The 115,040-nt window shown below is 64.1% G+C and carries 97 protein-coding genes, 2 tRNA genes, 4 pseudogenes and 1 riboswitch (1 of these 104 cut by a window edge); of the genes and pseudogenes, 58 read left to right on the top strand and 45 right to left on the bottom strand.

Translation table 11 applies throughout. The features are described 5' to 3' along the window. Positions 1–174, top strand: partial view of an AraC family transcriptional regulator gene (locus GJV18_RS04265; RefSeq protein ID WP_160343471.1) — the 3' end only. It extends 660 nt beyond the left edge of the window; the window shows 174 of its 834 coding nt (coding positions 661–834); the start codon falls outside the window, past its left edge; it ends in the stop codon at positions 172–174. Between the two features lie 33 nt (positions 175–207). Beyond that, positions 208–1,611 (top strand): NAD(P)/FAD-dependent oxidoreductase, encoded by a 1,404-nt coding sequence (locus GJV18_RS04260; protein ID WP_160343470.1) that lies wholly within the window; start codon positions 208–210, stop codon positions 1,609–1,611. Positions 1,612–1,698: 87 nt separating this feature from the next. Here GJV18_RS04260 and GJV18_RS04255 read toward each other — a convergent pair whose 3' ends face one another. The 4 genes from GJV18_RS04255 to betI all read right to left on the bottom strand — a co-directional run bounded on the left by GJV18_RS04255 (position 1,699) and on the right by betI (position 6,795). After that, positions 1,699–2,913, bottom strand: a complete 1,215-nt coding sequence (locus GJV18_RS04255) for a BCCT family transporter (RefSeq protein WP_160343469.1) — start codon at positions 2,911–2,913, stop codon at positions 1,699–1,701. Between the two features lie 105 nt (positions 2,914–3,018). Next, the gene (betA, locus tag GJV18_RS04250; protein ID WP_160343468.1) at positions 3,019–4,704 is read right to left on the bottom strand and encodes a choline dehydrogenase; all 1,686 of its coding nucleotides are present in this window, start codon (positions 4,702–4,704) and stop codon (positions 3,019–3,021) included. Between the two features lie 16 nt (positions 4,705–4,720). Then, positions 4,721–6,184: a betaine-aldehyde dehydrogenase gene (betB, locus tag GJV18_RS04245; RefSeq protein WP_160343467.1), complete on the bottom strand. Its 1,464-nt coding sequence runs from the start codon at positions 6,182–6,184 to the stop codon at positions 4,721–4,723. Further along, complete coding sequence (gene betI / locus GJV18_RS04240; protein WP_160343466.1) at positions 6,181–6,795, bottom strand: transcriptional regulator BetI; 615 nt, start codon at positions 6,793–6,795, stop codon at positions 6,181–6,183. Before betI ends, betB begins: the two co-directional genes overlap by 4 nt. 381 nt (positions 6,796–7,176) lie before the next feature. Here betI and GJV18_RS04235 point away from each other — a divergent pair, with 381 nt between their 5' ends. Then, the gene (locus GJV18_RS04235) at positions 7,177–9,777 is read left to right on the top strand and encodes a CHASE domain-containing protein (protein WP_160343465.1); all 2,601 of its coding nucleotides are present in this window, start codon (positions 7,177–7,179) and stop codon (positions 9,775–9,777) included. A 67-nt stretch (positions 9,778–9,844) separates the two neighbouring features. Here GJV18_RS04235 and typA read toward each other — a convergent pair whose 3' ends face one another. After that, positions 9,845–11,665, bottom strand: a complete 1,821-nt coding sequence (typA, locus tag GJV18_RS04230; RefSeq protein ID WP_160343464.1) for a translational GTPase TypA — start codon at positions 11,663–11,665, stop codon at positions 9,845–9,847. A 147-nt stretch (positions 11,666–11,812) separates the two neighbouring features. After that, a complete protein-coding gene (gene thiI / locus GJV18_RS04225; protein ID WP_160343463.1) occupies positions 11,813–13,270 on the bottom strand; it encodes a tRNA uracil 4-sulfurtransferase ThiI in 1,458 nt (485 codons plus the stop codon). A gap of 330 nt (positions 13,271–13,600) precedes the next feature. On the opposite strand from thiI, the gene glnA reads away from it, so the two are divergent. Continuing rightward, positions 13,601–15,007 carry a glutamate--ammonia ligase gene (gene glnA, locus GJV18_RS04220; protein WP_160343462.1) on the top strand — a complete coding sequence of 469 codons (1,407 nt, stop codon included), beginning with the start codon at positions 13,601–13,603 and terminating at the stop codon, positions 15,005–15,007. Between the two features lie 182 nt (positions 15,008–15,189). On the opposite strand, the gene GJV18_RS04215 is transcribed toward glnA, so the two are convergent. Continuing rightward, positions 15,190–18,279: a transglycosylase domain-containing protein gene (locus GJV18_RS04215; RefSeq protein WP_407692347.1), complete on the bottom strand. Its 3,090-nt coding sequence runs from the start codon at positions 18,277–18,279 to the stop codon at positions 15,190–15,192. A 247-nt stretch (positions 18,280–18,526) separates the two neighbouring features. Between GJV18_RS04215 and GJV18_RS04210 the strand changes: the two genes are divergently transcribed. The 5 genes from GJV18_RS04210 to ntrC all read left to right on the top strand — a co-directional run bounded on the left by GJV18_RS04210 (position 18,527) and on the right by ntrC (position 23,180). Further along, positions 18,527–19,231, top strand: coding sequence for a class I SAM-dependent methyltransferase (locus GJV18_RS04210; protein WP_160343461.1), 705 nt, complete (start codon positions 18,527–18,529; stop codon positions 19,229–19,231). An 85-nt stretch (positions 19,232–19,316) separates the two neighbouring features. Next, complete coding sequence (locus tag GJV18_RS04205; RefSeq protein ID WP_160343460.1) at positions 19,317–19,859, top strand: DUF4124 domain-containing protein; 543 nt, start codon at positions 19,317–19,319, stop codon at positions 19,857–19,859. A gap of 2 nt (positions 19,860–19,861) precedes the next feature. Next, entirely contained in the window at positions 19,862–20,479 is a 618-nt protein-coding gene (locus GJV18_RS04200; RefSeq protein WP_160343459.1) for a DUF4124 domain-containing protein, read from the top strand. 185 nt (positions 20,480–20,664) lie between these two features. Continuing rightward, the gene (gene glnL, locus GJV18_RS04195; protein ID WP_160343458.1) at positions 20,665–21,753 is read left to right on the top strand and encodes a nitrogen regulation protein NR(II); all 1,089 of its coding nucleotides are present in this window, start codon (positions 20,665–20,667) and stop codon (positions 21,751–21,753) included. Continuing rightward, on the top strand, positions 21,750–23,180 hold the full coding sequence (gene ntrC / locus GJV18_RS04190; RefSeq protein ID WP_160343457.1) for a nitrogen regulation protein NR(I): 1,431 nt from the start codon (positions 21,750–21,752) through the stop codon (positions 23,178–23,180). The genes glnL and ntrC overlap by 4 nt, the downstream gene beginning before the upstream one ends. A 299-nt stretch (positions 23,181–23,479) precedes the next feature. Here the strand turns inward: ntrC and GJV18_RS04185 are convergent, their stop codons facing one another. Beyond that, complete coding sequence (locus GJV18_RS04185; RefSeq protein ID WP_160343456.1) at positions 23,480–23,914, bottom strand: hypothetical protein; 435 nt, start codon at positions 23,912–23,914, stop codon at positions 23,480–23,482. On the opposite strand from GJV18_RS04185, the gene trmL reads away from it, so the two are divergent. Beyond that, on the top strand, positions 23,913–24,374 hold the full coding sequence (gene trmL, locus GJV18_RS04180) for a tRNA (uridine(34)/cytosine(34)/5-carboxymethylaminomethyluridine(34)-2'-O)-methyltransferase TrmL (protein WP_160343455.1): 462 nt from the start codon (positions 23,913–23,915) through the stop codon (positions 24,372–24,374). The two genes, GJV18_RS04185 and trmL, sit on opposite strands and share 2 nt — an antisense overlap. 53 nt (positions 24,375–24,427) lie before the next feature. Here trmL and secB read toward each other — a convergent pair whose 3' ends face one another. From secB to GJV18_RS04165, 3 genes are read right to left on the bottom strand one after another with little or no spacing between them, the layout of a single operon-like run. After that, positions 24,428–24,916 carry a protein-export chaperone SecB gene (secB, locus tag GJV18_RS04175; protein WP_160343454.1) on the bottom strand — a complete coding sequence of 163 codons (489 nt, stop codon included), beginning with the start codon at positions 24,914–24,916 and terminating at the stop codon, positions 24,428–24,430. Between the two features lie 31 nt (positions 24,917–24,947). Next, entirely contained in the window at positions 24,948–25,202 is a 255-nt protein-coding gene (gene grxC / locus GJV18_RS04170; protein WP_160343453.1) for a glutaredoxin 3, read from the bottom strand. Position 25,203: 1 nt separating this feature from the next. After that, positions 25,204–25,617: a rhodanese-like domain-containing protein gene (locus GJV18_RS04165; protein ID WP_160343452.1), complete on the bottom strand. Its 414-nt coding sequence runs from the start codon at positions 25,615–25,617 to the stop codon at positions 25,204–25,206. Positions 25,618–25,758: 141 nt separating this feature from the next. Here GJV18_RS04165 and gpmI point away from each other — a divergent pair, with 141 nt between their 5' ends. The 3 genes from gpmI (at position 25,759) to GJV18_RS04150 (ending at position 30,085) form a co-directional block, all read left to right on the top strand. Next, entirely contained in the window at positions 25,759–27,291 is a 1,533-nt protein-coding gene (gene gpmI / locus GJV18_RS04160; protein ID WP_160343451.1) for a 2,3-bisphosphoglycerate-independent phosphoglycerate mutase, read from the top strand. Between the two features lie 195 nt (positions 27,292–27,486). Beyond that, complete coding sequence (locus GJV18_RS04155; RefSeq protein ID WP_160343450.1) at positions 27,487–28,728, top strand: murein hydrolase activator EnvC family protein; 1,242 nt, start codon at positions 27,487–27,489, stop codon at positions 28,726–28,728. A 70-nt stretch (positions 28,729–28,798) separates the two neighbouring features. Further along, positions 28,799–30,085, top strand: a complete 1,287-nt coding sequence (locus GJV18_RS04150) for a S41 family peptidase (RefSeq protein WP_160343449.1) — start codon at positions 28,799–28,801, stop codon at positions 30,083–30,085. 373 nt (positions 30,086–30,458) lie between these two features. On the opposite strand, the gene GJV18_RS04145 is transcribed toward GJV18_RS04150, so the two are convergent. The 7 genes from GJV18_RS04145 to hisB form a co-directional block, all read right to left on the bottom strand. After that, positions 30,459–31,214, bottom strand: a complete 756-nt coding sequence (locus tag GJV18_RS04145; RefSeq protein ID WP_160343448.1) for a substrate-binding periplasmic protein — start codon at positions 31,212–31,214, stop codon at positions 30,459–30,461. Positions 31,215–31,351: 137 nt separating this feature from the next. Then, positions 31,352–32,107: a substrate-binding periplasmic protein gene (locus GJV18_RS04140; RefSeq protein WP_160343447.1), complete on the bottom strand. Its 756-nt coding sequence runs from the start codon at positions 32,105–32,107 to the stop codon at positions 31,352–31,354. 189 nt (positions 32,108–32,296) lie between these two features. Next, positions 32,297–33,055 (bottom strand): imidazole glycerol phosphate synthase subunit HisF, encoded by a 759-nt coding sequence (hisF, locus tag GJV18_RS04135; protein WP_160343446.1) that lies wholly within the window; start codon positions 33,053–33,055, stop codon positions 32,297–32,299. 73 nt (positions 33,056–33,128) lie between these two features. Next, positions 33,129–33,866, bottom strand: coding sequence for a 1-(5-phosphoribosyl)-5-[(5-phosphoribosylamino)methylideneamino]imidazole-4-carboxamide isomerase (gene hisA / locus GJV18_RS04130; RefSeq protein WP_160343445.1), 738 nt, complete (start codon positions 33,864–33,866; stop codon positions 33,129–33,131). 36 nt (positions 33,867–33,902) lie between these two features. Further along, entirely contained in the window at positions 33,903–34,163 is a 261-nt protein-coding gene (locus GJV18_RS04125; protein ID WP_160343444.1) for a DUF2164 domain-containing protein, read from the bottom strand. Then, the gene (hisH, locus tag GJV18_RS04120) at positions 34,164–34,802 is read right to left on the bottom strand and encodes an imidazole glycerol phosphate synthase subunit HisH (protein ID WP_160343443.1); all 639 of its coding nucleotides are present in this window, start codon (positions 34,800–34,802) and stop codon (positions 34,164–34,166) included. Next, positions 34,803–35,396: an imidazoleglycerol-phosphate dehydratase HisB gene (hisB, locus tag GJV18_RS04115; RefSeq protein WP_160343442.1), complete on the bottom strand. Its 594-nt coding sequence runs from the start codon at positions 35,394–35,396 to the stop codon at positions 34,803–34,805. A 130-nt stretch (positions 35,397–35,526) separates the two neighbouring features. Between hisB and GJV18_RS04110 the strand changes: the two genes are divergently transcribed. The 5 genes from GJV18_RS04110 (at position 35,527) to GJV18_RS04090 (ending at position 42,344) form a co-directional block, all read left to right on the top strand. Beyond that, positions 35,527–36,825 carry a nitrate regulatory protein gene (locus GJV18_RS04110; RefSeq protein WP_160343441.1) on the top strand — a complete coding sequence of 433 codons (1,299 nt, stop codon included), beginning with the start codon at positions 35,527–35,529 and terminating at the stop codon, positions 36,823–36,825. 323 nt (positions 36,826–37,148) lie between these two features. Continuing rightward, positions 37,149–38,480, top strand: a complete 1,332-nt coding sequence (locus GJV18_RS04105; RefSeq protein WP_160343440.1) for a CmpA/NrtA family ABC transporter substrate-binding protein — start codon at positions 37,149–37,151, stop codon at positions 38,478–38,480. Positions 38,481–38,514: 34 nt separating this feature from the next. Next, positions 38,515–39,387: a nitrate ABC transporter permease gene (gene ntrB / locus GJV18_RS04100; protein WP_160343439.1), complete on the top strand. Its 873-nt coding sequence runs from the start codon at positions 38,515–38,517 to the stop codon at positions 39,385–39,387. Between the two features lie 10 nt (positions 39,388–39,397). Continuing rightward, positions 39,398–40,180 (top strand): ABC transporter ATP-binding protein, encoded by a 783-nt coding sequence (locus tag GJV18_RS04095; protein ID WP_160343438.1) that lies wholly within the window; start codon positions 39,398–39,400, stop codon positions 40,178–40,180. Between the two features lie 82 nt (positions 40,181–40,262). Continuing rightward, positions 40,263–42,344 carry a site-specific recombinase gene (locus GJV18_RS04090; protein WP_160343437.1) on the top strand — a complete coding sequence of 694 codons (2,082 nt, stop codon included), beginning with the start codon at positions 40,263–40,265 and terminating at the stop codon, positions 42,342–42,344. Here the strand turns inward: GJV18_RS04090 and GJV18_RS04085 are convergent. Beyond that, positions 42,341–43,564, bottom strand: coding sequence for a sterol desaturase family protein (locus GJV18_RS04085; protein WP_160343436.1), 1,224 nt, complete (start codon positions 43,562–43,564; stop codon positions 42,341–42,343). The two genes, GJV18_RS04090 and GJV18_RS04085, sit on opposite strands and share 4 nt — an antisense overlap. A gap of 94 nt (positions 43,565–43,658) precedes the next feature. Here GJV18_RS04085 and GJV18_RS04080 point away from each other — a divergent pair, with 94 nt between their 5' ends. From GJV18_RS04080 to rfbD, 15 genes are all read left to right on the top strand, one after another. Next, positions 43,659–44,759, top strand: coding sequence for an NAD(P)/FAD-dependent oxidoreductase (locus GJV18_RS04080; RefSeq protein ID WP_160343435.1), 1,101 nt, complete (start codon positions 43,659–43,661; stop codon positions 44,757–44,759). Positions 44,760–44,844: 85 nt separating this feature from the next. Further along, entirely contained in the window at positions 44,845–47,076 is a 2,232-nt protein-coding gene (locus tag GJV18_RS04075; protein ID WP_160343434.1) for an AsmA family protein, read from the top strand. Next, on the top strand, positions 47,073–48,137 hold the full coding sequence (gene mutY / locus GJV18_RS04070) for an A/G-specific adenine glycosylase (protein ID WP_160343433.1): 1,065 nt from the start codon (positions 47,073–47,075) through the stop codon (positions 48,135–48,137). Before GJV18_RS04075 ends, mutY begins: the two co-directional genes overlap by 4 nt. Continuing rightward, complete coding sequence (locus tag GJV18_RS04065; protein WP_160343432.1) at positions 48,134–48,406, top strand: oxidative damage protection protein; 273 nt, start codon at positions 48,134–48,136, stop codon at positions 48,404–48,406. Before mutY ends, GJV18_RS04065 begins: the two co-directional genes overlap by 4 nt. 169 nt (positions 48,407–48,575) lie before the next feature. Further along, positions 48,576–48,651, top strand: a tRNA-Phe gene (locus GJV18_RS04060). A 296-nt stretch (positions 48,652–48,947) separates the two neighbouring features. After that, positions 48,948–49,721, top strand: coding sequence for an ABC transporter ATP-binding protein (locus GJV18_RS04055; protein ID WP_160343431.1), 774 nt, complete (start codon positions 48,948–48,950; stop codon positions 49,719–49,721). A gap of 17 nt (positions 49,722–49,738) precedes the next feature. Continuing rightward, entirely contained in the window at positions 49,739–50,491 is a 753-nt protein-coding gene (locus tag GJV18_RS04050) for an ABC transporter substrate-binding protein (RefSeq protein WP_160343430.1), read from the top strand. A 50-nt stretch (positions 50,492–50,541) separates the two neighbouring features. Further along, positions 50,542–51,237, top strand: coding sequence for an ABC transporter permease (locus GJV18_RS04045; protein ID WP_160343429.1), 696 nt, complete (start codon positions 50,542–50,544; stop codon positions 51,235–51,237). Continuing rightward, positions 51,234–51,923, top strand: coding sequence for an ABC transporter permease (locus tag GJV18_RS04040; RefSeq protein ID WP_160343428.1), 690 nt, complete (start codon positions 51,234–51,236; stop codon positions 51,921–51,923). Before GJV18_RS04045 ends, GJV18_RS04040 begins: the two co-directional genes overlap by 4 nt. A gap of 113 nt (positions 51,924–52,036) precedes the next feature. Continuing rightward, positions 52,037–53,242 carry a methyltransferase gene (locus GJV18_RS04035; protein WP_160343427.1) on the top strand — a complete coding sequence of 402 codons (1,206 nt, stop codon included), beginning with the start codon at positions 52,037–52,039 and terminating at the stop codon, positions 53,240–53,242. A 289-nt stretch (positions 53,243–53,531) separates the two neighbouring features. Beyond that, positions 53,532–53,607: transfer RNA gene (locus GJV18_RS04030), tRNA-Thr, on the top strand. A gap of 146 nt (positions 53,608–53,753) precedes the next feature. Beyond that, positions 53,754–54,806, top strand: coding sequence for a dTDP-glucose 4,6-dehydratase (gene rfbB, locus GJV18_RS04025; RefSeq protein WP_160343426.1), 1,053 nt, complete (start codon positions 53,754–53,756; stop codon positions 54,804–54,806). A 12-nt stretch (positions 54,807–54,818) separates the two neighbouring features. Beyond that, complete coding sequence (gene rfbA / locus GJV18_RS04020) at positions 54,819–55,685, top strand: glucose-1-phosphate thymidylyltransferase RfbA (RefSeq protein WP_160343425.1); 867 nt, start codon at positions 54,819–54,821, stop codon at positions 55,683–55,685. A 2-nt stretch (positions 55,686–55,687) separates the two neighbouring features. Further along, entirely contained in the window at positions 55,688–56,233 is a 546-nt protein-coding gene (rfbC, locus tag GJV18_RS04015; RefSeq protein WP_160343424.1) for a dTDP-4-dehydrorhamnose 3,5-epimerase, read from the top strand. After that, positions 56,230–57,102: a dTDP-4-dehydrorhamnose reductase gene (gene rfbD, locus GJV18_RS04010; RefSeq protein ID WP_160343423.1), complete on the top strand. Its 873-nt coding sequence runs from the start codon at positions 56,230–56,232 to the stop codon at positions 57,100–57,102. The genes rfbC and rfbD overlap by 4 nt, the downstream gene beginning before the upstream one ends. 22 nt (positions 57,103–57,124) lie before the next feature. Here rfbD and GJV18_RS18815 read toward each other — a convergent pair whose 3' ends face one another. Together GJV18_RS18815 and GJV18_RS18810 are read right to left on the bottom strand one after the other, a co-directional pair. Next, positions 57,125–57,853, bottom strand: coding sequence for a methyl-accepting chemotaxis protein (locus tag GJV18_RS18815; RefSeq protein ID WP_407692346.1), 729 nt, complete (start codon positions 57,851–57,853; stop codon positions 57,125–57,127). Positions 57,854–57,988: 135 nt separating this feature from the next. Then, positions 57,989–58,750, bottom strand: a pseudogene (locus GJV18_RS18810) (MCP four helix bundle domain-containing protein); the annotation flags it as partial. Positions 58,751–58,915: 165 nt separating this feature from the next. Here GJV18_RS18810 and GJV18_RS04000 point away from each other — a divergent pair. The 5 genes from GJV18_RS04000 to dctM all read left to right on the top strand — a co-directional run bounded on the left by GJV18_RS04000 (position 58,916) and on the right by dctM (position 65,450). Continuing rightward, positions 58,916–60,730: a sensor histidine kinase gene (locus GJV18_RS04000; RefSeq protein WP_160343421.1), complete on the top strand. Its 1,815-nt coding sequence runs from the start codon at positions 58,916–58,918 to the stop codon at positions 60,728–60,730. Further along, positions 60,727–62,118 (top strand): sigma-54-dependent transcriptional regulator, encoded by a 1,392-nt coding sequence (locus tag GJV18_RS03995; RefSeq protein ID WP_160343420.1) that lies wholly within the window; start codon positions 60,727–60,729, stop codon positions 62,116–62,118. The genes GJV18_RS04000 and GJV18_RS03995 overlap by 4 nt, the downstream gene beginning before the upstream one ends. A 282-nt stretch (positions 62,119–62,400) precedes the next feature. Next, positions 62,401–63,393: a C4-dicarboxylate TRAP substrate-binding protein DctP gene (dctP, locus tag GJV18_RS03990; protein ID WP_160343419.1), complete on the top strand. Its 993-nt coding sequence runs from the start codon at positions 62,401–62,403 to the stop codon at positions 63,391–63,393. 153 nt (positions 63,394–63,546) lie between these two features. Beyond that, positions 63,547–64,170, top strand: a complete 624-nt coding sequence (locus GJV18_RS03985) for a TRAP transporter small permease (RefSeq protein WP_160343418.1) — start codon at positions 63,547–63,549, stop codon at positions 64,168–64,170. Continuing rightward, positions 64,167–65,450 carry a C4-dicarboxylate TRAP transporter large permease protein DctM gene (gene dctM, locus GJV18_RS03980; protein WP_160343417.1) on the top strand — a complete coding sequence of 428 codons (1,284 nt, stop codon included), beginning with the start codon at positions 64,167–64,169 and terminating at the stop codon, positions 65,448–65,450. The genes GJV18_RS03985 and dctM overlap by 4 nt, the downstream gene beginning before the upstream one ends. 99 nt (positions 65,451–65,549) lie before the next feature. On the opposite strand, the gene GJV18_RS03975 is transcribed toward dctM, so the two are convergent. The 3 genes and pseudogenes from GJV18_RS03975 to GJV18_RS18805 all read right to left on the bottom strand — a co-directional run. Continuing rightward, the gene (locus tag GJV18_RS03975; RefSeq protein WP_233280068.1) at positions 65,550–66,389 is read right to left on the bottom strand and encodes an alpha/beta fold hydrolase; all 840 of its coding nucleotides are present in this window, start codon (positions 66,387–66,389) and stop codon (positions 65,550–65,552) included. Between the two features lie 217 nt (positions 66,390–66,606). Beyond that, on the bottom strand, positions 66,607–68,184 hold the full coding sequence (locus GJV18_RS18565) for an autotransporter family protein (RefSeq protein ID WP_325065239.1): 1,578 nt from the start codon (positions 68,182–68,184) through the stop codon (positions 66,607–66,609). Positions 68,185–68,745: 561 nt separating this feature from the next. Beyond that, a pseudogene (locus tag GJV18_RS18805) lies at positions 68,746–68,859 on the bottom strand (ESPR domain-containing protein); the annotation flags it as partial. A gap of 119 nt (positions 68,860–68,978) precedes the next feature. Here GJV18_RS18805 and GJV18_RS03965 point away from each other — a divergent pair. The 3 genes from GJV18_RS03965 (at position 68,979) to GJV18_RS03955 (ending at position 72,364) form a co-directional block, all read left to right on the top strand. Then, positions 68,979–69,635: a Fe2+-dependent dioxygenase gene (locus GJV18_RS03965; RefSeq protein ID WP_160343415.1), complete on the top strand. Its 657-nt coding sequence runs from the start codon at positions 68,979–68,981 to the stop codon at positions 69,633–69,635. 79 nt (positions 69,636–69,714) lie between these two features. Then, positions 69,715–71,094, top strand: coding sequence for an ATP-dependent RNA helicase DbpA (gene dbpA, locus GJV18_RS03960; protein WP_160343414.1), 1,380 nt, complete (start codon positions 69,715–69,717; stop codon positions 71,092–71,094). 34 nt (positions 71,095–71,128) lie between these two features. Beyond that, positions 71,129–72,364 (top strand): diguanylate cyclase domain-containing protein, encoded by a 1,236-nt coding sequence (locus GJV18_RS03955; RefSeq protein WP_160343413.1) that lies wholly within the window; start codon positions 71,129–71,131, stop codon positions 72,362–72,364. On the opposite strand, the gene GJV18_RS03950 is transcribed toward GJV18_RS03955, so the two are convergent. Beyond that, a complete protein-coding gene (locus GJV18_RS03950; protein WP_160343412.1) occupies positions 72,365–73,102 on the bottom strand; it encodes a substrate-binding periplasmic protein in 738 nt (245 codons plus the stop codon). A 135-nt stretch (positions 73,103–73,237) separates the two neighbouring features. Here GJV18_RS03950 and GJV18_RS18800 point away from each other — a divergent pair. From GJV18_RS18800 to GJV18_RS03940, 3 genes and pseudogenes are all read left to right on the top strand, one after another. Then, positions 73,238–74,293, top strand: a pseudogene (locus tag GJV18_RS18800) (cache domain-containing protein); the annotation flags it as partial. Between the two features lie 66 nt (positions 74,294–74,359). Then, positions 74,360–75,205, top strand: coding sequence for a methyl-accepting chemotaxis protein (locus GJV18_RS18795; RefSeq protein ID WP_407692345.1), 846 nt, complete (start codon positions 74,360–74,362; stop codon positions 75,203–75,205). Positions 75,206–75,348: 143 nt separating this feature from the next. After that, a complete protein-coding gene (locus tag GJV18_RS03940) occupies positions 75,349–76,533 on the top strand; it encodes a BaiN/RdsA family NAD(P)/FAD-dependent oxidoreductase (RefSeq protein ID WP_160343410.1) in 1,185 nt (394 codons plus the stop codon). A gap of 95 nt (positions 76,534–76,628) precedes the next feature. Here the strand turns inward: GJV18_RS03940 and GJV18_RS03935 are convergent, their stop codons facing one another. Next, positions 76,629–77,387, bottom strand: coding sequence for a substrate-binding periplasmic protein (locus GJV18_RS03935; RefSeq protein WP_325065238.1), 759 nt, complete (start codon positions 77,385–77,387; stop codon positions 76,629–76,631). A gap of 128 nt (positions 77,388–77,515) precedes the next feature. After that, complete coding sequence (gene ald / locus GJV18_RS03930) at positions 77,516–78,637, bottom strand: alanine dehydrogenase (RefSeq protein ID WP_160343409.1); 1,122 nt, start codon at positions 78,635–78,637, stop codon at positions 77,516–77,518. Positions 78,638–78,848: 211 nt separating this feature from the next. On the opposite strand from ald, the gene yccS reads away from it, so the two are divergent. The 3 genes from yccS (at position 78,849) to GJV18_RS03915 (ending at position 81,797) form a co-directional block, all read left to right on the top strand. After that, complete coding sequence (yccS, locus tag GJV18_RS03925) at positions 78,849–81,026, top strand: YccS family putative transporter (RefSeq protein WP_160343408.1); 2,178 nt, start codon at positions 78,849–78,851, stop codon at positions 81,024–81,026. Beyond that, a complete protein-coding gene (locus GJV18_RS03920) occupies positions 81,019–81,501 on the top strand; it encodes a GreA/GreB family elongation factor (RefSeq protein WP_160343407.1) in 483 nt (160 codons plus the stop codon). Before yccS ends, GJV18_RS03920 begins: the two co-directional genes overlap by 8 nt. A gap of 62 nt (positions 81,502–81,563) precedes the next feature. Beyond that, positions 81,564–81,797 carry a DUF2789 domain-containing protein gene (locus tag GJV18_RS03915; RefSeq protein WP_160343406.1) on the top strand — a complete coding sequence of 78 codons (234 nt, stop codon included), beginning with the start codon at positions 81,564–81,566 and terminating at the stop codon, positions 81,795–81,797. Positions 81,798–81,821: 24 nt separating this feature from the next. On the opposite strand, the gene GJV18_RS03910 is transcribed toward GJV18_RS03915, so the two are convergent. Genes GJV18_RS03910 through GJV18_RS03900 form a run of 3 tightly spaced genes read right to left on the bottom strand, consistent with a single transcriptional unit; the run spans position 81,822 to position 83,944 of the window. Continuing rightward, the gene (locus tag GJV18_RS03910) at positions 81,822–82,319 is read right to left on the bottom strand and encodes a YgjP-like metallopeptidase domain-containing protein (protein WP_160343405.1); all 498 of its coding nucleotides are present in this window, start codon (positions 82,317–82,319) and stop codon (positions 81,822–81,824) included. A gap of 37 nt (positions 82,320–82,356) precedes the next feature. Then, on the bottom strand, positions 82,357–83,457 hold the full coding sequence (locus tag GJV18_RS03905; protein ID WP_160343404.1) for a PQQ-dependent sugar dehydrogenase: 1,101 nt from the start codon (positions 83,455–83,457) through the stop codon (positions 82,357–82,359). 37 nt (positions 83,458–83,494) lie between these two features. Then, positions 83,495–83,944, bottom strand: coding sequence for a hypothetical protein (locus tag GJV18_RS03900; RefSeq protein WP_160343403.1), 450 nt, complete (start codon positions 83,942–83,944; stop codon positions 83,495–83,497). Between the two features lie 157 nt (positions 83,945–84,101). On the opposite strand from GJV18_RS03900, the gene GJV18_RS03895 reads away from it, so the two are divergent. Then, the gene (locus tag GJV18_RS03895) at positions 84,102–85,085 is read left to right on the top strand and encodes an alpha/beta hydrolase (RefSeq protein ID WP_160343402.1); all 984 of its coding nucleotides are present in this window, start codon (positions 84,102–84,104) and stop codon (positions 85,083–85,085) included. Here the strand turns inward: GJV18_RS03895 and GJV18_RS03890 are convergent. The 6 genes from GJV18_RS03890 to tkt form a co-directional block, all read right to left on the bottom strand. Beyond that, the gene (locus GJV18_RS03890) at positions 85,036–85,482 is read right to left on the bottom strand and encodes a hypothetical protein (RefSeq protein ID WP_178113411.1); all 447 of its coding nucleotides are present in this window, start codon (positions 85,480–85,482) and stop codon (positions 85,036–85,038) included. The genes GJV18_RS03895 and GJV18_RS03890 overlap by 50 nt on opposite strands. 63 nt (positions 85,483–85,545) lie before the next feature. After that, entirely contained in the window at positions 85,546–86,610 is a 1,065-nt protein-coding gene (gene fba, locus GJV18_RS03885) for a class II fructose-bisphosphate aldolase (protein ID WP_160343401.1), read from the bottom strand. A 101-nt stretch (positions 86,611–86,711) separates the two neighbouring features. Continuing rightward, positions 86,712–87,035 (bottom strand): MliC family protein, encoded by a 324-nt coding sequence (locus tag GJV18_RS03880; protein ID WP_160343400.1) that lies wholly within the window; start codon positions 87,033–87,035, stop codon positions 86,712–86,714. A 57-nt stretch (positions 87,036–87,092) separates the two neighbouring features. After that, on the bottom strand, positions 87,093–88,253 hold the full coding sequence (locus GJV18_RS03875; RefSeq protein ID WP_160343399.1) for a phosphoglycerate kinase: 1,161 nt from the start codon (positions 88,251–88,253) through the stop codon (positions 87,093–87,095). Positions 88,254–88,256: 3 nt separating this feature from the next. Continuing rightward, a complete protein-coding gene (gene epd, locus GJV18_RS03870; protein WP_160343398.1) occupies positions 88,257–89,312 on the bottom strand; it encodes an erythrose-4-phosphate dehydrogenase in 1,056 nt (351 codons plus the stop codon). Positions 89,313–89,415: 103 nt separating this feature from the next. After that, a complete protein-coding gene (tkt, locus tag GJV18_RS03865) occupies positions 89,416–91,416 on the bottom strand; it encodes a transketolase (protein ID WP_160343397.1) in 2,001 nt (666 codons plus the stop codon). Positions 91,417–91,612: 196 nt separating this feature from the next. On the opposite strand from tkt, the gene GJV18_RS03860 reads away from it, so the two are divergent. Together GJV18_RS03860 and metK are read left to right on the top strand one after the other, a co-directional pair. Continuing rightward, positions 91,613–92,644 carry an ArsR/SmtB family transcription factor gene (locus GJV18_RS03860; protein ID WP_160343396.1) on the top strand — a complete coding sequence of 344 codons (1,032 nt, stop codon included), beginning with the start codon at positions 91,613–91,615 and terminating at the stop codon, positions 92,642–92,644. Continuing rightward, positions 92,641–93,831 (top strand): methionine adenosyltransferase, encoded by a 1,191-nt coding sequence (gene metK / locus GJV18_RS03855; protein ID WP_160343395.1) that lies wholly within the window; start codon positions 92,641–92,643, stop codon positions 93,829–93,831. Before GJV18_RS03860 ends, metK begins: the two co-directional genes overlap by 4 nt. Before the next feature lie 296 nt (positions 93,832–94,127). Here metK and GJV18_RS03850 read toward each other — a convergent pair whose 3' ends face one another. The 4 genes and pseudogenes from GJV18_RS03850 to GJV18_RS03840 all read right to left on the bottom strand — a co-directional run bounded on the left by GJV18_RS03850 (position 94,128) and on the right by GJV18_RS03840 (position 96,824). Beyond that, positions 94,128–94,586: a c-type cytochrome gene (locus GJV18_RS03850; protein ID WP_407692330.1), complete on the bottom strand. Its 459-nt coding sequence runs from the start codon at positions 94,584–94,586 to the stop codon at positions 94,128–94,130. Between the two features lie 103 nt (positions 94,587–94,689). Continuing rightward, positions 94,690–95,754, bottom strand: coding sequence for a methyl-accepting chemotaxis protein (locus GJV18_RS03845; protein WP_407692344.1), 1,065 nt, complete (start codon positions 95,752–95,754; stop codon positions 94,690–94,692). 108 nt (positions 95,755–95,862) lie between these two features. Then, positions 95,863–96,144 (bottom strand): annotated as a pseudogene (locus GJV18_RS18790) (type IV pili methyl-accepting chemotaxis transducer N-terminal domain-containing protein); the annotation flags it as partial. Positions 96,145–96,437: 293 nt separating this feature from the next. After that, positions 96,438–96,824: an MAPEG family protein gene (locus GJV18_RS03840; protein ID WP_160343392.1), complete on the bottom strand. Its 387-nt coding sequence runs from the start codon at positions 96,822–96,824 to the stop codon at positions 96,438–96,440. A 187-nt stretch (positions 96,825–97,011) separates the two neighbouring features. Continuing rightward, positions 97,012–97,124: riboswitch (S-adenosyl-L-homocysteine riboswitch) on the top strand. A gap of 23 nt (positions 97,125–97,147) precedes the next feature. On the opposite strand from GJV18_RS03840, the gene ahcY reads away from it, so the two are divergent. The 5 genes from ahcY (at position 97,148) to GJV18_RS03815 (ending at position 103,903) form a co-directional block, all read left to right on the top strand. After that, positions 97,148–98,557: an adenosylhomocysteinase gene (ahcY, locus tag GJV18_RS03835; RefSeq protein WP_160343391.1), complete on the top strand. Its 1,410-nt coding sequence runs from the start codon at positions 97,148–97,150 to the stop codon at positions 98,555–98,557. Between the two features lie 99 nt (positions 98,558–98,656). Then, a complete protein-coding gene (gene metF, locus GJV18_RS03830; protein ID WP_160343390.1) occupies positions 98,657–99,502 on the top strand; it encodes a methylenetetrahydrofolate reductase [NAD(P)H] in 846 nt (281 codons plus the stop codon). 180 nt (positions 99,503–99,682) lie between these two features. Next, entirely contained in the window at positions 99,683–101,056 is a 1,374-nt protein-coding gene (ppnN, locus tag GJV18_RS03825) for a nucleotide 5'-monophosphate nucleosidase PpnN (RefSeq protein WP_160343389.1), read from the top strand. A gap of 90 nt (positions 101,057–101,146) precedes the next feature. Next, on the top strand, positions 101,147–101,923 hold the full coding sequence (locus tag GJV18_RS03820; RefSeq protein ID WP_160343388.1) for a substrate-binding periplasmic protein: 777 nt from the start codon (positions 101,147–101,149) through the stop codon (positions 101,921–101,923). Positions 101,924–102,079: 156 nt separating this feature from the next. Continuing rightward, positions 102,080–103,903, top strand: coding sequence for a DEAD/DEAH box helicase (locus GJV18_RS03815; protein WP_160343387.1), 1,824 nt, complete (start codon positions 102,080–102,082; stop codon positions 103,901–103,903). Between the two features lie 157 nt (positions 103,904–104,060). Here the strand turns inward: GJV18_RS03815 and GJV18_RS03810 are convergent, their stop codons facing one another. Together GJV18_RS03810 and GJV18_RS03805 are read right to left on the bottom strand one after the other, a co-directional pair. Continuing rightward, complete coding sequence (locus GJV18_RS03810) at positions 104,061–104,639, bottom strand: YceI family protein (protein ID WP_160343386.1); 579 nt, start codon at positions 104,637–104,639, stop codon at positions 104,061–104,063. A 56-nt stretch (positions 104,640–104,695) separates the two neighbouring features. Further along, complete coding sequence (locus GJV18_RS03805) at positions 104,696–105,241, bottom strand: cytochrome b (RefSeq protein ID WP_160343385.1); 546 nt, start codon at positions 105,239–105,241, stop codon at positions 104,696–104,698. Positions 105,242–105,473: 232 nt separating this feature from the next. Between GJV18_RS03805 and GJV18_RS03800 the strand changes: the two genes are divergently transcribed. The 3 genes from GJV18_RS03800 to GJV18_RS03790 all read left to right on the top strand — a co-directional run bounded on the left by GJV18_RS03800 (position 105,474) and on the right by GJV18_RS03790 (position 109,656). Beyond that, positions 105,474–106,880 (top strand): adenosylmethionine--8-amino-7-oxononanoate transaminase, encoded by a 1,407-nt coding sequence (locus tag GJV18_RS03800; RefSeq protein ID WP_160343384.1) that lies wholly within the window; start codon positions 105,474–105,476, stop codon positions 106,878–106,880. Between the two features lie 62 nt (positions 106,881–106,942). Continuing rightward, positions 106,943–107,662 (top strand): 16S rRNA (uracil(1498)-N(3))-methyltransferase, encoded by a 720-nt coding sequence (locus tag GJV18_RS03795; protein WP_160343383.1) that lies wholly within the window; start codon positions 106,943–106,945, stop codon positions 107,660–107,662. Between the two features lie 488 nt (positions 107,663–108,150). After that, positions 108,151–109,656: an alanine/glycine:cation symporter family protein gene (locus GJV18_RS03790; RefSeq protein ID WP_160343382.1), complete on the top strand. Its 1,506-nt coding sequence runs from the start codon at positions 108,151–108,153 to the stop codon at positions 109,654–109,656. A gap of 108 nt (positions 109,657–109,764) precedes the next feature. On the opposite strand, the gene GJV18_RS03785 is transcribed toward GJV18_RS03790, so the two are convergent. The 3 genes from GJV18_RS03785 to GJV18_RS18560 form a co-directional block, all read right to left on the bottom strand. Further along, positions 109,765–110,235, bottom strand: a complete 471-nt coding sequence (locus GJV18_RS03785) for a chemotaxis protein CheW (protein WP_160343381.1) — start codon at positions 110,233–110,235, stop codon at positions 109,765–109,767. A 12-nt stretch (positions 110,236–110,247) separates the two neighbouring features. Further along, the gene (locus GJV18_RS03780; RefSeq protein WP_160343380.1) at positions 110,248–111,267 is read right to left on the bottom strand and encodes a chemotaxis protein CheB; all 1,020 of its coding nucleotides are present in this window, start codon (positions 111,265–111,267) and stop codon (positions 110,248–110,250) included. Further along, positions 111,264–115,040, bottom strand: a 3,777-nt coding sequence (locus tag GJV18_RS18560; protein ID WP_160345965.1) for an Hpt domain-containing protein, incomplete at its 5' end; no start/stop codon positions are given. The genes GJV18_RS03780 and GJV18_RS18560, both read right to left, overlap by 4 nt.

The raw sequence follows: 115,040 nt of genomic DNA, 5'->3' as shown, positions 1-115,040 counted from the left end.
ACGCCCGGCAGCGACCCGCAACGTATCGACGCCCTGGCCTTCGCCGCCGGCTTCAACTCACTGTCGAGCTTCTACAGCTGCTTTCGCCGGCACTGCGGGCAAACTCCGCGCGCCTACCTGTGCCAGCTTTCCCTGCGGGCACGCACGCACGACAGCCCGGAGCCCCACGACTAGGCTGTCTCCATCCCACTTGCTCGGAGCCCCTGCATGAACCCCTGGCGCAACATCAGTCTGTGGATGGATCAGCTCGACGAACCCCTGACGCCCCGCCCGGCCCTGGAGCAGGACCTGGAGGTCGACGTGGCGATCATCGGCGCCGGCTACACCGGGCTGTGGACCGCCTACTACCTCAAGCGCCAGGCCCCGCAGCTGCGCATCGCCGTTCTGGAAGCGCAGATCGCGGGCTTTGGCGCCTCCGGGCGCAACGGCGGCTGGTTGATGGGCAACCTGCTCGGCGAAGACCGCCTGCTCGCCGGTCTGGACAACAGCGCCCGGCGCGAAGCCTTCGACCTGCTGCATGGCATTCCCGACGAGGTGGCCCAGGTGCTGGAGCGCGAAGGCATCCATTGCGACTACCGCAAGGGCGGGGTGTTCTACTGCGCCGCGCGTTACCCCGAACAGCTGGACAGCCTCAAGGCCCAGCTCGCCGCCCTGCGTGCCCTGGGCCTGGATGAGACCGACTACCGCTGGCTCACCCCCTTCGACCTCGGCAAACGCATCAGCATGACCAACGCCTTCGGCGCCATTCACAGCCCGCACTGCGCCACCATCCAGCCGGCCAAGCTGGTACGTGGCCTGGCCCGCTGCGTCAGCGCCCTGGGCGTCGAACTCTATGAGCAAAGCCCGGTGCTGGACTGGCAGCCCGGCCAGCTGCGCACCGACAAGGCCAGCGTGCGCGCCCAGTGGATAGTCCCGGCCGTGGAAGGCTATGCCGCCAGCCTGCCGCCGCTGCATCGTCACCAGCTGCCGGTGCAGAGCCTGCTGCTGGCCACCGAACCGCTGTCCAAGGAAGTCTGGGCCGAGATCGGCCTGGAGCGCGGCGAGGCCTTTAGCGAGCTGAGTCGCCAGGTCACCTACGGCCAGCGCACCGCCGATAATCGCCTGGTGTTCGGCGCCAGAGGCGGCTACCGCTTTGGCGGCCGTTTGCGCAACGATTTCGAACACACAGAGCACGAGCGCGAACTGCGCCGCTATCTGTTTGGCGAGCTGTTCCCGCAGCTCAAGGACGTGCGCATCACTCACACCTGGGGCGGCAACCTGGGCATGGCCCGGCGCTTCCGCCCGCATATGCTGCTGGACCAGGCCAGCGGCATCGCCCTGGCCGGCGGCTATGGCGGCGAAGGCGTAGGCGCCAGCAACCTGGGGGGACGCACCCTGGCCGCCCTGATCCTCGGCCAGGACAACCAGCTGACCCGCCAGCCCTGGGTGCAGCACGGCGCCATCAGGCAGCTACCGCACTGGGAGCCCGAGCCCCTGCGCTGGCTCGGCTACAACGCCATCATCCACAGCTTCGCCCATGAAGACCGGGTACTGGCCAACCCCCATAGCGCGCCCTGGCGCAGAAAGATGGCCATGCGCGTGGCGGATGTGCTGGAAGGCCTGATGCGCTAGCGAAGCCGATCCACGCCATCAAGAAAAAGCCCCGCCAGATCACTCGGGCGAGGCTTTTTCATGGGCGTCGAGCGCCAGGACCACTGCTTAGCTGGCCCACTCGATCTTGCTGAAGTCCATGGTGTTCTCCCGAGGCGAGGCGGTGATACCGGCCACCGCTTCACGCTTCTTCAGCAGGATATAGCCGAAGCAGCCGAAGAACAGGCCGATGACCAGAGCGCCGACCCACTGGATCTGCAGGAATTCCAGCTTGAACAGCAAGGTCAGCAGGCACATCAGCAACAGATTGCCGAGCAGGTAGAGCGGCTTGCCCAATCGCTGGGTGGTCATGCCCAGGTTGTCGGTGTACAGGCGGATCAGCGAGTCCAGGGAGTTGATCACCATCAGCACGCCCACACTCACCATGGCCAGGTTGATAAAGCCGCTGATGGCCAGTTCCTCGACATGGTAGTAGTACAGCACGCTGAACCAGACGCCGATGGCCAGGGACGGGAACACCATCATCGCCGCCATCAGCTGCCAGGTGCGCAGGCCGCCGGCAAAGCGGGCAGTGAACTGGCCGATCATGATGCTCCAGGAGAACCACCAGAACAGGTAGAACTCGTGGTAGTCGTTGAGCGGCAGCACGAACTGGTGCAGGTTGCCGAAGTAGGCGCCGATCAGGCTGGCGGTGGCGATAAAGTCGCCGACATCGCCCTGGTCGGTGAGAAACGCCGCACTCCACATAAAGCCGATCAGGGCGATAAACAGCCAGGTGGTGCCCAGGCTCAGCAGGCGCACATAGCGCAGGCTGGTGCTGGAGTAGACCGCCATGGCAATCGCCGCCAGGACGATCAGGTAGAAGGTCGGCACCAGGCTCTCGCCATCACCGATCTGCGGCAGGTACCAGGGCAGGTTGCTCAGCAGCAGGAACGCGGTAAAGGCACAGGTGCCGATGATCACCAGGTTGTTGACCAATTTGACCAGGGGAATCTCGAAGAAGCCCACCCGCGGTTCGATCACGCAGAAGTAGAAACAGGTGAGGAAGTAGAAGCCCCAGATCAAAAAGGCCCAGAAGCCAAATTCGATCGCCAGGGGGTTGGCGAAGGCATATTCGAGATTTTCCGGGTCGGCGTAGCTGGCGAACTCGGTGAGGGGGAACATGATCAGGCCGACATCCAGGCCCGAGGTGAAGAGAATCGCGATAAAGGTGAAGGTACGTACCGGGGTCACGCCGATACAGCGCAGGTTGCCCCATTTGAGGAGGATGACTGCCATGGCAGCGAAGGTGAAGATCAGGCCTAGGGATAACCAGAGGGTCATGGCTGCCTCCGGTCGTAATGAGTGGGTTCTTTGTTTAATCGCATGGGGTGCTCCTCCTGTTGTTGGGGTGTGCTAACGGGGGCGCACAGCGCCCCGAATCTGGGTTCAGGACGCCGGGCGCATGGCCGCCTGCAGGCGCTGACGGCTCTGCCACTGGGCATCGCCACGCACCGGCAGGTCGCTGGCCGGCAACGCTTCACGGCCGCGAATCAGGTCGGCGGCGTGCTCGGCGAGCATGATGGTCGGGGCATTGAGGTTGCCGTTGGGGATGCTCGGGAAGATCGACGAGTCCACCACGCGCAAGCCCTCAAGGCCATGCACGCGGGTCTGCGAGTCGACCACCGCCAGCTCATCCTCGCCCATGCGGCAGCTGCCGCAAGGGTGGTAGGCGCTCTCCACCGCCTGGCGCACGAAACGATCGATTTCCTCGTCACTCTGCACCCCGCGACCCGGCTGGATTTCCTCGCCGCGATAGGGGTCCATGGCCGGCTGCGCGATGATCTCCCGGGTCAGGCGCACGCAGGCACGAAAGCCCTCGCGGTCGTCCTCATGCTGCAAGTAGTTGAAGCGAATCTGCGGGGCCTCAGCCGGATCGGCGCTGCGCACGCGAACGAAACCGCGGCTCTTGGGCTTGTTGTGGCCGATATGCAGCTGGAAGCCATGGCCGTCGAAGGCCTCCTTGCCGTCGTAACGCATGGCCGCCGGCAGGAAGTGGTACTGCAGATCCGGCCAGGGCACCCCGGCCTTAGAGCGGATAAAGCCGCAGGACTCGAAGTGGTTGGTGGCGCCAAGGCCGTCCTTTTTCAGGATCCAGCGGGTGCCGATCAGCAACTTGTTCCACCAATCGAGCTTGCCGTTGAGGGTGATCGGCTGCTGGCAACGGTACTGGAAGTAGAACTCCAGGTGATCCTGCAGGTTCTCGCCGACGCCCGGCAACGCATGCTGCACCTCGATGCCGGCGGCCTGCAGCACCTCGGGGCGGCCGATGCCGGACAGCTGCAGCAGGTGCGGCGAACCGATGGGGCCGGCACTGAGGATCACCTCGGCGCGGCAGCGCACCTCTTGCGTCTGCCCCTTGCGACTGTAGCGCACGCCCACGGCGCGCTGGCCGTCGAGCAGGATGCGCTCGACCAGAGCATGGGTCACCACGGTCAGGTTGTCGCGCTGCATGGCCGGGCGCAGGTAGGCATTGGCGGTGGACCAGCGCCGACCGTTCTTGACGGTCATGTGCATGGCGCCAAAGCCTTCCTGCTGCATGCCGTTGTAATCGGCAGTGGCCGGATAGCCGGCCTGCACCCCGGCGTCGATAAAGGCGCGGTACAGCGGGTTCTGCATATTGTTGCCGTTGTTCACCGCCAGGGGGCCAGTGTCGCCCCGGTAGGCATCGCCACCGAAGGCCCAGGTCTCGGCCTTGCGAAAGTACGGCAGGCAGTGGGCATAACCCCAATCTTCGGCACCCAGGGCCTGCCACTCGTCGAAGTCACCGGCATGGCCGCGCACGTAGACCATGCCGTTGATCGAGGATGAGCCGCCCAGCACCTTGCCGCGCGGGCAGTGCATCTGGCGGTTGTCCAGGTAGGGTTCGGGATCGCTGGTGAACTGCCACGCATATTTGCGCGTGTTCATGGGGATGGAGAGCGCGGTGGGCATCTGGATAAAGATGCTCTTGTCGCTGCCACCGGTCTCCAGCAGCAGCACCTGGTGCTGGCCGTCTTCGCTGAGGCGGTTGGCCAGCACGCAGCCGGCCGAGCCGGCGCCGATGATGATGTAGTCGAATTGAGAATAAGTCATGCGCGACTCCTGGCCCTTAGAAAGGGCTCTGCAGGTCCTCCATGCCGACATAAACGGCCTTGAGCTGGGTGTAGTGATTGAGGGTGGCCAGGCCGTTCTCGCGGCCGATACCGGAGAGCTTGTAACCGCCCACCGGCATCTCGGCGGGCGAGGCGCCATAGGCGTTGATCCAGCAGATGCCCGCCTGCAGTTGCGCCACCACTCGGTGGGCGCGGCGAATATCGCGGGTAAAGACCCCAGCCGCCAGGCCGGTGTCGGTGTCATTGGCGCGGCGGATCACATCGGCCTCGTCGTGAAAGCGCAGCAGGCTCATGACCGGGCCGAAGATTTCCTCGCGGCAGATGCGCATGTCGTCATGGCAATCGCCAAAGACAGTGGGCTCGACGAAATAGCCGCCCGGCGCGCAGGCCGGCTGCGCCGCCCGGCCACCACACAGCAGGGTGGCGCCTTCGGCCAGGCCCTGCTCGATATAGCCGAGCACCTTGTCCTGATGGGCACGGGAAATCAGCGCACCGAAATTGGTCGCCGGGTCCATCGGGTCACCCATGCGGATGTTCTCCCGCACCCGACTCAGCAGGCGCGCACAGAAATCGTCGTAGAGGCTGTCGTGAACGAACACCCGGGTGCCGTTGGTGCAGATCTCGCCCTGGGTGTAGAAGTTGCCGAGCAGCGCGGCGGACACTGCGTTATCCAGGTCGGCATCGTCGAAGATGATCAGCGGCGACTTGCCGCCCAGTTCCATGGTCACTTCCTTGAGTGAGCCGGCGGCCGCGGCCATGACCTTCTGCCCGGTGCTGACCTGGCCGGTAAAGGACACCTTGGCGATCTGCGGCTGCTCGGCCAGCCAGGCGCCCACCCGGCCATCGCCCTGCACCACGTTGAACACCCCCGGCGGCATGCCGGCCTCGATAAAGATTTCCGCCAGCTTGAGGGCGCCCAGCGGGGTTTCCTCCGAGGGCTTAAAGATCATGCTGTTGCCACAGGCCAGAGCGGGCGCAGCCTTCCAGCAGGCGATCTGCAGCGGGTAGTTCCATGCACCGATGCCGGCGCAGATGCCCAGAGGCTCGCGGCGGGTGTAGTAGAAATCGCCGCCTAGGTCCTGGTGATTGCCCTCCAGACTGGGTGCCAGGCCGGCGAAGAATTCGATGGAATCGGCGCCGGTCTGCACATCCACCACGGCGGCTTCCTGCCAGGGCTTGCCGGTGTCGGCCACTTCGATCGCCGCCAGCTCATCGTTGCGCTCGCGCAGCAGGGCCACGGCGCGCTGCAGGATACGGCTGCGCTGCAGGCCGGAGAGTGCCGACCAGGCGGCAAAACCTGCGGCGGCGCTGCGCAGGGCCGCTTCACGGATGGACTGATCGGCCACCTCGACCTGATAGATCACCGCGCCGGTAGCCGGGTTGATCACCTCGAAGGTTTCACCGCTGGCGTTGGCCAGGGGCTGGCCGTGGATATGGTTAAGGTAACGGGGCAAGCTCATGGGCGCTCCTCGCTGAAGTTGTGGGTTTCAGCCGCCAGGCACTGCAGGACAAAGGCTTTGCACAGGCGCTCGGCGCGGCTGAAGCTGGCCTGGGGGTCGGCATCCAGGGCGCTGCGCAGCCAGAAGCCGTCGATCAGTGCCGCGGCCTGGGCCGCCGCATCGCTGGCGACAGCAGCAGGCAGACGCTGGGCAAAGGCAAAGCGCAGGTTGCTGTACAGGCGGCGGTTGTTGATGCGCTGCAGCCGCGCCAGGCCCGGCTCGTGCATCGAGCGGGCCCAGAAGCTCAGCCAGGTGCGCGCCGCCAGCTCGGAGCGCTGGAACTCGGTGAAGTTGGCTTCGACGATGGCCAGCAGACGCTGCTCAGGGCTGATCGCCCCCTGCTGCAGTCGCTGCAACAGCTCCAGACGCAACTGCTCCAGCAGATAGCGCAGCGCGGCTTCAATCAGCGCCTGCTTACCGCCGAAGTAGTGGCTGATGATCCCCGAGGACAGCTGCGCCTTGCGGCTGATGGTGAGGATGGTGGTGTCCTGCAGGCCCAGCTCGGCGATCGATTCCAGGGTGGCCTGGATCAACTGCTGGCGGCGGGTTTGCTTGATTCCAATCTTGGGCATTTTTTATTGATTGATCGTTCAATTAAAATAAACCTTAACGATAAAAACTGTTCAAGACAACCTTGCGCAACCTGGGCACCAGCCTTTCACACGCTCGACATCGGCTAAAACCCTTACAAATACTGGATCAACCCGGATTAAGCCCAGAGCAGCAGAAACTGAAAAACTGATACCCCAGAGGCATTTTGCTTTCAACTCAAAGCAATAACCCTCATCACCCCACCAGCAGGAACGGCAGCAAACACGCGCCGCATGCGCCCAGCCCATCAGCGAGCCGCAGGCAGGCCCGCGCCCCATGGCTGCCGAAACCGATACCTGCTTTACTCTGATAGGTCGCGTCTTCTTTTCGACGGCTGTGCGACCGCCAGGATCCTGCCCTGAATGATGCGACCTCCCATCCCGTGGTTTCTGCACTGCCTGCTGCTGGTTGCGGTCTATGCCCTGGCCGGGCGCCTGGCGCTGCTGGCCATCCCGCCCGGCTTTGCCAGCGCCATCTTCCCGCCCATCGGCATTGCCCTGGCCGCCACCCTGCTCTGGGGCTACCGGCTGCTGCCCGGGGTGTGGCTCGGCTCGACCCTGCTCAACCTCAGCATCGCACCGGCACTGGATGCCAACGCCGTGCAACTGGCACTGGTGATCGCCAGTGGCAGTACCCTGGCCTGCGCCCTGGGTGCCTGGCTGATCCAGCGCCTGGTCGGCTACCCCGACCCGCTGACCGACGAGCGCAGCATCTTTCTCACCCTGCTGCTGGGCGGCCCCCTGGCCTGCCTGGTCAGTGCCGCGCTGGGCAGCGGCAGCCTGGTGTTGTTCGGGGTGATTCCCCTCAGCCACTGGCCAATCAGCGCCTGGACCTGGTGGGTCGGCGACAGCATCGGCGTGCTGATCGCCCTGCCCTTGACCCTGATCCTGTTCGCTCAGCCGCGGGTGCTGTGGCGCAGCCGGGCCAGCACGGTCGGTCTACCACTGCTGGCCGGCTGCGCCCTGGTGGTGCTGATCTTCCTGCGCGCCAGCCAGGTGGAGCAGAACGAGCTGCGCTACCGCGTGCATGAGCAGGCCAAGCTGATGCTGGCCAGCCTGCAACTGAGCTTTCGCCAGCAGTCCCTGACCCTGCAGTCGATCGAGCGGCTATTCGCGGCCTCTCAGCAGGTCGAGCGCGACGAGTTCAAACGTTTCGTCACGCCCTTGCGTAAACAACTGCCAGGCCTGCATGCCCTGAGCTGGAACCCCTGGATCAGTGCAGCCGAAAGGCCCCGTTTCGAGCAGCAGCAACGCGAACTGGGGCTCACCGACTTCCATATACGCCAGCGAAACGCTGACGGCAGCCTGCAGCCGGCCGGTAGTCATATGGCACATACCCCCATTCTCTATATCGAACCGGCGAGCGATGCACCTCGTACCCTGGGCGTGGATGTGTACGTGGACCCTCTGCGCCAGGCAGCCCTGAACCAGGCCCGTGATAGCGGCGAACAGCGCATGCTCGCCCCCATCAGCCTGATTCAGGACGACCAGCCGCGTCCCGGCGTGCTGCTCTACCAGCCGGTCTACCGGGGCAAGCTACCGGCCACTGTGACTGAGCGGCGCCAACAGCTGTACGGTTTCGTCGTTGCCGTGCTGCGGGCCGACGAGCTGATTGAGCACGCCCTGGCCGCCTACCCCCGGGATGACTACCAGCTGCAGGTGCTCGATATCCAGGACACGCCGGCCTTGCTGTATGGGCCTGCCAAACTGGAACTGCCGCCTTATGCCGAGCCGCTGCTCTGGCGTGAACAACTGGAGGTCGCCGGACGCCTGTTGCAGGTCAGCATCGCCCCCAGCACGGCCCTGCTCAATCATCAGCGCAGCCTGCAGTCCTGGGCCGTGCTGGCCGGCGGCCTGCTGCTGTGCAGCCTGCTCGGCGGTTTTCTGCTCTCAGTCAGTGGCCGCGCCGAGCAGATCCGCCAGCAGGTGCGTCAGCGCACGCTGGAGCTGAGCACCATCCTCGACCATGCCGCCGAGTCGATCCTGATCTTCGACGTCCAGGGCCGGGTCGAACGGGCCAACCCTGCCACCGCAGCACTGTTCGGCCTGCAACCGGACCAACTGCACGGCCTGAACCTCAGTGCATTCCTGCCCAGCCTGCAGAACCCACACTGGGCATTCCATACTGCGGAGCAGGGCCGCCCTCTGGAGTTGCTCGGCCGGCATGCCGATGGTCGCCAGCTGGAACTGGAAATCAGCCTGAGCCGCTATCAACGGGGTGAGCAGCTGAGCTACATCGGTGTGCTGCGAGATATCAGCCCGCGCAAACAGGTCGAGCGCCTGAAAAGCGAGTTCGTCTCCACTGTCAGCCATGAACTGCGCACGCCCCTGACCTCGATCAAGGGTTCCCTCGGCCTGCTGCTCGGCGGCGTCGCCGGCCCACTGCCGGAGCAGGCCAGCCAACTGGTGCAGATCGCCCAGAGCAACAGCGAGCGCCTGATCAGCCTCGTCAACGACATTCTCGATATCGAAAAGCTCGAATCCGGCCGCGCCGGTCTGCATCTGGAGCCCCTCGACCTGCGCCAACAACTGCAACAGGCGCTGGCCCACAACCAAGGCTATGCCGACAGCTTCGCCGTGCACCTGACCCTGGACACCCAGGCCTTGCCCGAGCACTACCGAGTACAAGCCGACGCCCTGCGCCTGCAGCAGGTTCTGAGCAACCTGATCAGCAATGCCGTGAAGTTCTCCAGCGCCGGCCAGCAGGTGACCCTGTGTGCCGAGGTCGACGGCCAGCAGGCCCTGATCAGTGTCAGCGACCAGGGCACGGGTATCGATCCGGCGTTCCAGGCGCGCATCTTCCAGCGCTTCGCCCAGGCCGACGGCTCGGACAGTCGGCGCCAGAACGGCACCGGCCTGGGCCTGAGTATCTGCAAGGCCCTGGTGGAGCGCATGCAGGGCAGCATCGGCTTTACCAGCTCAAGCGCCGGCACCCGCTTTTATTTCAGCCTGCCACTGGCCTGACAGCCGCCCAAGAAAAAGCCCCCGCAGGCTCGCGCCGGCGGGGGCTTTTCAGTCAGCTAGAACTGAATCAGTTCTTGGCTTTCTTGGCAGCGCGGGTACGCTCGCCTTCGTCGAGGATCTTCTTGCGCAGACGGATCGACTTGGGCGTGACTTCGCACAGTTCGTCGTCCTGGATAAATTCCAGGGCCTGCTCCAGGGTGAAGCGAACCGGCGGCACCAGGGCGATGGTTTCGTCCTTGCCCGAAGCACGCATGTTGTCGAGCTTCTTGCCCTTGGTGGGGTTCACGCCCAGGTCGTTGTCACGGCTGTTCAGACCGATGATCTGACCGTTGTAGATTTCCTGGCCGTGCTCGACAAACAGCTTGCCGCGCGCCTGCAGGGTTTCCAGGGAGTAGGTCAGGGCCTTGCCGGTATCGATGGACACCAGTACGCCATTCTGACGACCGGACATGGCGCCGGACTTCATGGTGTCGTAACGGTCGAAGATCGAGGTGAGGATGCCCGCACCGTTGGTCAGGGTCAGGAACTGGTTACGGAAGCCGATCAGACCACGGGCCGGGATGTTGTATTCCAGGCGTACACGGCCCTTGCCATCCGGCACCATGTTGCTCAGGTCGCCCTTGCGCAGGCCCATTTCTTCCATGACCTTACCCTGGGACTCTTCCGGGATGTCGATGGTGACGTTCTCGTAGGGTTCCTGCTTGACGCCATTGACCTCGCGGATGATCACTTCCGGACGACCGACGCCCATTTCGAAGCCTTCGCGACGCATGGTTTCGATCAGGACCGAGAGGTGCAGCTCACCACGGCCGGAAACCTTGAACTTGTCGGCGCTGTCGCCTTCTTCCACACGCAGGGCCACGTTGTACAGCAGCTCCTTGTCCAGACGCTCTTTGATGTTGCGGCTGGTGACGAACTTGCCTTCCTTGCCGCAGAACGGCGAGTCGTTGACCTGGAAGGTCATGGACACGGTCGGCTCGTCAACGGTCAGCGGCTTCATGGCCTCGACGTTGTTGATGTCGCACAGGGTGTCGGAAATGAACAGCTGATCCATGCCGCTGATGCAGACGATATCGCCGGCGGTGGCTTCTTCCACGTCCACGCGGTGCAGACCGTGGTGGCCCATCAGCTTGAGGATACGACCGTTGCGCTTCTTGCCTTCGGCGTCGATGGCGACCACCGGGGTGTTCGGCTTGACGCGACCACGGGCGATGCGGCCGACACCGATAATGCCGAGGAAGCTGTTGTAGTCCAGGGCGGAGATCTGCATCTGGAAAGGGCCGTCGACGTCAACGGTCGGGGCCGGTACGTGGTCGACAATGGCCTGGTACAGCGGGGTCATGTCTTCGGCCATGGCGGTGTGGTCGAGACCGGCGATGCCGTTCAGGGCCGAGGCGTAGACCACCTGGAAGTCCAGCTGCTCTTCGGTGGCACCGAGGTTGTCGAACAGGTCGAAGATCTGGTCCAGCACCCAGTCCGGACGCGCGCCCGGACGGTCGACCTTGTTGATCACCACGATCGGACGCAGGCCGGCTTCGAAGGCCTTCTTGGTCACGAAGCGGGTTTGCGGCATCGGGCCATCCTGGGCGTCGACCAGCAGTAGCACGGAGTCGACCATCGACATCACGCGCTCCACTTCACCGCCGAAGTCGGCGTGGCCGGGGGTGTCGACGATGTTGATGCGGTACTCGCCCCAACGGATGGCGGTGTTCTTGGCCAGGATGGTAATGCCGCGCTCTTTTTCCTGGTCGTTGCTGTCCATCACGCGCTCGTCGTTGAGCTCGTTGCGCTCAAGGGTGCCGGACTGGCGCAGGAGTTTGTCTACCAGGGTGGTCTTACCATGGTCGACGTGGGCAATGATGGCGATGTTGCGGAGATTTTCGATCACGTGTGTATCTCGATCAGAGGATTCGGTGTGCCGCTTAGTCTAGGCGGCGAGTGTTAACCAATTGCGATTTCTGCCAGGCGGCGTACGCGCGCCACCTGCGGGTCGGGAGGGCGATGGCGGATACTGCCGCCATTCAACCCCGGGGTCTTATGCCGGACGATAAACGCGCACATTGGCATGCCCCTCACTCAGCAGGTGGTGGGCATGCAGGCGGCTCATCACCCCTTTGTCGCAATACAGCAGGTACTGGCGAGCTTCATCCAGTTCCTTGAATTTGTTGTTCAGGGCATAAAAAGGCAGCGCCTGCACCTCGACGCCCGGGACTTCGAGGGGGTCATCCTCGGCGGCATCGGGGTGACGGATATCGATGATCACCTGGCTGGCCAGGGCTTCACTGACTTCCTCGACCTGCACATCCTTGCCCAGTTCCTCGATCACCCGGTCGATGGGCAACAGGGTGGCGCGCTCCAGGGCACGCTCCAGCACGGCCATATCGAACTGGCTTTCTTCATGTTCGACACGCGGCAGCTTGGCCTTGGTGGTGGGGTTGACCGAGATCACCCCACAGTATTCCGGCATGTTCTTGGCAAACTCGGCGGTGCCGATACGCACGGCGGTGTCGATGATGTCCTGCTTGTGCGCAGCCAGCAGCGGGCGCAGCACCAGCATGTCGGTGGCCGAGTCGATCACCGACAGATTGGTCAGGGTCTGGCTGGAGACCTGGCTGATCGCCTCGCCGGTGACCAGCGCCTCGATCTGCAGGCGCTCGGCCATCTGGGTGGCGGCGCGCAGCATCATGCGCTTGAGGACCACGCCCATATGGCTGTTGTCGACCTGGGTCAGGATCTCGCCCACCACCTCTTCGAACGGCACGCTGATAAACAGCACACGGTGCGAGCTGCCGAACTTCTGCCAGAGGTAGTGGGCCACTTCCATCACACCCAGCTCATGGGCACGACCGCCGAGGTTGAAGAAACAGAAGTGGGTCATCAGGCCGCGGCGCATCATCTGATAGGCCGCCACCGTGGAGTCGAAGCCGCCGCTCATCAGCACCAGGCTCTGCTCCACCGTACCCAGCGGGTAGCCCCCCAGGCCCTCGTGCTGGGCGTGGACAATCAGCAGGCGGTCGTAGCGCACCTCGAAGCGCACCTCCACCTCGGGGCGCTTGAGGTCGATGCCGGCGGCCCCGCATTCGCGGCGCAAACGGCTGCCGATATAGACCTCCATGTCCACCGAGGTGAAGTCATGCCCCTTGCCGGCACGCTTGCAGCGCACGGCGAAGATCTTGCCCGGCAGCTGCACCGCGAAATGTTCACGGCATTTCTCGAAGGTGTCGTCGAAATCCACATAGGGGTATTCGTGCACTTCCAGAAAGTGGGCAATGCCCGGCGTGCTGCGCAGACGCTCGAACATCTCGGCCTGCACCCTTGGCTCACTCACCTGGCTCAGCAGATCTAGATTGTCCCATTCGCCCTGCACCTCCAGTTCGGGGTCCAGATCACGCAGCACCGTACGGATGTTCTTGGCCAACTGGCGGATAAACTGCTTGCGCACCGGCCGGCTCTTGATGGTGATTTCTGCGAAGGGTTTGACAATGAGTTTCATGGAAAAAGCGTGCGCCAAGGCCAGCCTGAAAAAGGGGGGCGCGGATTATAGCGGAAATTGTGCAAGCTTTAACCAAAAATCCTTATCGGGCACGCATGCGCCCCATATTGGTGCTCTACTGAAATGCAAAGCCCCATAAAGGTGCAAATATTATCCGCACACAGGCGCGCAGCCCCCGCCAGCCCTGAGTTTCAGGGCGCACTCCCATTTTCGTGCACTGGCATGCAATTTGCTCCCTTGTGAGGCAGGTTGCCCTGGCGGACTATCTCGCCGGGCTGCACCGTACTATCGAGGGCTCACGAATCGAGCCTTATCCACCTGGAGGACAACATGTCTAAGGCTGTTCAACTGATCAAAGAACACGACGTGAAGTGGGTTGACCTGCGCTTCACCGACACCAAGGGCAAGCAGCACCACGTGACCATGCCGGCCCGTGATGCGCTGGATGAAGATTTCTTCGAGCACGGCAAGATGTTCGACGGCTCCTCCATCCATGGCTGGAAAGGTATCGAAGCCTCCGACATGATCCTGATGCCGGTTGACGACACCGCCGTGCTGGATCCGTTCACCGAAGAGCCGACCCTGATCCTGGTCTGCGACATCATCGAGCCGAGCACCATGCAGGGCTATGATCGCGACCCGCGCTCGATCGCCAAGCGCGCCGAGGAATTCCTCAAGTCCACCGGCATCGGCGACACCGTATTCGTCGGCCCGGAGCCCGAGTTCTTCATCTTCGACGAAGTGAAGTTCAAGTCCGACATCTCCGGCTCCATGTTCAAGATCTACTCCGAACAGGGTTCCTGGATGACCGACGGCGACGTCGAAGGCGGCAACAAGGGCCACCGCCCAGCCGTCAAGGGCGGTTACTTCCCGGTTCCGCCGTGCGACCACGACCACGAAATCCGTACTGCCATGTGTAATGCCATGGAAGAAATGGGCCTGGTCGTCGAAGTGCACCACCACGAAGTGGCCACTGCCGGCCAGAACGAAATCGGTGTGAAGTTCAACACCCTGGTGGCCAAGGCTGACGAAGTTCAGACCCTGAAGTACTGCGTACACAACGTGGCCGACGCCTACGGCAAGACCGCAACCTTTATGCCGAAGCCGCTGTATGGCGACAACGGCTCGGGTATGCACGTGCACATGTCCATCTCCAAGGACGGCAAGAACACCTTCGCGGGTGAAGGCTATGCCGGTCTGTCCGAGACTGCCCTGTACTTCATCGGCGGCATCATCAAGCACGGTAAGGCCCTGAACGGCTTCACCAACCCGTCGACCAACTCCTACAAGCGTCTGGTCCCGGGCTTCGAAGCTCCGGTGATGCTGGCCTACTCGGCCCGTAACCGCTCCGCCTCGATCCGCATCCCGTACGTGGCCAGCCCGAAAGCCCGCCGCATCGAAGCGCGCTTCCCGGACCCGGCTGCCAACCCCTACCTGGCCTTCGCTGCCCTGCTGATGGCCGGCCTGGACGGTATCCAGAACAAGATCCACCCCGGCGATGCCGCCGACAAGAACCTGTACGATCTGCCGCCGGAAGAAGGCAAGCTGATCCCGCAGGTCTGCGGCAGCCTGAAGGAAGCCCTGGAAGAGCTGGACAAGGGCCGCGCCTTCCTGACCAAGGGCGGCGTATTCTCCGACGACTTTATCGATGCCTACATCGAGCTGAAGTCCGAAGAGGAAATCAAGGTTCGCACCTTCGTACACCCGCTGGAATACGACCTGTACTACAGCGTCTAAACCCGCACGCAAGACAAGAGGCCACCTTCGGGTGGCCTTTTTGCGTTTGGGCTTTGTACGTTTTGCTGCCTGCAGGAACGGGCCAGGAGGGTGCTGTACGGGGGTGTAGGGTGCGCCATGCGCACCGGCAGCTCACAACCTGCATTGGTGCGCGCAGCGCACCCTACACCGGCGACCTGGGCCTAGCGCCAGCTGGCCTCAAACGGCGTCAGGGGCTGCAGGCACCGGGTACTGGCGCCCGGCTGCAGATAGGGCGCCAGAATCGGTGCCATGCCCTTGAGCACCTGCACCGGCAGGGCCGAGGTAAAGCGGAAGCTCTCCGCCTCACGCCCCGGCACAAAGGCGGTCAGGGTGCCGTAATGGCGCGCCCCCAGGTAGAAGACGAAGGTGGCGGTGCGGTTCATCGCCCGCGAGCTGAGCACCCGCCCACCCGGCCCCACGGTTTCGATACGGTTGTCGCCGGTGCCGGTCTTGCCGCCCACCTGCAGCACCTGGCCATCGGCCAGGGTGAAGCTGCCCTGCAGACGCCGCGCCGTACCGCGCTCCACCACATCGGCGAGGGCACTGCGCAGCGCCGCTGCCACCTCCGACTTCATCACCCGCTCACCGCGCAGCTGGGCACGCTCGACCAGGGTTTCGTAGGGCGTAGCGGCGGCAAAGTGCAGCTGATCGATACGCAGTGTCGGCTGGCGGATACCGTCGTTCTGGATAATGCCCATCAGTTCGGCCAGCGCCGCCGGGCGATCCCCGGAGCTGCCGATGGCAGTGGCCAGTGACGGCACCAGGTGGGCAAAGGGATAGCCCAGGTTCTGCCAGCGCCGGTGGATATCGAGGAAGGCCTCCACCTCCAGCATGATGCGGATGCGGCTGTCGCGGGCACTCTTGTGCCGGCTGCGGAACAGCCAGCCATAGACCTCCTGACGCTCCTTATGGCTGGCCGCCACGGCATCGCTGAAGCTGGCCTGCGGCTGTTCGATCAGGTAGCCGAGCAGCCACAGCTCCAGGGGGTGAACCCGGGCGATATAGCCCTGATCCGGCAGGCTGTAGGCACCCGGCCCATGGTTCTTGTACAGATCGGCAACGGCCCGATCGCTGAGCCTGGCCTGGGGCAAGTGCGTGCGCAGAAAGGCGGCAAAGCTGTCCAGATCGGCCTGGGGCATCAGGTAGCGGTGCACCGCGGCCAGGCGCACCGGGGTATGGCGCAGGCCATTGAGGAAGGTCTCCAGGCGCAGCTGCTCGGGCTGCCCCTGGTACTTGCGCCAGAAACGCAGGAGAAAGGTGCGCCCCTCGCGGTCGGCGAAATCACGCAGATAGGCCTGGCGCCGCGGGTCACGGTCGTCCTTGAGCAGCTCGGCGCTGCTCTGGTAGGTGCTGTAGCGCACCAGGTCGCGCATCAGGCGCACGAAGGGCAGGTTCAGCGACTCGCGCAGGGACTCGCGCAAGGTGGCGATACGGTCGTTATCCTCGCGGCGGAAGTTGGCGAAGGTATGCAGGCCGCCGCCGGTAAAGAAGCGCTCGCCGGGGCTGGCGGAATAGCGCCGCTCCAGCGCGGCATCGAGCAGGCTGGCAAGATCCGCCTCCGGATTGGCCTGCAGGTAATCCACGGCCCAGCGGCTGAGGTTGTCCTGCCCGGCCACCTCAAGCTGGCGCAGCTCGCCAGGGCTCAGGCCCGCCAGGCGTTCATGCAGTTCGGCGATCACTTCCAGATAGGTGGCCAGCACCCGCAGCTTGGCGGTGGAGCCCAGTTCCAGCTTGCTGCCCTCGTTGATATCGAAGGGCTGGTCGGTGCTGTCGGTCTGCACCCGTACGCGGCTGCCGCTGGGGGTGCGCTCGAACAGGGTAAAGCTGTAGCGCACATCGGCCGTCTTTTGCGGCGACAGCAGGCGCTCGCCATACAGGCCGATCTGTCCGGCGAACTCCGGGTCGGCCAGGCGCTGCAGGTACTGGCTGACCGCCTGCTGCAGCTCGTCATGCAGGGTGCTGCTGGCGCTGAGGTCGAGGCGATCCAGATCGTACAGCGGCATATTCAGTGTCGTGGACAGCCGCGAGCGCACCACGCTGATGCCCTTGTTGCTGTCAACCGCCTGCAGAGTGGGCTCCAGCTGCCAGTCGCGGTAGCTCAGGGATTGGGCCAGGGCAGCATCGCGCAGGGCGGTATCGATCAGCCCACCACCAGCCAGCAGGCGAATATGGCTGTCGGTCAGCTCGGCCAGATCCTGGCGGCCCTGGGCCAGGTAATAGGAAGGGCGGCGCTGGGCGATCATCAATGCCAGCACCTGGCGCAGGGCCAGGCCGCGCTCAGCCAGGGGCGTATCGGGAAAACCCTCGGAGTCGAGCAACTGGTTGACCCGCGCAAAGTCGGCGCCGAACCAGATGCGCAGGCCATCCGCCAGGCCGTGCACCTCTCCGTGGCCGGGCGCGGCGGACAGCGGCACACTGTTGAGGTAATCCCGCACGATGCGCTCGCGGGCCGCGCGGGTGTCCGTCCCGCCTTGGTAGGCGCGCACACTGGCAGACACCATCTGGCGCAGTTTCTCGGCGGCGGACAGCGTCAGGCCATCCGGGGAATGCCGATACTTTTCCAGCTGGGTGGCCAGGGTACTGCCACCGGCCGACTGATCCTGCATATCGAGCATTTTGCCGACTTGGGAGGCCGCCGCCATGATAAAGCGCGGCCAGTCCACCGCCGGATTGGCCTCGGGGTAGGCCGGGTCGAGCAGATGGCGGTTCTCGATAAACAGCAGGCTGCTCACCACCAGCGGTGGAATATCGGCAAATTCGGGGTAACGCTGCTGCGGGTAACGGAACTCATAAAAGGGCGTACCGCGGCAATCGCTGATGCTGAGCCCGGCCTGGCTTTTCTCGACAAAGGGCGGGAAGAAGCCGCGCTGGGTGTACCCCAGCAAAGCCTGGGAGAAGCGCGCCTGCTGCTGCACGGCAAAACCCCGCGCCTGCAGGCGTTCGAGCATCATGGGCAGGTAGGTGTAGCCCTGACGCTTGTCGAAGGGCCCTTCCTTGGGGAACACGATTGCGTCGCTAGGGCCCAGCTGCATCTGATAGGTCAGGGTGCTGGCATAGCGGCTGAATTCCTGGGCCTGCAGGCGCGAGGTGCGCATTTCCTCGCGCAGCAGCCAGGCACCAACGGCCAGCAACAGCAGCAGCAAAAGCCAGGTCAGGCGCCACCAGCCGCGCCGTTTACGCACCGCAGCGGGTGCCTGCCCGCGCAAGGGCACGGGCGTGAGATGGTCGGGGGATTGCCATGATGCGCCTATATTCAATTGGCCTGAATGCACTCATCCATAGGTTTGACAGGTTGTGAACATTTTCGTCGCGGTTTGCGCAGCCTGGGCACGCGTCCCGGCCCGGCTGCGCCTAAGCTCCAGTCTAGACTGCTGCAACCACACAGCCGCGCAGGATTGCCTGCACCCGGCAGAAAAATGTTAGGGTCGCGACAGCCCTGACACCGCCCAAGGGGCGCAACCGGGGACTTTCTCTCGTGCAGAACCAGGCAGGGTAGCCATGCAACGTGACCACCGGGAACAGCTCAAGCTGAGCTGGCAAGCCAATGCCGCTGCCTGGACGGCTGCGGTGCGCGAACAGCGTATCGAAAGCCGCCGCCTGGTGACCGACGCCGCGATTATCCGCGCCATTCTGACCCTCAAGCCCGAGCGGGTGCTGGATCTGGGCTGCGGTGAGGGCTGGCTGTGCCGCGGCCTGGCCGAGCATGGCATCCAGGCGGTGGGGGTCGATGCCTCGGCGCCACTGATTGCCGCGGCCCGCCAGACCGGTCATCCGCGCACCCAGTACCGGGTGTGCGGCTATGCCGAGTTGGCGCAGCAGGCCGAGCAGCTTGGCCGCTTCGATGTGCTGGTGTGCAATTTCGCCCTGTTCGAACAGGACCTGCAGGACACCCTGCGGACCCTGCAACAACTGGTCAAGGCCGATGGTCACCTGCTGATCCAGACCCTGCACCCCTGGCGCGCCTGCCATGACGCCAGCTACCGCGATGGCTGGCGGGTGGAAACCTTCAGCACCCTGGCCGAGGGTTTTGCCGAACCCATGCCCTGGTTCTTTCGCACCCTGGAGTCCTGGCTCGCCCTGCTCCAGGAAACCGGCTGGCGCCTGCAATGGCTGCAGGAACCGCTGCACCCGGAAAGCGAACAGCCGGTCTCCCTGCTGCTGTTGCTCACCCCGGCGCCGCCCCTGGCAGAGCAACAGAATTGAACCAGTTGGTAGATACTGCGCCATGACCTTGCCAGACTCGCTCGCCAGTGCAAGGCTTAGTCCATCGCCATCGGAGACACCGGCCATGCGCCTTCTAGTTGCTTGCCTGCTGCTTAGCCTGGCCCTGCCGGCCGCGGCGCAGATCTACAAATACACCGACGCCCACGGCAACACCGTGTTCACCGACCAGCCACCGGAAGGCCAGGCCGCGGAGAACGTCGAGCTGGCACCGACCAACAGCGTCGACATGCAGGTGCCTGCGCTCCCCGCTGCCAGCCCAGACCCTGTTGAGAGCAAACTCCCTTACAGCACCCTGGCGCTGACCGATATCCCGGATGACGAGGCTTTGCGTGCCAATAATGGTACCTTCAGTGTCGGTGTACAGATCGAGCCCCGGCTGCGTCCCGGCCATCGTCTGCGGCTACTGCTCGACGGACAGCCCTACGGCAAACCGAGTAATGGACCCCGACTGCAATTGACCGAGATTGACCGGGGCGAACACAGCCTGGCGGTAGAAGTGCTGAGTGGCGAGCAACAGTTGCAGCAGAGCCCTGCCGTAACCTTTACCCTGCAGCGCGTGCATACCAGCAGCCCGGCGCTACGCCCGCCGCCCAAGGTGGGCCCCTAGACATGCGTACGTTTCTGCTGAGCTTTCTTCTCGCAGCGCTGCCTGCAGCCGCCCAAGTCTACACCTACATAGACGCCGAAGGTAACCGCGTTTTCACCGACCAGCCGCGCTCCAATCAGGCGCAGCGCGTGGAGTTGGCGCCCAGCAACTCCATGCCGAGCAGCGCGCCGCAGTACACACCGGCACCGCCAGCAGCAGCCCCCGAACCCAGCCAGCGCTATCAGGTGCTGCGCATTCTGGTGCCGCAGCCAGATGCCACGGTGCGCGACAACAGCGGCAATCTGATCGTCACCGTCAGCAGCGAGCCGGGCCTGCTGCCCGGGCACAGCTACCGCCTGCTGCTCGATGGCGTCGAGGCGGGGCAAAGCGGGCGCAGCCCGGTCTTCCCCCTGGAAAATATCGACCGCGGCACCCACCAGCTGGCGGTGGAAATCATCGACGCCCAGGGCCGCATCATCGAACGCACCCCCAGCCAGCCCTTCCACCTGCACCGCATGTCCCTGGCGCAGAAGCGCATGGTCAACCCCTGCAAGCTGGAAGACTATGGCGTGCGCCCGGAGTGTCCGCTCAAGGACAAGCCTGCAGAGAAGAAAGACATTCCGTTCGTTCCCTTCCTCTGAACAGCGCGCACCATTATGGTGCGATCAGCGCCCGCAATTTCTATACTGTCCCTGTTTTGGGTCGCACCATGCGTCCAGCGCTGCACCTTAGTGCCTGCAAAACCGGGGCAGACCAATAAACACGCTTCTTTTCGGGGCTTTGGTTTGCTTCTTGCATTTTCCGCAGCATTGCCGGAAGCCTACCTATGCTTATAAACGACGCGCTGCACCGTTTGCTGCTGGACAACCTGACCACCGCCACCCTGCTGCTCAATGGCGAACTGCGCCTGGAGTACATGAACCCGGCGGCGGAGATGCTCCTGGCCGTCAGTGGCCAGCGCAGCCATGGGCAATTTATCAGCGAGCTGTTTACCGAGTCCGCCGAGGCCCTCAGCGCCCTGCGCCAGGCAGTGGAGCAGGCCCACCCCTTCAACAAGCGCGAGGCCATTCTGACCTCCGTCTCCGGCCAGACCCTGACCGTGGACTACGCCGTCACCCCGCTGTTCAATCGCGGCGAGACCCTCCTGCTGCTGGAGGTGCACCCGCGCGACCGCCTGCTGCGCATCACCAAGGAAGAGGCGCAGCTGTCCAAGCAGGAAACCACCAAGCTGCTGGTACGCGGCCTGGCCCACGAGATCAAGAACCCCCTTGGCGGCATCCGCGGCGCCGCCCAGTTGCTGGCCCGGGAGCTGCCGGAGGAAAGCCTCAAGGATTACACCAATGTGATCATCGAGGAGGCCGACCGCCTGCGCAATCTGGTCGATCGCATGCTCGGCTCGAACAAGCTGCCCTCGCTGTCGCCAACCAATGTGCATGAAGTGCTGGAGCGGGTCGGCAGCCTGGTGGAAGCCGAAAGTCAGGGTGGCATCACCTTGGTGCGCGACTATGACCCGAGTATCCCCGACCTGCTGATCGACCGCGAGCAGATGATCCAGGCCGTGCTCAATATCGTGCGCAACGCCATGCAGGCCATTAGCGCGCAGAAGCATGACCTGGGCCTGGGCCGCATCACCCTGCGCACCCGCACCCTGCGCCAGTTCACCATTGGTCATATCCGCCACCGCCTGGTGGTGAAGATCGAGATCATCGACAACGGCCCGGGCATCCCCCCCGAGCTGCAGGAAACCATCTTCTACCCCATGGTCAGCGGGCGTGCCGACGGCACCGGCCTGGGCCTGGCCATCACCCAGAACATCATCAGTCAGCACCAGGGCCTGATCGAGTGTGAGAGCCATCCTGGCCACACCCTGTTCTCGATCTTCCTGCCGCTGGAACAAGGAGTAACTTCGCCATGAGTCGCAGTGAAACCGTCTGGATCGTCGACGACGACCGCTCCATCCGCTGGGTTCTGGAAAAGGCCCTGCAGCAGGAGGGCATGACCACCCAGAGCTTCGACAGCGCCGACGGCGTACTCGGCCGCCTGACCCGCCAGCAGCCGGACGTGATCATCTCCGATATCCGCATGCCCGGCGCCAGTGGCCTGGATCTGCTGGCGCGCATCCGTGAGCTGCATCCGCGCCTGCCGGTAATCATCATGACCGCCCACTCGGATCTGGACAGCGCGGTGGCCAGCTACCAGGGCGGCGCCTTCGAGTACCTGCCCAAACCCTTCGATGTCGACGAGGCGGTGTCCCTGGTCAAGCGCGCCAACCTGCACGCTCAGGAGCAGCAGAGCCTGGCCGCGCCAGTGGAGCAGCCGCGCACCCCGGAGATCATCGGTGAAGCCCCGGCCATGCAGGAGGTATTCCGCGCCATCGGCCGCCTGTCCCACTCCAATATCACCGTGCTGATCAACGGCGAATCCGGTACCGGCAAGGAGCTGGTCGCCCATGCCCTGCACCGCCATAGCCCACGAGCCGCCGCGCCCTTTATCGCGCTGAATATGGCGGCTATTCCGAAGGACCTCATGGAATCCGAGCTGTTCGGCCACGAGAAAGGCGCCTTTACCGGCGCGGCCAACCAGCGTCGCGGTCGCTTCGAGCAGGCCGATGGCGGCACCCTGTTTCTCGACGAAATCGGCGATATGCCGGCCGACACCCAGACCCGCCTGCTGCGGGTGCTGGCCGATGGCGAGTTCTATCGGGTCGGTGGCCATACCCCGGTGAAAGTCGATGTACGCATCATCGCCGCCACCCACCAGAATCTGGAAACCCTGGTGCAGGATGGCAAGTTCCGCGAAGACCTGTTCCACCGCCTCAACGTGATCCGCATCCATATCCCGCGCCTGGCCGACCGCCGCGAGGATATCCCCACCCTGGCCCGCCACTTCCTCGCCCGCGCGGCCCTGGAGCTGGCGGTGGAACCCAAGCTGCTGAAGAGTGAAACCGAGGACTACCTGCGCAACCTGCCCTGGCCCGGCAACGTGCGCCAACTGGAAAACACCTGCCGCTGGATCACCGTGATGGCCTCGGGACGCGAGGTGCATATCGATGACCTGCCACCGGAACTGCTCAGCCAGCCCCAGGACAATGCGCCGGTGAGCAACTGGGAACAGGGCCTGCGCCAGTGGGCCGACCAGGCCCTGGGCCGTGGCCAGTCCAACCTGCTGGACAGCGCCGTACCGGCCTTCGAGCGGATCATGATCGAAACCGCCCTCAAGCACACCGCCGGCCGCCGCCGCGATGCCGCCGTGCTGCTGGGTTGGGGCCGCAACACCCTGACCCGCAAGATCAAGGAACTGGGCATGAACGTGGGGGGTGATGACGAGGACGGTGACGACTGACACTCATCAGCACCTGATACAACGGGCCTGCGGGCCCGTTTTTCATGGCGCACTCACCGCCATGGTGCAGCCTGCACTATCCAGGGTCATCCGCAGCCTGCCGCGCCGCTACCAGAGCGGCCAAGCCTCAGTATTTTCGGGGCCAACAACCATCGTAATAAAACTGGCATACAGCCTGCATAGACTCAGCTAACTCCAGTTTTGGGGACCTTGGTACAGGCAGGCCGGGGAATCCCCTCTTTTATTACCGCCCCCAGGGGCGTTAGCCAGGAAAGGTTAAAAATGGCTCCCGGCCATTTTTATTCCTGGGCCAATTCGACCCGCAGACGCCAGCGCCCCTCCAGGGGCGCCAGGTACCATTGCCCCGTCAGCGGGCGAGCCGCCACCACCTGCAGCTGCAGCAAGCGATCCACCTTGCTTAGCCGCCAGTTGACCGGGCGCCCATCCAGCTGCAACTGGCCCTGCTGCGCGCGCCCCAGGCTGGGCAGGCTCAGACTGAAGCGCCCCTGCTGCTGCGCCACCCTGATCCCCTGCGGTTCCTCGTTAAACCAGAGCAACAGCCCCCGCTCGGTCACCTCCACCTGCTCCAGGCGCAGCAGCGCGGGCTGCAGGCTGCGGCCGATCATCAAGCCGAGCAGAAAACCCAGGATGGCCAGCGAAACGATTACCCGCAACCACGGGCGAGGCCGCGGGTCTGTACAATGCCGCTCGTCTTCAAGCTCGGAGCCGTGCATGTTCCATGTAATCCTTTTTCAACCTGAGATTCCGCCCAATACCGGCAACATTATCAGGCTCTGCGCCAACAGCGGCTGCCAGCTGCACCTGATCGAACCCCTGGGTTTCGAGCTGGACGACAAGCGCCTGCGCCGCGCCGGGCTGGACTATCACGAATACGCCACGCTCAAGCGCCACGCCGACCTCGCCAGCTGCCTGGCCAGCCTTGGCCAGCCACGGGTCTTCGCCTTTACCACCAAGGGCTCGCAGGCCTTTCATGAGGTGGCCTACCAGCCTGGCGACGCCTTTCTGTTCGGCCCGGAAAGCCGCGGCCTGCCGGAGGAGGTGCGCAACGCCCTGCCGCCCGAACAGCGCCTGCGCCTGCCGATGCGCGAAGGCTGCCGCAGCCTGAACCTGTCCAATACCGTGGCGGTGGCCGTCTACGAGGCCTGGCGCCAGCACAACTTCACCATGGACTGAACGGCTACAAAAAAGCGCCCCGCAGGGCGCTTTCTTCTTTCAGCCGAGCCCAATCAGTGGGCGGTGGCTTCAGTCTGCGCCGCCTGCTGCATGCGCTGCAGCTCCTGGGCGTAGAGGGCATCGAAGTTCACCGGCGCCAGCATCAGCGCCGGGAAGGAGCCACGGATCACCAGGCTGTCCAGGGTCTCGCGGGCATAGGGGAAGAGAATATTGGGGCAGAAGGCGCCCAGGGTGTGGCTCATGGAGGCGGCGTCCAGACCCTTGATCAGGAAGATGCCGGCCTGTTGCACTTCGGCGATAAAGGCGGTTTCTTCGCCGTTCTTCACGGTCACCGACAGGGTCAGTACCACTTCGTGGAAGTCGCCTTCCAGGGCTTTCTGCCGGGTATTGAGGTCCATGGCCACGCTCGGGGTCCATTCCTGACGGAAGATTTCCGGGCTCTTCGGCGCTTCGAAGGACAGGTCGCGCACATAGATGCGCTGCAGGGAAAACTGCGGGGCCTGCTCGTTCTGTGCGGCGCCGTTGCTAGCTTGTTCGGTCATGGCTGAGCCTTATTGTCTTGAGTTTTGGGGATTAAGCCTGAAGCAAGGCGTCGAGCTTGCCGGCGCGCTCCAGGGCATAGAGATCGTCGCAACCGCCCACATGGGTGGCATCGATCCAGATCTGCGGTACTGACGTGCGCCCGGCCTTGCGCGCCATTTCGCTGCGCAGGTCGGGCTGACCATCGACGCGGATTTCCTCGAAGGCCACACCCTTGCTCGCCAGCAGCTGCTTGGCGCGTATGCAGTAGGGGCACCAGTCGCTGGAATAGATCAGTACCTGGGCCATATCACTTCACCAGCGGCAGGTTGTCGCCACGCCAGCTGGCGATCCCGCCGGACAGTTTGGCGGCGGTGAAACCGGCCTTCTTCAGGTCGCGGCAGATGCTGCCGGCATGCTGGCCCATGGCGTCGACCACGATCAGGGTCTTGCTCTTGTGCTTGTCCAGCTCGGCCATACGCGCGGTGAGCTTCTCGAAGGGAATATGCAGTGAATCGACGATATGCCCGGCAGAGAAGTCCTTCTGCGCCCGCACATCCAGCACCACGCCCTGCTCGCTGTTGACCAGGGCGGTCAGCTCACGGCTGCTCAGGGTCTGCCCGCCCTTGCGTGCTTCGGTGAAGATCAGCAAGGCCAGAATCGTGACGAACAAACCGCTCAATACATAGTGGGTAGAGACAAATTCAATCAGGTTGGCAAGCATTACAGAGTTCCAGGGCGGTAAAATCCCGGCAGTATACACAGCCCCATAGGTCGGCCAAAGCCCACCCGGCGGTGACGTATCCGCCACTTGGCCGTAAAATGCCCGACCTTTTTAGCACCGACCGCAGAGCGAGCCAGCTTTATGAGCGCCACGCCCAAACCCCTGGTACTGATCATCCTCGATGGCTTCGGCCACAGCGACAGCCCCGAATCCAACGCCATCATGGCCGCCCACACGCCGGTCTACGACCAGCTGCGAGCCAGCCGCCCCCATGGCCTGATTTCCGGCAGCGGCATGGATGTGGGCCTGCCGGACGGGCAGATGGGCAACTCCGAAGTAGGCCATATGAACCTCGGTGCCGGCCGCGTGGTGTACCAGGACTTTACCCGGGTGACCAAAGCCATCCGCGATGGCGAGTTTTTCCACAATGCCGCCATCACCCAGGCCGTGGACAAGGCGGTGGGCGCCGGCAAGGCCGTGCATATCCTCGGCCTGCTCTCCGAGGGTGGCGTGCACAGCCATCAGGATCATCTGGTGGCCATGGCCGAGCTGGCGGCCCAGCGCGGCGCCGAACAGATCTACCTGCATGCCTTTCTAGATGGCCGCGACACCCCGCCGAAAAGTGCGCAGCCGTCCATCGAGCTGCTCGACGCCACCTTCGCCAAGCTCGGCAAGGGCCGTATCGCCAGCCTCTGCGGGCGCTACTTCGCCATGGACCGCGACAACCGCTGGGACCGCGTCGAGCAGGCCTATCAGCTGATCGTCGAAGGCCAGGGCCAGTTCAGTGCCGCCAGCGCCGTGGAAGGCCTGCAGGCCGCCTATGCGCGCGAGGAAAGCGACGAGTTCGTCAAGACCACGGTGATCGGCGCACCGGTCAAGGTGGAAGACGGCGATGCGGTGGTCTTTATGAACTTCCGCGCCGACCGCGCCCGCGAGCTGACCCGCACCTTTGTCGAGGCCGACTTCAAGGAATTCGTCCGCCCGCGTGCGCCCCAGGTCGAGTTCGTCATGCTCACCCAGTACGCCGCCAGCATCCCGGCCCCCAGCGCCTTCAAGCCCGAGGCCCTGACCAATGTGCTGGGCGAATACCTGGCGAAAAACGGCAAGACCCAGCTACGCATCGCCGAAACCGAGAAATACGCCCACGTCACCTTCTTCTTCTCCGGCGGCCGTGAAGAGCCCTTCCCCGGCGAAGAACGCATCCTGATCCCGTCGCCGAATGTCGCCACCTACGACCTGCAGCCGGAGATGAGCGCGCCCCAGGTCACCGACCGCATCGTCGAGGCCATCGAGCAGCAGCGCTACGACGTGATCATCGTCAACTATGCCAATGGCGACATGGTCGGCCATACCGGCGTGTTCAGCGCCGCGGTCAAGGCTGTGGAATGCCTGGACAGCTGCGTCGGGCGCATCGTCACCGCGCTGGAGAAGGTCGGCGGCGAAGCCCTGATCACCGCTGACCACGGCAACGTCGAGCAGATGGAAGACGAAAGCACCGGCCAGGCCCACACCGCCCACACCTGTGAGCCGGTGCCCTTTATCTATGTCGGCCAACGCCCGGCGCGCATCCGCGCAGACGGCGTACTGGCCGACGTGGCGCCGACCCTGCTGACCCTGATGGGCCTGCCGGTGCCGGCGGAGATGACCGGCCGCAGCATTGTCGAGCTGCAATAAAGGCCTCAGGCTGTAAGCTGCAAGGAAAAGCCTGAGCCTCTGCTCTTGCTTGCAGCTTGCAGCTTGCAGCTGCATTTTTATGGCCTGCCGTCCATGGCGGCCACCCTTCGGGCCGTCGCTGCACAACGTTAAAAATGGCTCCTGGCCATTTTTTAGGCATACTAGGCGCGTCTTTATCCCAGGTGTCGCTCGTCCATGTTCCGCGCCCTCGCCTTCATTTTCCTGTCCCTGACCCTCACTGCCGCCCTGGCCGATGAGAAGACCGAGGCCCAGCGCCAGCTGGAAGCCGCCCGCGCCGACGTCGCCGAGCTGAAGAAAATGCTGGAAAAGCTGCAGCAGGAGAAATCCGGCCTGCAGAAAGACCTGCAAAAGACCGAAACCGAGATGGGCCAGCTGGAACGCCAGGTCAAAGATCTGCAAAACGAGCTGAACAGCAGCGAAGAGGAAATTCGCCGCCTCGATGACGAGAAAAAAAAACTGGAAGGCGCGCGCCTTGAGCAACAGCGCCTGATCGGCATCCAGGCCCGTGCCGCCTATCAGAGCGGGCGCCAGGAATACCTCAAGCTGCTGCTCAACCAGCAGAACCCGGAGAAGTTCTCGCGCACCCTGACCTATTACGACTACCTCAGTGAAGCGCGCCTGGAGCAGCTGCAGGCCTTTAACGAAACCCTGCGCCAGCTGGCCAACGTCGAGCAGGAAATCGCCCATCACCAGAACCAGTTGCAACAGCAAAAGAGCGAGCTCACCAGCCGCCGCGAGCAACTGGCTGCCGTGCGCCAGGAACGCCGGCAGGCCCTGGCCAAACTCAACAGCCAGTTCAGCGCCCAGGACCAGAAACTCAAGGCCCGCCAGCAGGATCAGGCCAACTTTGCCCGCACCATCCAGGCCATCGAGGAAACCCTGGCCCGCCAGGCTCGGGAAGCCGAACAGGCGCGTCAACGCGAACTGCTGGCCCTGCAGCGGCAACAGCAACAGCCCGGCAGCAGTGCTAGCAGCGGCCAGCTGGTGAGTTCGGCGGGCGCCTTTGGCGGGCCTTTCGCCCAGGCCCGGGGCAAGCTGCCCTGGCCGGTGGACGGCCGCCTGAGCGCCCGTTACGGCACGCCCCGCGGTGGTGATGCCCGCACCAAGTGGGACGGCGTACTGATCAGCGCCCCGGCCGGCAGCCAGGTGCGCGCCGTGCATGGCGGCCGGGTGGTCTTCGCCGACTGGTTGCGCGGCGCCGGACTTCTGGTCATTCTCGACCATGGCGGGGGTTATCTGAGCCTCTACGGTCACAACCAGAGCCTGCTGCGCGAAGCCGGTGAAGTGGTCAAGGCCGGCGACCCGATTGCCACCGTCGGCAACACCGGTGGCCAGGACAGCCCGGCGCTGTATTTCGCCATCCGCCAGCAAGGGCAACCCAGCGACCCCGCACGTTGGTGCCGCACGCAGGGATAAGCGTTGCGTTAACAGGCTTTTCGGCCCGGCAGGGCAACTGCCAGCCACCCAGGACAGGAGCTCGATCAAGATGCTACACCGCCCTCGCCTTACCACACTGGCTCTGTGCCTCGGCCTGCTGAGCAGCCCTGCCCTGGTGCAGGCCACTCCCGAGCATGCCGAACACGCACCGTTGCCGCTTGATGATCTGCGCACCTTTGCCGAGGTGATGGACCGAATCAAGGCCGCCTATGTCGAGCCGGTGAGCGACAAGACCCTGCTGGAGAACGCCATCAAGGGCATGCTCAGCAACCTTGATCCGCACTCGGCCTATCTGGAGCCGGAAGCCTTCCGCGACCTGCAGGAAAGCACCAGCGGCGAGTTCGGTGGCCTGGGCATCGAAGTGGGCACGGAAGACGGCTTTCTCAAGGTGGTCTCGCCCATCGACGACACCCCCGCCTCCACCGCCGGCATCCAGCCCGGCGACCTGATCCTGAAGATCGACGGCCAGCCGACCAAGGGTCTGTCGCTGATGGAAGCCGTGGACAAGATGCGCGGCAAGGCCGGCAGCAAGATCGAACTGACCCTGATACGTGACGGCGGCAAACCCTTCGAGGTCAAGCTGACCCGGGCGGTGATCAAGGTACGCAGCGTCAAGAGCCAGCTTCTCGACGGCGGTTATGGCTACCTGCGCATCACCCAGTTCCAGGTCAACAGCGGCGAGGAAGTCGGCAAGGCGCTGAACAAGCTGCGCAAGGACAATGGCAAGAAACTCAGCGGCCTGGTGCTGGACCTGCGCAACAACCCCGGCGGCGTGCTGCAGGCGGCGGTGGAAGTCACCGATCACTTTCTCAAGGAAGGCCTGATCGTCTACACCGAAGGACGCATCGCCAACTCCGAACTGCGCTTCAACGCCGACCCGGCCGACGCCAGCGAAGGTGTGCCCCTGGTGGTACTGATCAACGGTGGCAGTGCCTCGGCCTCGGAGATCGTTGCCGGCGCCCTGCAGGATCACAAGCGTGCGGTCCTGATGGGCACCGACAGCTTCGGCAAGGGCTCGGTGCAGACCGTGCTGCCGTTGAACAACGACCGCGCCCTGAAACTGACCACCGCGCTGTACTTCACCCCCAACGGCCGCTCCATCCAGGCCCAGGGCATCACCCCGGACATTGAGGTGGCCCGCGCCAAGGTCACCCGCGAGCAGGACGAGGTGGGCATCAAGGAGGCCGACCTGCAGGGCCATCTGGGCAATGGCAATGGCGGCGCGGACAAACCGAGCAAGGCCAAGCCTGCCGAGAGCCGCCTCCAGGACGATGATTACCAGCTCAGCCAGGCGCTCAACCTGCTCAAGGGCCTGAATATCACCCGCGGCAACTGAGGCAGCCGGTAGGAGCGGGCCCTGCCCGCGACACGCAGACAGGCTCGCGGCCATGGGCCGCTCCTACAAGCCACTGAGCGCTCCTAAAAAAGCCCGCCCCTGATCGCTCAAGGGCGGGCTCTTTTATGCCATGCATCAATTAGGCTTTGCCTAGGAGCGTGGAGGAGAACGGCGCTATTGGCAAAGGTCGCAATCTGTAGGGTGCGCTGTGCGCACCAAGTCAGGCGGCAAATTGCTGGTGCGCACGGCGCACCCTACGGCCCCAAGCTCTCTCACGCTCAGTAATACGCAGGATGGGTTGAGCGTGGCGATACTCATGCTGTGGGCCGCTGGACGCCCTGATGGGTATCGCAGGCTCAACCCACCCTACGGCCTACAGATAGTTATTGACCATCTCGTCGACATAGCCCTCGGCGCGCATCTCGTCCAGCGCCTTCTGCAAGCGCTCGACCACTTCGTCCGGGGTGTCCTTGTTCAGGGCCAGATAGAGCTCGGCCTCGTTGAAACGCAAAACCGTATTCAGACCGCTGACCCCTTCCTGCTTGGCCAGGTAGCGGCCGACCGGGTCGGTGGTGGCCCACAGGTCGATCTTGCCGCCGAGCAGCTTCTTGATGTTCTCCTGATCACGCAGGGCGTTGACCGGGGCCAGGCCCTGGCTTTCAAGATGCTGGCTGACCGCATCATTCTTGTAGGCGCCAATGCGGTATTGGGCGGCGTCCTTGAGACTGGCGACGCTGATGTTGTTGCCTGGCGCCGCGAGCAGCACCCAGCCGGTCTTGGCCAGCGGCCCCACCCACTTGAACAGCGGCTGACGCTCGGCGGTAAAGGTGGTGGAGAACAGGCCGTAGTTGGGCTTGTCCAGGGTCAGGCGATAGAGGCGATCCCAGGGGAAGCGCAGGCTCAGGTTGTACTGGATGCCGGCACGCTTGAACATCTCCCGCACCACTTCGGTGCTGATGCCGTCGATGCCATCGTCACGGGCAAAGTTCTTGTCATCCACCGCCATATTGAAGGGTGGGAAATTCTCCGTCAGCAGCACCACTTTATAGTCGGCCGGGATCTCGGCGTGGGCCGCACAGGCAGACAGCATAAGCCCGCCCAACATCAGGTTTTTCAGAGTTTTCAACATAGGTCGGTTCCGCTCGCGAGTCTTGTGGTTATGGCTAGCGGCGTCTCTGTCCGGGCCGGGCCCGGTGACAAGAGACACTCGGTGTGTACCATCCCTGGTCGCGAGCCGGCTTGTGGCCGGCTCGCGCAATTGCACTGTTACAGGTAGCTGTTGAGGATATCGTCGACAAAGCCTTCCTGGCGCATCTTGTCGAGCTCTGACTGCAACTTCTGCACCACCTCATCCGGCACTTCCTTGTTCAGCGCCAGGTACAACTCGGCACTGTCAAAACGCAGGATGGTTTTCAGGCCGGTAATACCCTCCTGCTTGGCCAGGTAGCGGCCGGCAGGGTCACCGGTGGCCCACAGGTCGATCTGCCCGCCCATCAGCTTGTGTGCATTGAGCTGGTCGCGCAGCGCCGTAACAGGCTCAAGCCCCTTCTCCACCAGGTATTCGGCAATGGCATCACCCTTGTAGGCGCCGACCTTGTATTGCTTGGCCTCGTCCAGGCTGCTCAGGCTGATGGCGCTGTCGCTCTTGGCCAGCAATACCCAGTCGTCCGGCCCGATGGGGCCGACCCACTTGAACAGGTTTTCCCGCTCGGGCAGACGGGCGGTGACAAACACGCCGTAGCCCGGTTTTTCCAGGGCCAGCTTGTAGATACGATCCCAGGGGAAGCGCAGGGTCAGGTTGTACTGGATGCCGGCGCGCTTGAACATCTCGCGGATGATATCCACGGCGATGCCGTCGATATTGTCTTCCTGGGCGAAGTTCTTGCCGTTGATGGCCATGTTGTAGGGCGGGAAATTTTCCGTCAGCAGCACCATGCGATAGTGGGACGGAATCTCGGCCTGGGCGGCGCCGGCAAAAAACAGGCAGGCAGCCAGACAGGCAGTCAGCAGAGGTTTGCGCATAGGGTCTCTCTTGTTCTTTTCAGGTAATGCGCAGAGGAGAGTAACCAGCCAGCTCTGACCGGCCTAGTCCTGGCCAGGAAAAAGTGACCAATGGGTCACGCCTCCACTCTCGCGCAGCGGGCTGCGCATTTTACCCAAGCCCTGCTGGACGCACTGCCAACCTGCCCGCAGCAGCGGGCAGATGTCGCATTAACGTACGACTATGCCGCGACTGGCCAAGTAAGCCTTGGCTTCCGGCACGGTGTACTCGCCGAAATGGAAGATGCTGGCTGCCAGTACCGCGGCCGCCTTGCCTTCCAGAATGCCAGCAGCCAGATGCTCAAGGTTGCCGACACCACCCGAGGCAATCACTGGAATGCCCACGGCCTCGCTGATGGCGCGAGTCACGCCCAGGTCGTAACCGCTTTTCACACCGTCCTGATCCATGCTGGTCAGAAGGATCTCGCCGGCGCCCAGACCTTCCATCTTCCTGGCCCACTGCACCGCGTCCAGGCCGGTTGGCTTGCGCCCGCCATGGGTAAAGATTTCCCAGCGCCCGGGCGCAACCCGTTTGGCATCGATGGCCACGACGATGCACTGCGAGCCGAAGCGGTCGGCGGCCTCGCCGACAAACTCCGGGGTGAAGACCGCGGCAGTATTGATCGACACCTTGTCGGCCCCTGCGTTGAGCAGATTGCGAATGTCCTGCACGGTGCGCACGCCGCCACCCACGGTCAGCGGGATAAACACCTGGCTGGCCATGCGTTCGACGGTATGCAGGGTGGTGTCACGACCGTCACTGCTGGCGGTGATATCGAGGAAGGTAATTTCGTCGGCACCCTGCTCGTCGTAACGGCGGGCGATTTCCACCGGGTCGCCGGCGTCGCGGATATTCTCGAACTGGACACCCTTGACCACGCGGCCGTTGTCCACGTCGAGGCAGGGGATAATGCGTTTGGCGAGGGCCATAACAGATATCTCTCGTAGGGTGCGCCGTGCGCACCGATAAACCGTCAGCGGTGCGCGCAGCGCACCCTAGCCATTAACCCTTGAAGTTATCGCAGAAGGCCTGCGCCTCGGCCACATCCAGGGTGCCTTCATAGATGGCGCGGCCGGTAATGGCGCCGATGATGCCCGGCGAGCGGGCCAGCAGCAGCTTCTCGATATCGCCCAGGTTGTGGATACCGCCGGAGGCAATCACCGGAATGCGGCTGGCGGCGGCCAGGGCCGCGGTGGCCTCGACGTTGCAGCCCTGCATCATGCCGTCTTTGGCGATATCGGTATAAACGATGGCGGATACCCCGTCCGCCTCGAAGCGCTTGGCGAGATCAGTCGCCTGCACGCTGGAAACCTCAGCCCAGCCGTCGGTGGCAACAAAGCCATCCTTGGCGTCCAGGCCGACGATCACCTTGCCGGGGAAGGCCTTGCAGGCGTCGGTGACGAACTGCGGATCCTTCACCGCCTTGGTGCCGATGATCACGTAGCTGACCCCGGCACGCACATAGTGCTCGATGGTTTCCAGGGTGCGGATGCCGCCGCCGATCTGGATCGGCAGGGTCGGGTAACGCTTGGCGATGGCGGTGACCACCTCGCCATTGACCGGCTGCCCCTCGAAGGCGCCATTGAGGTCGACCAGGTGCAGGCGGCGGCAGCCACCCTCGACCCACTTGGCGGCCATGCTTACCGGGTCATCGGAAAATACCGTGGAGTCTTCCATGCGGCCCTGGCGCAAGCGCACGCAGGCGCCGTCTTTCAGATCGATAGCGGGGATAATCAGCATCGGTTGAACCTGCTCAAGTCGTGTGAATTCGATGGGTCAGCTTTTTTCCAGCGCCCAGAGGTCGCTTTCGATGCTCTCGAACCGTTCTTTCAGGTGAGTCTGCACATCGAAAATCGCCCGATTGTAGTAATGCGGTGCAATCTCACGGGCAAACAGCTCCAGCACTTCGCCCGCCTCGAAACTGCCAAGCTCCAGCTCGAAGCGCTCAGCCATAAAGCGCTTGAGGGCCAAACAGGCTGCAGCCTCCTGCTCGGCGCTCAGGGTCATCAGCGGCGGCTTGGCTTTGGCCCGGCTCATTTACCAGCGGCCATCCCAGGCGGCGAAATTCTGCAGCAGCTGCAGGCCGTGGGTGTGGCTCTTCTCCGGGTGGAACTGCACAGCAAAGCGCGAGCCTTCGGCCAGGGCCGCGGCAAAGTCCTTGCCGTAGTGGCCGCGACCGACCACCTGCTGCGCCTTGCCGGCCTCGATGTAGTAGCTGTGTACGAAGTAGAAGCGTGCCATATCGGGAATGTCGTGCCAGAGCGGGTGCTTGATCGTCTGCTTGACCTGGTTCCAGCCCATATGTGGCACCTTCAGTGCCTCGCCATCCTCGACCATGTCCTTGCCGAAGAAGCGCACCTGGCCGGGGAACAGGCCGATGCAATCGACCCCATCGTTCTCCTCGCTGTGCTCCAGCAGGGCCTGCATGCCGACGCAGATGCCGAGGAAGGGACGATCCTGGCTGACTTCGCGCACCAGGCTGTCGAAGCCCAGGCGCTTGATCTCAGCCATGCAGTCGCGGATCGCGCCGACACCGGGAAACACCACCCGATCGGCCTCGCGGATCACCTGGGCGTCCGAGGTCACCAGCACCCGGCCGGCGCCCACATGCTCCAGGGCCTTGGCCACCGAGTGCAGGTTGCCCATGCCATAGTCGATTACTGCAACCGTCTGCATTTACAGGCAACCCTTGGTCGAGGGCATCTGCCCGGCCATGCGCGGGTCCAGCTCGATGGCCATGCGCAGGGCGCGGCCAAAGGCCTTGAACACCGTTTCGATCTGGTGGTGGGTATTGGTACCGCGCAGGTTGTCGATATGCAGGCTGACCTGAGCGTGGTTGACGAAACCCTGGAAGAACTCCTGGAACAGGTCCACGTCGAAGCCGCCCACCACCGCGCGGGTAAAGGGCACATGCATCTGCAGGCCGGGGCGACCGGAAAAATCGATCACCACCCGCGACAGGGCTTCATCCAGCGGCACATAGGAATGACCGTAACGGGTCATGCCTTTCTTGTCGCCAACCGCCTGGGCAAAGGCCTGGCCGAGGGTGATGCCGACGTCTTCGACGGTGTGGTGGTCATCGATATGCAGGTCGCCCTTGCACTGGATATCCAGGTCGATCAGGCCATGCCGGGCGATCTGATCGAGCATGTGCTCAAGGAAGGGCACGCCAATATCGAACTTGGCCTTGCCCGTGCCATCCAGATTGATCGAGACCTTGATCTGGGTCTCCAGGGTGTTGCGTTCGACGGACGCCGTACGTTCGGCCATCTCCAGCTCCAGAAATTGCTCGCGGAAAAAGGCCGCCATTATAGGCGCAAAGGCGCCAGGGGGATACGCGCCCCGCCGGATGGACTGCATCTTGCACAGAAGCATCTGACTGCGATTGCGAGATGCACCCATGCACGAGCGAAAACTACCCGCCACCCTGCGCTTTATGCTGGCCGCCCGGCGCAGCGAACTGCTGGGCCTGGAGGATCTGGCCCAGACCTGCGCCCTGGTGGCCCGTATCAGCCAGCTGGTACACGCCCTGCAGAAAGAGCGCGGCTATTCCAACCTCTTTCTGAGCAGCGCCGCCGCACACCTGCGCCCGCAACTGGACAGCCTCAGCGCCACGGCCGCTGATCTGGAGCAGGAGGTGCGCACGGCCCTGGAGCAGATGGACCCGAACGGCCTGGGTGCCCCGGACAAGACCCGCCTGTTCACCCGTATCGCCCACGCCCTGCACCACCTCGACGAGCTGCCGGGACTCAGGCGACGCATCCGCGAACGGCTGATCAGCGCTCAGGATGCCACCGCCACCCTGATACGCCTGATCGGCGGCCTGCTGGCGGTGATATTCGAGGCGGCCGACAGCGCGGTGGACCCCGATATCACCCGCTGCCTGGTGACCCTGTTCAATTTTATGCAGGGCAAGGAACTGGCCGGCCAGGAGCGCGCCCTGGGTGTGACCGGCTTTGCCAGCGGTTACTTTGACCCACAGCAACTGGAGCGCCTGAGCCATCTGCAGGAATGCCAGGAGCGCAGCTTCAGCACCTTCTGCCGTTTCGCCAGCCCGGCCGCCGCCGCACAATGGCAAGTGCTCTGCGCCAGCAGCAGCAACCTGCAGGCCTGTCGTCTGCGGGAAATCGCCCGCAGCACCCATGCCGGTGCCAGGCTCGATCCACAACTGGGCGAACTGTGGTTCGAGCTGCACACCCAGCGCATCGACCTGATGCAGGGCATCGAAAGTCATCTGGAACAGGAGCTGCTGCACTGCTGCCAACAGGGTATGCAGCGCATCCGCCGCGAGCTGCACAGCCACCGACGGGTACTGGAAAACCTCAGCGACATGCACAACAGCGCCGAACAGATTCGCCTGTTCAGCGTGCACAGCAGCGGCCTCGACAGCCCGCCCGAAGATGGCCTGAGCGGCAATCTGGCACGTTCTACCCTGGATCTGCTGCAGCACCAGAGCCAACGCCTGCAGGCCATGCAGGATGAGCTGCGCACTACACGCCAGGCGCTGGAGGAGCGCAAGCTGGTGGAGCGCGCCAAGCAACTGCTGATGCGCCAGCAGGGTCACAGCGAAAGCGAAGCCTATGCCTGGCTGCGCCAGACCGCGATGAACCAGGGGCTGCGCCTGGAGGAGGTCGCCCAGCGCCTGCTCAACCTGGCCACCGCAGCCGAACTGCAGCCACTAGCAGGCCACAGGCACTGAACCCAGGCATCGCACGCCACCGGCGCACTGCAACTGTGCAGCGCTCCAGCAGCAAACATCGCGAACCCTTGCAATCGCCTTCAGGCAAGCGCCTTGATCGTGCTCGAACACGCTGCGTAACTGCTTGATATGCCGGGCGCAACCGCACTATCACAGCCCCTGGCTCGGACCTCTGCAAAATTCCTGGCACGGCTTTCGCTAATACCCTGACAAGCCTGGTCACAGCACAGGCACCACAACCCAAACCGGACAACGATGTCCACGCCCACCGGCTCAGCCGGCCAGCGTGACATCGTTTTTTTTCGCCCAGAGGAAACCCAGCCATGACCGACAAGCCGACCCCAGACGAAATCACCAGCCCACTGCTGGCCTCGCGCCGCCGCTTCCTCAAGCAGTCCATCGCCGCCGCCGGCGGCATCGCCCTGTTCGGCGGCCTGGGCTTAAACCACCAGAGCAGCGCCTGGGCCGCCGGCGGTGACGTGGAAACCACCAAGGCCAAACTGGGCTTTATCGCCCTGACCGATGCCGCGCCGCTGTTCGTCGCCGCCGAGAAGGGGTTCTTCGCCAAATACGGCATGACCGAGGTGGAAGTGCTCAAGCAATCGTCCTGGGGCACCACCCGCGACAATCTGGTGCTCGGCTCGGCGAAGAACGGCATCGACGGCGGCCATATCCTCACCCCCATGCCCTACCTAATCAGCGCCGGCATCGTCACCCCGAACAACCAGCCGGTGCCGATCTCCATCCTCGCCCGCCTCAACCTGGCCGGCCAGTGCATCTCGGTCGGTGAGGAATACCGCGACCTGCAGATCGGCGTCGACAGCACCCCGTTCAAGGCAGCACTAGAGGCCAAAAAGGCCAGCGGCAAGAAAGTCAGCGCGGCCATGACCTTCCCCGGCGGCACCCATGACCTGTGGATTCGCTACTGGCTGGCGGCCGGCGGCATCGACCCGAACAGCGACATCAGCACCATCGTCGTGCCTCCGGCACAGATGGTGGCCAATATGAAGGTCGGCAGCATGGACACCTTCTGCGTGTGCGAGCCGTGGAACGCCCAGCTGATCAACCAGAAGATCGGCTACACGGCCAACACCACCGGCGAGCTGTGGCACAACCACCCGGAGAAATCCTTCGCCCTGCGCAGCGACTATGTGGCCGCCAACCCCAAGGCCGCCCAGGCCCTGACCATGGCGATCATGGAAGCGCAGATGTTCTGCGAGAAGCCGGAAAACAAGGAAGAAGTGGCGAAGATCTGCTCGCAGCGGCGCTGGATCGGCGCGCCCTACGCCGACATCGTCGACCGCATGAAGGGCAACTTCGCCTACGGCACCGGCAAAGTGGTGGAGAACCATCCCGAGCAGATGCGCTACTGGGACGACTTCGCCTCCTACCCCTTCCAGAGCCACGACCTCTGGTTCCTCACCGAGAACCAGCGCTGGGGCTACCTGCCACGCGACTTCGACAGCCAGGCGCTGATCGCCCAGGTCAACCGCGAGGATATCTGGCGCGCTGCCGCCGCCGCGCTGAACCTGCCGACCGAACAGATTCCCGCCTCGACCTCGCGCGGCATCGAGACCTTCTTCGACGGCAAGGTGTTCGACCCCGAGAACCCGCAAGCCTACCTGGACAGCCTGGCCATCAAGGCCATGGCCTGAAGCCCGGCACTGCCTGCCTGCAAGGAGATAAGCCATGAACGCCAATGTCAAAATCGAGCCCGCCGTGGTGGCCAGCCCGGCGGCGGATGCCGGGCCGTCACGGCTCAGCCGCCTCGGCACGCGCCTGCCGCAAACCCTGCTGCAGGACCTGCTGCCGCCACTGGTGATCCTGCTGCTGCTCGGCCTACTCTGGGAGATGCTCTGCTCGGGTGCCGGCGCCAGCCTGCCGCCACCCTCCCAGGTACTCAGCGAGACCTGGGAGCTGATCATTGACCCCTTCTATGACAACGGTGGCAATGATGTCGGCCTGGCCTGGCAGCTGCTGGCCAGCCTGCAGCGGGTGGCCGTGGGTTACTTACTGGCAGTGGCCGCAGGCGTCGCCCTGGGCGTGCTGATCGGCCAGTCGAACTGGGCCATGCGTGGCCTCGACCCGCTGTTCCAGGTGCTGCGCACCGTGCCGCCGCTGGCCTGGCTGCCACTGTCCCTGGCCGGTTTTCAGGACAGCCATCCCTCGGCGATCTTCGTGATCTTTATCACCGCGATCTGGCCGATCATCATCAACACCTCGGTGGGTATCCGTAACATCCCCCAGGACTACCGCAACGTCGCCCAGGTGCTGCAACTCAATGCCTGGGAATACTTCCGCACCATCATGCTGCCGGCGGCGGCGCCCTACATCTTCACCGGCCTGCGCATCGGTGTAGGCCTGTCCTGGCTGGCCATCATCGCCGCGGAAATGCTGATCGGCGGGGTCGGTATCGGCTTCTTTATCTGGGACGCCTGGAACGCCTCGCGGATCAGCGACATCATTCTCGCGCTCGTCTATATCGGCATCGTCGGCTTCTGCCTGGATCGCCTGGTGGCCTTCGTCGGCCAGCGCATCACCCGCGGCATTCCCGCCGCCTGAGGAGTCGGATATGAGCTATCTCAGCGTTGAACAACTGGACATGAGCTTTACCCGCGGCAAGGTCGCCTCCCAGGTGCTCAAGGGCATCAACCTGCGCATCGACCAGGGCGAATTTATCTCGATCATCGGCCACTCCGGCTGCGGCAAATCCACGGTGCTGAACATCATCGCCGGCCTGCTGGAACCCAGCCTCGGCGTGGTGATTCTCGACGGCAAGGAGGTTAAAGGCCCCGGCCCGGATCGCGGCATGGTGTTTCAGAACCACTCGCTGCTGCCCTGGCTGACGGTGTTCGAGAACGTCGAAGTGGCGGTCAACAAGGTGTTCAAGGGCAGCATGGGCCGCCGTGAACGACGCGAGTGGGTGGAGCACAACCTCAAACTGGTGAACATGGGCCACGCCCTGAACAAGTACCCCCAGGAGATTTCCGGCGGCATGAAGCAGCGCGTCGGCATCGCCCGCGCCCTGGCCATGAAACCCAAGGTGCTGCTGCTCGACGAACCCTTCGGCGCCCTCGATGCCCTCACCCGCGCCCACCTGCAGGACGAGGTGATGCGCATCCAGAAGGATCTGGGCAACACCATGATGATGATCACCCACGACGTCGACGAAGCGGTGCTGCTCTCCGATCGCATCGTGATGATGACCAACGGTCCCTCGGCCACCATCGGCGAGATCCTCACCGTCGACCTGCCGCGCCCGCGCGATCGCATCGCCCTGGCCGACGATGCGGAGTACAACCGCTGCCGCCGCGCGGTGCTGAGCTTTCTGCACGACCGCCATCGCTTGCACTGAGTCGCGGCGCCATCCCCGGCTATGTCCGGGGTGGCGCCAGGCCTGCTAGCATCAGGCGATAGCCCCTGCCGCAGAGCGCCCCGTGACCGACGCAACAATCGACAGCAACCCAGCCGAACACAGCCTGAGCCTCGCCCTGCTGCGCTCCCTGGCCCAGGCCGAAGGCCCCGACTGCCTGCCCCAGCTCAAGCAACTGGTGGCCTGGCTGCGCCCCAGCCGCGGCGGCCTCGACAGCGAGCAACGGATGGACAGCCTGATCACCAGCCTGGCGCAGCAGGCCGAACTGATCGCCCCCTTTGCCGAGCGCCTGCAGGCCTGGCTGTGCAAGCTGCACCTGTACCCGGCCCTGGTGGAACAGGGTCTGTTCTCGCGCCGCGGCTTCGCCCGGGAGTTTGTCGACCGCTGCTACGAGCGCCTCAACCCGGCACCTCTGGATCTGCAGGATGCGCGCGATGTACTGCGTCTGCTGCTGCCCAGACCGCGCGATCTGGAGTGGCTCAACGAGCTGGGCGCCGAACGCTGGGCCGCCCTGTTCCAGGCCTTTATGGCCGTGCTCAGCGCCGAGCAGGCCACCAGCCTGCGCCGCCATGTGCGCCTGGAGAGTCTCTACGCCCTGGAAATGCTGTCCATCTGGGTTGCCGCCGAGGAGCTGGACCGCGACCTGATGCGCCTGGAACCGGCCCTGGTGGAGCGCGACTCGGCCTTTGTCGCCCTGCAACGGGAAATCGCCCAGTGCGTAAGCCAGCAGTTACAGGCCCTGCATGAACCCAGCCCGCCGCCCTTCGACCTGGCCCATGTCGAGGTACTGCTGGCGCAATGCAGCGAGCAGATCCAGCGCCTGCGCCGGCGCATGGTCAGCCGTGGCAGCAGCATCGCCCTGACCCACCTGCTGGAGCGCCTGGAACAGACCCTGACGCGCCTGCAGCAGCTGCTCGCCATCCTCTTTGCCGCGCAACGGGACAACATCGCCCGGCAAGGTGCCGAGCTGTTTATCGAACTGGTGCATGCCGGCCACGAGCGCCAGGGCATCCGCCCGCTGTGGCGGCGCAACACGCGCCTGCTGGCACGCAGCATCACGGAGAACACCAGCGACCACGGCGAGCACTACATCACCCGCGACCGCAGTGGCTACCTGGCCATGCTGCGCTCGGCCGGCGGCGCCGGGATCATCATCGCCCTGCTGGCCCTGATCAAGATCCAGATCGGCGGCCTGGGCTTACCACCACTGACGACCGCCCTGCTGGAGAGCCTCAACTACGGCCTGGGTTTTGTCCTGGTGCACCTGCTGCACTTCACCATCGCCACCAAACAGCCAGCCATGACTGCCGCGCGCCTGGCCCAGGACATCGAACGGGGCGAGCGCGGCAAGGCCAACCAGAAACGCCTGGCCATGATGCTGGTGGACCTGATCCGTACGCAGTGGGCGGCGGTGATGGGCAATGTGCTGGTGGCGGTCAGCCTGGCCTTTGTTCTGGCTTGGCTGTACGAGCTGTGGCAGGGCAGCCCGCTGCTGTCGAGCGAGGCGGTGGCCTATCAGCTCAAGGCGGTGTCGCCGATCAACGGCCTGGCCCTGTGGTATGCCGCCATCGCCGGGCTGTGGCTGTTCTGCTCGGGCCTGGTGGCCGGCTATTTCGACAACCGCGCGGCCTGCCTGGATCTGCGTGGGCGCCTGCTGCACCACCCGCTGCTGCGCCGCCTGTTGCCCGCCAAGACGCTACGCAGTCGTATCGCCGACTACCTGCACGATAACTATGGCGCGTTGATGGGCAACTTCCTGTTTGGCGTGATGCTCGGCATGACCGGCTATATCGGTCACAGCACCGGCCTGCCGCTGGATATCCGCCACGTCGCCTTCTCCTCGGCCAATATCGGCTACAGCGCCGCCAGCGGCCATCTGGCCCCGCTCCTGTTCGCCCAGGCATTGGGCCTGGTGCTGCTGATCGGCCTGGTCAACCTGCTGGTCAGTTTCAGCCTGGCCCTGCGCGTGGCCCTCAAGGCGCGCCAGGTGCAGGTGGGCAGCCTGGGCACCCTGCTCGGCAGCTTTATCCAACAGGTGCGCAGCGAGCCGCGACTACTGCTGCTGCCACCGAAACCAGCTCCGGTCGAGGCCGAGCTGCCAACGACTGAAGCGGGGGCAGCGGAGGACGGGGATAAGCCACACTAACTACCGGCGACTACAGCCCCCTGCTGCCCCCTGAACAGCCAGCCCAACCCGCACAGGCTAAGCAGACTAAAGGCCGCCACAGACTGCGCCACCAGGGCCTGTGCCGGCGCCAGCCACAGGCTGGCGAGCAGCGCCAGCACAGTCAGAACAGCCTGGCGACTCAGCTCGATTCGCCACACCCCCGGCCGCCCCTCGAACAACAGCCCCAGGCTGACGCAGCCGCTGAGAATCACCAGCACCAGCAACCAGGGCTGCCAGGCGCCCGCCTCGCGCACCCCGACGAGAAACACCAAGGCAAGTAGGTTGATCGCCACAAACTGGACAAAGGCATAGGCCTTGAACGCAGCCGGGTAGGGGCGCTCGAACTTGTCCGCGCCCATCTTCGGCCAGGGCAGCTGCTGCACATCCGCCGGGCGCCAGCCGGTGGGCATCCACCACAGGCGCAGCTTGTCCCACCAGGAACGAGTAGCCAGTGCATCGGCCCAGAGCAGACGCCACCAGGAAAACTGCAGGCGCAGTGGGTCGAAGGTGCTCACCGGAGTTGTCACGCCATAGACCACCGGCTCGCGCTCCTCGGCGTAGGTGCCGAACAGCTTGTCCCAGAAGATAAAGACCCCGCCGTGGTTCCTGTCGATATAGCAGTCGTTCTGCCCGTGATGCACGCGGTGATGGCTGGGCGTGACGATCACCTGCTCCAGCCAGCCGAGGCGCCCGACATGCTGGGTATGAATCCAGAACTGATAGGCCAGCTGGATACCCAGCAGCACCAGAAATACCGGCAGCGGCACGCCGAGCAGCGCCAGGGGCAGATAGAAGGGCCAGTCGAAGGCCGTCTGGAAGGCGCCCTTGCGCAGGGCGGTGGACAGGTTGAAATCCTCGCTGGAGTGGTGCGGCTGATGGGCACCCCAGAGCAGGTTGTAGCGATGCAGGGTGCGGTGCGCCCAGTAGAAACACAAATCCACAGCGATAAAACCAAACAGCCATAGCCAGGGCGAGGCCGGGTTCCAGTCCAGCAGCCGGGCATGCTCGTAGAGCCAGGCGTAGGGCAGGATCAGCAGCAGGCGCAGCGGCCCCTCTAGCAGGATGCGCAGCACGGCGGTGTTGATGCTGGTGGCGGCATCGGCCAGGCGATAGGTATGGCGGCCGCTATGCCGCTCGTAGGCCAGCTCCAGCAGCATCAGCAGGATATACAGCGGCACCGCCAGCACGGCGACATTCATGGCTCACTCCAGCTTCTTGTTATGCTCTCAGCCTAACCCCGGTAGAGGCCCCACGCCTCGGCCAAACCCGCCAATCCACCGCACCGAAAACGCCATGGACGCAATCGACACCCTGATTATCGGCGCCGGCGCCCTAGGCCTGGCCTGCGCCGCCCGCCTGGCCAAGCCGGGCGAGAGCTGCCTGATCGTCGAGGCGGAAAGCCTGATCGGCAGCCATACCTCCAGCCGCAACTCCGAGGTGATCCATGCCGGCCTGTATTACCCGCCCGGCTCGCTCAAGGCCGAACTTTGCCTGGAAGGACGCGAGCGCCTGTATGCCTGGTGCGCGCAGTATCGGGTGGCGCACCGGCGTATCGGCAAACTGCTGGTGGCGGTGGAGGAAGGCGAAGTAGCCAGGCTGGAACAGCTGCAACGCAATGCCGAGGCCTGTGGCGTGCACGACCTGCAGCCGTTCACGCAGCCCCAGCTGCACGCACTGGAACCCGCCGTACGCGGGGTCGCTGCCCTGCTCTCGCCCAGCACCGGGATTATCGACAGCCACGCCTACCTGCAGTCGCTGCTGGCTGTGGCGGAAAGTCGGGGAGCGCAGCTGGTCCTGCACACCCGGGTCGAACAACTGCAACACGACGGCGACGGCTGGATTGCCTCGGGCCATAGCGGCGGCGAGGCCTTCCAGCTCAAGGCCCAGCGGGTAATCAATGCCGGCGGGCTATTGGCCCAGCAACTGGCAGCCCATACCGAAGGTCTGCAGCATGTACCCGCCCTGCATCTCTGTCGCGGCCACTATTTCAGCTACTCGGGCGCTTCGCCCTTCCGGCATCTGATCTACCCCATGCCGGAAGCCAACACCGCCGGCCTGGGCATCCATGCCACCCTGGACATGGGCGGCCAGCTGCGTTTCGGCCCGGACACCCAGTACCTCGACCGCCTCGAATACGGCGTCGACGAGCACCTGCGCGAGCCCTTCGCCCGGGCCATCCGCCGCTACTTCCCGGCCCTGGACAGCAGCCGCCTGCAACCGGGCTACAGCGGCATCCGCCCCAAGCTGGCCGGCCCCGGGGAACCGGCGGCCGACTTTCTGCTCCAAACCCCTGGCGAGCACGGCCTGCCTGGCCTGGTCAACCTGCTGGGCATCGAGTCGCCGGGGCTGACCGCCAGCCTGGCGCTTGCCGAGCGGGTGGCGCGCTGCCTGTAACACATTGCGTCCCGGGCGCGTGCCCGCCGGCCGGCGACGTTATACTCCCTGCCACATTCCAGTTATTCGAAACAAGGATGCGTAGATGAAAGCGCTCGGCAAAATCCTGGGGCTGTTCTTCCTTGGCCTGTTGCTGATCCTGGTGGCCCTGGGCTTCGCCCTGACCCACCTGTTCGATCCCAACGACTACAAGGACGAGATCCGCCAACTGGCGCGGGACAAGGCCAATCTGGAGCTGACCCTCAATGGCGATATCGGCTGGAGCCTGTTCCCCTGGCTCGGCCTGGAACTGACCGACGCCACCCTGGCCAGCGCCAGCACCCCGGACAAGCCCTTTGCCGACCTGCGCCTGCTCGGTCTGTCGGTGCGGGTGATGCCGCTGCTGCGCAAGGAAGTGCAGATGAGCGATATCCGCGTCGACGGCCTCAACCTCAAGCTGCAGCGCGACGAGAAGGGCCGCGGCAACTGGGAAGATGTCGGCCGCCCAGCCCAGACCAGCGCCCCAGCCACGCCTGCGCCAAAAGCCGACAGCAGCACCGGCAGCGAGCCCGCGTCAACCCCGCGCAGCGAGAGCAGCCAGCCGCTTAAGCTGGATATCGACAGTCTTATCGTCAACAGCGCCCGCATCGACTATCAGGATCTGCAGAAAGGCCAGCAATTCAGCGCCGAAAGCATCCAGCTGACCACAGGCGCCATCCGTGAAAGCGCCGCCGTGCCCTTCAAGCTCAGCGCCTTCTTCGGCAGCAACCAGCCGCTGCTGCGCGCGCGCAGTGAACTCCAGGGCGAGCTGCGCCTGGATCAGGCCTTGCAGCGCTACCAGCTGGAAAATGCCAAGCTTTCCGGGGAGGTTTCCGGCGAGCCGTTCAACGGCCAGACCCTGACCTTTGGCGCCCAGGGCCAGCTGCTGGTCGACCTGGCCGCCCAGGTGGCCGAGTGGAACAGCCTCAAACTGTCCGGCAACCAGCTGCGCGCCATCGGCGAACTGAAACTGCGCGATATTTCCAGCGCGCCCAAACTCAGCGGTGGCCTGTCCATCGCCCCGCTCAACCTGCGCGAATTCCTCGCCACCATCGGCAAGCAACTGCCGCCGATGAACGATGGCAAGACCCTGACCCAGTTCGAACTGGTCACCCGCCTGAGCGGCACGCAAAACAGCATCAGCCTGGACGAGCTGCAGCTGAAACTGGATGACAGCAGCTTTACCGGGCAAATCGCCATGGCCGATCTGGCCAAGCAGGCCCTGCGCGTGCAGCTCAAGGGCGACAAGCTGGACCTCGACCGCTACCTGCCGGCATCCAGCCCGGAACAGCAGGGCGCAGCGGCCGCACGCCAGAGCGAGGTGCGCGAGCGCATCGCCGATGCCGGCCAGAGCGGCACCACACCACTGCCCGACGCGCCCACCCAGCAGGCCTGGAGCAGCGAGCCCGTGTTGCCCATCGAGCAGCTGCGCGCCCTCAACCTGCAACTGGGCCTGAGCCTGGACCAGCTCACCGTGCAGAAGCAGGCGATTACCGGCTTTAACCTCAAACTGAAAAGCCAGGGCGGCCTGCTGACCCTGGAACAGGTGCGCGGCAAGCTCGGCAGCGGCAGTTTCGACAGCAGCGCCAGCATCGATGTGCGCCCGGCCACGCCGCTGCTCAAGGTGCGCAAGAACCTCAGCCGTATCGAACTGGAGCCCTTCCTCACCACGCCCGAGCAACCCTCGCCGCTCAAGGGCCAGCTGGATCTGCAGAGCGACCTGAGCATGAGCGGCAACAGCCAGAAGGCCTGGATCGACTCCCTCAGCGGCAGCGCCAACTTCGTGCTGCATGACGGCGTGCTGGTCGATGCGAACCTGGAACAGCAACTGTGCCGCGGTATCGCCACCCTCAACCGCAAGGCCCTGAGCAGCGAGCCACGCAGCAAGGACACGCCCTTCCAGACCCTGCAAGGCAGCCTGCGCATCCGCAATGGCGTAGCCAACAACCCGGACCTGAAAGTCGCCCTGCCTGGCCTGGCGGTCAGCGGCAATGGCGACCTCGACCTGCGCACCCTGGGCATGGACTACCGCGTCGGCATCAGCATCCTGGGTGACCAGCGCGAAATGCCCGACCCGGCCTGCCAGGTCAACGAACGCTATGTCGGCCTCGAATGGCCGCTACGCTGCCGCGGCCCGGTCGAGATGGGCGGCAAGGCCTGCCGCCTGGATCAGGACGGCCTGGGCAAGGTGGCGGCCAAACTGGCCGGCAGCAAGCTCAACGAGAAGATCGAGGAAAAGCTCGGCGACAAGGTCAGCCCCGAGCTCAAGGACGCCCTGAAGAATCTGTTCAACCGATGAGCCCGAGCGACTTCGCAAGTGCCGTGCTGGCCTGGTACGACCAGCACGGGCGCAAGGACCTGCCCTGGCAACAGGGCATCACGCCCTATCGCGTCTGGGTCTCGGAAATCATGCTGCAGCAGACCCAGGTCAGCACCGTGCTCGCCTACTTCGACCGTTTTATGGCCGCCCTGCCGACGGTCAAAGACCTGGCCGAAGCGCCAGAAGACGAAGTGCTGCACCTGTGGACGGGCCTGGGCTACTACACCCGCGCACGCAACCTGCAGAAGACCGCGCAGATCGTTATGGCCAAGCATGGCGGCGAATTCCCCCGCAGCGTCGAGGCGCTCAGCGAGCTGCCCGGTATCGGCCGCTCCACCGCCGGCGCCATCGCCAGCCTGGGCATGGGCCTGCGCGCACCGATTCTCGACGGCAACGTCAAACGGGTACTGGCGCGCTATGTGGCCCAGGAAGGCTATCCGGGTGAGCCCAAGGTGGCCAAACAGCTGTGGGAAGTGGCCGAGTGCTTGACCCCCCACGCACGGGTCAACCACTACACCCAGGCCATGATGGACCTAGGCGCCACCCTCTGCACCCGCAACAAGCCCAGCTGTCTGCTGTGCCCGCTGCGCAGCGGCTGTCAGGCGCAACTGCTTGGCCTGCAGAGCCGCTACCCCATCCCCAAGCCGCGCAAGGCCCTGCCACAGAAGCGCACCCTGATGCCGATCATCGTCCACAACGGCGAAGTGCTGCTCTACCGTCGCCCGTCCAGCGGCCTGTGGGGCGGCCTGTGGAGCCTACCGGAGCTGGACGATCTGCAGGGGCTGGACCACCTGGCCAGCCGCCACGGCCTGCAGCTGGGTGCGCAGCAGCAACTAAGCGGCCTGACCCACACCTTCAGCCACTTCCAGCTGGCCATCGAACCCTGGCTGGTGCGCGTGGGCAGCGCGCCCGGTAGCGTGGCCGAGGCCGACTGGCTCTGGTATAACCTCGCCACCCCGCCGCGCCTGGGTCTTGCCGCCCCGGTCAAGAAACTGCTCAAGCGCGCCGCCGATAGCCTTACTGCAGGAGAGTCGCCATGACCCGCACCGTCCACTGCCGCAAACACAACCAGGAACTCCCCGGCCTGGACCGTCCACCCTACCCGGGCGCCAAGGGCGAAGACATCTTCAACAATGTGTCCAAGCAGGCCTGGGACGAATGGCAGAAGCACCAGACCCTGCTGATCAACGAACGCCGCCTGAACATGATGAACGCCGAAGACCGCAAGTTCCTCCAGGCCGAGATGGACAAATTCCTCTCCGGCGAGGAATACGCCCAGGCCGAGGGCTATGTGCCGCCGAGCGAGTAAGCCTTTTTGTAGGGTGGATGGCGCTTTACCCATCCACCAAACCGGCACGCTGGGCAAGCAACACGCTACCCGCACCCCCTGCCCGCACCTAAGCGCCCGTAATAATTAAATATTTTTCAAACTCGCGCTTGACACCCACCCTTCAAATCCGTCTAATAGCGCCCCGTTGGCCCAGGTAGCTCAGTCGGTAGAGCAGGGGATTGAAAATCCCCGTGTCGGCGGTTCGATTCCGTCCCTGGGCACCACTAAGTACCGAAAAACCCCAAGTGATCATCTCCTTGGGGTTTTTTATTGCGTGCGATTTCTGCTCCCGAGACTTTCGCCGGCAAATTGCACCTGCGCGACAGACAACAGCACCCAGGCGACAACCCCGCCATCGACACCTCGTTAAGCAGGGCAAACGGCTTGGCGCCCGACAAAACGCTATGCTAGCTTGACGCCTCGCCAGGAAGGCCCGGTATCGCGTTGCAACACAGTTTGGCTGACGCGCAGCAAACCCCAGGCAGCTTCTGGGCGCATTCGAAGAATAAGAGGACACCCCATGGCCGAGGCCACGCCCGCGCTGGAAATTCGTGACTTGCACAAACGCTATGGCGATCTGGAAGTACTCAAGGGCATTTCCCTGACCGCTCACGACGGCGCCGTTATCTCCATCCTCGGCTCATCCGGCTCCGGTAAGTCGACCTTCCTGCGCTGCATCAACCTGCTGGAAAACCCGCACCAGGGCCAGATCATCGTCGCCGGCGAGGAGCTCAAGCTCAAACCAGCGAAGAATGGCGAACTGGTTGCCGCCGACAACAAGCAGATCAACCGCATGCGCAGCGAGATCGGCTTCGTCTTCCAGAATTTCAATCTGTGGCCGCATATGAGCGTGCTCGACAACATCATCGAGGCGCCGCGCCGCGTACTGGGGCAGAGCAAGGCCGAGGCCATCGAGGTGGCCGAAGCGCTGCTGGCCAAGGTCGGCATCGCCGACAAGCGCCACGTCTACCCCAACCAGCTCTCCGGCGGCCAGCAACAGCGCGCGGCGATTGCCCGCACCCTGGCCATGCAGCCGAAAGTGATCCTGTTCGATGAGCCGACCTCGGCCCTCGACCCGGAGATGGTACAAGAAGTGCTTAATGTGATCCGCGCGCTCGCCGAAGAAGGGCGCACTATGCTGTTGGTCACCCACGAGATGAATTTCGCTCGCCAGGTGTCCAGCGAGGTGGTGTTCCTGCATCAGGGACTGGTGGAGGAGCAGGGTCCGCCCGAGCAGGTGTTCACCAACCCCAGTTCGGCGCGCTGCAAACAATTCATGTCCAGCAATCACTAACACACGGAGCAATACGCATGCAGAACTACAAGAAACTCCTGCTGGCTGCGGCCGCCACCCTGGCCTTTGGCGCCCAGGCTGTCGCTGCGGAAAAACTGATCCTCGGCACCGAAGGCGCCTACCCGCCCTTCAACCTGATCGACGCCAACGGCAAGGTCGGCGGTTTCGACGTGGACATCGGCATGGCCCTGTGCGCCAAGATGGAAGTCGAGTGCGAAGTGGTCACCTCCGACTGGGACGGCATCATCCCGGCCCTCAACGCCAAGAAGTTCGACTTCCTGATCGCCTCCATGTCGATCACCGAAGAGCGTCAGGCCGCCGTGGACTTCACCACCCCCTACTACACCAACAAGCTGCAATTCATCGCGGCCAAAGGCAGCGATTTCAAGACCGATGAAGCCAGCCTCAAGGGCAAGGTGATCGGCGCCCAGCGTGCCACCATCGCGGGCACCTGGCTGGAAGACAACATGGCCGACGTGGTCGACATCAAGCTCTATGACACCCAGGAAAACGCCTACCTCGACCTGTCCTCGGGCCGTCTCGATGGCGTGCTGGCCGACAGCTTCGTCAACTGGGAATGGCTCAAGAGCGATGCCGGCAAGAACTTCGAGTTCAAGGGTGATCCGGTGTTCGACAACGATAAGATCGGCATCGCCGTACGCAAGGGCGACGCCCTGCGCGAGCGCCTGAACACCGCGCTGCAGGCCATCGTCGAAGACGGCACCTACAAGCAGATCAACGACAAGTACTTCCCCTTCAGCATCTACTAAGTAGCCGGCACTGCACCGCCCGCCCGGGCGGTGCAGGCTTGTGAGCCCCCATGACTCTCGACCTTTATGGATTCGGCCCCGCCCTGCTGGCCGGCACCTGGATGACCATCAAACTGGCGCTCAGCGCGCTCAGTGTCGGTCTGGTGCTGGGCTTGCTCGGTGCGCTGGCCAAGACTTCGCCCTACAAGCCGTTGCAGTGGCTTGGCGGCACCTATTCGACCATCGTGCGCGGCGTGCCCGAGCTGCTCTGGGTATTGCTGATCTACTTCGGCACGGTGAGCCTGATGAGCAGCATCGGCGAGCTGTTCGGCATTCGCGGCCTGGCCCTGAGCGCCTTCGCCGCCGGCACCATTGCCCTCGGCCTGTGCTTCGGCGCCTACGCCACCGAGGTGTTCCGCGGCGCCATCCTGGCCATCCCCAAGGGTCATCGCGAAGCGGGCATGGCCCTGGGGATGTCCAAACCGCGCATTTTCTGGCGCCTGATCCTGCCACAGATGTGGCGCATCGCCCTGCCGGGCCTGGGCAACCTGTTTATGATTCTGATGAAGGACACCGCCCTGGTTTCGGTGATCGGCCTGGAAGAGATCATGCGCCGCTCGCAGATCGCCGTGACCGCCAGCAAGGAACCCTTCACCTTCTTTATGGTGGCGGCCTTTATCTACCTGGGCCTGACCATCATCGCCATGATCGGCATGCACTTCCTTGAAAAACGCGCCAGCCGTGGCTTTGTCAGGAGCGCCTCATGAACTGGGAAGTGATCATCAAATGGCTGCCGCGCCTGTCCGAAGGGGCGCTGCTGACCCTGGAGCTGGTGGCCATCGCCGTGGTCGCCGGGCTGATCCTGGCCATCCCCATGGGCATCGCTCGCGCCTCACGGCACTGGTATGTGCGCGCCCTGCCCTATGGCTATATCTTCTTCTTTCGCGGTACGCCGCTGCTGGTACAGCTGTTTCTGGTGTATTACGGCCTGGCCCAGTTCGATGCGGTGCGCGAGGGACCGCTATGGCCCTACCTGCGCTCTCCTTACTGGTGCGCCATCATCACCATGACCCTGCACACCGCCGCTTATATCGCCGAGATCCTGCGCGGCGCGATCCAGGCCGTGCCCCAGGGCGAAATCGAAGCGGCTCGCGCCCTGGGCATGTCCCGGGCCAAGACCATGTTCTATATCGTCCTGCCGCGAGCGGCACGTATCGGCCTGCCGGCCTACAGCAATGAAGTGATCCTGATGCTCAAGGCCAGCTCCCTGGCCAGCACCGTGACCCTGCTGGAGCTGACCGGCATGGCCCGCACCATCATCGCCCGCACCTATCTGCCGGTGGAGATCTTCTTTGCCGCCGGGATGTTCTACCTGGTCATCGCCTTCGTCCTGGTACGCGGCTTCAAGCTGCTGGAACGCTGGTTGCGGGTCGACGCCTGCCAGGGTCGCTAAAGAACTCTGCTCGGTTGAACGCTCCTCCTCCCCTCTCCCGCCTGCGGGAGAGGGGGCGGGGGAGAGGGCTAAAAGCACCGCAACCGTCCGCCTAATTCCACGCGTAGACCAGCATGACCAGCGCCACCGCCCTGCAGCAGCAATTCATCGCCCTGGATGCTTTTCTTCATACGCACCAGGCGCTCTGGCAGCCCCGCCCCTTTACTCATCACCCGCAACTGCCCTGGGAGCACCAGCACCCGGAGCTGGGGCGCTGGCTGCGAGCGCGCAGCCTGGAACAGGCCGAGGTGACGCACAATCAGCCTTACCAACTGCATGCCCCCGCGCCATTCCCTGAACTGGCCGTACAGGCTCAGGCCCTGAGCAAGCTGCCCGACCTGCCACATCACGCGGGCAAAACCTTGCCGGCACGCTTTAGCGTCGATGTACCGGGGCGCAAATGGCAGCAGATCGAGGCGTTCGCCAGCTGCCTGAGCTTTAGCCAGACGCCTCAGCACTGGCTCGACTGGTGCGCCGGCAAGGGCCATCTGGGCCGACTGCTGGCCCATGACGGCGGCGCCCTGACCTGCCTGGAACATGATCCGCATCTCGTTGAGGATGGCGCCCGCCTAAGCAAAAAACTCGGTATCCAGGCCCAACATATCCAGCAGGATGTGCTGGCCGACGACGCCAGCCAGCAACTGCACGCCACGCACAGCCCGGTAGCCCTGCACGCCTGCGGCGACCTGCATATACGCCTGCTGCAACTGGCCAGCCAGGCGGGCTGCCGACAACTGGCCGTGTCGCCCTGCTGCTATAACCGCACCATTGCCACCACTTACCAACCGCTCTCAATTCAGGCCGCCCGGGCGCAACTGCAACTGAACCGCGACGACCTGGCCCTGCCGCTCAGCGAAACCGTCACGGCCAGCGCTCGCACCCGCCGCCAACGCGATCAATCCATGGCCTGGCGCCTGGGCTTCGACCTGCTGCAGCGCCAGCTGCGTGGCGTTGATCAGTACCTACCCACCCCCTCCCTGGCACCGGCCTGGCTGCACAGGAGCTTTGCCGAGTACTGCCACCACCTGGCCGCCCTTAAACAACTCCCTGCCCCTGGCCAGCAAAACTGGCCACAGCTGGAGCAACAGGGCTGGCAACGCCTGGCCGAAGTGCGCAACCTGGAGTTGCTGCGCGGCCTGTTTCGCCGCCCACTGGAGGCCTGGTTATTGCTTGATCGCGCCCTGTATCTGCAGGAGCAAGGCTACCGGGTACGCCTGGGCCAGTTCTGCCCAAGCCAACTCACGCCGCGCAACCTGCTGATACTGGCCGAACGGGACTGAGTTGCCCACAGCATCTGTGGATAACTCTGTTGACAGATTCTGGGTAGTTGCCTGGATCACCGATCAAATCGACGCCCTAGCTGCCTGCGCATTTTTTAACCAAACCCGGAAGCCAATAAAAACAATAACTTAGCCAATGCAATGCGATAGATCACAAAATCTCGGACTGACGTACTACGTTATTGCAGATTGTGCATAACGATTTTCCTGCTGATAACAAAGCCCGTAGATCAGGCGCTCAGATGGCTTTACTCAGGCAAGCGAATGGATATAATGGCGCCCCTCTGTTGCCGGTATAGCTCAGCTGGTAGAGCAACTGACTTGTAATCAGTAGGTCCCGGGTTCGACTCCTGGTGCCGGCACCACAAATATCAAAGGCTCGCAGCGATGCGGGCCTTTGTTGTTTCTATGCTTAGAGCATCCTGCCAGGTATTAACCTGCGATTTACTTGCTGCAGCTCACCAGTAGGTAAACACTTTACTGGTCTATCCCAAGGCAGGAGCATGCCCCCATGCGTATCCTGATCACTGGCGGCGCCGGTTTTATCGGCTCGGCACTGATTCGTCATCTGCTAAGCGCCACCGAGCATCAGGTGTTCAACCTGGACAAACTGACCTATGCCGGCAACCTGGAATCCCTGGCCAGCGTGGTGCCGCATTCGCGTTACCAGTTTCGCCAGACCGATATAGCCGACAGTGCCGTGGTTGCCCAGATCCTTGGAGCATTTCAACCCCAGGCGGTGATGCACCTGGCCGCCGAGTCCCATGTAGATCGCTCCATTGATGGTCCGGCAGCCTTTATCCAGACCAATATCGTCGGCACCTACAGCCTGCTGGAAAGCGTGCGAGCCTACTGGTCGACGCTGGATCATGCCGCACGCGAGACATTCCGCTTTCACCATATCTCCACCGACGAGGTGTACGGTGATCTGCATGGCGTGGATGACCTGTTCACCGAGACCACGCCCTATGCACCCAGCTCGCCCTACTCGGCCAGTAAGGCGGCGTCCGATCATCTGGTCCGCGCCTGGCAGCGCACTTACGGGTTACCGGTGCTGATCACCAATTGCTCGAACAACTACGGCCCCTATCACTTCCCGGAGAAGCTGATCCCCCTGGTAATCCTCAACGCCCTGGAGGGGAAACCGCTGCCGGTATATGGCGACGGTCAGCAGGTACGCGACTGGCTCTATGTCGAGGATCATGCCCGCGCGCTATTGAAAGTGGTGACTGAGGGCCAGGTGGGGGAAACCTACAATATCGGCGGGCATAACGAGCAGACCAACCTGCATGTGATACAGAGTATCTGCGCGTTGCTTGATGAGCTGGCGCCCCGCCAAGCCGGGCCTTACGCCGAACTGATCCGCTTTGTCGCCGACCGCCCCGGGCATGATCTGCGCTACGCCATCGACGCCAGCAAGATAGAACGCGAGCTGGGCTGGGTGCCCGAGGAAAGCTTCGAGTCCGGCCTGCGCAAGACTGTGCAGTGGTACCTGAGCAATCTCGACTGGTGCCGCCGCGTGCAGGATGGCAGCTATCAACGCGAGCGCCTTGGCGCACTCTAAGGAACGGTATCAATGAAGGGAATTATCCTCGCCGGCGGTTCCGCTAGCCGCCTGCACCCGGTCACCCTGGGAGTGTCCAAGCAGCTGCTGCCGATCTACGACAAGCCGATGATCTACTACCCGCTGTCGGTGCTGATGCTGGCCGGTATCCGCGAGATTCTGATCATCTCCACCCCGCAGGACCTGCCCAACTTCCAGAAAATGCTCGGCGCCGGCAGCCAGTTCGGCCTGCACCTTGAGTACACCGAGCAGCCCTCACCGGATGGCCTGGCCCAGGCCTTTCTGCTCGGCGAGGGTTTTATCGGCGAAGACTCGGTGTGTTTGATCCTCGGCGACAATATCTTCCATGGTCAGCACTTCACCGAGAAACTCCTGCGCGCCGCCAGCCAGCCCCATGGGGCCACGGTATTCGGTTACTGGGTCAGCGACCCGCAGCGCTTCGGCGTGGTGGAATTCGATGCGACCGGCAAGGCTGTCTCCATTGAGGAAAAACCGCTCAAGCCCAAGTCCAGTTATGCGGTCACCGGGTTGTATTTCTACGACAACGACGTGATTCAGATCGCCAAGGCGGTCAAGCCCTCGCCTCGGGGCGAGCTGGAAATTACCGACGTCAACAATGCTTATCTGGCCCGCGGCGATCTGCGTGTCGAGCGCTTCGGCCGCGGTTTTGCCTGGCTCGATACAGGAACCCACGACAGCCTGCTGGATGCCTCGCAGTATGTGCAGACCATCGAACAACGCCAGGGCCTGAAAGTGGCCTGCCTGGAGGAAATCGCCTATCAGCAGGGCTGGATCGACAAGTCTCAGCTGCTCAGGCAGGCCGAGCTGTTTGGCAAGACCGGCTACGGCCAGTACCTGTTCAAGCTGGCGGAGGAATAAGCATGCGAGTCAGCCCGACCGCCCTAACCGACATTCTGCTTATCGAGCCCAAGGTCTTTGGCGATGAACGCGGCTTTTTCTATGAAAGCTTTAATGCCCGGGCTTTCGAGGAGGCCACAGGGCTTGCAGTCAACTTTGTGCAAGACAACCACTCCCGCTCAGCCCACGGCGTGCTGCGCGGTCTGCACTATCAGGTGCAGCAGGCCCAGGGCAAGCTGGTGCGCGTGACCCAGGGTGAGGTCTATGACGTGGCCGTTGACCTGCGTAGAAGCTCCCCCAGCTTTGGCCAGTGGCTGGGGGTTTGCCTGTCTGCAGAGAACAAGCGCCAACTGTGGATTCCAGAGGGCTTTGCCCATGGTTTTCTGGTACTCAGCGACTATGCCGAGTTCCTCTACAAGACCACCGACTACTACGCACCGGCCCATGAGCGCTGCATCCGCTGGGACGATCCAACGCTCGCCATCGACTGGCCCCTGCAAGGCCAGCCGCAGCTGTCGGCCAAGGATCAGGCTGGCGCGGTCTTTCACGATGCCGAGCTGTTCCCATGAGGGTGCTGCTGCTGGGCGGACAGGGCCAGTTGAGCCTGGAACTGCAACAACGCCTGCAACACCGGGTAGAGCTGCAGGTACTGGGCAGCGCCCAGCTGGATCTGGCCCAGACTGAGGAGATTCGCCAGCGGGTGCTGGCGTTGCGCCCGCAGCTGATCCTTAACGCTGCGGCCTATACCGCGGTGGATCAGGCCGAAAGCGAACCCGAGCGGGCCTTCGCCATCAATGCCACGGCTCCGGGCATCCTCGCCGAGGTTGCCGCCGAACTGGGCGCGCCGCTGCTGCACTACTCCACGGACTATGTATTCGATGGCCGCAAGGCTGCGCCCTATGCCGAGGACGATGAGCCCAACCCGCTGAATGTCTATGGTCGCAGCAAACTGGCGGGCGAACAGGCCATCGCCGCCGTGGGCGGCGCCCATCTGACTCTGCGCACCAGCTGGGTCTATTCGCGCCACGGCAGGAATTTTCTGCTGACCATGCAGCGCTTGCTGCGCGAGCCTGACAGCCTCAATGTGGTGAACGATCAGATCGGCGCGCCGACCTGGGCCGGCAGTATTGCCCAGGCCAGCTGCCAGCTGATCGAGCAATGGCAAAACGGCCAGGCAGGCCCCTGGGGCACCTACCACCTGACGGCGCTGGGCGAAACCAGCTGGTTCGGCTTTGCCGAGGCCATCGCCGCCGAACTGCGCAAGACCGACCAGGCGCTGGCCAGCCTGCAGCCCATCCCCAGCAGCGCCTACCCAACCCCAGCCCAGCGTCCGCTCAATTCGCGCCTGGACTGCACACGCCTGCAACGTGACTGGCAGATTCAGCTGCCGCAGTGGCAGGACGCCCTGCAGCAGTGCCTGGCCGAGCAGGGGCAATAAGGCGCAGCGTGCCAGGCGCTGATCAAGCCCTAAAGCGCTGAATCTGCTGCTGCAGTCCGCTGGCCAGCTGGGCCAGGTCGCGGCTGGCCACGGCGCTCTGCTCGGAGCCATTGACCACCTCGCCAATGCTGTCATTGAGGCCGCTGATATTCTGGCTGATCTCGTTGGCCACGGCGGTCTGCTCCTCGGTGGCGGCGGATATCTGCACATTGCCGTCAGCGATACCCTCGATGGCATGGGCGATATGGCCCAGCACCTCACCGGCCTCGCGGGCATGGCTGACGCTGCTTTGCGCCTGCTCGCGGGACTGCTGCATGGCGCTCACCGCACTGCGGGCGCCGCCCTGCAGGGCATCGATCATGCCGCGGATCGATTCGGTGGCTTTCTGCGTATTGCTCGCCAGGCTGCGCACCTCATCGGCCACCACGGCAAAGCCGCGCCCGGCCTCACCGGCCCGTGCCGCTTCGATGGCGGCATTCAGGGCCAGCAGGTTGGTCTGCTCGGCGATGCTCTGGATCACCCCCAGCACCGAGCTGATCTCATCGCTCTGGGTATGCAGGGTGTCGATCACCTTGCCAGCCGTCTCGACCGAGCCGGACAGGCCCTGAATGGCCCTGAGATTGGCCTGCACAAGCTCGCTGCCCTGACGCGCCTCCTTGCTCGCATCGGCAGCCATGCTCGCAGTGGACTGGGCATTCTGCGCCACCTCCTGCACCGCCACGCTCATCTGGTGCACGGCGGTGGCCACCATATTGGTCTGATCGCCCTGGGCCGCCGCGGCCTGGCTGACCTGGGCACTGATCGCACTCATTTCCTCGCTGGCGGCGGCCAACTGGGTGGCGGTATCGGTCAGATGACGGATCAGCGCCTGCTGACTTTCCAGCAGCGCGTTAAAGGCCCGGGCGGTGTCGGAGACTTCGTCGCGACCGCTGACCTCGGCACGCAGGGTCAGGTTGGAACTCTCCTGCACCTCACCGATCAGGTTGCGCAGCCCGGAGAGCGGACGAATGATCGACAGGCTGATCAGCACGGCGGCCAGCAGCACCAGGATCAACGCCACCGCGCCAATCAGCAGAAAGGTATTGCGCATGGACTGATAGTTATCCGCCGTCTGGGCGCCGAGCTTTTCCCCTTCCCCCAGCTGCAGACTGATCAGCCCCTCCAGCTCGCCGCCCAGGGGGTCGAAGGTGTCGTACAGGGTACGGTTGAAGCTCGCCGCATCGGCCGCCTGCAGCTCACCACTGGCGATCTGCCCCAAGTACTGCTCGGCCAACTGCTGCACCCGCTGCAGATGGGGTTTGGTGCGCTCGACCCGGGCACTTTCCTCGGCGGTCAGACGGGTGGCGATATAGGCGGCCCAGGCCTGATCGCCACGCTGGCGTGCCTCGCCGAATTCCTTGCGCAAGCGCGCCTCGTCGAAGACCCCGGCGCGGTATTTGTGCAGGGCGTCGACCATGGCCACCGCATAGGCATCCGACACCACCTTGATCTGGCTGATCGGCTGCATGCGATCCTGAAACAGTTCGACAAAGCTCTGGTTGGCGCGACTGGCATTGTTCAGCGCCATGCCGATCACCAGCACCAGCACCACCAGCGGCACCAGGGCCAGCAGCAACAGGCGCATACGCACAGTCAGTTGAGTCAGCATGACGGCGATCTCCACAGGACAGTGAGCGCAGGCTGTCCATAGGACGCGCAGATGGACGCCGCACAGTGTCCCTGGGCGCCCCTAACAACTAGAGTATTGATCAATACGAAAAACTTGCCCGGTTATTGCATCAACCGGGCCTTCACCTTCTGCACGAGTGCATTTATGCCCAACCCTGCTCCCCATCCACGGCGTCCGCGCTGGCGCAGCCTGGCCCTTGTGGCCCTGCTGCTGACGCCGCTGCTGTGGCCCCTGCAACAGCTGGCCGAGCGCTATTACCGGGGTGAACTGGCAGAGCAGCAGCGCCAGACCCTGGACCTGTATGTCGCCAACCTGCTGGGCACGCTCAATCGCTACGAGGTGCTGCCGCCCATACTCGGCCAGCTGCCCGGCGTGCAGCACCTGCTGCTGCAGCCCGACGCGACTGAGCGGCGCGACCCGGTCAACCGTCAGCTGCAGGAACTGCAGGCACAGACCGGCGCAGACGTGATCTACGTCATGGCCACAGACGGGCAGACCCTGGCGGCCTCCAACTGGCAGCGCGAGGACAGTTTCGTCGGCCGCAACTTTTCCTATCGCCCCTATTTTCGCGAGGCCCTGCAGGGCCGTCCCGGGCGTTTTTTCGGCCTTGGCACCACCTCGGGCAAGCGCGGTTTCTTCTTCGCCGCCGCCATCCGCGACAACGCCCGGATCATCGGCGTCATGGTGGTCAAGGTCGACCTCGACCACACCGAAACCCTTTGGGGCCAACGCCCCGAGCAACTGCTGGTGACCGACCACCACGGCGTGGTCATCCTCACCTCCACCCCCGCCTGGCGCTTCCACGCCACCCGCCTGCTGGACAACGTCGAGCGCGCTGCCATTGCCTCAACCCAGCCCTACCGCATCCAGGCGCCACCGCCCCTGCAGCTTGACGAGGGCAACTGGCTGCGCCAGCAGCGCGAGCTGCCGGAGATCGGCTGGACGGTGAATATCCTTACCCCCCAGCACCTGCTCGACCGCCCGGTGCGCACGGTTCTGCTGGCCGGCGGCGGCGCCCTGCTGCTGCTGATGCTGCTGCTCGGCCTGCTGATGCAGCGCCGCCGCCATTACCTCGAACGCATCGCCCTGGACGCCCGCGCCCGGGCCGAGCTGGAGCAGCGGGTGGCCGAGCGGACCGCCGACCTGCAACACCTCAACCAGCGCCTCAAGCAGGAAGTGCTGGAGCGCGAGCAGGCCCAGCAGGAGCTGGTACGGGCCCAGGACGAGCTGGTGCAGGCCAGCAAGCTCTCGGCCCTGGGCACCATGAGCGCGAGCATCAGCCACGAACTCAACCAGCCCCTGGCCGCCATCCGCAGCTACGCCGACAACGCCGGGGTGCTGCTCGACCACCAGCGCAGCGACGATGCCCGCGCCAACCTCAAGCTGATCAGCCAGCTGACCGAGCGCATGGCTTCGATCATCGCCCACCTGCGCGCCTTCGCCCGCCGCGACCGCCACGCCCCGGAAAGCGTGGCCCTGCAACCGGCCCTGGACGATGCCCTGGCCATGCTGGCCAAGCGGCGCCAGGCCCTGCAGGTGGAACTGATCCGCGATCTCCCCGAGGCCACCCTGTGGGTGCAGGCCGGCGAAACGCGCCTGCGCCAGGTACTCGGCAACCTGCTGGCCAACGCCCTCGACGCCCTCAGTGAGGTGGCGCCACCGCGGCGCCTGTGGCTGAGCAGCCGGCAGGATGGCGACTGCATCGAACTGCAGCTGCGCGACAACGGCCCGGGCTTTTCCGCCGAGGCCCTGGCCCGCGCCCGCGAACCCTTCTTTACCACCAAAACCAGCGCCCAGGGCCTGGGCCTCGGCCTGGCCATCTGCGAAAGCCTGATGCGCGCCCTGGGCGGCGAGCTGCTGCTGGCCAACCACCCCGAGGGCGGCGCCCTGCTCTGCCTGCGCCTGCGTATCAGCGATAACGGCATCCAGCCCCAGTCGCCGGAGGATTTCCCCCTATGACCCCATTCGACGCCCACAGCCAGGTGCTGCTGATCGACGACGACGCCCACCTGCGCCAGGCCCTGGCGCAGACCCTCGACCTGGCAGGCCTCAAGGTCTGCAGCCTGGCCGATGCCCGCGGCCTGGCGCCGCGCATCCCCCGTGACTGGCCCGGGGTGGTGGTCAGCGATATCCGCATGCCCGGCATCGACGGCCTGCAATTGCTGACCCAGCTGCACGAGCAGGACCCGGAGCTGCCGGTGCTGCTGATCACCGGCCACGGCGACGTGCCCCTGGCGGTACAGGCCATGCGCGCCGGCGCCTACGACTTTCTGGAAAAACCCTTCGCCAGCGACGACCTGCTGGCCAGCGTACGCCGCGCCCTGGACCTGCGCCGTCTGGTGCTGGATAACCGCAGCCTGCGCCTGGCCCTGAGTGACCGCAACGCCCTGGCCGCGCGCCTGGTCGGCCAGTCGCCGGCCATGCAGCGCCTGCGCGAACAGCTCGGCGCCCTGGCCGGGATCGCTGCCGATGTGCTGATCCTCGGCGAAACCGGCGCCGGCAAGGAGGTGGTGGCCCGCGCCCTGCACGACCTGTCGAGCCGACGCAACGGCCCCTTCGTCGCCATCAACGCCGGCGCCCTGGCCGAGTCGGTGGTGGAGAGCGAGCTGTTCGGCCATGAGCCCGGCGCCTTTACCGGCGCGCAAAAGCGCCGCATAGGCAAGTTCGAGTTCGCCAATGGCGGCACCCTGTTTCTCGACGAGATCGAAAGCATGAGCCTGGAGGTGCAGGTCAAGCTGCTGCGCCTGCTGCAGGAGCGGGTGGTCGAGCGTCTGGGCGGCAACCAGCTGATCCCCCTGGATATCCGGGTGATTGCCGCAACCAAGGAAGACCTGCGCCAGGCCGCCGATGCCGGGCGTTTCCGGGCCGACCTGTATTACCGCCTGAACGTCGCACCACTGCGTATCCCGCCGCTGCGCGAGCGTGGCGAAGACGCCCTGCTGCTGTTCCAGCACTTCGCCGAGGCCGCCGCCAGCCGCCACGGCCTGCCGCCCCGGGCCCTGCAGGCCAGCCACAGCGCGGCGCTGCTGCGGCACAGCTGGCCGGGCAATGTGCGCGAGCTGCAGAACGCAGCCGAACGCTTTGCCCTGGGCCTGGATCTGGACCTGGATCAGCAAGCGCCAACAGCGTCCGACGACACCCGCGAGGTGGATGGCAACGGCCTGAACGCCCAGGTGGAGGCCTTCGAGCGCAGCCTGATCTGCGCCGAAATGGCCCGCCCGCACGCCTCCCTGCGCAGCCTGGCCGAGGCCCTGGGCCTGCCACGCAAGACCCTGCACGACAAACTGCGCAAGCACGGACTGAATTTTGGTGAAGCTGGCGGGAGCTCGCCGGATAACCTCGACTGACTGGCGGATTTCCGCCAAACCCCACCCCCAGCATGCCATCCAGGCTCCGGCGCGCTCGGCGCCGGCGGCTTAAAACCGGCCCCGGCGCGCCCTTTACGGGAATATTTCGCGCCCTGGCATGGCGGTTGCTCTAGTCCTGTCCAGGCGAGTTGCGGATCCCCGCTCACAGCGTGACGGCCCTGCGCCCTGCATATTGGCCAAGGCCGCCTAGACTGACAGATGTTCGCCCACAACCGGCGCCCGCGCGCCACACCTGCGAAACAAGAATAAGAGGAAGCCTCAATGTTCAAGTTCACTGCCAAGGCACTGGTCTGCGCCCTGTCGCTCGGTATCGCCGGCCTGACCCAGGCCGCCGAGCCGATCGTGATCAAGTTCTCCCATGTAGTCGCCGAGCACACCCCCAAGGGCCAGGGCGCCCTGCTGTTCAAACAGCTGGCCGAAGAGCGCCTGGGTGACAAGGTGCGCGTAGAGGTCTACTCGAACTCCTCGCTTTTTGGCGACGGCAAGGAAATGGAGGCCCTGCTGCTTGGCGACGTACAGATCATTGCCCCGTCCCTGGCCAAGTTCGAGCATTACACCAAGCAGCTGCAGGTATTCGACCTGCCCTTCCTGTTCGACGACATGGCCGCGGTGGATCGCTTCCAGCAGAGCGCCGAAGGCCAGCAACTGCTTACCTCCATGGAGTCCAAGGGCATCACCGGCCTGGGTTACTGGCACAACGGCCTCAAGCAGCTGTCGGCCAACAAGCCGCTGCGCGAGCCCAAGGACGCCCGCGGCCTGAAGTTCCGTGTACAGGCCTCCGCCGTGCTGGAGGAGCAGTTCAAGGCGGTGCGCGCCAACCCGCGCAAGATGAGCTTCGCCGAGGTTTACCAGGGCCTGCAGACCGGCGTGGTCAACGGTGCCGAGAACCCCTACTCGAACATCTACAGCCAGAAGATGCACGAGGTGCAGAAGTACATCACCGAGTCCAACCACGGCCTGCTCGACTACATGGTGATCACCAACACCCAGTTCTGGAACGGCCTGCCTGAAGATGTACGCGGCGAGCTGAGCCAGATCATGACCGAGGTCACCGTGGAGGTGAACAAGCAGGCCGAAGCCCTCAACCAGGGTGACAAGCAACGCATCCTCGAAGCCAAGAGCACCGAGATCATCGAGCTGACCCCGGAGCAGCGCGCCCAGTGGCGTGACGCCATGCAACCAGTGTGGAAGAAGTTCGAAGGCGAGATCGGCGCCGACCTGATCAAGGCGGCCCAGGCCGCCAACCAGCAGTAAGAGTCTGATAGGGATCTAGAGCCGTAGGGTGGGCGGCGCCGCACGGCGCTGACCCACCGCGGTGCCCGCAACCGGCATCGTCACGCTGCAACCGGTGGGTCGACCGTCCATGGCCGCCCCACCCTACGCCCTTTCCATCCGGGAGACTTGTCCATGAACGCCTTGCGGCACATCTGGGATCGCTTCGAGGAAGGCTTTATCGCCTTCCTCCTGGCGGCCATGACGCTGATCACCTTCGTCTACGTGATCCTCAACAATTTCTACACCCTGTTCTACTGGCTGGGTGATCACTTCGGTGGCAACGAGGCCCTGCTGGCCATCGGCGACTTTATCCTCGATCTGGCCCAGGCCATGACCTGGAGCAACGCCCTGACCAAGGCGCTGTTCGGCTGGCTGATCTTCTTCGGCCTGGCCTACGGCGTGCGCACGGCCGGGCATATCGGCGTCGACGCCCTGGTCAAGCTGGCCAGCAAACCGGTGCAACGCATCATCGGCATCATCGCCTGCCTGTGCTGCCTGGGTTATGCCGGGCTGATCAGCGTGGCCAGCTACGACTGGGTCAGCACCCTGTTCAAGGCCAGCATCGGTGCCGAGGACCTGGGTCACTTCGGCGTGATGCAGTGGCATATCGCCCTGATCGTGCCATTCGGCTACGCCATGGTGTTTATCCGTTTCCTGGAAATTCTCATCCGCATCCTGCGCAACCAGCAGACCGGCCTGGGCCTGGCCGATGAAGCCGGCGATGCGCTGAAGGTCAACGAGGAGCACAAAGCATGACCATCCTGTTCCTCTTCCTGCTGCTGTTTTTGCTGATGTTTATCGGCGTGCCGGTGGCGGCCTCGCTCGGCCTGGCCGGATCCATCACCATCATGCTGTTCAGCCCGGACTCGGTGCGCTCCCTGGCGATCAAGCTGTTCGAGACCAGCGAGCACTACACCCTGCTGGCGATTCCGTTCTTCCTGCTGTCCGGCGCCTTTATGACCACCGGCGGCGTGGCCCGCCGGCTGATCGACTTCGCCAACGCCTGCGTCGGCCATATCCGCGGTGGCCTGGCCATCGGCGCGGTAATGGCCTGCATGCTGTTCGCCGCCCTGTCCGGCTCCAGCCCGGCCACTGTGGCGGCGGTTGGTTCAATCGCCATCGCCGGCATGGTGCGCTCCGGCTATCCCCAGGCGTTCGGCGCCGGCATCGTGTGCAACGCCGGTACCCTGGGCATCCTGATTCCACCGTCGATCGTCATGGTGGTGTACGCCGCCGCCACCGAGCAGTCGGTGGGCAAGCTGTTTATGGCCGGGGTGATCCCGGGCGTGCTGCTCGGCGTGGTGCTGATGGTGGCGATCTACATCGTCGCGCGGATCAAGAACCTGCCGGCCCTGCCCCGCGCCAGCCTGCGCGAATGGCTGCGCTCGGCCCGCGAGGCGATCTGGGGCCTGCTGCTGATGGTGATCATCCTCGGCGGCATCTACAGCGGCATGTTCACCCCCACCGAGGCCGCCGCCGTGGCGGCGGTCTACGCCGGCTTCGTCGCCCTGTTCGTATACAAGGACCTGAGCATCCGCGAGTGCCCCAAGGTGCTGCTGGAGTCCGGCAAGCTGACCATCATGCTGATGTTCATCATCGCCAACGCCATGCTCTTCGCCCATGTGCTGACCACCGAACAGATTCCCCAGCAGATCACTGCCTGGGTGATCGAGATGGGCCTGCAGCCCTGGCAGTTCCTGCTGGTGGTGAACATCGTGCTGCTGATTGCCGGCGCCTTTATGGAGCCCTCGGCGATCATCCTGATCCTCGCCCCGATCCTCTTCCCCATCGCCGTGCAACTGGGCATCGACCCCATCCACCTGGGCATCATCATGGTGGTGAACATGGAGATCGGCCTGATCACACCGCCGGTGGGGCTCAACCTGTTCGTCACCTCGGCGGTCACCGGCATGCCACTCACCGCCGTGGTCAAGGCGGCTTGGCCGTGGCTGATGCTGCTGATCAGCTTCCTGCTGGTGATCACCTATATCCCGGCGGTGTCCCTGGCCCTGCCCAACTGGCTGGGCATGAGCTGACGGCAATTCCCTGTGCAGCTCCCTGCGCAGTTTCCGCCCGGCCTAGTGCCGGGCTTTTTTATGTGCGAGCAGCACCGGCGAATAGGCTGCGCTCTGCGACTATGGGGCAAACTCGGACCACAGGCGTGGCCACTGCGCCACCCAGCAGCAGCTGTGGTCAAACCCATCCAGCACTTCTAACCGTGCCAGAGCCGGCTCCGGCAGACCGGCTACAAAGTGCTGGGCAATACTGGGGGGCATGATCCGATCACGCCCACCCACCAGATGCCACTGGGGCACGCCCTGCAACCGATCACGTACCTGTACCGGGTTGAGCGAGCGTTTTAGAGGGCTCAAGTGCAGCAGTTCAGTCCAGTGCTGATGGTCCAGATTGCCTGCCACCGTAATCAACCCCACCACGTCGTCGCGCCGTGCCGCCAGCAGGGTCGCCACTGCGCCACCGCCGGAATAGCCTACTAACAGCAACTTGTGGGCGGCAAAGCGTTGCTTGAGCTGGTCAAGGGCAGCATTACTGGCAGCGATCACTGCTTCAGCAAAGCGTGCGTCAGTCCAGTAGCGCTGCTGACAGGCGCTCAACGAGTCCTGCAGGTATTGGCAAGGCCGCGCCAGATAGGCCGCATTCCCCCGGGGCTGGACCAGGGCCAGCTGCAGAGCCAGGGGGTGGCGTGGCGTAGGGTTGAGAGAGGGCCGATTACTGCTGATCCAGGCCAGCCCATCGCCTTCGATATAGACCGTCAGAACGGGCCCCGGGCGAGGAGCTCGCGGCAGATAGGTGACCAGTTCCATATTCGCCGCTGGCAGCTGAAGCCGCTGCCAGTCTTTGGTTGCCGCCAGATCGTCGGCATGGACCGTACGTTCGGCTACAGATGGCAGGCTGACGCAGCCAGCCAGCAGCTGCGCCAGCAGCAATATGCCAAGACCCAGTCGATACACAGGCATAGCCACCTCGCCGGAAAATTAAGGCCATTGTCCATCATGGCTGTAACCAGACAGGCTCAAGGCTGCACTGCAGAGACTGAACCCTAACGCCCGGACTAAGGCAAGACACAACAGATCGTCGGGGGGCATAGCCAGCGGAAAGCCCATAAAAACAGTGTTGCCGTAGTGGATAAGCCCGGGGGTGGCAGCGGCCAACACCCCGGGTCAGTTGCCGGGCTTAGAACGCCCAGCGTGCGGTCAACGAAGCCGAATGACTGAGAAAGTCCTCGCGGTACTCGGCATCGTAATTGGCGCTGAGCTCAGCACTGTCGCTGACGCGGTAGCTCAGCCCCAGCCCCGCACGCGCCAGCCAGGGGCTGGGCTCCAGACCCTCGGTGACAAAGCCCAGTCCCGGCGCACCGGCATAGGCGCTGGTGATACTGGCCTGTTCGTTGAGCACGTCATAGCCCACGCCCAGCTTCGCCGTGGCCTGCAGACGGGCATCGAAGGCATGCACCAACTCGCCATCCAGCCCGAGGATGAGGCTGTCGGTCGTGCGGCTGTCCACGTCGAGATTAAGCGCGTCGGCGCCCTTCTCCCGATAACCCTCATCACGAATCCAGCTGTAGTCGGCACGCAGGGCCGGGGTCAGGGTTGTGGCGTCGCTGATTACATAGTCATGGCTCAGGGCGATACCGGCATGGGCGATATGGCTGGTGTAGCTGGACTTGGCCGTGCTGCCCATAAACAGGATCTGGCGCTTGCCATCGGTACGCCCCTGGCCATAGTCGAGCTGCCAGCTCAGCTGAGTGGCGGCATCCAGGTCGTAGCTGCCGTAGCCGATCAACTGATACAGGTCCATCTCGGCGCTATTGGGCGCTGCCTGGGAGTCGCCATCCACCCGGCTGTTGGCGTAGGCGATGGCCAAACCGACGCGGCCTTGCGCGCTAAGCGCCACATCACCGCCGAAGACCAGGCCATGGGTATCCACATCGAAGCCGGCTACACCATCGCGTTTATCCTGGCGGGCCCAGGTACCAAAGGGCTGCAGCCACAGCTCGCCTTCACTAAGCAGCGCCTCACCAGAGGACTGGCCCTTGATACGACCCTTCAGCACATTACCCACGGCATTGGCGGCATTATTGGTTGCGGCCTGGGAGCTGCCGACCAGCAAGGGCAGGGTCTGGCTGGCAGCATCAGAAACCTGCTGCTCGGTTGCCAACTGTCCCAGATTGGTGACCACCTGCTGCATGGCCGGCGTGCCGCCACCACTGGCGATAATCTGATCCAGCACCCGCGCCGCACCCAGGGCGGGGTTATTGTTATTGGCCTGGGCCGAGCTGGTAACGCTGGTATTGGCAGCCTGGACGATCTTAAAGTCGACAAAGCCACCCACCCCTTCAGTAGCCAGGCTGAGGAAATCGAACAGCGCACTATTGTCCTGCACCTGGCTGAAATTACCGGTCAAGGTACCCATGGGCGTACTCAACACCTTGTTCAGGGTATCGCCCACCGCCAGGGTATTCACTGCGGCCACATTGACGTATGCCTGGCTGCCGCTGTGTAGAGTCGCATCATGCGTGACAAGCAGCCTGCTAAAACCTACCTCGGTATCCAGTGACTGCGCGGCAATGCTGAAAACGCCACCACTGCCCAGGGTAAAGTCGCCATTGATTGATGACGAAATATAGAGGCCGCCGGTATCGCCCACCTGAACGGTGGCATTGCCCGCCTGTACATCACCGAAGATAGCTGAGCCTGAAAGCAATACCAGCTTGTTGCCCGAACCGGTTAGCTTAATGGCATTGCCACCCACGCCACCGCTGATTGTTCCGCTGTTATAGATAGTCGAGTCGCCAGTACTAATGATCCCTGCTCCCGCAATGCCTGAAGCCCCAGAGAGAGTACCAGCGCCACCAACCCCTGCGTCACCTCCACGGATAGTAGCGCCCAAGGCATTGGTCAGAGTAAATCCATAACCAGATATACCCGCACCACCATTACCCCCATCACCGCCCTCAGTACCGACACCACCCGCACCCCCGTCACCACCATAGATACTGCCGCGGTTAATCAATTGAAAAGTGTCACCGCGCAACCCGGCGCCACCAGCGCCACCATTGCCTGCGACAGTATTATTTCCGCCAGTGCCACCGTCCCCTCCGGAAAAGTTTTCCGCGCTTTCCAGATCAAAACCACTACCAGTTGCTGCGTCTCCCCCTGTACCACCTGAAGTTGCTATAGCCGCAAATCCAGCGTCCCCGGGCGCCCCAGAATCACCGGCACACGCTGTAGACCAGACCCCGCTACCCGAAAGCGCACAGGACCCAGGCAAGGCATATGCATATTGAACACTGCCCAATAGCGCCAACATCACCGCCCCCGCCAGCGGCTTGATCACTTGCCCACCCTGGCTACGGCTGGCGGTTTCCGGCGCAACCTGCATGGCGCCGAGGCTGCGGTTAAAGACCAACTTATAGCTTTTGTTCATTGAGTGGCTTCCTGGATAACGGACTGACAGCAAGGACAAGGACAGATAAAATCGGTCGATCATAGCAAAATGACACTGTCGTGCCAGCATGCCCCGGCCACCTTGATAGGAATCCCTCCGTGCACCACCTGATCCTTAACGACATCCTGCCCCCGGCCTTGCTGGAGCAGGTACGCCGCGTGCTGGTCGCCGACAACTTTAGCGATGGGAAAAACAGTGCCGAGGGCTTGGCCCGCGGGGCCAAGTACAATCTGCAACTGGCTTCAGATCAGCACAGCGGCATGCTCGACGCCATTGCCCAGGTGCTCTACGACCGCGCCGAAGTCCAGGCATTCGCGACGCCCTGGCATATCGGCCGACCGATGATCAATCGCTTCGAGCCCGGCATGGCCTATGGTATGCACTCCGACAGCGCCTATATGGGTACGCTGCGCACCGATGTGGCCTACACCCTGTTTCTCGAAGACCCGACCAGCTATGACGGTGGTGAGTTACAGATCCTCAGCCGTGGGCACACCTTCCAGTTCAAGCTCCCCGCCGGCAGCCTGCTGCTCTATCCCTGCGGCGATCTGCATCAGGTCCTGCCGGTCACCCGCGGTGTGCGTCATGCCGCCGTGGGCTGGATCCAGAGTCGCATCCGCGACGCCGACCAACGTGAGCTGATTGCCAAGCTCAAGGCGGTACCCCTGTATATCGGCGAGGAGCCGCGCTTTCGCGATCTGGCCATCCAGACCGGCGAATGCATCCAGCGCCTGATCCGCATGTGGGGTGATTAAAGACTGTCGGTCGCCGCATCCGTGAATCACTGGCCGCCCCTGTTACACTGCGGGCCATTTTGCTGACCAGGCCCATCCCGTGACTGCTACTGCCTTTGCCTCCCTGCCCCTGTCCGCCGCCATGCTGGCCAACCTTGAGTCCCTCGGCTACAGCGAGATGACCCCGATCCAGGCCCAGAGCCTGCCGGTGATGCTCAAGGGCATGGACCTGATTGCCCAGGCCAAGACCGGCAGCGGCAAGACCGCGGCCTTCGGCATCGGCCTGCTCAACCCGCTCAACCCGCGCTTCTTCGGCTGCCAGGCGCTGGTGTTGTGCCCGACCCGCGAGTTGGCCGATCAGGTGGCCAAGGAGCTGCGCCGTCTGGCCCGTGGCGCCGACAACATCAAGATTCTCACCCTCTGTGGCGGTGTGCCCTTCGGCCCGCAGATCGGCTCCCTGGAGCATGGCGCGCAGATTATCGTCGGCACGCCGGGGCGCATTCAGCAGCATCTGAGCAAGGGCACGCTTAAGCTCGATGGGCTCAACACCCTGGTGCTGGACGAAGCCGACCGCATGCTCGACATGGGCTTTTACGACAGCATCGCCGAGATCATCCAGCAGACCCCGGCGCGCCGGCAGACCCTGCTGTTCTCCGCCACCTACCCGGCCGGAATCAAGCAGCTGTCGGCGACCTTTATGCGCGACCCGCAGCAGGTCAAGGCCGAGGCCCTGCACGACGACAGCCAGATCGAGCAGCGCTTCTACGAGATCGCCCCGGAGCAGCGTATGGACGCTGTGGTCAAGCTGCTGGCCAGCTTTCGCCCGCAGTCCTGCGTGGCCTTCTGCTTTACCAAGCAGCAATGCCAGGAGCTGGTCGAGCACCTGAGTGCCAGGGGTATCAGCGCCGCAGCCCTGCATGGCGACCTGGAGCAGCGTGACCGCGATCAGGTGCTGGCGATGTTTGCCAATCGCAGCCTGTCGGTGCTGGTGGCCACCGATGTGGCGGCCCGCGGCCTGGATATCGATGCCCTCGATATGGTGATCAATGTCGAACTGGCCCGCGATGCCGAGATTCATATTCACCGCGTCGGCCGTACCGGCCGTGCCGGGGAAAAGGGCCTGGCCCTGAGCCTGGTGGCTCCGGCCGAGGGCCACCGCGCCCAGGCCATCGAGGACCTGCAGAAGGCGCCGCTCAACTGGCAGCCACTCGACGCGCTCAAAGCCAAGACCGGCGAGCCGCTGCAGGCACCGATGGTCACCCTGTGCATCGCCGCCGGGCGCAAGGACAAGCTGCGCCCCGGCGATATCCTCGGCGCGTTGACCGGTGAAGCGGGCATCCCCGGGGCCCAGGTGGGCAAGATCGCCATCTTCGACTACCAGGCCTATGTGGCGGTGCAGCGCGAAGTGGCCAAGCAGGCGCTCAAACGCCTGAGCGAGGGTAAGATCAAGGGCCGCTCGCTACGCGTGCGCGCCCTGTAGTGTAGGCAGGCAGCCGGCGAACGAGGAGCAGCCCATGCGCAATATCCTGGTGGTGGAAGACAGCCCCCTGGTGCTGAAAATCCTGGAGCATCTGTTCCGCAAGGAGCCCAGCTTCCAGCCGATCTTCTGCGCCAGCCTGGATGAAGCCCGGGTGATGCTGGAAACCTCCGCCAGCCTGTTCTTCGCCGCCATCGTCGACCTCAACCTGCCGGACGCCCCGGATGGCGAGATCGTCGACCTGGTGATGGGCTACCACCTGCCCTGCATCGTGCTCAGCGGCAGCTACAACGAGCAGCGCCGCGACCAGATGCTGCTCAAGGGCGTGGTCGACTATGTACTCAAGGAAAGCCAGCACTCCTACGAGTACGCTTTCCGCCTGCTGCACCGCCTGGAAGGCAACAGCCAGGTGAAGATCCTCATCGCCGAGGACAGCGAGGCCACCCGCCACTACATCCGCAATGTGCTGACCCCGCACCGCTACCAGATCATCGACGCTTGCGATGGCGATGAGGCCCTGCGCATCCTCCGTGAGCAGCCGGATATCGACCTGCTGCTGGTGGACCACAGCATGCCGGGCATGAGTGGTTTCGAACTGGTCAAGCTCTTGCGGCAGAAGATGAAGCGCCACGAGCTGATCATTCTCGGCCTGTCGGCTGACACGAAAGGCTCGCTCAGCGCCATGTTTATCAAGCACGGCGCCGACGATTTTCTGCGCAAGCCGTTCTGCCCGGAGGAGCTCAACTGCCGGGTCATGTCGACCCTGGAGCGCCGCGACCTGATGCGCGCACTCAAGCAGGCCGCGCAGTTCGATGCCCTCACCGGACTGAACAACCGCCGCGCCTTCTATGAGCACGGTCAGCAACTGTTCGCCCAGGCCAAGGCCGGCGGCCGCGAGCTGAGCGTGGCGATGATCGACCTGGATCACTTCAAACGGATCAACGACGAACATGGCCACGCCAGTGGCGACGCGGCGCTGATCACCTTCGCCCGGGCCTTCTCCGCCACCTTCCCCGACGCCCTACTCGGGCGCCTGGGTGGCGAGGAGTTCGCCATGCTCAGCCAGCAGGATGGCGAAGCCCTGAGCGACGCCCTGGATCAGCTGCGCGCCCAGTGCGCCAGCCTGAAATACGCCACCGGCGCGCCGCCCCTGTCCTTTAGCGCCGGCATCCACCAGGGCGCTCCGGACGACCTGGAAAGTGCCCTGCACCAGGCCGATATGCGCCTGTACCAGGCCAAGAAGGCCGGCCGCGGACGCAACTGCTGGCAGTGATCACAAGCCATGCCGCCGAAATATCTCGGCGTAGCTGCCATCGACCCGCATGGCCTCAATACTCTGATTGAAGGCTTCGGCAATCTGCTGGTGCTCTGGATGCCTGCGGCTGACCAGAATATGCAGGCCACGCTCACTCAAGGGTTGCGCCAGGAACTCCAGCCGATGGCCGACCTCTGCCAGGCTGCGGCCCAAGTGATAGCGCGCCACCAGTTCATCCTCCAGGGTCAATTGCACCCGCTGCGCCAGCAGCATGCGCGCACCGACCTCGAAGCCAACCACACCGATCTTGTTCAGCCGGCTGTCCAGGTCAAACTCACGGGAATAGGCATACCCCCGCACCACGGCAATGCTGTGGGGATACAGATCCGACAACTGCTGGAACTCGATCTGGCTACCCTTGCGCCGCAGAAAACGAATGCGATTGGTCAGGTAGGGCCGCGAGTAATAGCCAAAGGCCGCCCGTTCTTCGTTGAACCAGGCACTGATCAGCACATCGTAAGTGCCTTTCTCCACCCCCTGTAAGGCACGTTCCCAGGGCACCTGCACATAGCGCGTGGAATAGCCGGCACGGCTCAAGGCAGTGGCCACCAGGTCGCTGGCCAGACCGTTGTTCAACAGCGTCGCATCATTGAACGGCGGCCAGGGGTCCGCGACCAGGCGCAGGGGCGGTTCGGCAGCGGCATACAGGGGCAGTAGCAGAGCCCAGGGCAACAAGCAGAAACGTAGCCGCATCATCTACACACTCTCTTACCAGCAGAGGCTGAGCATAGTGCAGCCGAATCACTTGTGCGCCTGGCGCCCGGGGCAGGCTTAACTATCCTCTACAGACGCCAATGCAGTGCCAGCCCCATCCGCGAGGAGGCGAGCCCCATGAGTATCAAGTCCAAACTGCTGCTGAGTTTTCTGGTGGCCACCCTGATCCCGGTGCTGACGGTGGCCCTACTGACGATCCGTAATGTCACGAACCAGGCCAAGGACAACTTCCTCGCCTCCAGCAGCCTGGATATGCAGCTGATCAACAACAGTTTCGCCACCTTCTTTGACTCGGTGGGCTACACCGTATCGGCCCTGGCGGAGTATCCCGCGGTGCGAGATACCCAGGCCGGTGAGCTGAGCACTTATTTTGGCGAGGCGCGCAAGCCGGGTCAGGTGGCCACGGCCAATGGAGGGCGCGAGAAGCAGATCTTCGACTATTTCTCCAGCATCGGCGCCAACAACCCCACCTTCGGCTACGTCTACATGAGCGACACCCAGGGCGGCTATGTGGAGTGGCCCGGCACGGGTGATTACGGCGACTGGGATCCACGCAAACGCGAGTGGTACACCATCGGCCGAGACGCCAACTTTACCCTGGGACGCCGCGACGGCTATTACTGGGAGCCGGATGACGCGGTCTATGTCTCGGTACTCAAGGGGTTCAAGGACACCGCCGGGCAGTTTGCCGGGGTGGTGGCGGTCGATGTGTCGCTCAAGGCGCTCACGGACATGGCGCAGAAGGTGCGTTTCGGCGAAACCGGTTTTCTGGTGCTGGTGGAAGGCAGCGGCACCGTGCTGGTCGACGGCCTGCAGCCAGACAACAACTTCAAGAAAATCAGCGACCTGCCCGGCGAGCACTTTGCCCGCATCGGCACGACCGAAAGCGGCCTGGTTGAGGTGGAGATCGATGGGGCGGCGTATATGGCCAACGTCTACACCTCTCCCGAGCTGGGCTGGAAGTTTGTCGGCTTCAAGCAGGCCGACGAGATCTACGCGAGCGCCCGCGAGTTGTCCTGGATCACCCTGGTCGTCTGCGTGGTGCTGGTGCTGGGCTTCGGGATTGCAGGCGTGATCATTGCCCAGCGCATCGTCAACCCGATCAACCTGGTAAAGGAAGGGCTGCGCACCATCGCCCAGGGCGAGGGCGATCTGACCCGCCGCCTGGCCCTGCTCAGCGAGGATGAAACCGGCGAGCTGGCCAAGTGGTTCAATCAGTTCATCGAATCCACCCAGGGCATGATCCGGGTGATCAAGGACAACGCCATCAGCATGCATGAGGTGTCCGCCAATACCAACGCCCGCACCACCGCCATGACGGCCACCCTGCAGGGTCAGCTGAGTGCGGTGGAGCAGATCGTCACGGCCGTGACGCAAATGTCCTCGGCGGCCAATGAAGTGGCCAAGACCTGCGTGCGTACGGCTGATGTGGCCGAGCAGGGACTCCGGGCCACCTGCGATGGCAAGGAGGTCATCGGCCGCAGCATCACCGGCGTCAACAACCTGGGTAGCAGCATCAAGCGCTCCAGCCAGGTGATCCAGGAGCTGGAAAAGGAAACGGTCAACATCAACAACATTCTCTCGACCATTCAGCAAATTGCCGAGCAGACCAACCTGCTGGCCCTCAATGCCGCCATCGAAGCGGCCCGGGCGGGCGAGCAGGGCCGCGGTTTTGCCGTGGTGGCCGACGAGGTGCGCAACCTGGCCAAACGCACCCAGGACTCGACTGGGGAGATCAACAATATCCTCAACCTGCTGGTCAGCCGGATCAAGGAAGTGACCGTCAGCATGGATCAGAGCCTCAGCGAGTCGGACAGGGCCAGCAGCCTGTCCGACGAAGTCCTGGCCGCCTTCGAAAGCATCGAAAGCAATGTGCAGATGATCCGTGACATGACCACGCAGATTGCCACCGCCACGGAAGAGCAGCATCTGGTCACCGAGGAGATCAATCAGAACATCGTGGCCATCAATGATGGGGTCACCCAGATTTCCACCCAGGCCGCCGAAGTGGAAGGCTACGCCCAGGAGCAGAGCAACCTGAGCGGTGAACTGAAGCAGTTGGTGGTGCGCTTCCGCACGGAGTGAAGACAAGCGCCAGCCGGCAGAGGCAACAGGTATTGCCGCCCGACCAGCGCCGGGCCTGTCCCCCATGAAAGCGCGTGGGGGCTGGGGTAAGATTCGCCTCCCTTGCCGCGCCGCGGCAGGGCCAGCGGATCGAGGACAACAGCGTGGTCGAAACAGATGTGGTGATTATCGGCGCCGGCGCCGCCGGGCTGATGTGCGCGGCAACGGCGGCGGCGCGCGGCCGCCGGGTGCTGCTGCTGGATCACGCCAACAAGGCCGGCAAGAAGATCCTGATGTCCGGCGGCGGGCGCTGCAACTTCACCAACCTGTACTGCGAGCCGAGCAACTTTCTCTCGGAAAATCCGCACTTCTGCAAATCCGCCCTGGCCCGCTATACCCAGTGGGATTTTCTCGCTCTGGTGGGCAAGCATGGCGTGCCCTACCACGAGAAGAAACTGGGCCAGCTGTTCTGCGACCACAAGGCCAGCGATATCCTCGACATGCTCCTGGCCGAGTGCGACCAGGCTGGCGTGCAACTGCACCTGAACACCTCGGTCAGCCAGATCGACAAGATGGAGACTGGCTACCGCCTGCAGACCAGCATGGGCGGGCTGCACTGCCAGTCGCTGGTGATCGCCACCGGAGGCCTGTCGATCCCGACCCTGGGCGCCACGGGCTTTGGCTACCAGGTGGCGCAGCAGTTCGGTCACCAGCTATTGCCGACCCGCGCCGGCCTAGTGCCCTTTACCCTCACCGACCCGCAGCTCAAGGCGCTGTGCACCGAGCTGTCCGGCACCTCGGTGGAGGATTGTGTGGTCAGCTGCAACGGCCAGAGCTTCAAGGAAAACATCCTGTTCACCCACCGCGGTCTGTCCGGTCCTGCGATCCTGCAGATCTCCTCGTTCTGGCAGCCCGGCGATACCCTGCATATCGACCTGCTGCCGCATATCGACCTGCCCGAGTGGCTGACCGAACAGCAGCGTGAGCGCCCCAACAGCGAGCTGAAAACCCTGCTGGGCGAGCTGTTCACCAAGAAGATGGCCGCCCTGCTGGTCGACAACTGGTTCGTCAACAAACCGCTGAAGCAGCATACGCCGGCCGAGCTCAAGGCCATTGCCCAGCGCCTGGCCGACTGGCAACTGGTACCGGCCGGCACCGAGGGCTACCGCACCGCCGAAGTAACCCTGGGCGGGGTGGATACCCGCGAGGTGTCGTCCAAGACCCTGGAGTCGCTGAAATCGCCGGGGCTGTATTTTGTCGGCGAAGTGCTGGATGTCACCGGCCACCTGGGCGGCTTCAACTTCCAGTGGGCCTGGGCCTCGGGCTATGCGGCGGCGCAATACGTCTAGGGGCTGTCGCCATTGCATTCGCGCTCGCGCCGGAGCCAGCGTTGTGCGCGGCCAGGCAGGTTGCGGATGGGCAATGCGCTGATCGCGGTGCTTCCCTAATCGGTCGGCGGCAGCGGCTCGCCGGGCAGCCACTTGTGGTAGATGGCGGCAAAACTGCCATCGGCCTTCATATCGTCCAGCTCGCGCTGCCAGCGGGCGATCAGCGCGTCGTCGGTGCCCAGGGAAAAGGCGATATAGCTGTCGCTATGCATAAAGCTGAACAGCAGCTGCACCTCGTCGGGCTGAATATCACCCTGGGCCAGCATGGCATTGAGGCTCAGATTATCCAGCACCATCAGTTTCACCCGGCCGCGCTTGAGCATGCTGATCATCTGGGTCGGGCTGGTCACCGGGTAGAGGTTGTCGAAGCCTTCATCCCGCAGACGCTGATGACTGTACCAGTCCCGCGGCACGGCAATTTCCTCGAAGGCACGGGCCTGCTCCAGGCTGTCGATACCGATAAAGGAGCTGCGCAGGGCATAGAAGCCGGTGATATTGCGGGTCAACGGGCCCACCCACTTGAACAGTGCTTCCCGCGGTTCGGTGCGCATGGTCACGAACAGCCCGGTATTGGGCCGCTGCAGGGCCTGCTGATAGCCCCGGGCCCAGGGCACCACGCGAATCATCACGTTCTGCCCGGTGCGACGCATGATCTCGCGCACCACCTCGGTGGAGAGCCCGGTGGGTTCGCCATTCTGGCTGAAGTTGATCGGCGGGTATTCCTCGGTGTACAGGCGCAAGGCCTGGGTCTGCGCCAGACCCAGGCTGGCAACCAGCAGCGCGGCTATTCCTAGAAGAACTCTGACTGCGAGCACGGCACCGGCCTCATTCACACCACTCAGTGATGAGCTTAGCCTGAGCCAGGCCAACTGCATGACGATTGTCACAGACAGAAACAGCCCAGGGCACCGTGCGCCGCCGGGTACGCGGCGCATGCACGGCCCTATAACTGCCCCAGCACCTCCTGCGCCGGCTGGTAGGCCAGGCCATGGGCCTCGGCCACACTGGCACAGGTGACCTGCCCACAGGCCACATTGAGCCCGGCCAGCAGATGCGGGTCGTCCTGCAGTGCGCGGCGGGTGCCCTTCTCGGCCAGGGCGATAACGAACGGCAGGGTGGCGTTGTTCAGCGCCAGGGTCGAGGTACGGGCCACGGCTCCGGGCATATTGGCCACGCAGTAGTGCACCACCTCGTCCACCACATAGATAGGGTCGGCATGGGTGGTGGCGCGGGACGTCTCGGCGCAACCGCCCTGGTCGATGGCCACGTCCACCAGCACCGCGCCGGGCTGCATCTGCCGCACCATCTCGGCGCTGATCAGCTTGGGCGCGGCGGCCCCGGGAATCAGCACCCCACCGATCACCAGATCGGCGCCCAGTACCTGCTCGCGCACCGCGGCGCGGGTCGAGTAGAGGGTGGTGATGCGGTTGCCGTACTGGGCATCCAGGCGGCGCAGGGCATCCACGCTCTTGTCCAGCACCGTGACGCTGGCACCCAGGCCCACCGCCATGGCCAGGGCCTGACTGCCGACCACCCCGCCGCCAAGGATCACCACCTTGCCCGGTGCCACCCCGGGCACCCCGCCGAGCAGCACCCCACGTCCACCACGGGCCTTTTCCAGGCAGCTGGCACCGGCCTGGATCGACATGCGCCCGGCCACCTCGGACATCGGCGCCAGCAGCGGCAGGCGGCCATGGCTGTCGGTGACGGTTTCATAGGCGATGCAGGTGGCGCCGCTGGCCAGCAGCTCGTCGGTCTGCGGCCGGTCCGGAGCCAGGTGCAGGTAGGTAAACAGAGTGTGATCCGCACGTAGACGCGCGCGCTCCACCGCCAGGGGTTCCTTGACCTTGACGATCAGCTCGGCACGCTCGAACACCTCGGGCGCATCCTTGGCGATCTGTGCGCCGGCACTCAGGTAGTCCTGGTCGCTAAAGCCGATGGCCGCGCCGGCCTGGGTTTCGACCCAGAGCTGATGGCCAAGCGCGCAGAGTTCGGCCACCGACTGCGGGGTCAGGCCGACGCGGTATTCATGGTTCTTGATTTCCTTGGGCACACCGATACGCATGGTTCTCTCCAGACTGGATGCTTACCTGAAAGTCTAGAAAAACCCTGGCTAGGGCCACGCTGATTTGTCATGGCCTTTCAGGGCAATTACCTGAAAATCATCTCATCACGACAAATAGCCCCAACCACAGGGCGCCGGCAAACCGACTGGGGGGCTGCCCGGCGGGCGTCGACTCCGTTAGGCTGCTCACCTGCACGTCGAGAGTCCCTGCATGTCCAACCACCGCCTCAGTCAATCCCTGCGTCGCCTCTGGGCACTGGAGAAATTCAGCTACAGCCTGCGGGTGTTTGTTGCCCTCGGCGGTGCCCTGGCGCTGTGCTGGAGCCAGGGCTGGATGCATGCGCTGACGCCGCTGTTTCTCGGCATCATCGCCAGCGCCCTGGCGGAAACCGACGACAGCTGGCAGGGCCGTCTGGGCGCCTTGCTGGTGACCCTGGGCTGCTTCACGGCCGCGGCCTATGCGGTGGAATGGCTGTTCCCCCAGCCCTGGTTGTTTGTCATCGCCCTGGCCCTGGCGGCCTTCTGCCTGACCCTGCTCGGCGCCCTCGGCGAGCGCTACGCCACCCTGGGCGCGGCGACCCTGATCCTCGCGGTGTACAGCATGATCGGCGTGGAACAGCGCGGTGGCGCCGCCGGGCTGTGGCGCGAACCGCTGCTGCTGGTGGCCGGCGCAGCCTGGTATGGGCTGCTCTCGGTGCTCTGGCAGGCTGCCTTCGCCAACCAGGCGGTGCAGCACAGCCTGGCCCGCCTGTTCCGTGAGCTAGGCCTGTACCTCAAGCTCAAGGCGGCGCTGTTCGAGCCCGTGCGCCAGCTCGATGTGGAGGCGCGGCGGCTGGCCCTGGCCCAGCAGAACAGCCGGGTGGTGGCGGCACTCAACGCCGCCAAGGAGATCCTCCTGCACCGGGTCGGCCACGGACGCTCGGGCGCTCAACTGAGCCGCTACCTGAAACTGTACTTTCTCGCCCAGGATATTCACGAACGCGCCAGCAGCTCCCATCACCCGTACCCCGAGCTGACCGAGGCCTTTTTCCACAGCGATGTGCTGTTTCGCTGCCAGCGCCTGCTGCGTCTGCACGGCGAAGCCTGTCAGCGCCTGGCCGGCGCCATCGAGCTGCGCCAGCCCTTCGTATACCGCGAGCTGTGCAGCCAGGCCCTGGAAGACCTGCACGCCGCCCTCGACCACCTGCACCTGCAAAGCAACCCGGCCTGGCGCCAGCTGCTGCGCTCCCTCGGCGCCCTGGCCGGCAACCTGCGCAGCCTGGACGAGGCGCTCAGCCAGGCGAGCAACCCCGATGCCCTGGCCGAACAGCAGGACAGCAGCCTGCTGGACCGCGAACCGCATTCCCTGCGCGAGGTGGCCGAACGCATCGGCCAGCAGCTAACGCCCACCTCCCTGCTGTTTCGCCACGCCCTGCGCCTGGCCATCGCCCTGGCCGCCGGCTACGGCCTGCTGCACTGGATTCATCCCGAGCAGGGCTACTGGATCCTGCTGACCACCCTGTTCGTCTGCCAACCCAACTACGGCGCCACCCGCCTCAAGCTGGTGCAGCGCATCGCCGGCACCCTGCTCGGCCTGGCTCTGGGCTGGGCGCTGTTCGACCTGTTCCCCGACCCACGGATCCAGGCGCTGTTCGCCGTGGTCGCCGGGGTGGCCTTCTTCGCCTGGCGCAGCACCCGCTACACCCTGGCCACCGCGGCCATCACCCTGCTGGTGCTGTTCTGCTTCAACCAGGTGGGCGATGGTTCCGGCCTGTTCCTGCCGCGCCTGGTGGATACCCTGCTCGGCGGTCTGATCGCCGGCCTTGCGGTGCTGTTGATCCTGCCGGACTGGCAGGGGCGGCGCCTGCACCGGCTGCTGGCGGGTACCCTGAGCTGCAACAGCCGCTACCTGCAGCAGATCATCCGCCAGTACGCCAGCGGCAAGCATGACGATCTGGCCTATCGCCTGGCCCGACGCGATGCCCATAACGCCGATGCCAGCCTGTCCAGCACCCTGGCCAATATGCTGATGGAGCCGGGTCACTTCCGAAAGGACGCCGATCTGGGTTTTCGCTTTCTGCTGCTCTCGCACACCCTGCTCAGCTACCTCTCGGGCCTTGGCGCGCACCGCGGCGAAACCCGCCTGGAGGGTGAGCAGCATGCCCTGCTGCTGGCCGCCGGGCAGCTGGCGGACAGCCTGGAAGAGATCGCCCGCTGCCTGCGCGACAACCAGCCACTGGCCGTGCACAGCGACGCCGAGGAACAGCTGGCCGCGCAGCTGGAGCAGCCCCATGAAAGCCATGACGATACCCAGCGCCTGGTGCAGACCCAGCTGGCCCTGATCTGCCGCCAGCTGGGGCCGCTGCGCACCCTGGCCGGCCACCTGCTAAGAGATAAGCCCCATGAATAAAGCCAGCCTGCACCAGCAGGTCATCAGCCAGCTGGAAACCCTGCAGGCCACCGCCCGTGGCGCCGCCCAGACGGCCTACGAAGCGGCCACCGACGAAGCCAATATCGCCGAGAACAAGTACGACACCCTGGGCCTGGAAGCCTCTTACCTCGCCACTGGCCAGGCACGCCGGGCCGAGGAACTGCGCCACACCCTGGGTATCTGGAAGCAGCTGGTACTGCGCCCCTTCGACCCGGACGTCGGCATACAACTCGGCGCCCTGATCTGTCTGGCCGACAGCCAGGATCGACAGCAATGGCTGTTTCTCGGCCCGGAAGGGGCGGCGATGAAGCTGCACCACGAGGGCCACAGCGTGCAGGTAATCGGCCCCCAGTCGCCCCTGGGCCGGGCGCTGCAGGGCAAGGGCTGTGGCGATGAAGTGGAGGTACAGGTGGGCCAGGCGCGGCAGTATTACCAAGTGCTGCGGGTCGACTAATCGGGCACTGTGGGCAAAAGCCGACTAGTTTGTCTGTACCGCCCGCAACTGGAGCCCCCGTCATGGAAGCCCCCATCCACAGCCTGGCCAACCTGTTCAAACAGCTCGGCCTGGATCATGAACCCGCCGCCATCGAGGCCTTTATCCGCCGCCACTCGCCGCTGCCGGAGCGTTTTGAACTGGCCGACGCGCCGTTCTGGAGCCCGGCCCAGGCCGCCTTTCTGCGCGAGGAGATCCTCGAAGACGCCGACTGGGCGGAGATCGTCGATCAGCTCAATCTGCAGCTGCGCGGTTAAGTATGCAGCGCCGGCGATTCGGCCTCAGGTGACAGGCAACTCGCGCCAGGTGAGATAGACGCGCAGATCGAACTCCAGCTGGTGATAGCCGGGCAGCATATGCTCGCAAAGCTTGTAGAAGGCCTTGTTGTGCTCGGCCTCCTTCAGGTGGGCCAGCTCGTGCACCACGATCATCTGCAGAAACTGCGGCGCCGCCTCCTTGAACAGCGCGGCCACGCGGATCTCCTTCTTGGCCTTGAGCTTGCCGCCCTGCACCCGCGACACCGCCGTGTGCAGACCGAGGGCGCGATGGGTCAGGTCCAGGCGATTGTCGTAGAGCACCTTGTCGATGGCCGGGGCATTGCGCAGGTAGGTCTGTTTGAGCTCCAGCACATAGGCATACAGCGCCTTGTCGCTCTGGATTTCATGGCGCCCACTGTAGGACTGCGCCAGGTAGTCGCCCAGACGGCCCTGGGCGATCAGCTGGCGGATCTTGTCCTGCAGGGACGCAGGGTAGGCTTGCAGGTATTTAAGCGTTGTCATGCTGGGTAGTTGGGCGGATAGAGGCCGACAGTATGCCTTAATCGGCCGGCACGACCTTGAGCACCCGCCCCTTGGCGTTGTCGGTCAGCAGATACAGGGCGCCATCCGGGCCACTGCGTACATCACGGATACGCTCGCCCAGTTCCTCGAACAACACGTCCTCGCCGGCCAGCTTGCCGTCCAGCAGGCGGATACGGCGCACGCTGCGTTCGGCCAGGGTGGCGGCGAACAGGTCGCCCTGCCACTGCGGGAACAGCGCACCGCGGTACTGGGTCAGGCTCGACGGCGCCACCGAGGGCGTCCAGTGCAGCAACGGCGGCTGCAAGCCAGGCAGCGTGGTGTAGGGGCTGATCAGCGCGCCGGTGTAATCCACGCCCTGGGTCACCAGGGGCCAGCCATAATTGCGCCCGGCCTCGATCAGGTTGAGCTCGTCACCGCCGCGGGGGCCATGCTCGTGGCTGTACAGGCGTCCGGCTTCGGCGTCATAGAAAATCCCCTGCACATTACGATGGCCCAGGCTGTAGATCTCCGGCGCAGCGCCGGCCTGATCACGCAGGGGGTTGTCCGCCGGCACGCTGCCATCGCGGTTCAGGCGCACGATCTTGCCCAGATGATTGCCCGGGTTTTGTGCATCCTCGCGCCAGTCGAAACCGTCGCCCAGGGTCAGCACCAGGGTCTGGTCCGGCAGAAAGGCGATACGACCACCATAGTGGGCGGCCCCGGTTTTCAGGGGCTGGGCGGTAAACAGCACCTTGACATCCTGCAACTCGCCCTCGACCAGGCGGCCCCGGGCCAGACGGGTATTGTTGGCCTGCTCGCTGCCATGGGCATAACTCAGGTAGACCCACTGGTTACGGGCGAACTCGGGATCCAGGGCCACCTCCATCAGCCCGGCCTGGGCCGCGACAAAGGCTTCGGGCACGCCGCTGACAGGCTCTGGATCGAGGCGGCCATCGGCCTCGATCAGGCGCAGACGGCCAACCCGCTCGGTCACCAGCATGCGCCCATCGGGCAGAAAGGCCAGGGACCAGGGAAATTCCAGCCCCTCGCTCAGGGTTTCGATACGGTAATCCATGGCCTGGGCCACAGGGCTGCCAAGCAGGCTCAGCAACAAGGGGATAAGGAACGGCTTGGACATGGCGCGGGCCTTGGGCAGGAAAAAGAAAGCCGCCCATTCAGGGCCGGCAAAGGGGACGACTCAGTCGGGCGAACAGCAAGGCGCCGAGGCTGCCACAGGCCATCAATCCGAGGGTGCCGATCAGGCTGCGGTTGGCGCCGATCAGGGTGGGCATGGGCAGCAGAGCGTTGGCCAGGCTCATGGCCAGCCAGATGGCCAGGGCACCCGCCAGGGCAAACAGCGGCCAGCGCAGCGGCAGCAGGCGGCGGCTGAGCCAGGCTGCGCTGGGCAGGGCGCAGAGAAAGCCGGCCGCCACCAGTACCGCGAACAGCGGGGCAAAACCCAGCAGATCCAGACCCGTGGCGCGCAGCCGTACCTCAGCCGACAGGGGCGCCCCCAGGGCCTGCAGCATGGCCAGGTTGTATTGGGTCTGGACAATGCTGCCCAGGGCCGCCGCCAGCAGCACGGCAAACACAAAGGCGAGAACAGGCTGGGCTTTGCTGGGCATGGATACTGACCGGAAGCGGAAAAGTGGCCAAAGTATGACCCACCCATGCCTTCATGCTGGTTCGGGTGTTTTGCAGGGTTTTACGGCGTGCCGATGGTGTGCGGCTTCCCGCTATTGCAAAATGCCATCTGCCCCGCCCATAACAACAAGAACAACCATGAATAAAATCCTCTTTCTCGCCGTGCCGGCGCTACTGGCCATGCTGCTCGCCATCGGCCCACGCCCCCTGGTCGAAGCCCCCTCCGCCTCCACCGAACTGCCCACCGACCTGGACAGCCACCTGCGCAGCCGCGAAGCCCGCTTCAGCGATATCACCCCCGGCGCCGAAAAGCAGATCCGCTGGGCCCATGCCGACCGGCGTCAGACCGACCTGGCGATCATCTACCTGCACGGCTTTTCCGCCACCCGCCAGGAAACCGCGCCGCTGAGCGATCTGCTCGGCGCGCACCTGCAGGCCAATGTGTTTCACACCCGCCTGCGTGGCCACGGGCGTAGCGGCGCTGCCATGGCCGAGGCCAGTGCCGGCGACTGGCTGGCGGATGCTCGCGAGGCACTGGCCATTGGCCAGCGCCTGGGACGCCGGGTACTGGTGATCGGCACCTCCACCGGCGCCACCCTGGCCAGCTGGCTGGCCGTGCAGCATGCCGATGCGCCGGTACTGGCCTATGTGCTGATCTCGCCCAATTTCGCCCCCAAAGATCCCGCCGCCACGGTGCTGACCTGGCCCTGGGCCAGCTACTGGACACCCTTGCTGCTCGGCCGCGAACACCAGTGGCAACCGCACAACGAGGCCCAGGCGCGCTACTGGAGCCACCGCTATCCGGTGCAGGCGTTGCTGCCGATGATGGCCCTGGTCAAATATGTGCGTGCACAGCCCCTGGAGCAGGTGCAGGCGCCGCTGCTGGTGGTCTACTCGCGCGAGGATCAGGTGGTCAGCGCGCCCGCCATCGAGGCCGCCTTTGCCCGCTTTGGCTCGCCGCAGAAAAAGCTGCTGGCCCTGACCGACACCCAGGATCCCTCCCACCATGTGCTGGCCGGGGATATCCTCTCGCCGCGCGACACGCCGCGGGTACAGGCCGCCATCTTCGACTTTATTGCGACGCTGCCGGTCTCAGAGCCAAGCGACAGGGCGCCGCGCTAAAGGCGCAGGGCTGATCGACCAGGTAACTGCGATAGATCGCCAGCAGCTGCTCGACACTCAGGCGGCAGGCGCTGGCGCGGCATTGGCCATTGAAAGCGAAGCGGCTCTGTTCGGCCTCAGCCAGGCGGATATATACGGCCGGCCAGTCCGAGGCAGGGGCATCAGCCGGGGTAAACAGCAGCCGGCCGTCGCGCTGCACCAGAGGCGCGCCCTGAGCGGCATAGTCGAAGACAAACAGCAGGGTGCGCGAGACCTTGGTGGTGCACTCAGCACGCTCGCCACAGTGCTGCGGGTCGGCGACCGGCGGCACCGTGGCAACTGGCTCGCTCACCGGCGCACGACTCACACAGCCGGCCAGCAAGACCAGCGCTACTAACAATCCGCTCAATCGCCTCATCGTCTAGCTCCCAGACAAGAAAAAGCCCCGCATAGGCGGGGCTCTTACTACAGCAACAGCCTGTTAATTGACCTTGGCGGCCAGCTCACCCTTGGCATAACGCAGATACATGCCTTCCAGGGAGATCGGCTTGATCTTGGAGGCATTGCCGGCGGTGCCGAAGGCTTCGTAGCGGGCGATGCAGATATCGCGCATGGCTTCGACTGTCTTGGCGAAGAACTTGCGCGGGTCGAACTCGCTCGGGTGCTCGGCCATCATGCGACGCATGGCGCCGGTGGAGGCCAGGCGCAGGTCGGTGTCGATATTCACCTTGCGCACGCCGTGCTTGATGCCTTCGACGATTTCCTCGACCGGTACGCCGTAGGTTTCCTTGATGTCGCCACCGTACTGGTTGATGATCGCCAGCCACTCCTGGGGCACCGAGCTGGAGCCGTGCATCACCAGGTGGGTGTTGGGGATGCGCTTGTGGATTTCCTTGATGCGGTCGATGGCGAGGATGTCACCGGTAGGCGGCTTGGTGAACTTGTAGGCGCCGTGGCTGGTGCCGATGGCAATCGCCAGGGCATCGACCTGGGTGCGCTTGACGAAGTCGGCGGCCTCTTCCGGGTCGGTCAGCATCTGGCTGTGGTCGAGGATGCCCTCGGCGCCGACGCCATCTTCTTCGCCGGCCTGGCCGGTTTCCAGGCTGCCCAGGCAACCCAGCTCACCTTCCACCGACACACCGCAGGCATGGGCCATGGCCACGGTCTGTTGGGTCACGCGCACGTTGTAGTCATAGTCGGCCGGGGTCTTGCCGTCTTCACGCAGGGAGCCGTCCATCATCACCGAGCTGAAGCCCAGCTGGATCGAGCGCTGACACACATCGGGGCTGGTGCCATGGTCCTGGTGCATGCACACCGGGATATGCGGGAACTCTTCGATGGCCGCCAGGATCAAGTGACGCAGGAAGGGCGCGCCGGCGTATTTGCGGGCGCCGGCGGAAGCCTGGACGATCACCGGGGAATCGGTCTTGTCGGCCGCTTCCATGATGGCGCGCATCTGCTCAAGGTTGTTGACGTTGAAAGCCGGCACGCCGTAGCCGAATTCGGCGGCGTGGTCGAGCATCTGGCGCATGCTGATAAGTGCCATGGTGTTCTTTCTCCCGGTGGGGCTCGTTAATCGTGCAAGCCTGCCGCAGCGGCAGGCGCTATTCAAGTCATGGTGGCCAGGCCACCGTTATCCATCAGGTATCAGGGCGCCTTGCAGCCGCGCCCGATCAGATCATCGCTGGCGGTCCAGTAGACCAGCCCCTGCTCGCCCTTGGTGTGAAAGGACAGCATGCCGTCGCTGTACAGCGCGCCGGAGCCGGCCGGCTCCTGACTCAGGCGATAGACGATATCGCCGCCGCCCAGGCGCACATCCACCTGCTCACCCTTACCATCGGCCAGGCGCCAGAGCACCTCGACCTGGCTGTCACAGACCCAGCGGGTCCATTCATCCGTGGGCGCCTGGCTGCTGGCGCAACCGCCGAGCAGGGCGGCCTGGGCCAGGGTGATGCATCCGTGTTTCAGCATGAGCGAGTTCCTTTGAGTGACGGTGGACAAGGCTGCGCCGTTATCCACCCTACCGGTTTAGCCAGCGCGCTCTTCGAGTACAGCCACGGCCGGCAGTACCTTGCCCTCGACGAATTCGAGGAAGGCACCACCACCGGTGGAAATGTAGGAGATATTCGCCGCCACGCCATATTTGTCGATGGCCGCCAGGGTGTCGCCGCCACCGGCGATGGAAAACGCCGGGCTCTCGGCGATAGCCAGGGCCAGGGCCTTGGTGCCGTTGCCGAACTGGTCGAACTCGAACACGCCGACCGGGCCGTTCCACAGGATGGTCTGCGAGGCCTTGAGCATCTCGGCGAACATGGCCGCAGTCTGCGGGCCGATATCCAGGATCATGTCGTCCTCGGCCACGTCCTTGACCGCCTTGACGGTGGCTTCGGCATCTTCGGCAAAGGCCTTGGCCACCACCACGTCCACCGGCAGCGGCACGCTGACCTTGGCGGCGATGGCCTTGGCGGTGTCGACCAGATCGGCCTCGTACAGCGACTTGCCCACCGGCAGGCCGGCAGCGGCGAGGAAGGTATTGGCGATGCCGCCGCCGACGATCAGCGAGTCGCAGATATCGGCCAGGGAGTTGAGCACGTCCAGCTTGGTCGACACCTTGGAGCCGGCGACGATGGCCAGCATCGGCCGGGTCGGCTTGTCCAGGGCCTTGCCCAGGGCGTCCAGCTCGGCGGCCAGCAGCGGGCCAGCGCAAGCCACCTTGGCGAACTTGGCCACGCCATGGGTCGAACCCTGGGCGCGGTGGGCGGTGCCGAAGGCGTCCATCACGAATACATCGCACAGCTGCGCATATTGCTGGGCCAGCTCGTCGGTATTCTTCTTCTCGCCCTTGTTGAAGCGTACGTTCTCCAGCAGCACCAGCTGGCCCGGGGCGACGTCGACGCCGTTCAGGTAGTCCTTGACCAGCGGCACCTCGCGGCCCAGGGCCTGGCTCAGGTAGGCAGCCACCGGCGCCAGGCTGTCTTCCTCGCTGAACACACCCTCTTCCGGGCGGCCCAGGTGCGAGCAGACCAGCACCGCCGCGCCCTTTTCCAGGGCCAGCTTGATGGTCGGCAGGGAGGCGAGGATGCGCGCATCGCTCTTGACCACGCCGTCCTTCACCGGAACGTTGAGGTCTTCGCGGATCAGCACGCGCTTACCGGCGAGGTCGAGGTCGGTCATCTTCAGAACGGTCATGGTTCAGTCCTTCACGGCAGCAGGTGTAGTCAGGGAAAGAAAATGTTCGGCGACATCGAGCATGCGGTTGGCAAAACCCCACTCGTTGTCGAACCAGGCCAGCAGGTTGACCAGGCGCGGGCCGGACACGCGGGTCTGGCTGCCGTCGACGATGGCCGAGTGCGGGTCGTGGTTGAAATCGCAGCTGGCGTGGGGCAGCTCGGTGTAGGCCAGCAGGCCCTTGAGCGGGCCGCTTTCGGCGGCCTGGCGCAGCACCCGGTTGATTTCTTCTGCCGAGGTGTCGCGAGCGGTCTGCAGGGTGATGTCGAGGCAGGAGACATTCACCGTGGGCACACGAATGGCCTTGGCCTGGATACGCCCGGCCAGCTCCGGCAGCAGACGCTCGATACCCCGGGCCAGGCCGGTGGACACCGGAATCACCGACTGAAAGGCCGAGCGCGTACGGCGCAGGTCCTCATGGTGGTAGGCATCGATCACCGGTTGGTCGTTCATCGCCGAGTGGATGGTGGTGATCGACACATAGTCGATGCCCACCGTCTCATTCAGCAACTTGAGCAGCGGTACGCCGCAGTTGGTGGTGCAGGAGGCGTTGGATACCAGCTTCTCCGCACCGTTCAGGCAGTCCTGATTGACGCCGAACACCACGGTGGCGTCGATATCCGCCTCGCTGGCCATGGGCTGGGACAGCAACACCCGTGGTGCGCCGGCATCGATAAAGCGCTGGGCAGCAGCGCGGCTGGTGTACTGGCCAGAGCATTCCAGCAGCAGATCGATATCCAGAGCGGCCCAATCGATCGCCTCAGGCTCTTGCTCACGCAGTACCTTTACGCAGTCGCCATTGATATGCAGGCAGTCGCCATCGACCTGCACCTCACCGGGAAAACGGCCGTGGGTAGAGTCGAAGCGCGTCAGGTATTCGATGCTGGCCTGATCGGCCAGATCATTGAGCGCCACGATTTCCAGGCTCGCACCCGTGCCACGCTCATGCAGCGCACGCAGCACGCAGCGGCCGATACGGCCATAGCCGTTGAGGGCGATTCTGTAGGGGCGCTTGGGCATCGGATATCTCGGATGGGCCTAGGGTGGACCGCGCTTTATCGATCCACCTGCGGTGTAACGGTGGATGAAAAGAGCGTCATCCACCCTACGACGTCGTTCTCACTCAGGCGTCCAGAAGCTCGGCGGCAGTTTCCAGGATATTCTCGACGGTAAAGCCGAACTCCTCGAACAACGCCGGGGCCGGGGCCGACTCACCGAAGGTGGTCATGCCGATGATGCGACCTTCCAGGCCCACGTACTTGTACCAGTAGTCGGCATGGGAGGCCTCGATGGCGATACGCGCACCGACCTGCACCGGCAGCACGGCCTGCTTGTAACTGGCGTCCTGCTGATCAAACACGCTGGTGGACGGCATCGACACCACGCGCACCTGGCGGCCCTGCTCTTCCAGCTTGGCGGCGGCCTGCATGGCCAGGCCGACTTCCGAGCCGGTGGCGATCAGGATCAGTTCCGGCTCGCCATTGCAGTCCTTGAGCACATAGGCGCCACGGGCGATATCGCCCAGCTGCTGGGCATCACGGTTCTGGTGCGGCAGGTTCTGCCGGCTGAAGATCAGCGCGCTCGGGCCGTCATTGCGCTCGATGGCGTACTTCCAGGCCACCGCCGATTCCACCGCGTCACAGGGGCGCCAGGTGTCCAGGTTCGGCGTGCCACGCAGGCTGGCCAGCTGCTCGATCGGCTGGTGGGTCGGGCCGTCTTCGCCCAGACCAATGGAGTCGTGGGTAAAGACATAGAGCACGCGCTGCTTCATCAATGCGGACATGCGCACGGCGTTGCGGGCGTATTCCATGAAGATCAGGAAGGTGGCGCCGTAGGGCACGAAACCGCCGTGCAGGGCGATACCGTTCATGATCGCGCTCATGCCGAATTCGCGCACGCCGTAGAACATGTAGTTGCCGCTGGCATCGGCCTCGGAGACGCCCTTGCAGCCCTTCCACAGGGTCAGGTTGGAGCCGGCCAGATCCGCCGAGCCACCGAGGAACTCCGGCAGCAGCGGGCCGAAGGCGTTCAGGACGTTCTGGCTGGCCTTACGACTGGCGATGGTCTCGCCCTTGGCGGCGACTTCCTGGATATAGGCACTGGCCTTCTCGGCAAAATCTGCGGGCAGTTCACCGGCCATACGGCGCTTGAATTCGCTGGCCAGCTCCGGGTAGGCAGCGGCGTAGGCGGCAAAACGCTGGTTCCACTCGGCCTCGGCAGCCGCGCCGGCTTCCTTGGCGTCCCACTCGGCGTAGATCTCCGCCGGGATTTCGAACGGGCCATGGTTCCAGCCCAGGGTGGCGCGGGTCAGGGAGATTTCATCGTTACCCAGCGGGGCGCCATGGCACTCTTCCTTGCCCTGCTTGTTCGGCGAGCCGAAACCGATGGTGGTCTTGCAGCAGATCAGGGTGGGCTGGTCGCTGGTCTTGCGCGCGGTGTCGATGGCGATCTTGATCTCTTCAGCATCGTGGCCGTCGACATTGCGGATCACCTGCCAGCCGTAGGCCTCGAAGCGCTTGGGGGTGTCGTCGGTAAACCAGCCCTCGACTTCACCGTCGATGGAAATGCCGTTGTCATCGTAGAAGGCGATCAACTTGCCCAGGCCCAGGGTGCCGGCCAGGGAGCAGACTTCATGGCTGATGCCTTCCATCATGCAGCCGTCGCCGAGGAAGGCGTAAGTGAAGTGGTCGACGATCTGGTGGCCGTCGCGGTTGAACTGGGCGCCCAGCACCTTCTCGGCGATGGCAAAACCCACGGCATTGGCAATGCCCTGACCGAGCGGGCCGGTGGTGGTCTCAACGCCCGGGGTGTAGCCGTATTCCGGGTGGCCCGGGGTGCGGCTGTGCAGCTGGCGGAAGTTTTTCAGGTCTTCGATGCCGAGGTCGTAGCCGGTCAGGTGCAGCAGCGAGTAGATCAGCATCGAGCCGTGGCCGTTGGACAGCACAAAGCGGTCACGATCGGCGAAGCTGGGGTTGCTCGGGTTGTGCTTGAGGTAGTCGCGCCACAGCACCTCGGCGATATCCGCCATACCCATCGGCGCACCGGGGTGGCCGCTGTTGGCTTTCTGCACGGCATCCATGCTCAGGGCACGAATGGCATTGGCTCGCTCACGACGGCTGGGCATTACTGAATCTCCTACGGGGCTGCTTGGGCAACTGGGGTCGAAAAAGGCGGCCATTTTCGCCCAGCCGGCCCCCAGGGGCAATGACAGATAGTCGCAGAGCCATGCTTTTCTGGCCCGGACGCCAGCAAGATCAATATCAAAAAGTTTTGATATTGATCTTGCTGGATAAAAAATGACCGACTAGACTGCCCGACCTATGAATATGCGCGCCCCCGATCTCAGCTTTGAGCCGGTCGACGCCCTGGCCATCCTGGCCAAGGCGGCGGGCGATGGCCTGCGCCTGAATATCCTGCGCGCCCTGTGCAACGACTCCTTCGGCGTCCTGGAGCTGGCGCAGATCTTCGCCATGGGCCAGTCCGGCATCAGCCACCACCTCAAGGTGCTGGCCCAGGCCGGCCTGGTGGCCACTCGCCGCGAAGGCAATGCGATCTTCTATCGCCGCGCCCTGCCCCAAAGCGAACAACCCGGCGGCCTGCTGCACAGTGCCCTGCTCGATGAGGTGGACCGTCTGGGCCTGCCCGCCGATACCCAGCTGCGCATAAAACAGGTGCACAGCCAGCGCGCCGCCGCCAGTGCCGACTTCTTTGCCCGCATGGCCGCCAGTTTCCAGGCCCAGCAGGACCTGATCGCCGGGCTGCCGCAGTACCGCGACAGCGTGCTGGCCCTGCTCGACGCCATCGGTTTTGCCGCCGACGCCCAGGCCATCGAAATCGGCCCCGGCGATGGCGCCTTTCTGCCCGAGCTGGCCAGGCGCTTCGCCCAGGTCACCGCCCTGGACAACAGCCCGGCCATGCTCGAACTGGCTCGCCAGCGCTGCCAGCAGGACGGTCTGGACAATGTCCAGCTGCAGCTGGCCGATGCCCTGCACGATGACTATCCGGGCGCCGACTGCCTGGTGCTGAATATGGTGCTGCACCATTTCGCCGCTCCAGCCGAGGCCCTACAGCAGCTGGCCCAGCGTTTGAAGCCCGGCGGCAGCCTGCTGCTCAGCGAGTTGTGCAGCCATAACCAGAGCTGGGCCCGGGAAGCCTGCGGCGACCTGTGGCTGGGCTTCGAGCAGGACGACCTGTCACGCTGGGCCATTGGCGCCGGCCTGACGCCCAGCGAAAGCCTCTACGTGGGGCTGAAGAACGGTTTCCAGATTCAAATCCGGCACTTTGCCAAACCGCAGACATTCAGCGGCCCGTCGGTCGCATTCACCGATCAACCCGAGGACCCCAAACGATGAGCGAATACTCCCTCTTTACCTCCGAATCCGTGTCCGAAGGCCACCCGGACAAGATCGCCGACCAGATCTCCGACGCGGTGCTGGACGCCATCATCGCCCAGGACAAGCACGCCCGTGTGGCGGTGGAAACCCTGGTCAAGACCGGTGTGGCGATTGTTGCCGGTGAAGTCACCACCAGCGCCTGGGTCGACCTGGAAGACCTGGTGCGCAAGGTCATCTGCGATATCGGCTACACCAATTCCGACGTCGGCTTCGACGGCCACACCTGCGGCATCATCAACATCATTGGCAAGCAGTCCCCGGACATCAACCAGGGCGTCGACCGCGCCAAGCCGGAAGACCAGGGCGCGGGCGACCAGGGCCTGATGTTCGGCTACGCCAGCAACGAAACCGACGTACTGATGCCGGCCCCGATCTGCTTCAGCCATCGCCTGGTCGAGCGCCAGGCCGAAGCGCGCAAGTCCGGCCTGCTGCCGTGGCTGCGCCCGGACGCGAAATCCCAGGTCACCTGCCGCTACGAGAACGGCCAGGTGGTCGGCATCGACGCGGTGGTGCTGTCCACCCAGCACAACCCGGACGTGAAATACGACGACCTGCGCGAAGGCGTGATGGAGCTGATCGTCAAGCACGTGCTGCCGGCCGAGCTGCTGCACAAGGACACCCAGTTCCATATCAACCCGACCGGCCAGTTCATCATCGGCGGCCCGGTGGGCGACTGCGGCCTGACCGGGCGCAAGATCATCGTCGACAGCTACGGCGGCATGGCCCGTCACGGCGGCGGCGCCTTCTCCGGCAAGGATCCATCCAAGGTCGACCGCTCGGCGGCCTACGCCGGTCGTTACGTGGCCAAGAACATCGTCGCCGCAGGCCTGGCCGAGCGCTGCGAAATCCAGGTGTCCTACGCCATCGGCGTGGCCCAGCCGACCTCGATCTCGATCAACACCTTCGGCACCCACAAGGTGGCCGAAGACACCATCATCAAGCTGGTGCGCGAAGTGTTCGACCTGCGCCCCTACGCCATCACCAAGATGCTCGACCTGCTGCACCCCATGTACCAGGAAACCGCCGCCTACGGCCACTTCGGCCGCACCCCGGCGCAGAAGACCGTGGGCGATGACAGCTTCACTACCTTCACCTGGGAGAAAACCGACAAGGCCGCCGAGTTGCGCGCGGCTGCCGGCCTGTAAGAGCCCGCACAAAGTCTGCTGCGCGTCGGCCCTGCTGCGTTAAAAACAGGCTCGGAAAGCCGCTTGCGGCTAACGCACTTCAGTGCGGCCCCGAAGGGGCGAGCGAAGCGAGTAATGCTCATGTACAAAAGTACACTCCGCTTCCTCGCCTGCTTTGACCAGCCGGAGGCTGTTACTACGTAGCGCCTTGCAGGACTCTAGCTCGCGAGCCTTTGCACAGACTCTTAGCCCCAACAAAAAGCCCCGCCCGTATTACTCGGGCGGGGCTTTTTGCTCTCTGTACCAGCGGTTTCGGCTTAATACACCCGAAACTCCTCATGACAGGCCTTGCAGGCATCCTCGACCCGCTGCATCGGCGCCACCAGCTGCTTGCGGCGCAGGGGGTTGGCCTGGCTGGCGGCCACCAGGGCGGCGGTTTCGGCCTGCATGGCCTCGGCCAGCTCGGCAAAGCGCGTCTGGCGCTGCCACACCTCATCACGCGCCCGGCTCTCACCGCCCTCCTCGCGCACCTGGGGGAAATGCTGCCAGGGCGTGGCCGTCAGCCGATCCAGCTCCGCGGCGCCGGCGACAAAACCCTCGGCCTTGAACGGCAGGCGCCCGCGCAGCATGCCGCCCAGGTCTTCGCTGACCTTGAGCATCTGCTTGAAGATGGCCTGACGCTGGCCCTGGGGCGAATCGGGATCGACACCGCCACAGGCGCTCAGGGCCAGCACAAGGGCGGACAACAGCAGGACTCGGCATTTCATCAGGGGCATCGCTACAGGCTGGAAAAGGCCGGCAGTATCGCAGATGCCCGGGGTAGCACAGAACCGTCGATTGTTTTCGACAAATAACAGGCCGCACCTACAGCCGCCCGGCTCAGGTCTGAAAGCGGCTTAATTGCCCGGTCAGACGCTGCACCTCGGCATGAATCCGGCTGCTGACCTGCATCACGCTCTGCGCATCGCCATGGCTGCGCTCGGCCAGCCCGGAGACCTCGGCCACACGCTGGTCGATATCATGGGCCACCTGGCTTTGCTGTTCGGCAGCGGTGGCGATCTGGGCATTCATGGCGTTGATGCTGTCCACCGCGCCGACGATGATATCCAGCACCTGATTGGCTTCCTGGATATGCGTGAGGTTGCTGCGCACCAGCTGACTGCTGCCTTCGATGGCGGTCACCGCCTGCTGTGCGCCCTGTTGCAGACGCTGGATGATCGCCTGGATCTCGCCGGTGGATTCCTGAGTGCGACTGGCCAGGGTGCGCACCTCATCGGCGACCACGGCAAAACCACGCCCGGCCTCGCCAGCCCGGGCCGCCTCGATGGCAGCATTCAGGGCCAACAGATTGGTCTGCTCGGCAATCGAGGTGATCACCTCCAGCACCTTGCCGACCCCGGCGGTTTCCTCACGCAGGGCCTGCATGCTGCGGGCATTGCGCTGCATCTCTTCGGCCAGGCTGGTGAGCAGCTCGGCACTGCGCTGCACCGCGCGCTGACCACTCTGGGCGCTGCCATCGGCGCTGCGCGCGGACTCGGCCGCCTGGCTGGCATGGCGGGCCACCTCGGCCACGGTGGCGCTCATCTCGGTCATGGCGGTGGCCACCTGATCGAGGTTTTCATGCTGACGCCGCGCGCCTTCGCCCGCCGCCTCGGCTACCGCCAGGGCCTGCTGCACATGCGTCTGGGTCGTGCCGCCGGAGGCCTTGACCTCATCCAGCAGGGCACGCACCTCGCGCTGCATACGGTTGTAGCCGGCAATGATGCGACCGATTTCGTTGTCGCGCTGCTCCGCATCCAGGCCCCGGGTAAAGTCGCCGGCACCGACCCGGGTCAGGCCCTGCTCGACCATGCCCAGATTGGCCATCAGCGGACGCAGACCAAACTGCCGGCCCAACACCACCAAAAGCAGGATGCTCAGCAGGCAACCAAAGGCCAGCCACATCAAAGCGTGCTGACGGCTCTCGACATGACTGGCCATCAAGCCCACCGCCTTGTTCATTTCCCGCAGCAGAGTGGTGGAGGCTGTTTCCAGCGCTGCAAGGTCCACCTCGGCACCGCCGGCCAGGCGCTCCAGCTGACCTCGAAAATCGCCCCAGAGCTGACCGACCAGGGTCATCTGCGCCTGAATAGGGGCTGCCTTGATCACACTGATATTGCGCGCCGCATCGCCCTTGAGCAGGGCCTCGTGGGCCAGGGCGAACTGCGCGATGGTGGCCTCAAGCGCGCCCCGTTCGATAACCCCCTCGTGCAGCAGCAGGGCTTCCTTGGTCATCTTCTGGCTGAGCATGCGCTGGGCGCCGGCGACGTTGATGGTCTCCGGCGACACCGCCATGTTCAGGTACAGGGCCACCGAGGCAACCAGCGCCAGGAGGAACATCAGGGCGTAGGAAAACAGGAACTGCTGGTTCAGGGTGCGCAGACCGATGGCGCACAGTAGGCGATCGAAAAACAGGGTGGCGGACATGCTGATTCCCTCCGGCAAGTGGCGACGAATCCTGACTGTCGAGCTAACAACGCTAGCTCAGCGCCGCCCGCCTGCACGACCGCTCGGCGGCTGATTCACCAATGCCTTGCGCACCGAATCCGGGCACCAGCACGCCCCAACTCGGGGCTTGCGCACCGAGATCAGGCAGCGACGATAAACAGGCTGACAATCAGCCCCATGCCGACAAACCAGACCAGCGAGCGCAGCGCTGCCCAATCGGCGACATAGCAGATGAAATAGGCGATGCGGCTGAGCACGAAAGCCAGCGCCAGCTGGTCCAGCAGGGCCTGCTCGGCACCACCGGCCAGGTGGGCGATGATCACTGCGGCGGCGAAGGCCGGGGTGACCTCGAAGCTGTTGAGCTGGGCATTGTTGGCGCGTCGGCCCAACCCGCTGAGGTTGTCCAGCAACGCCCGCGGATCATGGTTGTGCCGGGGGCTGAAACCACCACTGACGGCCTTGGCCGTGATGGTGGAGAGGTAGGGCAGAAACAGGGCAATCAGTACACACCAGTAGGCGAGGGTCATGGCAGCTCCGAGGTTGGGCGAAAGAAGCCGCAGCCTGCCGCAAAGGCGGCGCCAGCGCCATGGCTGCACCGGCCCAAGCGTCGGGCATAACAGCCAATTCGCCGACGGAAAGCCTTGGGCTTGGCCGCCAGGCTGGCTATACTTCGCCAGCTTCACGCGCGCGGCCAGCTCCGCGCGTGCCCGCCACCTGTCCGAGGGGCGCTGCAGCAAGCTCGATACCTGACTGGACTCCAGCTCAGGCCCAGGCTTGTCAGGCTCGGATAGGGCGTTAACCAAACGCATCAACGGCGCCCATTCGACACAAACGAATGGAGAACTCATCTATGAGCGCTGTACTGACGCCTGCCGGTTTTACCGACTTCAAGGTTGCCGATATTTCCCTGGCCGAGTGGGGCCGCAAGGAACTGATCATCGCCGAGTCCGAGATGCCGGCACTGATGGGCCTGCGCCGCAAATACGCCGGCGAGCAACCGCTGAAAGGCGCGAAGATCATCGGCTGCATCCACATGACCATCCAGACCGGCGTGCTGATCGAGACGCTGATCGCCCTGGGTGCCGAAGTACGCTGGTCGTCCTGCAATATCTTCTCCACCCAGGATCAGGCCGCTGCCGCCATCGCCGCCGCCGGCATCCCGGTATTCGCCTGGAAGGGCGAGACCGAGGAGGAGTACGAGTGGTGCATCGAGCAGACCATCCTCAAGGACGGCAAGCCGTGGGACGCCAATATGATCCTGGACGACGGCGGTGACCTAACCCAGATCATCCACGAGCGCTACCCGGCCATGCTGGACAAGATCCACGGCATCACCGAGGAAACCACCACCGGCGTGCACCGCCTGCTCGACATGCTCAAGGCCGGCACCCTGAAAGTCCCGGCGATCAACGTCAACGACTCGGTGACCAAGAGCAAGAACGACAACAAGTACGGCTGCCGTCACAGCCTCAACGACGCCATCAAGCGCGGCGTCGACCACCTGCTGTCGGGCAAGCAGGCCCTGGTCATCGGCTACGGCGACGTGGGCAAGGGCTCGGCCCAGTCCCTGCGCCAGGAAGGCATGATCGTCAAGGTGTCCGAAGTCGACCCGATCTGCGCCATGCAGGCCTGCATGGACGGCTTCGAGCTGGTGTCCCCGTACATCAACGGCCTCAACGATGGTACTGAAGCCAGCATCGACAAGGCCCTGCTGGGCAAGATCGACCTGATTGTCACCACCACCGGCAACGTCAACGTCTGCGACGCCAATATGCTCAAGGCCCTCAAGGCCCGCGCCGTGGTGTGCAACATCGGTCACTTCGACAACGAGATCGACACCGCCTTTATGCGCAAGCACTGGGCCTGGGAAGAAGTGAAGCCGCAAGTGCACAAGATCCACCGCACCGGTGCCGGTAGCTTCGACCCGCGCAATGACGACTACCTGATCCTGCTGGCCGAAGGTCGCCTGGTCAACCTGGGCAACGCCACCGGCCACCCGAGCCGGATCATGGACGGCTCCTTCGCCAACCAGGTGCTGGCGCAGATCTTCCTGTACGAGCAGAAGTTCGCCGACCTCTCGACCGAGAAGAAAGCCGAACGCCTGACCGTGGAAGTGCTGCCGAAGAAGCTGGACGAGGAAGTGGCGCTGGAGATGGTCAAGGGCTTCGGTGGCGTGGTCACCCAGCTGACCAAGCAGCAGGCCGACTATATCGGCGTGACCGTGGACGGCCCGTTCAAGCCGGACGCCTACCGTTACTAATGCGTAGGGTGGATAAGCCCATGGCTTATCCACCGCCGACTTCCCGCACGGTGGATGGAAAAACACCATCCACCCTACGTCTGCAAGGCTAGAAACCCTATGAGCCAAGAACGCCGTTACAGCTTCGAGTTCTTCCCCACCAAGACCGAAGCCGGGCATGAAAAACTGATGACCGTGGCGCGCCAGCTGGCGAGCTACAAGCCGGATTTCTTCTCCTGCACCTACGGTGCCGGGGGCTCCACCCGCGACCGCACCCTCAACACCGTGCTGCAGCTGGACGGTGAAGTGGGTGTGAGCACCGCGCCCCACCTGTCCTGCGTCGGCGACAGCAAGGCCGAACTGCGCGAACTGCTGAGCACCTACCAGAGCAATGGCATCAAGCGCATCGTCGCCCTGCGTGGTGACCTGCCGTCCGGCATGGGCATGGCCAGCGGCGAGCTGCGTTACGCCAACGAGCTGGTGGAATTTATCCGCAGCGAGACCGGTGATCACTTCCATATCGAGGTGGCCGCCTATCCGGAGATGCATCCCCAGGCGCGCAGCTTCGAGGATGACATCGCCAACTTCGTGCGCAAGGCCAAGGCCGGCGCGGACAGCGCCATCACCCAGTACTTCTTCAACGCCGATTGCTACTTCTACTTCGTCGAGCGCGTACAGAAGCTGGGCGTGGATATTCCGGTGGTGCCGGGCATCATGCCGATCACCAACTACAGCAAGCTGGCGCGCTTCTCCGACGCCTGCGGTGCGGAAATCCCGCGCTGGGTGCGTAAGCAACTGGAAGCCTACGGTGACGATACCGACAGCATCCAGGCCTATGGCGAGCAGGTCATCACCGAAATGTGCGAGCGCCTGCTGCAAGGCGGCGCCCCGGGCTTGCACTTCTACAGCATGAACCAGGCCGAACCCAGCCTGGCGATCTGGAACAACCTCAAGCTGCCACGCTGACCGTTCCAACCGGCCATGGCCCTGCCCATGGTCGGTGCTCCCGCAATAGACACGCCGCTGTGCCGCAGCGGACGTTTCCCTCTTCTCAGCAATATCCGGCAGTGACTTGCCGCCCTCCCGGCTTGACCTATGGGTCAGCCCTGCATAGCTTGAAGCTTAAGACCACCATGGAGTTGTGTAATGGTCAGCAGAAAAACCACCCATGCCTCGGTGTCCCCCAAAGGCAGCCTGGAAACCCTCTCCCAGCGCGAAGTGCAACAACTGCGTGAAACCGGCTCGGGCAGCGTCTACGCCCTGTTTCGCCAGTGCGCCCTGGCCATTCTCAATACCGGCTCGCACAGCGACAACGCCAAGACCATTCTGGAGGCCTACCCGGACTTCGAGATCCGCATCCACCAGCAGGACCGCGGTATCCGCCTGGAGCTGCTGAACGCACCGGCCGATGCCTTCGTCGACGGCGAGATGATCGCCAGTACCCGGGAAATGCTGTTCAGCGCCCTGCGCGATATCGTCTACACCGAGAGTGAGCTGGCCCATCAGCGGGTCGATTTCAGCAGCTCCCAGGGCATCACCGACTACGTCTTCCACCTGCTGCGCAATGCCCGCACCCTGCGTCCTGGCGTGGAGCCGAAGATGGTGGTGTGTTGGGGTGGTCATTCCATCGGCCATGAGGAATACAAGTACACCAAGACCGTTGGCCACGAACTGGGCCTGCGCGGCCTGGACATCTGCACCGGCTGTGGCCCTGGGGTGATGAAGGGACCAATGAAGGGCGCCACCATCGCCCACGCCAAGCAGCGCAATGTCGGCGGCCGCTACCTGGGCCTGACCGAGCCGGGAATCATCGCCGCCGAGGCGCCCAACCCCATCGTCAACGAACTGGTGATCCTGCCGGATATCGAGAAGCGCCTGGAGGCCTTCGTCCGCGTCGGCCACGGCATCATCATCTTCCCCGGCGGCGCGGGCACCGCCGAGGAACTGCTGTACCTGCTGGGCATCCTGATGCACCCGGACAACAGGGACCTGCCCTTCCCGCTGATCCTCACCGGGCCGCGCAGTGCCAGCGCCTACCTGCAGCAGCTGCATGACTTTATCGGCGCCACCCTGGGCAGCGATGCCCAGCAGCGCTACCAGATCATCCTCCACGACCCGGCCCAGGTGGCCCGGGAGATGGCCCAGGGGATCAAGGCGGTGACCCAGTTCCGTCGCGAGCGCAACGATGCCTTCCACTTCAACTGGCTGCTGAAGATCGACGAGCAGTTCCAGCACCCCTTCGAGCCGACCCACGACAACATGGCCAATCTCAAGCTGACCCGCGAGCAGCCGGTGCATGAGCTGGCCGCCCACCTGCGCCGGGCCTTCTCCGGGATCGTCTCGGGCAACGTCAAGGACCAGGGCATTCGCCGCATCGAGCAGCACGGCCCCTACCGCCTGGCTGGTGACAAGGCCATCATGCAGCCGCTGGATCGGCTGCTGCAGGCCTTTGTCGAACAGCACCGCATGAAGCTGCCGGGCAATACCGCCTATGTGCCCTGCTACCAGCTGGTGGACTAGGACCATAAGGCGGCGATGTGACCTGCCCCATGGCCAGGTCCTTGCATGGCTGGCTATGATGATTTATTGCCGCCATGCCGAGGCCCGTCGATGATGTCCAAGCTTGCCGCCCTGCTGTTAGCGCTGAGCGTCTGGCTGCCTGCACAGGCGCAACCCCTGCGGGTCTGTACCAATGAATGGCCGCCCTACACCCTGCTGGAGGACGGTCAGGTGCGGGGCATTGACGCCGATCTGCTGACCCTGGCCCTGGACAACCTGGGCATCGCCCACGAAATGACCCTGGAGCCCTGGCGCCGCTGCCTGCGCAAGATGCAGGACGGCCAGCTGGATATCCTCCTGGACGCCTTCTACAACGAAGAACGGGCGCGGCAGATGCGCTTCCCCAGCGAGCCCATGGCGGAAAACGCCATGGTGCTGTTCTATGCCACGGCGCGCCCGCACAAGGTCGACTCTGTGGCCGAACTCACTGGCCTGCGGGTGGGTACCGAGCCGGGCTACGCCTATGGCGATGCCAGCTTTGCCGAGGGCACGCACTTTATCCGTGAAGACGCCCCCAGCCTGGAGGCCAACTTCGGCAAGCTGCTGCTGGGCCGCGTCGACCTGGTCATTACCGACCGCGCCGTGGGCCTGTATACCGCCCGCCTGCTGGGTATGCAGGAGGCGATCGACTACAACCGCAAGCCGCTGTACAGCGACCGTGTTTACGCGGCCTTCAGTCGCAAACCCGACGTCGCCGCCCTGGTGCCGCGCTTCGAGGCCGAACTCAAGCGTATCAAGGCCGGGCCTGACTACGCACGGATCCTGCAGCGCTACCATCAACCCGTGGCCGAATCCACCGCCGGGCAGACCGAGACTAGCGCTGATTAGTCGCTCTGTTATACTCCGGCCTTCCCGCCAGGCTTGCGTCCGGATGCTAACCCCCAGAGGTCAGCAGTACCGGACGGGATCATGCGCTCCCCGCGCCGTGATTCAAGCCGGGCAATACACCCCATAGGGCTGCGCCCTCACTAGACAGGATTACACATGTCCTTTGCCTCCCTCGGTCTCTCCGAGGCTTTAGTCCGTGCGGTCGAATCCGCCGGCTACACCCAACCCACTCCGGTGCAACAGCGGGCCATTCCCGCCGCGTTGCAAGGTCGCGACCTGATGGTGGCGGCCCAGACGGGTACAGGTAAGACGGGCGGTTTTGCCCTGCCGATCCTCGAACGACTGTTCCCCAACGGTCACCCGGATCGCGAACAACGCCACGGCCCGAAACAGCCGCGCGTGCTGGTATTGACTCCCACCCGCGAACTGGCCGCCCAGGTGCACGACAGCTTCAAGCTGTATGCCCGCGATTTGAAATTCGTCAGCGCCTGCATCTTCGGCGGCGTTGGCATGAACCCGCAGATTCAGGCTCTGGCCAAGGGTGTCGACGTGCTGGTGGCCTGCCCCGGTCGCCTGCTCGACCTGGCCAACCAGCGCGCCATCGATTTGTCCCATGTGGAAATCCTGGTGCTCGATGAAGCCGACCGCATGCTCGACATGGGCTTTATCCACGACGTGAAGAAGGTCCTGGCCAAGCTGCCAGCCAAACGCCAGAACCTGCTGTTCTCGGCCACCTTCTCCAAGGACATCACCGATCTGGCCGGCAAGCTGCTGCACAACCCGGAACGCATCGAAGTGACGCCGCCGAACACCACGGTCGAGCGCATCGAACAACGCGTGTTCCGCCTGGCCGCCAGCCACAAGCGCGCCCTGCTCGCTCACCTGATCACCCAGGGTGCGTGGGAGCAGGTGCTGGTGTTCACCCGCACCAAGCACGGCGCCAACCGCCTGGCCGAGTACCTGGACAAGCACGGCCTGCCAGCTGTGGCCATCCACGGCAACAAGAGCCAGAACGCCCGCACCAAGGCCCTGGCCGATTTCAAGGCGAACAAGGTGCGCATCCTGGTGGCCACCGATATCGCCGCCCGTGGCCTGGACATCGACCAGCTGCCCCACGTGGTCAACTTCGAGCTGCCCAACGTCGAGGAAGACTATGTGCACCGCATCGGCCGTACTGGTCGTGCCGGTCGCAGCGGTGAAGCCATCTCGCTGGTGGCGCCGGACGAGGAAAAGCTGCTCAAGGGTATCGAACGCATGACCAAGCAGAAGATCCCTGATGGTGATCTGCTGGGCTTCGACGCCAGCAAGGTGGAAGCCGAGCGTCCGGAAGTGCGCGAGCCGCAGAAGTCGCGCCAGCCCCGTGGTGCCAAGCCCCAGGGCGAACACCACGGAGGTGGACGCAAGGACAAGGGCAAGGACAGCGGCAAGGAACACAAGGCCAAGCCCCAGGGCCAGGGCCAGAACCGCCGCAATCAGCCCGCTCGCAGCAATAGCCGCGCCGCTGCCCCGGCCGTACCTACCTTGCCTCCCGACCGCGCGCCGGACGAGTTCCGCGACGATGAAATCGATAACTTCGGCAATCGGGTCGACTATGTCAGCCCGCACCAGAACCAGCAGCAGAACCGTGGCCGTCGGCCCGGCGCGCCTGCCGGCAATGGTCAGGGTGCCCGCCCGGCCAACAAGGGCCCACGCAACAACGGCGCTGGTCAGCCACGCAAGCCTGGCGGTCAGGGTGGCCAGGGACGCAATGGCGCAGGTCGCGCCCGCCCACCGCGCGACGATGGCCGCATCACCTCGCTGAACCGTGACGAACTGCCGCGCGCAGCCGTGGCCAAGCCAGCACGGGAGAAGCAGCCGGTGATCGTGCACAAGAGCTCGCGCCTGGACCGCCTGCCCACGCCGGAGCAGCTGGACGAGCTGGCCAGCGCCCGCCCGCGGGGCGAGAAGCCGGCCCTGCTGACGCGCAACCGCGACGAGTGAGCCGCCAAGCGCCCACAAAAACGCCGCCCCAAGGGGCGGCGTTTTTGTTGTTGCAGATCGCCGGATGGCAAACAGGGCAGTAGCGGGTGGATGTAAAAAGCGACATCCACCTACGGACCGTCCGTCACCCCGGCGGCATAAGCAGGCTGCGCTCAGGTTATTTGCGGATGCCTTCCACGGAGAGGATCAGCTCGACGGTTTCCGAAGCCGGGCCCAGGTCCTTGGTGATGCCGAAGTCCTTCAGCTTGAGGGTGGTGCTGCCGGCAAAACCGGCGCGGTAGCCGCCCCAGGGGTCGCTGCCTTCGCCGATAAACTCGGCGGCAATCACCACCGGCTTGGTCACGCCGTTCAACGTCAGGTTGCCGGTGATATCGGCGGTGCCTTCGCCGGTGGACTTGACCGCGGTGGACTCGAAGGTCGCGGTTGGGTGCTTGTCCACGTTGAGGAAGTCATCGCTGCGCAGGTGCTTGTCGCGTTCGGCATGGTTGCTGTCGACGCTGGCGGTGTTCAGGGTCACGCTGACCTTGCTGGCCTCCGGGTTGGCCGCATCGAAGCTGAAGCTGCCGTCGAAGTCCTTGAAGGTGCCGTACAGCCAGCTGTAGCCCAGGTGGCTGATCTTGAAGTTGACGAAGGCGTGCTGGCCTTCCTTGTCGATCACATAATCCGCGGCCATGGCCTGACCAGCGGACAACAGGGCACCACCGAGGGCGAAGGCTGCGAGGGTCTTTTTCAACATGGTCATTCTCCTTGTGAGGCTTGCAGGGCAACGCCCATCATGGGCACGGCCCGTTGTTAACGTCCCAGCATGCGGATCAGCGTGCTGTCACGGTCGATGAAATGATGCTTGAGAGCCGCCAGGCCGTGGATACCCGCAAAAATCACCAGGCCCCAGGCCAGGTATTCATGCACCAGCCCGGCCAGATCCGCCTGATCGGGGATGCCGGTCAGGGTGGCCGGCACCTCGAACAGGCCGAATACGCTGATCGGCCGACCATCGGCGGTGGAGATCAGGTAACCGCTGATCATCACCGCGAACAACCCGACATACAGCAGCCCGTGGCCCAGCTTGCTGGCCAGGCGAGTCAGCCGGTCATGACTGGCCAGAGCGGCCGGCGCCGGGCTGATGACGCGCCAGAGCAGGCGCAGCAGCATCATGGCAAACAGCAGCAAGCCGATGCTCTTGTGCAGATCCGGCGCCCGCCGATACCAGTTGCTGTAGTAATCCAGGCCGACCATCCAGAAACCCAGGCCAAACAGGCCGAACACCGCCAGGGCCACCAGCCAGTGCAGCAGCACACTGACCAGACCATAACGGGAAGATGAATTGCGCAGCTGCATCGGCAAGGGGTTCCTTCAGGACAATGGTTGGAAGACTAACAACAAACCTATCGAATAAAAGCGGAAAAAATCGTTACAAAGAATCAACTTAATCGATCTTTAAACCATCCTATTCCGGCCATTTTGTCCCCAGCCAGCCGGCAAAGTTCAGCCCCCCCCCAACGCAGCCACGTGGCCCTGCGACACGCCGGAGCATCTGATAGGCTTGCCGCAGATGATTGGGAGATGTGCCATGAGCTTGAACGACCAATGGATGCAGCGTGACCTGAACGTGCTGTGGCACCCCTGCACCCAGATGAAAGACCACGAACAACTGCCGCTGGTGCCGATCAAGCGCGGCGAAGGCGTCTGGCTGGAAGACTTCGACGGCAAGCGCTACCTCGACGCGGTCAGCTCCTGGTGGGTCAATGTATTTGGCCACGCCAACCCGCGCATCAACCAGCGTATCAAGGATCAGGTCGATCAGCTGGAACACGTGATCCTCGCCGGTTTCAGCCATCAACCGGTGATCGAGCTGTCCGAGCGCCTGGTCAAGCTGACCCCGGCGGGTCTGGACCGGGTGTTCTACGCCGACAACGGCTCGTCCTGCATCGAAGTCGCGCTGAAGATGAGCTTTCACTACTGGCTCAACGTCGGCAAACCGGCGAAAAAGCGCTTTATCACCCTGTCCAACAGCTATCACGGCGAAACCATCGCGGCGATGTCGGTGGGCGATGTGGCGCTGTTTACCGACACCTACAAGGCGCTGCTGCTGGACACCATCAAGGTGCCCAGCCCGGACTGCTACCTGCGTCCCGACGGCATAAGCTGGGAAGACCATTCGCGAGCGATGTTCGCCCATATGGAACAGGCCCTGGCCGAGCACGGCCATGAAGTCGCCGCGGTGATCGTCGAGCCGCTGATCCAGGGCGCGGGCGGCATGCGCATGTATCACCCGATCTATCTCAAACTGCTGCGCGAGGCCTGTGACCGCCATGGCGTGCACCTGATCCATGACGAGATCGCCGTGGGCTTCGGCCGCACCGGGACGATGTTCGCCTGCGAACAGGCCGGCATCCGCCCGGATTTTCTCTGCCTTTCAAAAGCCCTGACCGGCGGCTACCTGCCCCTGGCCGCCTGCCTGACCACCAATGAGGTGTACCAGGCCTTCTACGACGACTACTCGACCCTGCGCGCCTTCCTCCACTCGCACAGCTACACCGGCAACCCACTGGCCTGCGCGGCGGCCCTGGCGACCCTGGATATCTTCGAGCAGGACAATGTGATCGAGGCCAACAAGGCGTTAGCCGCGCGGATGGCCAGCGCCACCGCGCACCTGGCCGACCACCCGCATGTCGCCGAAGTGCGCCAGACCGGCATGGCCCTGGCCATCGAGATGGTCCAGGACAAGGCCAGCAAGACCGCCTACCCCTGGCAGGAGCGCCGCGGCCTCAAGGTCTATCAGCACGCCCTCAGCCGTGGCGCCCTGCTGCGCCCGCTGGGCAGCGTGGTGTATTTCCTGCCGCCCTATGTGATCAGCCCCGAGCAGATCGACTTCCTCGCCGAGGTGGCCAGCGAGGGCATCGATATCGCCACCCGCACTGCGGTCAGCGTGGCCCAGGGCAATACCCAGTACCCGGGCTTTCGCGACCCGGGTTGATCTAGGTGCGCACGGCGCACCCTACGGCTAGAATTTGCGCCTTTGCCCCAGGTTCACCTCCTATGCGCCTATCCCGTTTCTTTATCGATGCCCCGCTCTCCCTCGGCCAGCATGAACTGCCGGAGGCCCAGGCCCACTATATCGGCCGGGTGCTGCGGCATGCCGCGGGCGATGCCGTGCAACTGTTCGATGGCAGTGGCCAGGAGTTTCTCGGCGAGCTGATCGAGGTGGGCAAGAAGCGCGTGCTGGTGGAACTGCGCGAGGCCTTCGCCGGCATGGCCGAATCGCCCCTGGCGATTCATCTCGGCCAGGGCCTGTCCCGTGGTGAACGCATGGACTGGGCGATCCAGAAAGCCACCGAACTGGGCGCCACAGAGATCACCCCGATCATCAGCGAACGCTGCGAGGTGCGCCTGAAGGACGAGCGCGCCGACAAGCGCATGGCCCATTGGCGCCAGATCGCCATCAGCGCCTGCGAGCAGTGCGGTCGCTCGGTGCTGCCGGTTATCCACCCGCCGCTGGCCCTGGCCGACTGGCTGCAGCACACCGAGACCGAACTGAAACTGGTGCTGCATCCGGTCGCCGAGCCCCTGCAGAGCCATGCCAAACCCGCCAGCCTGGCCTTCCTGATCGGCCCGGAAGGCGGCCTGAGCGATGCGGAAGTGGCGCAGGCGAACAGCAGCGGCTTCCATGCCGCACGCCTGGGGCCACGGGTGCTGCGCACCGAAACCGCGCCGGTGGTGGCGCTGAGCCTGGCCCAGCAGCTCTGGGGCGACTTCTAGGGTCTGTTGCCTTTCATGCGTGGCCGCGCAGGAATCCGCAGGCGCTTGGGGCGCCAGCGCGGGGTAACACCTGCGCACCAGACGTGCTCAACTGTGCGCCCTGCTGGAACACCGGTGTTACCGCCGGGAACCCCGCCCCGACGCCTCTGGAACGCTTGTTCCAAACAATTACGCCGATGAAAAACCGGCACACAGGACAAGTTTGGGAAACAATCTGAAATACGTCATAAAGCATCTTTTCCGCGACCTTTTTCAGGCCTTTTTCCTGACGCCTGCAAGTCTCTGAAAGCGCTGGAAAAAAACCTTCCCAATGGCCTGCTTTTTGCCTACGTTTCGCATCCTGCCCAACCTATCCGGCGGCAGGATGTCCCAACTATCGTTTCGGCACGTATCGCGCCCACGATTCACAACTCCCATAACAAGCCGAGCCGGCCTTGTACTCCACAAGAGTTCAGGCAACCGTCACCGGCACAAGGAGCACACCCTCGATGTCTGAATTGGTTAGTTTTCTCAATGGTTTGGTCTGGAGCCCGGCGCTGATTTATCTGTGCCTGGGTGTCGGCCTGTATTTCTCCGTACGCGGTCGTTTCCTGCAGATTCGTCACTTCCGTGAAATGATTCGCCTGATGTTCAAGGGGCGTACCGACTCCGCCGGTATCACCTCCTTCCAGGCCCTGACCATGACCCTCGCCGGTCGTGTGGGTACCGGTAACATCGCCGGCGTGGCCACCGCCATCACCTTCGGTGGCCCTGGTGCGGTGTTCTGGATGTGGATGGTGGCCTTCCTCGGCGCCAGCTCGGCCTTCGTCGAGTCCACCCTCGGTCAGGTCTACAAGGAAAAGATCGACGGTCAGTACCGCGGCGGCCCGGCCTTCTATATCGAGAAGGGCCTGGGTCTGAAGTGGTATGCCTGGATCTTCGCCATCGTCACCATCTTCGCCTGCGGCCTGCTGCTGCCGGGCGTACAGGCCAACTCCATCGCATCCAGCGTGCAGACCGCCTTTGACGTGGACCCGAATGTCACCGCCGCCATCCTCGCCGTCATGATCGGCCTGATCATCTTCGGTGGCGTGACCCGTATCGCCCACTTTACCCAGGTGGTAGTGCCATTCATGGCCCTGGGTTACATCATCGTGGCCTGCGTGATCATCATGCTCAACATCGAGAAGCTGCCGGAAGTCGTGGCGCTGATCCTGAAGAGCGCCTTCGGTCTGGAAGCCGGCTTCGGCGCCATCCTCGGCCTGGCCATCATGTGGGGCGTCAAGCGCGGCGTATATTCCAACGAAGCCGGCCAGGGTACCGGCCCGCATGCTTCCTCCGCTGCGGCAGTCAGCCACCCGGCCAAGCAGGGTCTGGTACAGGCCTTCTCGGTGTATATCGACACCCTGTTCGTCTGCTCCGCCACCGCCTTTATGCTGCTGATCACCGGCCAGTACAACGTCCAGGGCCCCGATGGTGAGGCCATGTTCACCGGTATTGCCGGCGTTGCCGCAGGCCCGGGCTACGTGCAGACGGCCATGGAAAACATGATGCCGGGCTTTGGCAACATCTTCGTCGCCGTGGCACTGTTCTTCTTCGCCTTCACCACCATCCTGGCGTACTACTACATCGCCGAAACCAACATCGCCTACATCAACCGCAAGATCCATCGCCCGTGGCTGACCCTGCTGCTGAAGGTCGGCATCATCGCCGCCACCGTCTACGGCACCGTGAAGAGCGCCACCTTCGCCTGGGACCTGGGCGACCTGGGTGTGGGCCTGATGGCCTGGCTGAACATCGGCGCCATCATCCTGATGCACAAGGTGGCCTACACCTGCCTGAAGGACTACGAGGCCCAGCAGGCTGAGGGCAAGGACCCGGTGTTCCATCCGGAGAAGCTCGGCATCAAGAACGCCGACTACTGGACCGGCCACCGCTCCGAGGACAACCTGGTGCACGAGAAGGAAGATGAACTGGCGTCCGAAATCAACGCCAGCAAGACTCAGAACTACTGAGTAACGCCTGCGCAGGGCGCAAACCCTGCGCAGACATGACAAAGCCCCGGCACCTGAACCCTTCTGCAGAGGGGTCAGGTGACCGGGGCTTTTTCTTGTGCGGCTTGTTTAGATCAGGCCGGCGTCCGCCAGCTTCTGCTCCAGACCGATCAGATCCGGGATCTTCAACACCGCCTCGCCAAAGTTCACTGCGTCCAGTTCCAAGGGCGCCAGGCGCGTTTCGGCGCGTACCAGCTCCGGGCCGACCTTGACCGAGCGCGGAATCCCCTGCACCAGTAGGGCGACAAACTTGACGTTGGCGCGCCCACCGAGGGCGTTGATCACCGCCACCCGCGACCCCGGATTGACCTGGGCCTGACCATCGGACGCCGCCTCGAAGGACAGCAGCGGCAGGCGCAGGTCGCGCCAGGCCACCTGACCGAGGAACCAGGCCGGCATGCCTTCACTGACCTGGGGCGGTCGATAGGGAATCAGCTCAGCCACCGCCACGTTGGGCAGCAGCAGGGTGCGGTCGGCCAGGGGAATCAACAGCGCCGTGAGGCTGCTGCTGGCATTCGGATCGCTTACGGCTTGGCTCATAAAAAATTCCTGTTAACTGCACTGCTCGGCCAGGTGATTGACCAGGGCCGTGGCCAGTTCCCGCGGGTCACCGCTAAAGGTGCTGTAGCCGCCTTCACGCAGGCTGTCCGGCATGCTCGGACAGGCGCAGCTGTCGGCGCGCTGGGTCCAGATCAGGCCACCCTGGCGGCGCACATAGGCCGCCGCGGCACTGCCATCACTGCCCATGCCGCTAAAGGCGATGACCCCACTCAAGCCAGCAAAATGCTGCGCCAGGTTGAGCATCATCTGATCGATGGACGGGCTGTAGGGCTCGGGCCAACCGCGCTGAGCGATCTGCATCGCCCCCTGCTCGTCAAAACCCAGCTCATGGTTGATGGGGGCCACCACCACTTCGCCACAGCGAATCGGATCGCCATGCCGCGCCGGATTGACATGCCACTGGCTGTGCCGACCCACGGCCTGGGGCAGAGCGGCCTCGAAGCTGGCGTCGATATGCTGGGCATAGACGAAACCCAAGGGCAGGCCGCCGGGCAGGGCATCGAGGAACTCCTTGACCGCCGCCGGCCCGCCCATGGAGGCGGCCAGCAGCCAGACCTGGCGCGCCGGCTCACCGGCCACCAAAGGGGTATCGGCCAGGGCCGCCGGCAGATCCAGGCGCGAGGGACGTTGCGCTTCAGCCAGCAGGGCCTCCAGGCTGGGACCCACGGCCTGGCTCGGATCGCCCACCAGCTTCTTCAGCTTGCCAAACAGGCGGCGCTCCCAACGCGGGTAATTCTCCGAGTGACGCTCGGGGGCATGGCCCTCGCCAAACAGCACCGGCGCCGAGGCCTTCTCCAGCAGATTGTCGACCAGGGGAGAGTCTTCCGACTGGGCCAGATCCACCAGCCACAGGTCGGTTTCGCAGTCATCCAGCGCCTGCTCGTCGAGACGCGCCGGGTCGCTGTTCATCACCACCTGATAACCGCTGCCGGTCAGGGCCTGCTGCAGCACATGGCGCTGCAGCGAGGTATCGGCGATGACTGCGATGCGTGCAGCACTTTTATCCGTCATGTGCGCTTAACCAGTTGTTGAATGGTTTCCAGGAGCAGGGACTCCTGGTAGGGCTTGCCCAGGTATTCGTTGACGCCGAGGCTCATGGCCCGCTCGCGGTGCTTATCACCGGTACGCGAGGTGATCATGATGATCGGCAGATCCTTGAGTTTGTCGTCATGGCGCACCAGGGTCGCCACCTCGAAGCCGTCCATACGCGGCATCTCGATATCCAGCAGCATGATGTCGGGCTTGCGCTCCTGCAGCTGGGCGATGGCGTCGACCCCGTCCTTGGCAGTCAGCACGTTCATGCCGTTGCGCTCCAGCAGGCGGCTGGTGACCTTGCGCACGGTGACCGAGTCGTCCACCACCATGACCAGGGTCGGCCGATCGGCTTCGACCTCGGCGGCACTGGCCAGCTGCTTGACCACGCGCGGCTGCAAGGCCAGCTGGTGGGCATGCAGGGCGCGGATAGTCGCCAGCAGATCGAGAATCACCACCACGCGGCCGTCACCGAGAATGGTCGCACCGGAAATGCCGTGCACGCCTGCAAACTGCGGCCCGAGGCTCTTCACCACGATTTCCCGGGAACCCGCCAGGCTGTCCACCTGAACGGCCACCGCGTGCTCCTTGGAGCGCACCAGGATCACCGGCAATGGCAGGCTCTGGCCAACCAGCTTGGGCTGCTGGCCATTGTTCAGCAGGTCGCCCAGGTAGCGCAGTTCGTAGGCCTGACCGGCATATTCAAAACGCGGGGCGTCGGGGCCGTAGTAAGCCTCCAGCTCGTAGGGCGAAACCCGCACGATACCCTCGATGGTGTTGAGCGGGATGGCGTACAGGTCCTCACCCGACAGCACCATCAGCGCGCGGTTGACCGACACGGTAAAGGGCAGGCGGATACTGAAGGTGGTGCCCAGTCCCGGGGTCGACTCAATGCTCATGGAGCCGCCGAGCTGCTTGACCTCGGAATGCACCACGTCCATGCCGACACCACGGCCGGAAATCTGCGTCACCTTCTCGGCCGTGGAGAAACCGGCTTCGAGGATAAACTGCAGCACTTCATGGTCGGTCAGGTCGCTGTCGGCATCCATCAGGCCACGTTCGATGGCCTTGCGCCGCACCGCCTCCAGCTTGATCCCGGCACCATCATCGGCCAGGGTCAGGAGGATGTCGCCGCCCTCGCGGCCCAGGTTCAGACGAATGGTGCCGGCATCGGGTTTACCGGCGGCGCGACGCGCCTCGATCGACTCGACACCATGGTCGACGGCGTTGCGCAGCATATGCTCCAGCGGCGCAACGATGCGTTCCAATACGGTACGGTCCATCTCACCTTCGGCGTTGCCGACGATAAACTCCACCTGCTTGCCCAACTCACCGGCCACCTGCCGCACGATACGGCGCAGGCGCGGCACCAGGCGATCAAACGGCACCATGCGCGTACGCATCAGGCCTTCCTGCAGCTCGGAGTTGACCCGCGCCTGCTGCAGCAGCAGGGTTTCCGCGTCGCGGTTACGCGCGGCCAGGGTTTCCTTCAAATCGAGCAGGTCGGATGCGGATTCGAACAAAGCCCGGGACAGCTGCTGCAGCTGCGAGTGGCGGTCCATTTCCAGGGGGTCGAAATCTTCGTAGCCGACGCGCTCGGCCTCGGCCTGGATACGGCTGAGGATCTGCGCCTGGGTTTCGGTATCGAGGCGGCGCAACTGGTCGCGTACGCGGTCGATGGTGGCTTCCATCTCGCTCAGGGTAAAGCCGAAGTCGCTGACCTGCTGCTCAACCCGGCCGCGGAAGATCGAGGTTTCACCGGCCAGGTTGACCAGACCTTCGAGCAATTCCGCCGGCACCTTGACCAGCTCCTGCGGCGCACGGCGGGCTGCGGCTTCCTGGGCGGCCTCCTGGGCGCGGCGAACAAAGGGCAGCACCTTGGCTTCACTGGCCTTGACCGGCTGGCTGCTGGCGGCCACGATGGGCGCACTCAACTCAACCCGTGGTGTCTCTACTGCAGCGGGTGTTTCCGGCAACGCCGGGGGGGCCTCGTCCTGACTGTCATTCAGGCGTTGGCGCAGGGCATCAAGCTCCTGCTGCAACGCCTCGAAGCCGGACTGCACATCAACGAACAGGCTCTCCGGCCAGGGCGAACCCTGACTCTGCGCCTCACTCAGGAGCTGCTCCAGGTCATGGCTGAGATTGCCCAGGCGTTTCTGCCCGGCCAGGCGTGCGCCACCCTTGAGGGTATGCAGGATGCGCAACATATCGTCGATGGCCGAACCATCCTCACGATCCTGTTCCCAGCGACCGATCACGGCCTCCAGGGCCTCCATCAGCTCGTCACCTTCCTCCAGGAAGATATCGAGGATGTCGCTTTCCGCATCGTTCTCCTCTTCATCCTGGACGGCGGTCTTCAGGTGCACGGTAGAGGGAATGCTCAGCTGTTCGTCGGGGTTGGCGCGAAAACGCTTGATGGTCTCGATCAGCGCATTGCCGTCGCTCACCGGACGCTGGTCGCGCACCGATTCGAGCATGCCGGCCAGGCTGTCATGGCAGGTCTGCAACAAGGTGAACAGGGCGGGGCCAGGGCGCAGGCGGCCATTGCCCAGACCTTCGTAGAGGAATTCAAGCTCATGGGCCAGATCGCCAATCTCGCGAATCTCGGCCATGCGTGCACCACCCTTGAGGGTGTGCAGATCACGCTGCAGGGATTCCAGCTCCAGGCTGTTGTCGACGTTTTCCATCCAGCGCTGCAGAGCAGCACCGGCGCTGTCGATAATATCGAAGCCTTCCTCCAGGAAGATTTCCACCAGCTCCGGGTCACGCTCATCCTGCGGCGCAGCAGCAGGTGCGGCAGTGAGTTCGGGCGTGGGGGAGGCTTCTGGTTCCACGTCGGCAAGCCTGTTGTCCGTCAGCCCTGGAGACAGCTCCGCTTGGCTGTCCAGCAACTCCGGCGCCAGCTCGCCCTCCTCGGCGCCCGCCTGATTGGCCTGCGGCTGCGCCAGTTCTTCCAGCCGTTGCGGCAGCTCAGGCACATCCTGCGGTTGCAGATCGGCCTCGCTATCCGCTAGCGGCCATTCGGCTTCGGCTTCGGCTTCGGCTTCGGCTTCGGCTTCGGCTTCGGCTTCGGCTTCGAAATCAGCGTGGGAGGCTACAGCGGCGGCGGACAAGCTATGCCCGCCGCCTTGACGAAAATTGCGGATGGCCTCGATCAGCGCCTGGGCCTGCTCCAGGGCGCGGCGTGCCTGCAACTGTTCCAACTGCACAGCCAGACGATCGTGGCTCTGCTGCAGCAACGTGGCCAACTCGGGGCTATGGCTGAAGCGACGGTCCACCAGCCCTTCGTACAGGGACTCCAGTTCATGGGCCAGATCACCGATTGGCGCGATCTCGGCCATCCGCGCACCACCCTTGAGGGTGTGCAGGTCACGCTGCAGGGAGGACAGGGCCGCCATATTGTCCGGTTCCTGCAGCCAGCGCTCCAAGGCCTGGCCGGCGCTGTCGAGGATATCCACGGCCTCTTCGAGGAAGATCTCCACCATCTCCTCGTCCAATGCCTGATAGCCCTGATCGTCAGCACCGACCGACGCATCGACAGGCTCCTGGACAGCCTGCAGCGGCTCGGGCTCGGGCTCGGGCTCGGGCTCGGGGGACATGTCAGGTTCTGCTTCAATAAGGGCTTCGGCTTCGGCTTCGGCTTCGGCTTCGGCTTCGGCTTCGGCTTCGGCTTCGGCTTCGGCTTCGGCTTCGGCTTCGGCTTCGGCTTCGGCTTCGGCTTCGGCTTCGGCTTCGGCTTCGGCTTCGGCTTC

The organism is Pseudomonas xionganensis (genome assembly GCF_009763245.1).
Taxonomy (GTDB): Bacteria; Pseudomonadota; Gammaproteobacteria; order Pseudomonadales; family Pseudomonadaceae; genus Aquipseudomonas; species Aquipseudomonas xionganensis.
This window is presented reverse-complemented; position numbering and strand designations above follow the sequence as displayed.

Coding starts and splice junctions, on each gene's coding strand:
- GJV18_RS04260 (WP_160343470.1), top strand. CDS start 208: ATGAACCCCTGGCGCAACATCAGTCTGTGGATGGATCAGCTCGACGAA.
- GJV18_RS04255 (WP_160343469.1), bottom strand. CDS start 2,913: ATGACCCTCTGGTTATCCCTAGGCCTGATCTTCACCTTCGCTGCCATG.
- betA (WP_160343468.1), bottom strand. CDS start 4,704: ATGACTTATTCTCAATTCGACTACATCATCATCGGCGCCGGCTCGGCC.
- betB (WP_160343467.1), bottom strand. CDS start 6,184: ATGAGCTTGCCCCGTTACCTTAACCATATCCACGGCCAGCCCCTGGCC.
- betI (WP_160343466.1), bottom strand. CDS start 6,795: ATGCCCAAGATTGGAATCAAGCAAACCCGCCGCCAGCAGTTGATCCAG.
- GJV18_RS04235 (WP_160343465.1), top strand. CDS start 7,177: ATGATGCGACCTCCCATCCCGTGGTTTCTGCACTGCCTGCTGCTGGTT.
- thiI (WP_160343463.1), bottom strand. CDS start 13,270: ATGAAACTCATTGTCAAACCCTTCGCAGAAATCACCATCAAGAGCCGG.
- glnA (WP_160343462.1), top strand. CDS start 13,601: ATGTCTAAGGCTGTTCAACTGATCAAAGAACACGACGTGAAGTGGGTT.
- GJV18_RS04210 (WP_160343461.1), top strand. CDS start 18,527: ATGCAACGTGACCACCGGGAACAGCTCAAGCTGAGCTGGCAAGCCAAT.
- GJV18_RS04205 (WP_160343460.1), top strand. CDS start 19,317: ATGCGCCTTCTAGTTGCTTGCCTGCTGCTTAGCCTGGCCCTGCCGGCC.
- GJV18_RS04200 (WP_160343459.1), top strand. CDS start 19,862: ATGCGTACGTTTCTGCTGAGCTTTCTTCTCGCAGCGCTGCCTGCAGCC.
- glnL (WP_160343458.1), top strand. CDS start 20,665: ATGCTTATAAACGACGCGCTGCACCGTTTGCTGCTGGACAACCTGACC.
- ntrC (WP_160343457.1), top strand. CDS start 21,750: ATGAGTCGCAGTGAAACCGTCTGGATCGTCGACGACGACCGCTCCATC.
- trmL (WP_160343455.1), top strand. CDS start 23,913: ATGTTCCATGTAATCCTTTTTCAACCTGAGATTCCGCCCAATACCGGC.
- GJV18_RS04185 (WP_160343456.1), bottom strand. CDS start 23,914: ATGCACGGCTCCGAGCTTGAAGACGAGCGGCATTGTACAGACCCGCGG.
- secB (WP_160343454.1), bottom strand. CDS start 24,916: ATGACCGAACAAGCTAGCAACGGCGCCGCACAGAACGAGCAGGCCCCG.
- grxC (WP_160343453.1), bottom strand. CDS start 25,202: ATGGCCCAGGTACTGATCTATTCCAGCGACTGGTGCCCCTACTGCATA.
- GJV18_RS04165 (WP_160343452.1), bottom strand. CDS start 25,617: ATGCTTGCCAACCTGATTGAATTTGTCTCTACCCACTATGTATTGAGC.
- gpmI (WP_160343451.1), top strand. CDS start 25,759: ATGAGCGCCACGCCCAAACCCCTGGTACTGATCATCCTCGATGGCTTC.
- GJV18_RS04155 (WP_160343450.1), top strand. CDS start 27,487: ATGTTCCGCGCCCTCGCCTTCATTTTCCTGTCCCTGACCCTCACTGCC.
- GJV18_RS04150 (WP_160343449.1), top strand. CDS start 28,799: ATGCTACACCGCCCTCGCCTTACCACACTGGCTCTGTGCCTCGGCCTG.
- GJV18_RS04145 (WP_160343448.1), bottom strand. CDS start 31,214: ATGTTGAAAACTCTGAAAAACCTGATGTTGGGCGGGCTTATGCTGTCT.
- GJV18_RS04140 (WP_160343447.1), bottom strand. CDS start 32,107: ATGCGCAAACCTCTGCTGACTGCCTGTCTGGCTGCCTGCCTGTTTTTT.
- hisF (WP_160343446.1), bottom strand. CDS start 33,055: ATGGCCCTCGCCAAACGCATTATCCCCTGCCTCGACGTGGACAACGGC.
- hisA (WP_160343445.1), bottom strand. CDS start 33,866: ATGCTGATTATCCCCGCTATCGATCTGAAAGACGGCGCCTGCGTGCGC.
- GJV18_RS04125 (WP_160343444.1), bottom strand. CDS start 34,163: ATGAGCCGGGCCAAAGCCAAGCCGCCGCTGATGACCCTGAGCGCCGAG.
- hisH (WP_160343443.1), bottom strand. CDS start 34,802: ATGCAGACGGTTGCAGTAATCGACTATGGCATGGGCAACCTGCACTCG.
- hisB (WP_160343442.1), bottom strand. CDS start 35,396: ATGGCCGAACGTACGGCGTCCGTCGAACGCAACACCCTGGAGACCCAG.
- GJV18_RS04110 (WP_160343441.1), top strand. CDS start 35,527: ATGCACGAGCGAAAACTACCCGCCACCCTGCGCTTTATGCTGGCCGCC.
- GJV18_RS04105 (WP_160343440.1), top strand. CDS start 37,149: ATGACCGACAAGCCGACCCCAGACGAAATCACCAGCCCACTGCTGGCC.
- ntrB (WP_160343439.1), top strand. CDS start 38,515: ATGAACGCCAATGTCAAAATCGAGCCCGCCGTGGTGGCCAGCCCGGCG.
- GJV18_RS04095 (WP_160343438.1), top strand. CDS start 39,398: ATGAGCTATCTCAGCGTTGAACAACTGGACATGAGCTTTACCCGCGGC.
- GJV18_RS04085 (WP_160343436.1), bottom strand. CDS start 43,564: ATGAATGTCGCCGTGCTGGCGGTGCCGCTGTATATCCTGCTGATGCTG.
- GJV18_RS04080 (WP_160343435.1), top strand. CDS start 43,659: ATGGACGCAATCGACACCCTGATTATCGGCGCCGGCGCCCTAGGCCTG.
- GJV18_RS04075 (WP_160343434.1), top strand. CDS start 44,845: ATGAAAGCGCTCGGCAAAATCCTGGGGCTGTTCTTCCTTGGCCTGTTG.
- mutY (WP_160343433.1), top strand. CDS start 47,073: ATGAGCCCGAGCGACTTCGCAAGTGCCGTGCTGGCCTGGTACGACCAG.
- GJV18_RS04065 (WP_160343432.1), top strand. CDS start 48,134: ATGACCCGCACCGTCCACTGCCGCAAACACAACCAGGAACTCCCCGGC.
- GJV18_RS04055 (WP_160343431.1), top strand. CDS start 48,948: ATGGCCGAGGCCACGCCCGCGCTGGAAATTCGTGACTTGCACAAACGC.
- GJV18_RS04050 (WP_160343430.1), top strand. CDS start 49,739: ATGCAGAACTACAAGAAACTCCTGCTGGCTGCGGCCGCCACCCTGGCC.
- GJV18_RS04045 (WP_160343429.1), top strand. CDS start 50,542: ATGACTCTCGACCTTTATGGATTCGGCCCCGCCCTGCTGGCCGGCACC.
- GJV18_RS04040 (WP_160343428.1), top strand. CDS start 51,234: ATGAACTGGGAAGTGATCATCAAATGGCTGCCGCGCCTGTCCGAAGGG.
- GJV18_RS04035 (WP_160343427.1), top strand. CDS start 52,037: ATGACCAGCGCCACCGCCCTGCAGCAGCAATTCATCGCCCTGGATGCT.
- rfbB (WP_160343426.1), top strand. CDS start 53,754: ATGCGTATCCTGATCACTGGCGGCGCCGGTTTTATCGGCTCGGCACTG.
- rfbA (WP_160343425.1), top strand. CDS start 54,819: ATGAAGGGAATTATCCTCGCCGGCGGTTCCGCTAGCCGCCTGCACCCG.
- rfbC (WP_160343424.1), top strand. CDS start 55,688: ATGCGAGTCAGCCCGACCGCCCTAACCGACATTCTGCTTATCGAGCCC.
- rfbD (WP_160343423.1), top strand. CDS start 56,230: ATGAGGGTGCTGCTGCTGGGCGGACAGGGCCAGTTGAGCCTGGAACTG.
- GJV18_RS18815 (WP_407692346.1), bottom strand. CDS start 57,853: ATGGTGGCCACCGCCGTGCACCAGATGAGCGTGGCGGTGCAGGAGGTG.
- GJV18_RS04000 (WP_160343421.1), top strand. CDS start 58,916: ATGCCCAACCCTGCTCCCCATCCACGGCGTCCGCGCTGGCGCAGCCTG.
- GJV18_RS03995 (WP_160343420.1), top strand. CDS start 60,727: ATGACCCCATTCGACGCCCACAGCCAGGTGCTGCTGATCGACGACGAC.
- dctP (WP_160343419.1), top strand. CDS start 62,401: ATGTTCAAGTTCACTGCCAAGGCACTGGTCTGCGCCCTGTCGCTCGGT.
- GJV18_RS03985 (WP_160343418.1), top strand. CDS start 63,547: ATGAACGCCTTGCGGCACATCTGGGATCGCTTCGAGGAAGGCTTTATC.
- dctM (WP_160343417.1), top strand. CDS start 64,167: ATGACCATCCTGTTCCTCTTCCTGCTGCTGTTTTTGCTGATGTTTATC.
- GJV18_RS03975 (WP_233280068.1), bottom strand. CDS start 66,389: ATGCCTGTGTATCGACTGGGTCTTGGCATATTGCTGCTGGCGCAGCTG.
- GJV18_RS03955 (WP_160343413.1), top strand. CDS start 71,129: ATGCGCAATATCCTGGTGGTGGAAGACAGCCCCCTGGTGCTGAAAATC.
- GJV18_RS03950 (WP_160343412.1), bottom strand. CDS start 73,102: ATGATGCGGCTACGTTTCTGCTTGTTGCCCTGGGCTCTGCTACTGCCC.
- GJV18_RS18795 (WP_407692345.1), top strand. CDS start 74,360: ATGATCCGGGTGATCAAGGACAACGCCATCAGCATGCATGAGGTGTCC.
- ald (WP_160343409.1), bottom strand. CDS start 78,637: ATGCGTATCGGTGTGCCCAAGGAAATCAAGAACCATGAATACCGCGTC.
- yccS (WP_160343408.1), top strand. CDS start 78,849: ATGTCCAACCACCGCCTCAGTCAATCCCTGCGTCGCCTCTGGGCACTG.
- GJV18_RS03920 (WP_160343407.1), top strand. CDS start 81,019: ATGAATAAAGCCAGCCTGCACCAGCAGGTCATCAGCCAGCTGGAAACC.
- GJV18_RS03915 (WP_160343406.1), top strand. CDS start 81,564: ATGGAAGCCCCCATCCACAGCCTGGCCAACCTGTTCAAACAGCTCGGC.
- GJV18_RS03910 (WP_160343405.1), bottom strand. CDS start 82,319: ATGACAACGCTTAAATACCTGCAAGCCTACCCTGCGTCCCTGCAGGAC.
- GJV18_RS03905 (WP_160343404.1), bottom strand. CDS start 83,457: ATGTCCAAGCCGTTCCTTATCCCCTTGTTGCTGAGCCTGCTTGGCAGC.
- GJV18_RS03900 (WP_160343403.1), bottom strand. CDS start 83,944: ATGCCCAGCAAAGCCCAGCCTGTTCTCGCCTTTGTGTTTGCCGTGCTG.
- GJV18_RS03895 (WP_160343402.1), top strand. CDS start 84,102: ATGAATAAAATCCTCTTTCTCGCCGTGCCGGCGCTACTGGCCATGCTG.
- GJV18_RS03890 (WP_178113411.1), bottom strand. CDS start 85,482: ATGAGGCGATTGAGCGGATTGTTAGTAGCGCTGGTCTTGCTGGCCGGC.
- fba (WP_160343401.1), bottom strand. CDS start 86,610: ATGGCACTTATCAGCATGCGCCAGATGCTCGACCACGCCGCCGAATTC.
- GJV18_RS03880 (WP_160343400.1), bottom strand. CDS start 87,035: ATGCTGAAACACGGATGCATCACCCTGGCCCAGGCCGCCCTGCTCGGC.
- GJV18_RS03875 (WP_160343399.1), bottom strand. CDS start 88,253: ATGACCGTTCTGAAGATGACCGACCTCGACCTCGCCGGTAAGCGCGTG.
- epd (WP_160343398.1), bottom strand. CDS start 89,312: ATGCCCAAGCGCCCCTACAGAATCGCCCTCAACGGCTATGGCCGTATC.
- tkt (WP_160343397.1), bottom strand. CDS start 91,416: ATGCCCAGCCGTCGTGAGCGAGCCAATGCCATTCGTGCCCTGAGCATG.
- GJV18_RS03860 (WP_160343396.1), top strand. CDS start 91,613: ATGAATATGCGCGCCCCCGATCTCAGCTTTGAGCCGGTCGACGCCCTG.
- metK (WP_160343395.1), top strand. CDS start 92,641: ATGAGCGAATACTCCCTCTTTACCTCCGAATCCGTGTCCGAAGGCCAC.
- GJV18_RS03850 (WP_407692330.1), bottom strand. CDS start 94,586: ATGCCCCTGATGAAATGCCGAGTCCTGCTGTTGTCCGCCCTTGTGCTG.
- GJV18_RS03845 (WP_407692344.1), bottom strand. CDS start 95,754: ATGTGGCTGGCCTTTGGTTGCCTGCTGAGCATCCTGCTTTTGGTGGTG.
- GJV18_RS03840 (WP_160343392.1), bottom strand. CDS start 96,824: ATGACCCTCGCCTACTGGTGTGTACTGATTGCCCTGTTTCTGCCCTAC.
- ahcY (WP_160343391.1), top strand. CDS start 97,148: ATGAGCGCTGTACTGACGCCTGCCGGTTTTACCGACTTCAAGGTTGCC.
- metF (WP_160343390.1), top strand. CDS start 98,657: ATGAGCCAAGAACGCCGTTACAGCTTCGAGTTCTTCCCCACCAAGACC.
- ppnN (WP_160343389.1), top strand. CDS start 99,683: ATGGTCAGCAGAAAAACCACCCATGCCTCGGTGTCCCCCAAAGGCAGC.
- GJV18_RS03820 (WP_160343388.1), top strand. CDS start 101,147: ATGATGTCCAAGCTTGCCGCCCTGCTGTTAGCGCTGAGCGTCTGGCTG.
- GJV18_RS03815 (WP_160343387.1), top strand. CDS start 102,080: ATGTCCTTTGCCTCCCTCGGTCTCTCCGAGGCTTTAGTCCGTGCGGTC.
- GJV18_RS03810 (WP_160343386.1), bottom strand. CDS start 104,639: ATGTTGAAAAAGACCCTCGCAGCCTTCGCCCTCGGTGGTGCCCTGTTG.
- GJV18_RS03805 (WP_160343385.1), bottom strand. CDS start 105,241: ATGCAGCTGCGCAATTCATCTTCCCGTTATGGTCTGGTCAGTGTGCTG.
- GJV18_RS03800 (WP_160343384.1), top strand. CDS start 105,474: ATGAGCTTGAACGACCAATGGATGCAGCGTGACCTGAACGTGCTGTGG.
- GJV18_RS03795 (WP_160343383.1), top strand. CDS start 106,943: ATGCGCCTATCCCGTTTCTTTATCGATGCCCCGCTCTCCCTCGGCCAG.
- GJV18_RS03790 (WP_160343382.1), top strand. CDS start 108,151: ATGTCTGAATTGGTTAGTTTTCTCAATGGTTTGGTCTGGAGCCCGGCG.
- GJV18_RS03785 (WP_160343381.1), bottom strand. CDS start 110,235: ATGAGCCAAGCCGTAAGCGATCCGAATGCCAGCAGCAGCCTCACGGCG.
- GJV18_RS03780 (WP_160343380.1), bottom strand. CDS start 111,267: ATGACGGATAAAAGTGCTGCACGCATCGCAGTCATCGCCGATACCTCG.